Annotated in this window: 105 protein-coding genes, 2 tRNA genes and 1 pseudogene (2 of these 108 cut by a window edge); 60 read left to right on the top strand and 48 right to left on the bottom strand. The window is 64.6% G+C overall.

All coding sequences use genetic code 11. The features are described 5' to 3' along the window. Positions 1-529 (bottom strand): annotated as a pseudogene (locus FDT80_RS19050) (transposase); its annotated part reaches 150 nt to the left of the window's first position; the annotation flags it as partial. 364 nt (positions 530-893) lie between these two features. Between FDT80_RS19050 and FDT80_RS02855 the strand changes: the two are divergent. Next, on the top strand, positions 894-1667 hold the full coding sequence (locus tag FDT80_RS02855; protein WP_212733847.1) for a 3-hydroxybutyrate dehydrogenase: 774 nt from the start codon (positions 894-896) through the stop codon (positions 1665-1667). Between the two features lie 55 nt (positions 1668-1722). Then, a complete protein-coding gene (locus FDT80_RS02860) occupies positions 1723-2754 on the top strand; it encodes a patatin-like phospholipase family protein (RefSeq protein WP_138660724.1) in 1032 nt (343 codons plus the stop codon). Between the two features lie 10 nt (positions 2755-2764). On the opposite strand, the gene FDT80_RS02865 is transcribed toward FDT80_RS02860, so the two are convergent. The 4 genes from FDT80_RS02865 to FDT80_RS02880 form a co-directional block, all read right to left on the bottom strand. Further along, the gene (locus tag FDT80_RS02865) at positions 2765-3511 is read right to left on the bottom strand and encodes a DUF502 domain-containing protein (protein WP_138660725.1); all 747 of its coding nucleotides are present in this window, start codon (positions 3509-3511) and stop codon (positions 2765-2767) included. Positions 3512-3610: 99 nt separating this feature from the next. After that, positions 3611-4531 (bottom strand): pseudouridine-5'-phosphate glycosidase, encoded by a 921-nt coding sequence (locus tag FDT80_RS02870; RefSeq protein ID WP_138660726.1) that lies wholly within the window; start codon positions 4529-4531, stop codon positions 3611-3613. Beyond that, positions 4528-5457, bottom strand: coding sequence for a PfkB family carbohydrate kinase (locus tag FDT80_RS02875; RefSeq protein WP_138660727.1), 930 nt, complete (start codon positions 5455-5457; stop codon positions 4528-4530). The genes FDT80_RS02870 and FDT80_RS02875 overlap by 4 nt, the downstream gene beginning before the upstream one ends. A 65-nt stretch (positions 5458-5522) precedes the next feature. Beyond that, positions 5523-6341: a DUF4198 domain-containing protein gene (locus tag FDT80_RS02880; protein ID WP_138661757.1), complete on the bottom strand. Its 819-nt coding sequence runs from the start codon at positions 6339-6341 to the stop codon at positions 5523-5525. Between FDT80_RS02880 and FDT80_RS02885 the strand changes: the two genes are divergently transcribed. Next, positions 6340-7488, top strand: coding sequence for a HupE/UreJ family protein (locus FDT80_RS02885; RefSeq protein WP_138660728.1), 1149 nt, complete (start codon positions 6340-6342; stop codon positions 7486-7488). The genes FDT80_RS02880 and FDT80_RS02885 overlap by 2 nt on opposite strands. A gap of 37 nt (positions 7489-7525) precedes the next feature. On the opposite strand, the gene FDT80_RS02890 is transcribed toward FDT80_RS02885, so the two are convergent. Together FDT80_RS02890 and FDT80_RS02895 are read right to left on the bottom strand one after the other, a co-directional pair. Beyond that, entirely contained in the window at positions 7526-8146 is a 621-nt protein-coding gene (locus FDT80_RS02890) for a thiamine phosphate synthase (protein WP_138661758.1), read from the bottom strand. 113 nt (positions 8147-8259) lie between these two features. Further along, the gene (locus FDT80_RS02895; protein WP_138660729.1) at positions 8260-9162 is read right to left on the bottom strand and encodes a DMT family transporter; all 903 of its coding nucleotides are present in this window, start codon (positions 9160-9162) and stop codon (positions 8260-8262) included. A 174-nt stretch (positions 9163-9336) separates the two neighbouring features. On the opposite strand from FDT80_RS02895, the gene FDT80_RS02900 reads away from it, so the two are divergent. The 5 genes from FDT80_RS02900 (at position 9337) to FDT80_RS02920 (ending at position 15128) form a co-directional block, all read left to right on the top strand. After that, positions 9337-10092, top strand: coding sequence for an RNA methyltransferase (locus FDT80_RS02900; RefSeq protein WP_138660730.1), 756 nt, complete (start codon positions 9337-9339; stop codon positions 10090-10092). Positions 10093-10156: 64 nt separating this feature from the next. Beyond that, positions 10157-11311, top strand: coding sequence for a heme A synthase (gene ctaA, locus FDT80_RS02905; protein ID WP_138660731.1), 1155 nt, complete (start codon positions 10157-10159; stop codon positions 11309-11311). Then, positions 11308-12783, top strand: coding sequence for a carboxypeptidase M32 (locus FDT80_RS02910; protein ID WP_138660732.1), 1476 nt, complete (start codon positions 11308-11310; stop codon positions 12781-12783). Before ctaA ends, FDT80_RS02910 begins: the two co-directional genes overlap by 4 nt. A gap of 484 nt (positions 12784-13267) precedes the next feature. Continuing rightward, complete coding sequence (locus FDT80_RS02915) at positions 13268-13588, top strand: hypothetical protein (RefSeq protein WP_138660733.1); 321 nt, start codon at positions 13268-13270, stop codon at positions 13586-13588. Positions 13589-13883: 295 nt separating this feature from the next. Then, entirely contained in the window at positions 13884-15128 is a 1245-nt protein-coding gene (locus tag FDT80_RS02920) for a GNAT family N-acetyltransferase (RefSeq protein WP_170311767.1), read from the top strand. Here FDT80_RS02920 and gyrA read toward each other — a convergent pair. After that, positions 15068-17839, bottom strand: coding sequence for a DNA gyrase subunit A (gene gyrA, locus FDT80_RS02925; RefSeq protein ID WP_138660735.1), 2772 nt, complete (start codon positions 17837-17839; stop codon positions 15068-15070). The genes FDT80_RS02920 and gyrA overlap by 61 nt on opposite strands. Before the next feature lie 193 nt (positions 17840-18032). On the opposite strand from gyrA, the gene FDT80_RS02930 reads away from it, so the two are divergent. Beyond that, a complete protein-coding gene (locus FDT80_RS02930) occupies positions 18033-18338 on the top strand; it encodes an usg protein (RefSeq protein WP_138660736.1) in 306 nt (101 codons plus the stop codon). A 103-nt stretch (positions 18339-18441) separates the two neighbouring features. Beyond that, positions 18442-19503, top strand: a complete 1062-nt coding sequence (locus FDT80_RS02935) for a DUF2855 family protein (RefSeq protein ID WP_138660737.1) — start codon at positions 18442-18444, stop codon at positions 19501-19503. Between the two features lie 3 nt (positions 19504-19506). On the opposite strand, the gene FDT80_RS02940 is transcribed toward FDT80_RS02935, so the two are convergent. Continuing rightward, positions 19507-20454 (bottom strand): radical SAM protein, encoded by a 948-nt coding sequence (locus tag FDT80_RS02940; protein ID WP_138660738.1) that lies wholly within the window; start codon positions 20452-20454, stop codon positions 19507-19509. A 191-nt stretch (positions 20455-20645) separates the two neighbouring features. Between FDT80_RS02940 and zwf the strand changes: the two genes are divergently transcribed. Genes zwf through pgi form a run of 3 tightly spaced genes read left to right on the top strand, consistent with a single transcriptional unit; the run spans position 20646 to position 24372 of the window. After that, positions 20646-22115 carry a glucose-6-phosphate dehydrogenase gene (gene zwf, locus FDT80_RS02945; RefSeq protein WP_138660739.1) on the top strand — a complete coding sequence of 490 codons (1470 nt, stop codon included), beginning with the start codon at positions 20646-20648 and terminating at the stop codon, positions 22113-22115. Next, a complete protein-coding gene (pgl, locus tag FDT80_RS02950) occupies positions 22112-22783 on the top strand; it encodes a 6-phosphogluconolactonase (protein ID WP_138660740.1) in 672 nt (223 codons plus the stop codon). Before zwf ends, pgl begins: the two co-directional genes overlap by 4 nt. After that, positions 22780-24372: a glucose-6-phosphate isomerase gene (gene pgi / locus FDT80_RS02955; protein WP_138661759.1), complete on the top strand. Its 1593-nt coding sequence runs from the start codon at positions 22780-22782 to the stop codon at positions 24370-24372. Before pgl ends, pgi begins: the two co-directional genes overlap by 4 nt. A 40-nt stretch (positions 24373-24412) precedes the next feature. On the opposite strand, the gene FDT80_RS02960 is transcribed toward pgi, so the two are convergent. Continuing rightward, positions 24413-25663, bottom strand: coding sequence for a cation:proton antiporter (locus FDT80_RS02960; protein ID WP_138660741.1), 1251 nt, complete (start codon positions 25661-25663; stop codon positions 24413-24415). Positions 25664-25692: 29 nt separating this feature from the next. Beyond that, positions 25693-26172: an acyl-CoA thioesterase gene (locus FDT80_RS02965; protein ID WP_138660742.1), complete on the bottom strand. Its 480-nt coding sequence runs from the start codon at positions 26170-26172 to the stop codon at positions 25693-25695. Positions 26173-26304: 132 nt separating this feature from the next. On the opposite strand from FDT80_RS02965, the gene FDT80_RS02970 reads away from it, so the two are divergent. After that, positions 26305-27924 carry a long-chain-fatty-acid--CoA ligase gene (locus FDT80_RS02970; RefSeq protein WP_138660743.1) on the top strand — a complete coding sequence of 540 codons (1620 nt, stop codon included), beginning with the start codon at positions 26305-26307 and terminating at the stop codon, positions 27922-27924. Between the two features lie 151 nt (positions 27925-28075). On the opposite strand, the gene FDT80_RS02975 is transcribed toward FDT80_RS02970, so the two are convergent. From FDT80_RS02975 to speB, 4 genes are all read right to left on the bottom strand, one after another. Continuing rightward, positions 28076-28149, bottom strand: a tRNA-Gly gene (locus FDT80_RS02975). Between the two features lie 78 nt (positions 28150-28227). Next, entirely contained in the window at positions 28228-29079 is an 852-nt protein-coding gene (locus FDT80_RS02980; protein ID WP_138660744.1) for a class I SAM-dependent methyltransferase, read from the bottom strand. A gap of 3 nt (positions 29080-29082) precedes the next feature. Next, on the bottom strand, positions 29083-31137 hold the full coding sequence (locus tag FDT80_RS02985) for an ASKHA domain-containing protein (protein ID WP_138660745.1): 2055 nt from the start codon (positions 31135-31137) through the stop codon (positions 29083-29085). A 226-nt stretch (positions 31138-31363) separates the two neighbouring features. After that, entirely contained in the window at positions 31364-32323 is a 960-nt protein-coding gene (gene speB / locus FDT80_RS02990) for an agmatinase (RefSeq protein ID WP_138660746.1), read from the bottom strand. A gap of 147 nt (positions 32324-32470) precedes the next feature. Between speB and guaB the strand changes: the two genes are divergently transcribed. The 3 genes from guaB (at position 32471) to FDT80_RS03005 (ending at position 37546) form a co-directional block, all read left to right on the top strand. Further along, on the top strand, positions 32471-33916 hold the full coding sequence (guaB, locus tag FDT80_RS02995) for an IMP dehydrogenase (RefSeq protein ID WP_138660747.1): 1446 nt from the start codon (positions 32471-32473) through the stop codon (positions 33914-33916). A gap of 49 nt (positions 33917-33965) precedes the next feature. Further along, a complete protein-coding gene (locus FDT80_RS03000) occupies positions 33966-35126 on the top strand; it encodes an RsmB/NOP family class I SAM-dependent RNA methyltransferase (protein ID WP_138660748.1) in 1161 nt (386 codons plus the stop codon). A 242-nt stretch (positions 35127-35368) separates the two neighbouring features. Then, positions 35369-37546, top strand: a complete 2178-nt coding sequence (locus FDT80_RS03005) for an ATP-binding protein (protein ID WP_138661760.1) — start codon at positions 35369-35371, stop codon at positions 37544-37546. 51 nt (positions 37547-37597) lie between these two features. On the opposite strand, the gene FDT80_RS03010 is transcribed toward FDT80_RS03005, so the two are convergent. After that, entirely contained in the window at positions 37598-38194 is a 597-nt protein-coding gene (locus FDT80_RS03010) for a gamma-glutamyl kinase (RefSeq protein ID WP_138660749.1), read from the bottom strand. Between the two features lie 192 nt (positions 38195-38386). On the opposite strand from FDT80_RS03010, the gene recA reads away from it, so the two are divergent. From recA to FDT80_RS03030, 4 genes are all read left to right on the top strand, one after another. Continuing rightward, positions 38387-39463 (top strand): recombinase RecA, encoded by a 1077-nt coding sequence (recA, locus tag FDT80_RS03015; RefSeq protein WP_138660750.1) that lies wholly within the window; start codon positions 38387-38389, stop codon positions 39461-39463. 167 nt (positions 39464-39630) lie between these two features. Continuing rightward, on the top strand, positions 39631-42288 hold the full coding sequence (alaS, locus tag FDT80_RS03020) for an alanine--tRNA ligase (protein ID WP_138660751.1): 2658 nt from the start codon (positions 39631-39633) through the stop codon (positions 42286-42288). Positions 42289-42292: 4 nt separating this feature from the next. Further along, entirely contained in the window at positions 42293-42580 is a 288-nt protein-coding gene (locus FDT80_RS03025) for a DUF1330 domain-containing protein (protein WP_138660752.1), read from the top strand. A gap of 44 nt (positions 42581-42624) precedes the next feature. Then, on the top strand, positions 42625-43176 hold the full coding sequence (locus tag FDT80_RS03030; protein WP_138660753.1) for a histidine phosphatase family protein: 552 nt from the start codon (positions 42625-42627) through the stop codon (positions 43174-43176). Positions 43177-43243: 67 nt separating this feature from the next. On the opposite strand, the gene typA is transcribed toward FDT80_RS03030, so the two are convergent. From typA to FDT80_RS03050, 4 genes are all read right to left on the bottom strand, one after another. Beyond that, positions 43244-45061: a translational GTPase TypA gene (typA, locus tag FDT80_RS03035; protein WP_138660754.1), complete on the bottom strand. Its 1818-nt coding sequence runs from the start codon at positions 45059-45061 to the stop codon at positions 43244-43246. Positions 45062-45203: 142 nt separating this feature from the next. Continuing rightward, the gene (locus tag FDT80_RS03040; protein ID WP_246039817.1) at positions 45204-46139 is read right to left on the bottom strand and encodes a mechanosensitive ion channel family protein; all 936 of its coding nucleotides are present in this window, start codon (positions 46137-46139) and stop codon (positions 45204-45206) included. 63 nt (positions 46140-46202) lie between these two features. Beyond that, complete coding sequence (locus FDT80_RS03045; protein WP_138660755.1) at positions 46203-46538, bottom strand: DMT family transporter; 336 nt, start codon at positions 46536-46538, stop codon at positions 46203-46205. A 22-nt stretch (positions 46539-46560) separates the two neighbouring features. Continuing rightward, complete coding sequence (locus FDT80_RS03050; RefSeq protein ID WP_138660756.1) at positions 46561-47019, bottom strand: Lrp/AsnC family transcriptional regulator; 459 nt, start codon at positions 47017-47019, stop codon at positions 46561-46563. Between the two features lie 119 nt (positions 47020-47138). Here FDT80_RS03050 and FDT80_RS03055 point away from each other — a divergent pair, with 119 nt between their 5' ends. Then, entirely contained in the window at positions 47139-47345 is a 207-nt protein-coding gene (locus tag FDT80_RS03055) for a DUF6356 family protein (RefSeq protein WP_138660757.1), read from the top strand. Between the two features lie 37 nt (positions 47346-47382). On the opposite strand, the gene FDT80_RS03060 is transcribed toward FDT80_RS03055, so the two are convergent. Both FDT80_RS03060 and FDT80_RS03065 read right to left on the bottom strand, forming a co-directional pair. Then, positions 47383-47997: a YitT family protein gene (locus tag FDT80_RS03060; protein WP_138660758.1), complete on the bottom strand. Its 615-nt coding sequence runs from the start codon at positions 47995-47997 to the stop codon at positions 47383-47385. Between the two features lie 162 nt (positions 47998-48159). Continuing rightward, a complete protein-coding gene (locus FDT80_RS03065; RefSeq protein WP_138660759.1) occupies positions 48160-49374 on the bottom strand; it encodes an NADP-dependent isocitrate dehydrogenase in 1215 nt (404 codons plus the stop codon). 180 nt (positions 49375-49554) lie between these two features. Between FDT80_RS03065 and FDT80_RS03070 the strand changes: the two genes are divergently transcribed. After that, a complete protein-coding gene (locus tag FDT80_RS03070) occupies positions 49555-50280 on the top strand; it encodes an alpha/beta fold hydrolase (protein WP_138660760.1) in 726 nt (241 codons plus the stop codon). A 6-nt stretch (positions 50281-50286) separates the two neighbouring features. Here FDT80_RS03070 and FDT80_RS03075 read toward each other — a convergent pair whose 3' ends face one another. The 3 genes from FDT80_RS03075 to FDT80_RS03085 are packed head-to-tail and all read right to left on the bottom strand — an operon-like array spanning position 50287 to position 51773. Continuing rightward, on the bottom strand, positions 50287-50874 hold the full coding sequence (locus FDT80_RS03075; RefSeq protein WP_138660761.1) for an HD domain-containing protein: 588 nt from the start codon (positions 50872-50874) through the stop codon (positions 50287-50289). Next, positions 50871-51113 carry a hypothetical protein gene (locus FDT80_RS03080; RefSeq protein ID WP_138660762.1) on the bottom strand — a complete coding sequence of 81 codons (243 nt, stop codon included), beginning with the start codon at positions 51111-51113 and terminating at the stop codon, positions 50871-50873. The genes FDT80_RS03075 and FDT80_RS03080 overlap by 4 nt, the downstream gene beginning before the upstream one ends. Positions 51114-51119: 6 nt before the next feature. Then, complete coding sequence (locus tag FDT80_RS03085; protein WP_138660763.1) at positions 51120-51773, bottom strand: alpha/beta hydrolase; 654 nt, start codon at positions 51771-51773, stop codon at positions 51120-51122. Between the two features lie 182 nt (positions 51774-51955). Between FDT80_RS03085 and iscR the strand changes: the two genes are divergently transcribed. The 11 genes from iscR (at position 51956) to FDT80_RS03140 (ending at position 60656) form a co-directional block, all read left to right on the top strand. Beyond that, positions 51956-52417, top strand: coding sequence for a Fe-S cluster assembly transcriptional regulator IscR (gene iscR, locus FDT80_RS03090; protein ID WP_138660764.1), 462 nt, complete (start codon positions 51956-51958; stop codon positions 52415-52417). Between the two features lie 58 nt (positions 52418-52475). Next, entirely contained in the window at positions 52476-53519 is a 1044-nt protein-coding gene (locus FDT80_RS03095) for a cysteine desulfurase family protein (protein WP_138660765.1), read from the top strand. Positions 53520-53544: 25 nt separating this feature from the next. Further along, complete coding sequence (gene sufB, locus FDT80_RS03100) at positions 53545-55083, top strand: Fe-S cluster assembly protein SufB (RefSeq protein ID WP_425471975.1); 1539 nt, start codon at positions 53545-53547, stop codon at positions 55081-55083. Between the two features lie 71 nt (positions 55084-55154). Then, on the top strand, positions 55155-55469 hold the full coding sequence (locus FDT80_RS03105; RefSeq protein ID WP_138661763.1) for a heavy metal-binding domain-containing protein: 315 nt from the start codon (positions 55155-55157) through the stop codon (positions 55467-55469). A 13-nt stretch (positions 55470-55482) separates the two neighbouring features. After that, positions 55483-56067 (top strand): hypothetical protein, encoded by a 585-nt coding sequence (locus FDT80_RS03110; RefSeq protein WP_138660766.1) that lies wholly within the window; start codon positions 55483-55485, stop codon positions 56065-56067. 89 nt (positions 56068-56156) lie between these two features. Continuing rightward, positions 56157-56912 (top strand): Fe-S cluster assembly ATPase SufC, encoded by a 756-nt coding sequence (gene sufC / locus FDT80_RS03115; protein ID WP_138660767.1) that lies wholly within the window; start codon positions 56157-56159, stop codon positions 56910-56912. Continuing rightward, positions 56912-58192 carry a SufB/SufD family protein gene (locus tag FDT80_RS03120; RefSeq protein ID WP_138660768.1) on the top strand — a complete coding sequence of 427 codons (1281 nt, stop codon included), beginning with the start codon at positions 56912-56914 and terminating at the stop codon, positions 58190-58192. Before sufC ends, FDT80_RS03120 begins: the two co-directional genes overlap by 1 nt. Next, positions 58192-58677 carry a YIP1 family protein gene (locus FDT80_RS03125; RefSeq protein WP_138660769.1) on the top strand — a complete coding sequence of 162 codons (486 nt, stop codon included), beginning with the start codon at positions 58192-58194 and terminating at the stop codon, positions 58675-58677. Before FDT80_RS03120 ends, FDT80_RS03125 begins: the two co-directional genes overlap by 1 nt. Next, on the top strand, positions 58674-59279 hold the full coding sequence (locus tag FDT80_RS03130) for a Yip1 family protein (RefSeq protein ID WP_138660770.1): 606 nt from the start codon (positions 58674-58676) through the stop codon (positions 59277-59279). The genes FDT80_RS03125 and FDT80_RS03130 overlap by 4 nt, the downstream gene beginning before the upstream one ends. Beyond that, positions 59272-60492 (top strand): cysteine desulfurase, encoded by a 1221-nt coding sequence (locus FDT80_RS03135; protein ID WP_138660771.1) that lies wholly within the window; start codon positions 59272-59274, stop codon positions 60490-60492. Before FDT80_RS03130 ends, FDT80_RS03135 begins: the two co-directional genes overlap by 8 nt. A gap of 87 nt (positions 60493-60579) precedes the next feature. After that, a tRNA-Arg gene (locus tag FDT80_RS03140) sits at positions 60580-60656 on the top strand. Between the two features lie 208 nt (positions 60657-60864). On the opposite strand, the gene mepK is transcribed toward FDT80_RS03140, so the two are convergent. Beyond that, on the bottom strand, positions 60865-61434 hold the full coding sequence (mepK, locus tag FDT80_RS03145; RefSeq protein WP_138660772.1) for a peptidoglycan L,D-endopeptidase MepK: 570 nt from the start codon (positions 61432-61434) through the stop codon (positions 60865-60867). A gap of 323 nt (positions 61435-61757) precedes the next feature. Here mepK and FDT80_RS03150 point away from each other — a divergent pair, with 323 nt between their 5' ends. The 4 genes from FDT80_RS03150 to FDT80_RS03165 are packed head-to-tail and all read left to right on the top strand — an operon-like array spanning position 61758 to position 66006. Next, positions 61758-63371: a L,D-transpeptidase family protein gene (locus tag FDT80_RS03150; RefSeq protein ID WP_425471947.1), complete on the top strand. Its 1614-nt coding sequence runs from the start codon at positions 61758-61760 to the stop codon at positions 63369-63371. A gap of 33 nt (positions 63372-63404) precedes the next feature. After that, on the top strand, positions 63405-64496 hold the full coding sequence (gene lpxD / locus FDT80_RS03155; RefSeq protein WP_138660773.1) for a UDP-3-O-(3-hydroxymyristoyl)glucosamine N-acyltransferase: 1092 nt from the start codon (positions 63405-63407) through the stop codon (positions 64494-64496). A 36-nt stretch (positions 64497-64532) separates the two neighbouring features. Then, positions 64533-64790, top strand: coding sequence for an acyl carrier protein (locus FDT80_RS03160; protein ID WP_138660774.1), 258 nt, complete (start codon positions 64533-64535; stop codon positions 64788-64790). Between the two features lie 7 nt (positions 64791-64797). Further along, positions 64798-66006 (top strand): beta-ketoacyl-[acyl-carrier-protein] synthase family protein, encoded by a 1209-nt coding sequence (locus FDT80_RS03165; RefSeq protein WP_138660775.1) that lies wholly within the window; start codon positions 64798-64800, stop codon positions 66004-66006. A gap of 73 nt (positions 66007-66079) precedes the next feature. On the opposite strand, the gene FDT80_RS03170 is transcribed toward FDT80_RS03165, so the two are convergent. Continuing rightward, positions 66080-66748 carry an invasion associated locus B family protein gene (locus FDT80_RS03170; protein WP_138660776.1) on the bottom strand — a complete coding sequence of 223 codons (669 nt, stop codon included), beginning with the start codon at positions 66746-66748 and terminating at the stop codon, positions 66080-66082. Between the two features lie 520 nt (positions 66749-67268). Here FDT80_RS03170 and FDT80_RS03175 point away from each other — a divergent pair. Beyond that, positions 67269-68816, top strand: coding sequence for a helicase HerA-like domain-containing protein (locus FDT80_RS03175; protein WP_138660777.1), 1548 nt, complete (start codon positions 67269-67271; stop codon positions 68814-68816). A 113-nt stretch (positions 68817-68929) separates the two neighbouring features. Here FDT80_RS03175 and FDT80_RS03180 read toward each other — a convergent pair whose 3' ends face one another. The 5 genes from FDT80_RS03180 to FDT80_RS03200 all read right to left on the bottom strand — a co-directional run bounded on the left by FDT80_RS03180 (position 68930) and on the right by FDT80_RS03200 (position 74269). Continuing rightward, positions 68930-70234: a branched-chain amino acid ABC transporter permease gene (locus FDT80_RS03180; protein WP_138660778.1), complete on the bottom strand. Its 1305-nt coding sequence runs from the start codon at positions 70232-70234 to the stop codon at positions 68930-68932. Then, positions 70231-71241, bottom strand: coding sequence for a branched-chain amino acid ABC transporter permease (locus FDT80_RS03185; protein ID WP_138660779.1), 1011 nt, complete (start codon positions 71239-71241; stop codon positions 70231-70233). The genes FDT80_RS03180 and FDT80_RS03185 overlap by 4 nt, the downstream gene beginning before the upstream one ends. 3 nt (positions 71242-71244) lie before the next feature. Continuing rightward, positions 71245-72069 (bottom strand): ABC transporter ATP-binding protein, encoded by an 825-nt coding sequence (locus FDT80_RS03190; protein WP_138660780.1) that lies wholly within the window; start codon positions 72067-72069, stop codon positions 71245-71247. A 100-nt stretch (positions 72070-72169) separates the two neighbouring features. Then, positions 72170-72952 (bottom strand): ABC transporter ATP-binding protein, encoded by a 783-nt coding sequence (locus FDT80_RS03195; protein WP_138660781.1) that lies wholly within the window; start codon positions 72950-72952, stop codon positions 72170-72172. Between the two features lie 126 nt (positions 72953-73078). Continuing rightward, positions 73079-74269 carry an ABC transporter substrate-binding protein gene (locus FDT80_RS03200; protein ID WP_138660782.1) on the bottom strand — a complete coding sequence of 397 codons (1191 nt, stop codon included), beginning with the start codon at positions 74267-74269 and terminating at the stop codon, positions 73079-73081. A gap of 166 nt (positions 74270-74435) precedes the next feature. Here FDT80_RS03200 and FDT80_RS03205 point away from each other — a divergent pair, with 166 nt between their 5' ends. Continuing rightward, positions 74436-75560, top strand: coding sequence for a PQQ-dependent sugar dehydrogenase (locus tag FDT80_RS03205; protein ID WP_138660783.1), 1125 nt, complete (start codon positions 74436-74438; stop codon positions 75558-75560). 74 nt (positions 75561-75634) lie between these two features. On the opposite strand, the gene FDT80_RS03210 is transcribed toward FDT80_RS03205, so the two are convergent. Next, on the bottom strand, positions 75635-76639 hold the full coding sequence (locus FDT80_RS03210; protein ID WP_138660784.1) for a GlxA family transcriptional regulator: 1005 nt from the start codon (positions 76637-76639) through the stop codon (positions 75635-75637). A 193-nt stretch (positions 76640-76832) separates the two neighbouring features. Between FDT80_RS03210 and FDT80_RS03215 the strand changes: the two genes are divergently transcribed. Further along, positions 76833-78203, top strand: coding sequence for a class II 3-deoxy-7-phosphoheptulonate synthase (locus FDT80_RS03215; protein ID WP_138660785.1), 1371 nt, complete (start codon positions 76833-76835; stop codon positions 78201-78203). Positions 78204-78299: 96 nt separating this feature from the next. On the opposite strand, the gene FDT80_RS03220 is transcribed toward FDT80_RS03215, so the two are convergent. Continuing rightward, positions 78300-79007, bottom strand: coding sequence for a PAS domain-containing protein (locus FDT80_RS03220; protein ID WP_138660786.1), 708 nt, complete (start codon positions 79005-79007; stop codon positions 78300-78302). A gap of 343 nt (positions 79008-79350) precedes the next feature. Between FDT80_RS03220 and FDT80_RS03225 the strand changes: the two genes are divergently transcribed. From FDT80_RS03225 to phoB, 11 genes are all read left to right on the top strand, one after another. Further along, positions 79351-80241, top strand: coding sequence for a YicC/YloC family endoribonuclease (locus FDT80_RS03225; protein WP_138660787.1), 891 nt, complete (start codon positions 79351-79353; stop codon positions 80239-80241). A 6-nt stretch (positions 80242-80247) separates the two neighbouring features. Next, positions 80248-80895, top strand: a complete 648-nt coding sequence (gene gmk, locus FDT80_RS03230; protein ID WP_138660788.1) for a guanylate kinase — start codon at positions 80248-80250, stop codon at positions 80893-80895. Beyond that, on the top strand, positions 80892-81422 hold the full coding sequence (locus FDT80_RS03235; protein WP_138660789.1) for a gamma carbonic anhydrase family protein: 531 nt from the start codon (positions 80892-80894) through the stop codon (positions 81420-81422). Before gmk ends, FDT80_RS03235 begins: the two co-directional genes overlap by 4 nt. Next, positions 81422-82609 (top strand): trans-sulfuration enzyme family protein, encoded by a 1188-nt coding sequence (locus tag FDT80_RS03240; protein WP_138660790.1) that lies wholly within the window; start codon positions 81422-81424, stop codon positions 82607-82609. Before FDT80_RS03235 ends, FDT80_RS03240 begins: the two co-directional genes overlap by 1 nt. 4 nt (positions 82610-82613) lie before the next feature. Then, positions 82614-83672 (top strand): sensor histidine kinase, encoded by a 1059-nt coding sequence (locus tag FDT80_RS03245; protein WP_138660791.1) that lies wholly within the window; start codon positions 82614-82616, stop codon positions 83670-83672. Positions 83673-83982: 310 nt separating this feature from the next. Further along, on the top strand, positions 83983-85023 hold the full coding sequence (locus tag FDT80_RS03250) for a substrate-binding domain-containing protein (protein WP_138660792.1): 1041 nt from the start codon (positions 83983-83985) through the stop codon (positions 85021-85023). Between the two features lie 114 nt (positions 85024-85137). Continuing rightward, entirely contained in the window at positions 85138-86652 is a 1515-nt protein-coding gene (gene pstC / locus FDT80_RS03255; protein WP_138660793.1) for a phosphate ABC transporter permease subunit PstC, read from the top strand. Further along, on the top strand, positions 86649-88004 hold the full coding sequence (gene pstA, locus FDT80_RS03260) for a phosphate ABC transporter permease PstA (protein ID WP_138660794.1): 1356 nt from the start codon (positions 86649-86651) through the stop codon (positions 88002-88004). Before pstC ends, pstA begins: the two co-directional genes overlap by 4 nt. Positions 88005-88019: 15 nt before the next feature. Next, the gene (gene pstB / locus FDT80_RS03265) at positions 88020-88817 is read left to right on the top strand and encodes a phosphate ABC transporter ATP-binding protein PstB (RefSeq protein ID WP_138660795.1); all 798 of its coding nucleotides are present in this window, start codon (positions 88020-88022) and stop codon (positions 88815-88817) included. 5 nt (positions 88818-88822) lie between these two features. Further along, entirely contained in the window at positions 88823-89524 is a 702-nt protein-coding gene (gene phoU / locus FDT80_RS03270; protein WP_138660796.1) for a phosphate signaling complex protein PhoU, read from the top strand. Between the two features lie 13 nt (positions 89525-89537). Beyond that, the gene (gene phoB / locus FDT80_RS03275) at positions 89538-90227 is read left to right on the top strand and encodes a phosphate regulon transcriptional regulator PhoB (RefSeq protein ID WP_138660797.1); all 690 of its coding nucleotides are present in this window, start codon (positions 89538-89540) and stop codon (positions 90225-90227) included. Between the two features lie 78 nt (positions 90228-90305). Here phoB and FDT80_RS03280 read toward each other — a convergent pair whose 3' ends face one another. The 8 genes from FDT80_RS03280 to FDT80_RS03315 form a co-directional block, all read right to left on the bottom strand. After that, entirely contained in the window at positions 90306-91310 is a 1005-nt protein-coding gene (locus FDT80_RS03280) for a type II secretion system F family protein (protein ID WP_170311771.1), read from the bottom strand. Between the two features lie 16 nt (positions 91311-91326). Beyond that, on the bottom strand, positions 91327-92301 hold the full coding sequence (locus tag FDT80_RS03285) for a type II secretion system F family protein (protein ID WP_138660799.1): 975 nt from the start codon (positions 92299-92301) through the stop codon (positions 91327-91329). A gap of 5 nt (positions 92302-92306) precedes the next feature. Beyond that, positions 92307-93764, bottom strand: coding sequence for a TadA family conjugal transfer-associated ATPase (locus tag FDT80_RS03290; RefSeq protein ID WP_212733838.1), 1458 nt, complete (start codon positions 93762-93764; stop codon positions 92307-92309). Positions 93765-93780: 16 nt separating this feature from the next. After that, positions 93781-95550 carry a CpaE/TadZ family protein gene (locus tag FDT80_RS03295; RefSeq protein ID WP_138660800.1) on the bottom strand — a complete coding sequence of 590 codons (1770 nt, stop codon included), beginning with the start codon at positions 95548-95550 and terminating at the stop codon, positions 93781-93783. Between the two features lie 11 nt (positions 95551-95561). Then, positions 95562-96185 (bottom strand): TadE/TadG family type IV pilus assembly protein, encoded by a 624-nt coding sequence (locus tag FDT80_RS03300; RefSeq protein WP_138660801.1) that lies wholly within the window; start codon positions 96183-96185, stop codon positions 95562-95564. Further along, the gene (locus FDT80_RS03305) at positions 96182-96667 is read right to left on the bottom strand and encodes a TadE/TadG family type IV pilus assembly protein (protein ID WP_170311772.1); all 486 of its coding nucleotides are present in this window, start codon (positions 96665-96667) and stop codon (positions 96182-96184) included. The genes FDT80_RS03300 and FDT80_RS03305 overlap by 4 nt, the downstream gene beginning before the upstream one ends. After that, the gene (locus FDT80_RS03310) at positions 96664-98127 is read right to left on the bottom strand and encodes a pilus assembly protein TadG-related protein (RefSeq protein ID WP_170311773.1); all 1464 of its coding nucleotides are present in this window, start codon (positions 98125-98127) and stop codon (positions 96664-96666) included. The genes FDT80_RS03305 and FDT80_RS03310 overlap by 4 nt, the downstream gene beginning before the upstream one ends. 94 nt (positions 98128-98221) lie before the next feature. Continuing rightward, positions 98222-98425 (bottom strand): Flp family type IVb pilin, encoded by a 204-nt coding sequence (locus FDT80_RS03315; protein WP_246039819.1) that lies wholly within the window; start codon positions 98423-98425, stop codon positions 98222-98224. A gap of 357 nt (positions 98426-98782) precedes the next feature. Between FDT80_RS03315 and FDT80_RS03320 the strand changes: the two genes are divergently transcribed. The 5 genes from FDT80_RS03320 (at position 98783) to FDT80_RS03340 (ending at position 105789) form a co-directional block, all read left to right on the top strand. Beyond that, a complete protein-coding gene (locus FDT80_RS03320) occupies positions 98783-99679 on the top strand; it encodes a helix-turn-helix transcriptional regulator (RefSeq protein WP_138660804.1) in 897 nt (298 codons plus the stop codon). Between the two features lie 3 nt (positions 99680-99682). After that, positions 99683-100174: an A24 family peptidase gene (locus FDT80_RS03325; RefSeq protein ID WP_138660805.1), complete on the top strand. Its 492-nt coding sequence runs from the start codon at positions 99683-99685 to the stop codon at positions 100172-100174. A 180-nt stretch (positions 100175-100354) separates the two neighbouring features. Beyond that, positions 100355-103597, top strand: coding sequence for a CHASE domain-containing protein (locus tag FDT80_RS03330; RefSeq protein ID WP_138660806.1), 3243 nt, complete (start codon positions 100355-100357; stop codon positions 103595-103597). Positions 103598-103729: 132 nt separating this feature from the next. Then, entirely contained in the window at positions 103730-105379 is a 1650-nt protein-coding gene (locus FDT80_RS03335; protein WP_138660807.1) for an ATP-binding protein, read from the top strand. Between the two features lie 23 nt (positions 105380-105402). Then, positions 105403-105789 carry a response regulator gene (locus FDT80_RS03340; protein WP_138660808.1) on the top strand — a complete coding sequence of 129 codons (387 nt, stop codon included), beginning with the start codon at positions 105403-105405 and terminating at the stop codon, positions 105787-105789. An 88-nt stretch (positions 105790-105877) separates the two neighbouring features. Here the strand turns inward: FDT80_RS03340 and FDT80_RS03345 are convergent, their stop codons facing one another. Together FDT80_RS03345 and FDT80_RS03350 are read right to left on the bottom strand one after the other, a co-directional pair. Further along, the gene (locus FDT80_RS03345; RefSeq protein WP_138660809.1) at positions 105878-106234 is read right to left on the bottom strand and encodes an Hpt domain-containing protein; all 357 of its coding nucleotides are present in this window, start codon (positions 106232-106234) and stop codon (positions 105878-105880) included. 26 nt (positions 106235-106260) lie between these two features. Beyond that, complete coding sequence (locus FDT80_RS03350) at positions 106261-107253, bottom strand: response regulator (RefSeq protein ID WP_138660810.1); 993 nt, start codon at positions 107251-107253, stop codon at positions 106261-106263. Between the two features lie 525 nt (positions 107254-107778). Here FDT80_RS03350 and aroQ point away from each other — a divergent pair. Together aroQ and FDT80_RS03360 are read left to right on the top strand one after the other, a co-directional pair. Then, positions 107779-108216: a type II 3-dehydroquinate dehydratase gene (gene aroQ / locus FDT80_RS03355; protein ID WP_138660811.1), complete on the top strand. Its 438-nt coding sequence runs from the start codon at positions 107779-107781 to the stop codon at positions 108214-108216. Between the two features lie 5 nt (positions 108217-108221). Further along, positions 108222-108971, top strand: a complete 750-nt coding sequence (locus FDT80_RS03360; protein WP_138660812.1) for a LuxR family transcriptional regulator — start codon at positions 108222-108224, stop codon at positions 108969-108971. A 372-nt stretch (positions 108972-109343) separates the two neighbouring features. Here FDT80_RS03360 and tsf read toward each other — a convergent pair whose 3' ends face one another. Together tsf and rpsB are read right to left on the bottom strand one after the other, a co-directional pair. Then, entirely contained in the window at positions 109344-110219 is an 876-nt protein-coding gene (gene tsf / locus FDT80_RS03365) for a translation elongation factor Ts (RefSeq protein WP_138660813.1), read from the bottom strand. 75 nt (positions 110220-110294) lie between these two features. Continuing rightward, on the bottom strand, positions 110295-111167 hold the full coding sequence (gene rpsB, locus FDT80_RS03370; RefSeq protein WP_138660814.1) for a 30S ribosomal protein S2: 873 nt from the start codon (positions 111165-111167) through the stop codon (positions 110295-110297). 280 nt (positions 111168-111447) lie between these two features. On the opposite strand from rpsB, the gene FDT80_RS03375 reads away from it, so the two are divergent. Then, positions 111448-112032, top strand: coding sequence for a PA14 domain-containing protein (locus tag FDT80_RS03375; RefSeq protein ID WP_138660815.1), 585 nt, complete (start codon positions 111448-111450; stop codon positions 112030-112032). Here the strand turns inward: FDT80_RS03375 and olsA are convergent. Further along, positions 112023-112865 (bottom strand): lyso-ornithine lipid O-acyltransferase, encoded by an 843-nt coding sequence (gene olsA / locus FDT80_RS03380; RefSeq protein WP_138660816.1) that lies wholly within the window; start codon positions 112863-112865, stop codon positions 112023-112025. The genes FDT80_RS03375 and olsA overlap by 10 nt on opposite strands. Further along, positions 112862-113449, bottom strand: partial view of an L-ornithine N(alpha)-acyltransferase gene (gene olsB, locus FDT80_RS03385; RefSeq protein ID WP_246039821.1) — the 3' portion only. It continues 231 nt past the right edge of the window; the window shows 588 of its 819 coding nt (coding positions 232-819); the start codon falls outside the window, past its right edge; it ends in the stop codon at positions 112862-112864. The genes olsA and olsB overlap by 4 nt, the downstream gene beginning before the upstream one ends.

The following is a 113449-nucleotide window of genomic DNA, read 5'->3' on the forward strand; positions in this document are numbered from 1 at the left end:
CGCCAGATGGTCTCGCCCAGACAGCGCTGAAGGTGCTTTCGCCCCAGGCGGTGACAGGCACCGATCAGGGCGCGCTGCACGGCCGCATTCACGGCCTCGACAATGTTGATGAGGACCCCGGTCCTCTTGTTCGCCATCGCCGGACGTCTATCATCTCGCGGATGGCATGGCCAAGTTTCCAGGCTGTCTTCTGGGTCACGCCCAGAACGCGCGCCATTACGACCGACGAGATTCCGTTAGAGGACGTCAGAACGAGGAACATCGCCGCAATCCAGATCCGCAGGTCGAGCTTGGTCGCATGGAGTGGCGTCTTGGTTGTGACGGTGAACTGGCTGCGGCATTCCTTCTCGGCGCACTGATACGGTCCGGCACGCACAGACGCGCCGCGCAGCCGGCGCGGGTTCAGGCTGCCGCGGTGCGGGCAGAACCGGTCATCGCCCCAGATGGCGTTCACGAGGAAGCGCCGCGCATGGCTCCCGGTCGGCACCCTCGTCCAGACATCGCGGAAGGATTTCAGATCGGTCATCATGACGTCGCCTTGCTTCGGGTCGGACCCCGGAAGACCGGCTGGTTCCTCCGAACCGGAAGCGACTACGTTATGGCGGCTTGGATGCGGCTGAGAGGCGAACAGGCCGAGCGGTGCTGGCTGACCTGTTTTTCTTCGTGAATCATGGGGTTTTTTTGCCCGATCGGTCGTACCGCAGCGTCGTGATCCCGGACGGGCGCCTTCGCAACATCGCGGTTCCGCGCCGCGTGCGGCACATGCCACGGCATCCGGGACGCGGCAAAGGCGCCCCCACCGGAAATGTGCATTTCTTTCGCGGTCGCAGCGTGGCAAGCTGCGCGCGCAGAAAAGCGTCAGATCACAAAGGACAGACCCAATGGCATACGAGATTTCCCTTTCCGGCAAGACCGCCGTGATCACCGGTTCGAATTCGGGCATCGGCCTCGGGATGGCCTGGGCGCTGGCACGGGCGGGCGCGGATGTGGTGCTGAATTCATTCACGGATGACAAGGCCGATCACGCGCTGGCCACGGAAATCGCGCTCGAGACCGGTGTGGCGGCCCGCTATATCCAGGCCGATATGTCCAAGGGCGATCAGTGCCGCGCGCTGATCGAAGAGGCGGGCAGCTGCGATATCCTGGTCAACAATGCCGGCATCCAGCATGTCGCGCCGATCCCGGAGTTCCCGAGCGAGAAATGGGACGCGATCATCGCGATCAACCTGACGTCGGCCTTTCACACCACTGCCGTCGCCCTGCCGATGATGCGCAAGGCCGGTTGGGGCCGGGTGATCAACATCTCGAGCGCGCACGGCCTGACCGCGTCGCCCTTCAAGGCGGCCTATATCGCCGCCAAGCACGGTATCGTCGGCCTGACCAAGACCACGGCGCTCGAGACCGCGCAGGAGCCCATCACCGCCAATGCGATCTGCCCCGGCTACGTGCTGACGCCGATCGTGGAAAAGCAGATCCCCGACACGATGAAGGAATACGACATGAGTCGGGAAGATGTGATCGAAAAGGTCATGCTGACCCGCCAGCCGTCAAAGGAATTCGCCACGGTCGAGCAGTTGGGCGGCACGGCGACTTTCCTGTGCTCGGATGCGGCGGCGCAGATCACCGGCACCACGATCAGCGTGGATGGCGGGTGGACCGCGCTTTGACCTTTCAAGCCTCCGGCGGGGATATTTGGAAACAAGAGAAGCTGGAGAGACAGGTATGGCGGTGAAGCGCATCAATCTGGCCTTGCAGGGCGGGGGCGCGCATGGCGCCTTTACCTGGGGGGTGCTGGACCGTCTTCTCGAGGATGAGGAGATCGAGATCGCCGCGATCTCGGGCACCAGCGCGGGGGCGCTGAACGGTGCGGCGCTCAAGGCCGGGATGATCACGGGCGGGCGCGAGGGCGCGCGCGAGAACCTCGCGTGGCTTTGGGGCAAGGTGACCGGTCTTGCGGATATGCGGCTGGCCAGTTGGATGGCGCCATTTGGCGTGGCCGCCGTCAGCCGCGCCATCGAATATTCCGTGCCCTTCGCCGCGGGAGAGACCTGGAGCCGCTTCGTCTCGCCCTATGCCTACGGGCCGCTGTATCGCAATCCGCTGGAAGATGTCGTGCGCCGGTTCGATTACGACCGGGTCTGCGCCGACACGGGCCCCGAGCTGTTCATCTGCGCCACCCGTGTGCGCACCGGCAAGATCAAGATCTTCAAGGGCAAGGACATCACGACCCAGTCGATCCTGGCCTCGGCCTGTCTGCCGACGATGTTTCAGGGCGTCGAGATTTTCGACGAGGACACCGGCCGGGTAGAAACCTATTGGGACGGGGGATATACCGGCAATCCGGCGCTGTTTCCCCTGTTCGGGGGCGGCCGGCCGTCGGATATCCTGGTGGTGAACATCAACCCGCTGGAGCGCGAGCAGATGCCGTTGAGCCCGCAGGAGATCAGCAACCGCGTCAACGAGATCAGTTTCAATTCGTCGCTGCTGCGTGAATTGCGGGCGATCGATTTCGTGCAGCGTCTGCTGCGCGAGGGCAAGATCGAACAGGGGTCCATGGCGCAGGTCTTTGTGCATATGATCGCGGATGACGCGCTGATGAATTCGCTGTCGGTGGCGACCAAGATGGTGCCCAACGGCGGCGTGGTGCAGGCCCTGATGCGGGCCGGCCACGCGGCGGCGGACCGGTTCCTGGAGCACCACAAATCCGACCTGAACCAACGTAGCACGGTCGATCTGGTAGAGATGTTTCAGTGAATTCCACAGCTTAGAGGTCGGTCAATGCCTCGGTGCGGTCGCTTTCCGCGTCGGCTGGCCGACTGGGGTCGCGCGCATTTGGATAGACAAGGCCCGCGGAGATCACCAGCTTGGCCGCATCCTCGACCGACATGTCGAGGATGATCACATCCGCCTCGGGGCAGAACAGCAGAAAGCCGGAGGTCGGGTTGGGCGTGGTGGGCAGGAACACGCTGACCATCGGCTCGCCGTTGTTGCCGCGTTTGCCGATCTCGCCCTTCGTGCTGGTCGAGATGAAGCCGAGCGCCCAGATGCCCCGGCGCGGATATTCGATCAGGCAGGCGGTCTCGAAGGATCTTTCCGACTGGGCGAAGACCGTCTCGGAGATCTGCTTGATCCCGGAATAGATCGTGCGCACAACCGGCGTGCGTTCCACCAGACCTTCGGCAAAGCGGATGAACGAGCGCCCGATGATCCCCTTGGCCATCCAGCCGATGATGATGGTGAAGACCAGAAAGATGATGACGCCAAAGCCGCGCACGTTGATCTGCATCGACGGGTCCAGCCCCAGCAGATCCTGGATCAGCCGGTCGGGATGGTAGGCCCGCGGCACCCACGGCAGCACGAGGCCGTCGATCCAGCCCACCACCGACCAGATCAGCCAGATCGTCAGCCCGACGGGCGCGATCACCACGAGGCCCGTCAGGAAAGACGCCCGGAACCGGCCCAGAAGGCTGCGGCGGGTGCTGGGGATATCTTGGTCGAAAGGCGTGTTCATGACAGTCCGGCCCGGGCGAAAAGAGGTTCACCCGTAAATATGTGGTTTGCGAATGTACTACAATGGCTTGGAGGCCTTGGCAGGTCCCAAACGCATCAATCAGCGGGGCAGACTGCCCAAGACTTGCGCAATTTCGGCCCCGAGGCGGGCATTGTTGCGCACCAGCGCGATATTCGCCGTCAGCGACGTGCCTTGCGTCAGCTCGAAGATGCGTTGCAGCAGGTAGGGCGTGACCGCTTTTCCCTTGATCCCGTGCGCGGCCGCATCGGCGGTCGCCTGCGCGATGATCGGCGCCAGTGTGGCGGCGGGGATTTCATCGGCCTGCGGGATCGGATTGGCCACGAGTTGCCCGCCCGGCACCCCCAGCGCGCCGCGCAACCGGTGGGCGCGCGCGATGCTGTCCGCGTCGTCCATCCGCAGCGGCGCCTTCAGCCGCGACGTCGCGCTCCAGAATGCCGGAAAGCTGTCTTGTCCGTAGGCGATCACCGGCACGCCCTGCGTCTCGAGCACCTCGAGGGTCTTTTCCACGTCGAGGATCGCCTTGGCCCCGGCGGCGACTACGGTCACGGGCGTCTGCGCCAGTTCCATCAGGTCCGCGGAGATGTCAAAGCTGTCCTCCGCGCCACGGTGCACGCCGCCGATGCCGCCCGTGGCGAACACCTCGATCCCGGCAAGATGCGCGGCGATCATCGTGGCCGCGACCGTGGTGGCCCCGGTGCCGCCGGTGGCGATGCAGGCGGCCATATCCGCCCGGCTCAGCTTGGCCACGCCGCGCGCCTGCGCCAGCGTGCTCAACTGCGTGTCGTCCAACCCGATGTGCAGGCGGCCGTCCAGCACCGCGATGGTCGCCGGCACGGCACCGCCGTCGCGGACCTCCGCCTCGACCTGGCGCGCGACCTCAAGGTTCTGCGGATAGGGCATGCCGTGGGTGATGATGGTACTCTCGAGCGCCACGACGGGCTGGCCCAGATCGCGCGCGCGGCGCAGTTCGGCGGAAAAGATCATGTCGAGCGTGGTCATAGGGCGGTTTCTCCGGAGACATAGACGGCGGCGGCGCGCAACGCCCGGGCCAGCGCCGCCTCGGGATCCGCACCGCCGGTTTCGGCGGCGATATGCGCGGCCATGAACGTATCGCCCGCGCCGGTGACACGGGTGACAAGCACCTGCGGCGGGGTTTGGGTCAGAAACCCGTCGGGTCGTCCTTCGGTGGCGTCACCGCCGCCGTCGGTGACCAGAACGCGGGCCGCACCGCGCGCGATCAGCCCTTCGGCGGCGGCGCGCGACGTCTCGAAATGGCTTTGGCACAGCAACCCGGCTTCCTCGAGGTTCACGTAGAGCGTTCCGCGTGCGGTCTGCAGGAACGGCCCGAGCCGTTCCGCCTTGCCGGGTGACGCCGGGGCAACGCGCAGATCGGCCTGCGCCAGCAGCGCGTCGTGGGCGATCTCGCTCAGCAACTCCAGCGTGAGGTTGCCATCGAGCGCGACCGGCCCGGTGTAAGGCGCATCGGCGGTCGCAAGGCGCCCATCGGACAGCGGGCCGAGAATCTTGGCGCCCGCCGCCTCGAGGGAATGGGCATCGGCGATCGCCGCAATGAGCCCGTTGGCCCCTTCGACCGCCATGTAGCGGTCGGTCGGCAGATCGTCAGAGCGGTAGATCGTCGAGGTGATCATGCCCCGCGCGGCGCAGGCGGCGACAAGGTCGTTGCCTTCGGCGTCGCGGCCCACCGCGCTGAGCAAGGCAGGCGTCAGCCCGAAGCGCACGAGCGTATTGGCGATGTTCATCGCCACGCCGCCGGGCAGGCGGGTGATCCGCCCCGGCACATCCGATCCGTGCCGCATCACGCTGGCCGACCGGCCGATCACGTCCCACAGAACGGACCCGATGCACAGGATGTCGGCGGTTTCGCGGTCCGGCAGGGGGCTATTTTTGTCGGGCGTCTGGGTCATGCCCCGCCTTGTGACGATGAACCGCGCCCGGATCAAGACCTGCTATCGGCTTTGTACCGCGTGGATCACCGCGAGGATGGCACCGCAAAGGTCAGCGCGGCCCAGAGCGTTTCCCAAACGGGGCCTTCGGCGGCGGCGCCCGCATCGGGGGCCGGGCGCAAGACCACGGCGTCAAACAGGTAGTCATGCCCCGGCGCGACCGCGATCGTCGCCTCGCCGCGGGCATCGGTGCGGGTGGTGGTGATGGTGACGCTGTCGTCGGGCGCACGGTCGAACACCTCGATCTGCGCATCGGCACGCGGCGCCCCCTCGTACGTGAGCGCGACGCGCATCTGGCCGTCGAACCCGGGCGTATACGGGTTGGTCAGCGCCACGAACTCCGTCTCGAGCCCGAATGCCCGGTCTTGCCCCGCGCCAGCGCCCACCGCCACCAACGTCTTGACGTGCCGGGTGTAGCGTTCGGTGAATTTTTCCTTGCTGTAGCCCGCGGCCTCGTGGTCGGCCACGGCATCGGGAAAGTCCTTGTGCGCGGCAAAATCCACGAACTTGTCCCATTCGGTATATGTCACGATCGAAGGCGTCGCCTCGTAAACCGCGATGGCCAGGCCTTCGCCCGGAAGCCCCATCCGCAGCGCGGGTTGATCGCCCAGGCGGCCCGGCACCGGGCCCATCAGATCGCCGATGGCAATGTCGAACCGGGTGAACCGATTGGGGAAATAGGCAAGCGAAATTCCTTCGAATTCCTGACCGTTGCGCAGGTTTGCGATGACCGGCGCGCCGATATCGACTTGATACTTCTCCGGATCGAGCCAAAACTCATGGGCAGTGGCGAGCGTGGCAGTGAATGTCAGGGCGGTAACGAGTGCAAAGCGGGTAAACGACATGGAACAAACTTTCATCAGGGCGCGGTTGAGACTGGCTTGCGCTGCGGTATTGTCAACACTGGCGCTGTTGCTTTCGATCACAAACGCGCAAGCGCACGAGGTTCTGCCCACGATTGCGGATCTGACCGTCGAAGACACGGGCGATGTGACGCTGGAGTTTCGCGTGAACCTCGAGGCCCTGCTGTCGGGCATCGATCTGGACGAAATCGAGGACACCAACGCCGCCGAAGGTGCGGCGGACTACGACGCGCTGCGGGCGCTGTCCGCCGATGGGATCGCTACGCGCGCGCCCTCGCTGGTCGCGCGGTGGTCCGGGCATCCATTGCTGAGCGCCGGCGATGCCGCGCTGCCGCTGGCGATCGACGGGGTCGAGGTGCCGCAGGAAGTGGACCCGGAACTGCCGCGCATCGCCAGCCTGCGCCTGCGCGCCGCGCTGCCCCCCGGCGCACCCGGCGTCACGGTGCACTGGCCCGACGGCGCGGGCGCGCTGGTGCTGCGCCAGCAAGGGGTGGAGGAGCCGTTTACCGGATACCTCGAGGGCGGGCAGTCAAGCCCCGAGATCGCCGTCGGCGGCGGCGGCGCGCAGGGCGCAGGCCAGGCCCTTGTCGGTTACATTCCGGTAGGCTTCGATCATATCCTGCCCAAGGGGCTGGACCATATTCTCTTCGTGCTCGGCTTGTTCTTTCTCTCCACCCATCTGCGCCCGCTGGTGTGGCAGGTCAGCGCCTTCACGCTGGCGCATACGGTCACGCTGGCGCTCGGGGCGTTTGGGCTGGTCAATGTGCCGGGCAGCATTGTCGAGCCGCTGATCGCCGCCTCGATCGTCTTTGTCGCGGTGGAAAACATCTTTGCCCGCGGTCTGAACCCCTGGCGGCCCCTGGTGATCTTCGGTTTCGGGCTGCTGCACGGTCTGGGCTTTGCCTCGGTGCTGGCGGAGTTCGGATTGCCCGCGGGGCAGTTCATTCCGGCGCTGATCGGTTTCAATATCGGTGTCGAACTGGGTCAGTTGACCGTGATCGCGATTGCATTCGTCATCGTCGGATGGGCCATGCGCCGGGCGTGGTATCGCCGCGCGGTCGCCGTGCCCGCGTCCTGCGCGATTGCCGCCGTGGGCGCCTATTGGTTCGTCGAACGGGTGTTTCTCTAATGGATCGAGGCCGGGGGTTGCCCGGCCTCGGCGCGTTTCACGCCATGGCCGCCGTCAGCGCGGCCAGCGCCGCGACGGGATCCTCGTGGCGCCAGATTTCGTCGCCGATGCCGAAGAAATCGGTATAGGGCGTGAGGGTGCGGATCATCGCTTCGTCCAGCGCGCCTTCGGCGACGACCGGCACCTCGATCACCTCGGACCACCATTGAAACAGATCCAGTTCGGCAAAGCTGCCGTCGCCCAGGGCCGATGACTGCACCGGGCCGAAGCTGACGTAATCGGCGCCCGCCTCTCCCGCGGCCATGCCGTCGTGCCGCGAGGTGCCGCAAAAACTGCCGACAATCGCATCCTCGCCAAGCGCCTTGCGGGTGTCGCGCACCGACCGCGCCGCATCCGACAGATGCACGCCGTCAAGGCCCAGCCGGTCCGCCAGCAAGGTGTGATCGCTGACCACCAGCGCGATATCGCGCGCGTGGGTCACTTCGCGCAGCGCATCGGCCGCGCGCGCGATCCGGTCCTCGTCGCGCGTGGCAAGGCTCAGCCTGACGCAGGCCACCGCCTGCGCATCGAGCACGCGGGCCAGCAAGTCGGGAAAGCGGCCGAGTTCGATCTCGGTCGGGGTGATGAGGTAGAGCTGCGGCTGCTCGGGGGCGTCCATCGTGTCTGGGGCGGCCATGTGAAACTGTCCTTTGGTCCTGATCGGGGCAGCAGTATCGCACCTGCCACGGAAAGAAAACGAAATGTCGCTGCCGCGCCAATGCCGCGACAGGGTCAGCGCGTCCGTCGGGGCAGGGCGCGCCCGGTGGGCCAGACCTCCAGCACGCCGGCGCACAGCACCAGCGCACCGCCCGCGATTTCCACCGGGGTCAGGAGTTCGCCCGCGAACAGGGCGGCCGAGGCCGCGCCGACGAGAACTTCGGTCATGAGCAGAATGCCGACACGCGCCGGATCGAGCCGGACGGTCGCCCACATCAGGCCCGCCATCGACAGCCCCCACCAGACCCCGCCGGTCAGGACCGACAAGCCCAGCACCGGGCCGATGCGCGCGCCGGCGGACGTCGCGGGCCACGGCTCGAGCACGGGCGCAAGCAACACAGCGGCGACCAGCGCGCCCGCCGCAAAGACGAAGGCCGCCGCGACCGGTTCAAGCGACGATCGGGCGCGGATGCCCGTGGTGGCGACGGACCACAGGATGCCGGACGCCAGCGCCATCCATTCGCCCGGTCCGCGCGGCCACGGCAGCTCGCCCTCGGCGCCGAGCATCACGGCAAGCCCCGCAAGCCCGACCACGATGGCCACGCGGCGCAGGCGGGGGGTTGCCCACCCCATGACATAGCGCCCGATCAGCGTGCTCCAGACCGGGGTCAGGAAATAGAGCAGGATGATGATCGCAACGCGGCCATAGACAAAGCCGATGGAATAAAGCGCGAACGCCGCGCCGCCAAGCGCGATGGAGCCGAGCGCCACGCGATTGGAGGCCGCGAGCCGATCCCGGCGCGCCAGCGCGAAGGGCAGCAACAGCACAACCGCCGCCGCCGTCACCGCGACCGTGCCCCAGGCCCCCGGCAGACCCATCGCGGCAAGCGACCGTACCGGCAGCCAGTAAAACCCCCAGAGCGCGCCGGTGCCGAGAACGATCAGGGTCGCGAGGGGAATGGAGCGGTGTTGGATCATGGGCACAGCCCTAGCGGACGGCGGCGGACCTGGCAAAGCGGAATCAGCCGCGCCACGCGGGGCCGGGCCGCTGGATGCCCGGACGGCGCGACACGCGTCGTGCGGGATGAATTGGCACACCGCAGGCGCGCGCGGTTTCTTGGCATTGCCGGATGACACCGCTATGAGGCGGGTATGAGACTGCCCCTTGACCATCCCGCCACACCGGCCATCGTGCTTGTCCGCCCGCAAATGGGCGAGAACATCGGCGCCGCCGCGCGCGCGATGTGGAATTTCGGCCTGGACCGGATGCGGCTGGTGGCGCCGCGCGACGGCTGGCCCAATCCCGCCGCTGTCGCCATGGCCAGCGGGGCGGGGCGGCTTCTGGACGAGGCGATGCTGTCGGGCGATCTGCCTGGGGCGGTGGGCGATTGCGATTTCGTCTTTGCCACCACGGCGCGCAGCCGCGACCTGACCAAGCCGATCTACAGCCCCGAGGCGGCGATGGCGCTTGCGGCGGAAAAGATCGCCTGCGGCCAGCGGGTCGCGGTGCTGTTCGGCCCCGAACGTGCTGGCCTCGAGAACGAGGACATCGCGCGCGCCAATGCCATCATCTCGGTCCCGGTGAATCCGAAATTCGCCTCGCTCAACCTGGCGCAATGCGTCTTGCTGGTGGGCTACGAATGGATGCGGCAGGCAGGGGAAATCACCCATGCCAGCACCGAGATGGCCGGCACCGACTGGGCGCGGGGTGAAGAGGTCGAACATCTGGCCGCGCATTACGACGAACGCCTGACGCAGGCCGGATTTTTCTTTCCCGAGCACAAGGCGCAGTCGATGCGCACCAACCTGCGCAACATGTGGAGCCGGATGCCGCTGACGCGCGCGGACGTGCAAATGCTGCACGGCGTGATGCGGCAGATGGTCCGCTGGGCGAAAAGAGACGACTAGGGATGCTGGACCCCGGCGCGCGACAGGCCTACCTATGGGCAAACACGGCAATCCGAGGGTTGAGATGAACACCAAACGCAAGCTTTTCGAAGAGGTTGGCAGCCCCGAGGCGGCGCGCCCGGTCGCGCGGACCGGCGGTATCGACAAGGGGCACAGCGGCGCGCGCGGCGCGATCCGGATCTGGCTGATCGTGTTGTTCGCGCTGGTCTTTGCGATGATCGCGGTGGGCGGGTTGACCCGGCTGACCGACAGCGGGCTGAGCATCACCGAATGGCGGCCCTTCACGGGCGCGCTGCCACCGCTCAGTGCGGCCGACTGGCAGTCGGAATTCGCCAAGTACCAGCAGATCGACGAGTTTCGCATCCAGAACCAATGGATGGAACTTGAGGATTTCAAGGTCATCTACTGGTGGGAATGGGGCCACCGTCAGCTGGGCCGGGTGGTGGGCCTGGTCTGGGCGGCGGGATTCCTGTGGTTTCTCGCGCGGCGGCAGATCCCCGCGGGCTGGACGCCGAAGCTGCTGCTTCTGGGTGTCATGGGCGGCGCGCAGGGGGCCATCGGCTGGTGGATGGTCTCGTCGGGGGTCACCACCGGGATGGGCACCACGGATGTGGCCAGCTACAGGCTGGCGACCCATCTGGGCCTTGCCTTTGCCATTCTGGGCGTCATCACCTGGTACGTCATGCAACTGGGCCGCACCGCCCGCGACCTGATCCAGGCGCGGCGCGCGAGGGAGCCCCGGCAGTGGTCGCTGGCCACGGGGCTGCTGCATTTCACCTTTCTGCAGATTCTGCTGGGTGCGATGGTGGCCGGCATCGACGCCGGGCGCAGCTATACCGACTGGCCGCTGATGGGCGGACAGCTGTTCCCGCCGCTGGCGTTCGACCTGGATCCGCTGTGGCGGAACTTCTTTGAAAATCCGGGGCTGGTGCAGTTCATTCACCGCATGTCGGGCTATCTGCTGGCGGCCTTTACCGTGGTCGTCTGGCTGCGCGGCCGGCGCTCTGCGCATCCGCGCACGCGGTTTGCCTTCAACGCGGTGCTGGCGGCGATGGCGGTCCAGATCGTGCTGGGCATCGTCACCGTGATCTATGCCGCGCCGTGGTACATCGCCATCGTGCACCAGCTTCTGGCCGTGATCGTCTGGGTGCTGATCCTGCGCGCCCGGTTCCTGAGCGGCTATCCAATCGCAACATCCCTGAGAGGAACCCCCGCATGACCCCCTTTGACGAATTGATGGCCTACCAGCGCGAAACGCAAGCCCTGGGGCAGGTGATGGGGCGTCTCGGGTGGGACCAGGAGACCGTGATGCCGCGCGGCGCCGCCCCGCAACGCGGCGAGGAGATGGCCGCACTGGAGAGCGTGTTGCATGCCCGCCGGGTGGACACGCGGGTGTCGGACTGGCTTGACGCGATCGACCACGCGGCCCTTGACGATGTCGGTCGCGCACAGATCCGCCACATCCGCCGCAGTCACGACAGGGCGCGCAAGGTGCCCGCCAGTCTGGCGACCCGCATCGCGCGCGTGACCAGCCAGGCGCAGGGCATCTGGGCCGAGGCGCGCGCCAACGAGGACGTGGCCGGGTTTCTCCCGACGCTGGAGGAGGTGATCGCCCTCAAGCGCGAAGAAGGACAGGCCCTGGCCGCGGGAGGCGACGTCTATGACGCGATGCTGGCCGATTACGAGCCGGGCACCACCGGGGACGAGATCGCCGCGATGTTCGGTGCCCTGCGCCCCGAGTTGACCGCGCTGCGCGAGGCGGTGCGCGCCGCCAACACGCCGCCGCAACTGTCCGGCACCTTCGACGAAGCCGCGCAGATGCGGCTGACGCGCAAGCTGGCAAAAGCCTACGGATATGACATGGCGCACGGCCGGGTGGACAAGGCCGTGCATCCCTTCAGTTCGGGCTCGGGCCTTGACGTGCGGATCACCACGCGCACCAATCCCGCTGATCCGTTCAACTGTTTCTATTCGACCATCCACGAGGTCGGCCACGGAGCCTACGAGCAGAACATCGACCGCGATTACCTGCTGACGCCCTTGGGGCAGGGCGTGTCGATGGGGGTGCACGAAAGCCAAAGCCGGATCTACGAGAACCAGCTTGGCCGCAGCCGCGCCTTTACCGGCTGGCTTTTCGGTGAAATGCGCGAGACCTTCGGCGACATCGGCATCGCGGACGAGGACGCCTTCTATGCCTGCGTGAACCGCGTCTCGGATGGCCATATCCGGACCGAGGCGGATGAATTGCAGTACAATCTGCACGTACTGCTGCGCTTTGATCTGGAACGCGCGTTGATGGCGGGCGATTTGGACGTCGGCGATCTCGAGGCCGCCTGGAACGACCGGTTCGAGGCCGATTTCGGCTATGGCGTGGACAAGCCATCCAACGGGCTGTTGCAGGATGTGCATTGGTCGGTGGGTCTGTTCGGCTATTTCCCGACCTACACCCTTGGCAACGTCTATGCCGGGTGCTTGTTCGAGGCGATGCGCGGGGCACTGCCCAATCTGGATGCGCAATTGGCCAAGGGCGACCTGACCGCGGCGACCCGGTGGCTGCGCGAGACGGTGCAGACCCACGGCGGGCTGTACGAGCCGCGCGACGTGATCGCCCGGGCGCGCGGAGCGGAGCCGTCAGAGGCGCCCTTGCTGGCCTATCTCAAGGAAAAGTTTACCACGATCTACGGGCTGTGAGCACGGTCTCCTGACCACGCACTGCGCGGCGGGCTAGCGCCGCGCGCCGCGCAGTGCGCCCGACCGATGCCGCGGATCGGTCAATGGGGGGAATCGGCGTATCACTGCGACTTTTCGGTGACAGCGCCGGAAAGACGCGTCACCACGGCATCGGCGATACTCGGATCGGCGAACATCAACGGTTTATGGTCCGTAGCGGCAATTTCCGTCGGAAATCCAGTGGCTTGTCGCAAACCTGTCCGCATCGGATCAACTGCGCGAGGGGCCGGATGCGTGCCCCGCACCTGCGCCATCGCTGAATATTCCGGCAATTATGCGCTTTGGACGTAGTGCAAGTGCCTTTCGAACTTGCGTTTTTGCGTCAGTTTGTCCATTGATTGACGCAAGCTCACGCGGAGACTGGCGTTTCGGCGGATGAGTAGGGATTTTGCGCGGTCGCACAGGATTCCTGTACATGAACAGTTTATCTAATGGAGTTTCCACTATGACACGTTTTCTTGCTTCTGCCGCTGCTCTGACCTTTGCCCTCGTTGCATCCACAGCTTCGGCCCAGGACGTGACCCAAACCGGTGTTGTCGGCGAATCCGGAGTTGCCGGCTATCCCGTTCAGATCACGGCAAGCAACGGCATCGTCTATAACTGCGAAGCCGAAGTCGGCTCGCAGAACGGCGTTCCGGTCCGTACATGCGTCCGCGCGAACGCGACGACAGGCATCACCGACAACGGCGCCTATGCTGCTGCTGCCGGCGTTGTGCTGGTGGCTTTCCTGGCGGACGGTTCGTCCTCCACAACGTCGTCCAACTGATTTAACGCTTCGGCGTACCAAGGCCGCGGCACCCAGGTGCCGCGGCCTTTTTGCGTTCGGTCCGACCCTGACCCCGGGCTGATCCCAGGCTGATCCATGTGCCGCCGCGCCGCCGTGATGCCGCGCAAAGTGCCAACTGGTGACGCATTTCGATGTCACACAGCCCCCGAACCCCTTGCGCCACGGCCATGCCGTGCCTTGCCACCGGACCGGGACCATTGTGACGACAGCCTTTCGCACGACCATCAGCAGCACGGCGTCAATTGCCCGATCCCGCCAGACGCGGGATATCGTCGTGATTGACGACCTCGCAGGGTTCAAGGCGCTGCGGCCCGCCTGGGAAGACCTGCACGCCCGCGATCCGCAGGCGGGGGTGTTCCTGTCCTGGGACTGGCTGTACCAGCTTTTCGCCGACAATCACGGCCAATGGCGTGTTCTCGCCGCGACCGACCCGAACCAGCCGGACCGGTTCACCGCGTTTCTGCCGTTGCGCTACCGCCTCCACTGGAGCAGCGCGCAGCGCCGGTTCCAGGCGTATATCGCCGCGGCGGGTCGCCTGTGCTTCAGCGAATATACCGGCTTTGTCTGTGATCCGGATCCGCTCCGCGAGGCGCAGGCGCTGACCGCCTTGGGGCAGTGTGCGGCGCAATTGCCCTGGGCGCGTCTGTCGCTGCGGTACGAACCCACGGGCCACAGGCTTGTCCGTTTCGCCGCCGCCCTCGGCGGCCGGGGCTTCGACGTGGCGTGGCCGCCCTACACGATAAACGATGGGGCAACGAACCAGCTTTTATGCCCGCAGATCGCGCTGCCCGCGTCGCATGACGCCTACCTTGCCGGGCTGAGCCGCAACACCCGCAAGAAGATCCGCAAGGCCACGCGCCGCCATATCGACAGTGGCGTCGTCCGGGTGGGGTCGGCGGCCGACACGGATCCGCAGGATGTGCGCGAACGTCTGCTGGCGCTGTGGTCTGCCCGCTGGGCCGCTGAAAATTCCCCCGCCCGGCTTGACCTGATCGCCGGGAAATACCGGACGATGATGATCCGCGCCGAAGCGCTCGGGCTGCTTTACATGCCGTCATTGTGGCGCGGGGACAGGATGCTGGGCGCGCTGGCCTTCGTGATCGACGCGCCGCGCGGGATGGCCCACTGCCTGCTGACCGGACGCGACGATCGGGTCGACGATCTGGATATCGGACTGCTGATGCACAGCCAGGCCATTCACGCGGCCATTTCCGCCGGTCTGCGGACCTACGATTTCGGCCACGGCACGGAAGCCTACAAATACCACTACGGGGCGGTGGATCGGGCGGTGGGCTATCTGGCCGTCACCCGCCGCGATGCCGATGCGGACACAAGGTTCGATCCGCTGCTGTTGCCGCAGGCGCTGGCGCGCACTGCCGAAATGCTGGGCCGTGGCCGCACCCGCGACGCGCAGGCGGCCCTGAGCCAACTGGCCCGGGCCGCTGCGCCGTCGTCAGGTCATTCGTCGGCAGTGGTGTCGTCGCCGGTATCGCCCTCGACGACATCCTCGTCGGCCTGATCCGCGATCCAGGCGACGCTGACGACTTCCTCGTTCTTGCCGGTATCGAAGACCTTGACGCCCCCCGCGCTGCGCGAACGGAATGAAATCCCCTCGACCGGAACGCGGATCGACTGCCCCTTGGAAGTGGCAAGCATGATCTGGTCGTCCATCTCGACGGGGAAGGACGCGACGATCGCGCCACCGCGCATTGCCTTGTCCATCGCCTGCACCCCCATGCCGCCACGCCCGCGCACCGGGTAATCGTGGCTCGAACTCAGCTTTCCGGCGCCCTTGGCTGTGATCGTCAGGATCAGGTTTTCAGCCGCCGACATCTCGGCGTAGCGTTCCTGGGGCAGGGGCATGTTGGCGTTGCCCTCTTCCTCGTCCGCCTCGTCGGCCTCGTCGGCGAGACCGGCCATCGCGCGCCGCATCTTGAGATAGGCGGCACGTTCGTCTGACGTGGCGTCGAAATGACGGATCACGGACATCGACACGACCTTGTCGTTTCCGGTCAGGCGAATCCCCCGCACACCCACCGACGACCGCGAGTTGAACACGCGCACGGCGGTCGAGGGAAAGCGGATGGCGCGGCCCGAAGAGGTGACCAGCATCACGTCATCCTGCGGCGAGGCGATGCGCACGTTGATCAGCGTGGTGCCTTCGTGCTCGCCCTCGAATTTCATAGCGATCTTGCCGTTGCGCATGACGTTGGTGAAATCCGACAGCTTGTTGCGCCGCACCGTACCGGCCGAGGTGGCGAACACGACCTGCAGATCGGCCCAGTCCTTTTCCTCGCGGTCGATGGGCAGGATCGCGGCCACCGACACGCCCACCGGGATCGGCAGGATATTGACGATCGCCTTGCCCTTGGACGTGCGCCCGCCCTGCGGCAACCGCCATGTCTTTAGCTTGTAAGCCATTCCGTCGGTGGTAAAGAACAAAAGCTGCGTATGGGTGTTGGCCACGAAGAGGGTGGTGACCACATCCTCTTCCTTGGTCTGCATGCCGGCCAGGCCCTTGCCGCCGCGGCGCTGGCTGCGGAAATCGGCCAGCGGCGTGCGCTTGATGTAGCCGCCGGAGGTGACGGTCACGACCATCTCCTCGCGCGCGATCAGGTCCTCGTCGTCCATGTCGCCGGACCAGTCCACGATCTCGGTGCGGCGCGGCACGGCGAACAGCTCGCGCACCTCGCGCAACTCGTCGCTGATGATGCCCATGATCCGCTCGCGGCTGCCGAGGATTTCAAGGTATTCCTTGATCTTGCCGGCCAGCTCTTCCAATTCGCCGGTGACTTCCTGGACACCGATCTGGGTCAGGCGTTGCAGCCGCAATTCCAGAATGGCGCGCGCCTGGGCCTCGCTCAAGTTGTAGGTGCCGTCGTCGTTGGCGGTATGGGTCGGATCGTCGATCAGCGCGATATATTCGAGGATCGGCTGCGCGGGCCACCGCCGGGTCATCAGCTTCTCGCGGGCCTCTGCCGCATCGGCCGAGGCGCGGATCGTCGCGACGATCTCGTCGATGTTGGTGACGGCCACGGCCAGGCCACACAGGATGTGGCTGCGCTCGCGGGCCTTGCGCAGCAGATGCGCGGTGCGCCGCGCCACGACATCCTCGCGGAAGTCGATGAAGGCCGTGAGGAACCGCCGCAGGGTCAGCTGTTCGGGCCGCCCCCCGTTGAGCGCCAGCATGTTGCAGCCGAAATATGTCTGCATCGGGGTAAAGCGGTAGAGCTGGTTCATCACCACCTCCGCCGTCGCATCACGCTTCAGCTCCACCACCACGCGCACGCCGTTGCGGTCGCTTTCGTCCTGAACGTGGGCGATGCCTTCGATCTTCTTTTCGCGGACCTGTTCGGCGATCTTTTCGATCATCGACGCCTTGTTCACCTGGTAGGGGATCTCGTCCACGACGATGGCATAGCGGTCCTTGCGGATCTCCTCGACCCGCGTCTTGGCGCGGATGATGACGCTGCCGCGCCCCTCGAGGTAGGCCTTGCGCGCGCCGGAGCGGCCCAGCATGATGCCGCCGGTTGGAAAATCGGGACCGGGCACATACTCGATCAACTGCTCGGAGGTCAGGTCAGGCTCTTCGATCAGGGCAAGGCAGGCGTCCACGACTTCGCCCAGGTTGTGCGGCGGGATGTTCGTGGCCATGCCGACGGCGATGCCACCCGCGCCGTTGACCAGCATGTTGGGAAAGCGGGCGGGCAGAACCGTGGGCTCGCGATCCTTGCCGTCGTAATTGTCCTGAAAATCGACGGTTTCCTTGTCGATGTCCGCCAGCAGATAGGCTGCGGGCTTGTCCATGCGCACTTCGGTGTAGCGCATCGCGGCGGCATTGTCGCCGTCCATCGAGCCGAAGTTGCCCTGACCGTCCAGCAGCGGCAGCGACATCGAGAAATCCTGCGCCATGCGCACAAGCGCGTCGTAAATCGCGGAATCGCCGTGCGGGTGGTATTTGCCCATCACGTCGCCCACGGGACGCGCCGATTTGCGGTAGCTCTTGTCGTGGGTATTGCCGGTTTCGTGCATCGCGAACAGGATGCGCCGGTGAACGGGTTTCAACCCGTCGCGCAGGTCCGGGATCGCACGGCTGACGATGACCGACATCGCATAGTCCAGATAGGACGTGCGCATCTCGTGCTCGATACTGACCGACGGCCCCTCGAATTCGGGGCGCTCCGGCAGGATTTCATCATCGTTTTCAGGTGGTTCTGGCGTGTCGTTCACGTGATCTGCCCGCTCGCTGTATCAGGTCTATATATTGTGACAAACCTATATCAGAGGGGGTACATAAGGTGCAATGCCAGACCGCCCCGGAGCCGCCCCACGCCCTGATCACATCGCCACACCATTGTTTTTATTGAAAAGTAAATTGATCGTGGCACAATGGACCCTGTGAGGCAGTTCAAGAGGTATTCCGATGCCCAAGTCGAACCATCCCGCAGGCCGCACTCCTGCACCCCGCTCCGAGACCGAGATGATGCTCAAGGGCTACGGCCTGACGACGGCCGAGATGTTCTACCACATGCCCGACTATGCGCATGTGCTGAACACCTTTGTCTGGCAGGATTACGATCTGGCGCCCGATCATCCGCGGCTGTTCCGGTTCGTCGAATACTGGCAATCGGAAATCGAGGGCGCGCTGCATTCGGTGCGGTTCACCCATCGCAAGCTGATCGGCCCCGGCGAATGGCGCAACGTGACGGGCGAATTCACGCTGCACTAGGCGCCCCAAGCCGACTGACGCGACGTTGCGACAAGTTTCCCGCCCCCATCGGGGCCTGCGTGGACTAGGCTGCACCGCGACGGCATGACAAAGGGGGCGACCGATGCAACGACTATTGGTGGATCAATACGACATCACGCGGACACGGCTGGAGGAGGTCGCCTCCGCACCGCTGGGCCCCGGTCAGGCGCGGCTGAAACTGGAAAGCTTTGCGCTGACCGCGAATAACGTCACCTATGCCGCCGTTGGGTTCACCACGCAATATTGGCAGTTTTTTCCTACCGGCATCGAGGGGCAGGGCCTGGTTCCCGTCTGGGGCGTCGCCGAAGTGACGCAGAGCAACGCCGAGGCGCTGGCGCCGGGTACGCGGCTTTATGGGTTCTATCCGCTGGCCGAAGAACTGGTGATCACGCCCCGGGCGGATGCACAGGGGGCCATCGTCGATACCGCGCCGCATCGCGCCGACCTGCCGGGGGTCTACAACCGCTACACGCCCGTGCGCAGCACGCCCGAGCAAGACCACATGCGCGCCCTGTTGCAGCCGCTTCTGGCCACGTCCTATCTGCTGTTCGACTGGTTGATGGACAATGACCTGTTCGGCGCGCAACAGGTGATCGTGGGCAGCGCGTCGTCGAAAACCGGGCTGGGCCTGTGCAAGTTCCTGGCCGAACCGGCGGCGCGCGGCTATGGCATCGTCGGGCTGACGTCAGACCGCAACCGCGCCTTCGTCGAGGGGTCGGGCGCCTGTGACCGGGTGCTGAGCTACGATGAGATCGACCGGATCGACGACGTCCCGTCGGTCTATGTCGATATGGCGGGCAACGGCGCGGTCAAGGCGGCGCTGCACGGGCACTTGCGCGACCGCGTCAAACATTCCGCCGCCGTCGGTCTGAGCCATTGGGACAAGTTCGAGGCCAAGCAGGATCTGCCGGGCGCCAAGCCGCAGTTCTTTTTCGCACCCGCCCAGATCGCCAAGCGGCGCGCGGAGTGGGGGCCGGGCGTGATGGAGGACAAGATCGCGAAAGCGTGGAAACGCATCGCGGGCGGCGCGCCCGACTGGGTCACGGTGCGGGTGCACCACGGCATCGCCGCTGCGCCGGCGGTCTATGACGCGCTGGCCACCGGCACCGCGCAACCGCGCGACGGGCATGTGATCAGGCTCTAGCGCTCAGGCCGAACAACTGGCCCCGCCCAGCACGCAGAACTTGGCGCAATGCGGATGGTTCAGCGCCACGTCGCGCTCCGCCTCGGCCAGCGTCGTGCCCAGCTCGAACTCCGGATCATAGGGCAGCAGCGTACAGGCCAGCACAGACGGCTTGGCCGCGCCCTTGCGCTTGACCACCATGCGAGAGCTGGAGCACATCACCGCGTCGGGCGATTTGTCCAGGATGCCCCAGCAGGCGGTGGTGATTTCGGGAACCTCCACCGCTTCGTCCATCTCGGGAAAAAGCACCGTCATGCCGGGGTCATGGGCGTCGATGTCAAAGCCGTGCTGCGCGTAGAAGGCGGCATAGCCGGCACGGCTTTCGGCCTCGCTGTCGGCCATCACGGACCGTCCCGCCACGGCCATGCGAAAGCCGTTGTCGCGCAGCCAGGCCATACCCCTGAGCGTCTTGTCGAAAGCGCCCGCGCCGCGTTCGGCATCATGCAGGTCGGCGTCGTGATGATCGACCGAAATGCGCAGCGTCAGCTTGCCGGGGTAGGCGGCGTTCAGATCAAGCAGACCCGCCTGAACCGGCTTGCGCATCATCGGCCGCATCGCGTTGGTCAGGATCAGCACGTCGTATCCGCGCGCCAGCGCCGCGCGCGTCATCGCGATCATCTGCGGGTTCATAAAGGGCTCGCCGCCGGTAAAGGCGATCTCGGTGACTGGCCACTGGCGGTCGTCCAGCTGGTCCAGATAGGCTTCGACCTCGGCCGCGGTGATATACACAAGGCGGTCATTGCCGGGGCTGCTTTCGATATAGCAGTTCACGCATTCGATGTTGCACAGCGTCCCGGTGTTGAACCACAACGTTTCGGGATGGCTCAACGCCACGGTCGCGCGCGGCTCTCCCTTGGCGGTGGTCCGGGGGTCGGTGAACTTGCCTGCGTTGGCCTCTGCCAAGTCTTTCATGGAATTCCCTGTCTGCTCGCTTTGATCGTGCTGTAAGTGTGCTACGGTGCGGCGGAAAGCAAATAAAGGCTCAAAACTTTTGCGCACAGCCTTGTGATGATTGAAAAAACACGGCATATCTGCTTTATGTTTGCGCTAACATGGCTAGGTAAGCCGGTTTTTTCGATCCATCCGCAGATTTGAGGACAAAAATGGTTTCCCGCGTTATTCCCGTCGAACCTTTCGATCTGGTGATCTTCGGCGGCACCGGCGATCTGGCCCGCCGCAAGATTCTGCCCGGTCTGTTCCGGCGCTATTGCTCGGGGCAGATGCCCCGTGACGCGCGCGTCATCGGCGCGGCCCGGACCGACATGGACGAAACCGGTTATCGCGAGATGGTGGCCGAAGCGATCCGCGAATTCGGCGGCGGCCGCGCCTGCGACGACGGTACGCTGGACGAATTCCTGGGCCAGATTCATTACGTGTCGATCGACGCGCGCGGCGACAGCGGCTGGGCCGAATTGCAGGACCTGATGAAAGGCACCGACAGGGTCGAGGCGTATTATTTCTCGGTCGCGCCCGGCCTGTTCGGCGATCTGGCCGAACGGCTGCAAAGCTGGGGCATGGCCGATGCCAGCGCCCGAATCGTGGTGGAAAAACCCTTTGGCCGCGATCTCAGGACCGCGCGCGACCTGAACGCGACGCTGGCCAGATATTTCCACGAGACGCAGATCTACCGCATCGACCACTACCTTGGTAAGGAAACCGTGCAGAACCTGATGGCGGTGCGGTTCGGCAACATGCTGTTCGAGCCACTGTGGAACAGCCAGTATGTCGATCACATCCAGATCACGGTGGCCGAAACCGTGGGGGTCGGCGGGCGGGGCGACTACTACGACAAATCGGGCGCCATGCGCGATATGGTGCAAAACCACCTGATGCAGCTGTTGTGCCTGATCGCGATGGAACCGCCCGCGCGGTTCGATCCCGATGCCGTGCGCGACGAAAAGCTGAAAGTCATCCGCGCGCTCGACCCGGTCGAGCCGCACCACATCGTGCGCGGTCAATACCTGGCCGAACCGGGCAACGAGGCCGCGCAACCCGATTACCGCACGGCGGTGGACAATCCGCGCTCGCGCACCGAAAGTTTTGTCGCGCTGAAGACCGCGATCAGCAACTGGCGGTGGGCCGGAACGCCGTTCTACATGCGCACCGGCAAGCGGATGGTGGCCCGGTCGAGCGAGATCACGGTGGTGTTCAAGGACACCCCGCATTCGATCTTTGGCGAGGAAGCGGGACGGCACCGCAACGTGCTGTCGATCCGCCTGCAACCCAACGAGGGCATCACGCTGGGCGTGACGATCAAGGAACCGGGGCCGGGGGGGATGCGGCTGATCGACGTGCCGCTCGACATGACCTTTGCCGACGCGCTGGGGCCCGAGGGCGCCGATCAGGTGGATGCCTACGAGCGCTTGATCATGGATGTGATCCGGGGCAATCAGACGTTGTTCATGCGCGGCGACGAGGTCGAGGCCGCCTGGTCCTGGACCGATCCCATCATCGAAGGCTGGGAGGCGCGCAACGACGTGCCCAAGCCCTATGACAGCGGCAGCACGGGACCGGATGCCGCCGATCAGTTGATGCGCCGCGACGGGCGCGAATGGCGAAAGGTAAGCCCATGAAGATAGAGACATATCCGGACCGCGAGATGCTGGCCATTGATGTCGCCAACCTGCTCGCCGGAGAGTTGGAGAACTGCCTGTTCCAGCACGATACCGCCAGTTTCGCCGTGCCCGGCGGCACCACGCCCGGCCCGATCTTCGACGCACTCTGCGCCGCCGACCTGGATTGGAGCCGCGTGCACGTGATGCTGACCGACGAGCGTTGGGTCGCGCCCGATCACCCCCGCTCGAACGCCGCGCTGGTGCGCGAACGGCTGCTGGTGGATCGCGCGGCGCAGGCGCATTTCGTGCCGTTCTACCGCGCCGGTCAGACCCCGCAGGAGGCCGCCGCCGACCTGGCCCAGGCGCTTGATCCGGAATTGCCGATCTCGGTGCTGCTGCTGGGGATGGGCGCCGACATGCATACCGCATCGCTGTTTCCGGGGGCCGAGGGGCTGGAGCGCGCGTTGGCGTCAGATGCGCCGGCCCTGTGCCCGATCGTGGCGCCCGGCCAGCCAGAGCCGCGCATGACGCTGAGCGCGCGGGTTCTGAACGACGCGATGTCGAAACACCTGGTGATCTTTGGCGAGGACAAGCGCGACGCAATTGACCGCGCGGCCAGGTTGCCACCCGAAGAGGCGCCGATCAACGCGGTCATGGACGAGGGAGTGGTGCATTGGGCCGCCTGACCGCGCATTGGGAGACATTGCGCGCGCGGCACCGCGATCACGCGCACCGGTCCATCCTGTCGCTGTTCAACGCCGATACCGACCGCGCGGCGGGGTTCAGCGCGCAAATGGGCTCCCTGCGGCTCGATTACTCCAAGACCAACATCGACGCCCGGACGCGCGCGGCCCTGATCGCTTTGTGCGACGCGGCCGATGTGGCCGGGCGGCGCGAGGCGATGTTCACCGGCCGGCCGATCAACGAGACCGAAGGCCGCGCCGTGCTGCACACCGCGCTGCGCAACCTCGACGGCGGCCCGGTCATGGTTGACGGCACCGATGTGATGCCCGGCGTGATCGACACGCTGGCGCGGATGCGCGCCTATGCGCGCGAGGTTCGAGGCGGCGCCATCACCGACGTGGTCAACATCGGCATCGGCGGCTCCGATCTTGGGCCCGCGATGGCCACGCAGGCGCTGTCGCCCTACCATGACGGCCCGCGCTGCCATTTCGTGTCGAATGTGGACGGTGCGCATATCTCAGACACCCTGCGGGGGCTGGACGCGAAAACCACGCTGGTGATCGTCGCCTCCAAGACCTTTTCGACGATCGAGACGATGACCAATGCGCGCACCGCCCGCGCGTGGATGGCGCACCACGGCGGCGATGCGGGCGCGCAGTTCGCCGCCGTCAGCACCGCGCGGGACAAGACGGCGGCCTTCGGCATCCCGCCCGAACGCGTGTTCGGCTTCGACGACTGGGTCGGCGGGCGGTATTCGGTCTGGGGGCCCATCGGGCTGTCGCTGATGATCGCCATCGGGCCGCGTGCCTTTGACGCGTTCCTGCGCGGCGCGCAGGCGATGGACAGGCATTTCCGCGCCGCCGACTGGTCGGACAACCTGCCCGTGATGCTGGCGCTCGTGGGGATCTGGCACAATCAGGTCTGCGGTCACGCGACCCGCGCCGTGCTGCCCTATGACCAGCGGCTGGCGCAATTGCCCGCCTATCTGCAACAGCTTGAAATGGAATCGAACGGCAAGCGCGTGGCGATGGACGGGCAGGCGTTGACGCTGGCGTCGGGCCCGGTGGTCTGGGGCGCGCCGGGCACCAACGGGCAACACGCGTTCTACCAGCTCATCCATCAGGGCACCCGCGTCATTCCCTGCGAATTCATGGTGGCGGCGTCGGGTCACGAACCCGATCTGGCCCATCACCACCAGCTTTTGATCGCCAACTGCCTTGCCCAGTCCGAGGCGCTGATGCGGGGCCGTTCCATCGACGCGGCGCGTGTTCTGATGGCCGAGGCGGGGCTTTCGGGGCCCGAGCTGGAGCGCCAGGCGCAGCACCGGGTCTTTCCCGGCAACCGCCCGTCGATCACGCTGGCCTATCCGCTGCTCGATCCCTTCATGCTGGGGCAGATCGTGGCACTCTACGAACACCGCGTGTTCGTCGAAGGCGTCATCCTGGGGATCAACAGCTTTGATCAATGGGGGGTCGAGTTGGGCAAGGAACTGGCCACGTCGCTGCAACCCGTGGTCGAAGGCGCCGAGCCCGCCACGGGAAAGGACGGATCGACCGCCGCACTGATCGATTTCATCCACCGCCACCGCTGACCGGGCAGGTTGGGCAGGGCGGGCTGCCCCGCCGGGGCCCCTACATCAGATCCGGCGCGCGTCCGACGCGCTTGGCCAGCCGCGCCACCGTCAGCCCCTGCACGACGATCGAAAACACCACTACGATATAGGTGCAGGTCAGAATGAGCGGCTTCCAGTCGCTGTCCGGCATCGACAGGGCCAGCGCCACCGAGATCCCGCCCTTGAGCCCGCCCCAGGTCATGATCCGGGTGACACCGGCGTCGAACTGCCGGAATGGCCGCAGGATAGAGATCGGCACCGCCACAGCCACCAACCGCCCCAGCAACGCAAGGATGATCGTTGCCATCGCCGTCAGGAACAGATCGCCCGAGAAGGTGATGGCGAAGACTTCGAAGCCGATCAGCAGGAACAGGACCGCGTTCAGGATCTCGTCAACCAGCGTCCAGAAGGCATCGACATAGCGGCGGGTTTCCTCGGACATGCCGCGTGCCGTGCCCACATCGCCGATAAGCAACCCCGCGCAGACCGCCATGATCGGCGCCGACACATGCAGATAGACCGCCAGTTCGTAGCCGCCGAAGGCAAGACCCAGCGTCAGCAACACCTCGAGCGCGTAGTCGTCGATCCGCCGCATCACCCGGAAGGTGAGCCACCCCAGCACCAGCCCCAGGGCCGCGCCGCCAAGCGCCTCTTGCACAAACAACGTCAACGCGCCCATGAGCGGGTCGTCGGCCGCGTGCCCCCCGCCCGGAAACGCCAGCCCCACCAGCACCAGAAAGACCACGTATCCGACACCGTCGTTGAACAGCGATTCCCCCGCGATCTTGGTCTCCAGCGCGCGGGGCAGGTTGGCTGCGCGCAAGACCCCCAGCACCGCCACCGGATCGGTCGGAGAGATCAGCGCGCCGAACACCAGCGCCACCAGCAGCGGCATTCCCGTCAGCCACGAAAAACCGACCCCGATCACCACCGTGGACAGCGCCACGCCCAGCGTCGCCATCAACATCACCGCCCGCCATTCCGCACGCAGATCGCTGAGCTTCACATGCAGCGCACCGGCGAACAACAAAAGGCCCAGCATCCCCTCAAGCAGCGCGTCGGAGAAATCGATGCCCGTGACGATCCCGCGCACGGTGTCGGCAATGCCCAGCCCCGGCACCACCTGGTCGAGGCCCAGCAACCCGAAGGACGCCAGCAGCGACACCACCAGGATCCCGATGGAGGACGGCAACCGCAAAAAGAAGTAATTGATCGCACCGAACGCCCCCGCCAGAACGATGAGCAGCGATGTGATCTGAAGCAGCGTCATCCTGGGTCCGGCCTTTCTGGGGCTATGCGCTAGCCGTCTTGCCGCGCGCCGTCGCGGGTGATGAAGCGGTCGCGCACCGCCTGCGGGATCGCAAACCGTTCGGTGCTGTCCGGATGCAGCAGGACCACCACGCAGTCGAGCGTCGCACGCATCGTGCCGCCTGCCCAGATCTGCTGCCCCAGTGTATAGGAGGTGGTGCGAAACGCCAGGCACCGGCAAGTGACGACGTAATCCTCGTCCATCAGCATCTCTTGCCGGTAATGGATCGTGCCCGACCGGATCACGCTGCGTGCCGCCTGGCCCGCGCGCCCCGAATACAATCCGTAGTCTCCGGCGTAGCGCACGCGCAGCCGTTCGAACCAGTTCATGTAGACGGCGTTGTTGACGTGTCCCAGAACGTCGATCTCGCTCGACCTGACCTGGTCGGCCATCGCCAGCGGGGCCGGCGGATCGATGCCAAGCGCGCGCTGCTGCGCGGCATCGAGGGACGTGTGATACTGCAATGTCATGGCGCCAACGGATAGACCGCGCGCCGCCGCTTGCCAAGGCTTGCACCGGGCGGTCAATCGCGGCACGGTGCACGAAATGATCCGGCAACGTGGAGGCGCAGCCGGCTCGCCCATAGGTTTGGAGGACCCGCTATGCTTGGCCAGATGATGTCTGCCCCCCTTTTGATTTCCAGTCTTATCGACCATGCGGAGCGGTATCATGCCGCGACGGAGGTCTATTCCGTCAACACCGGCGGCGGGGCCGAGACGACAAGCTGGGGGCAGGTGGCGCAGAACGCGCGAAAGCTGGCCTCGGCGCTGACCGGTCTGGGGCTCGATCCGCAGGACCGTTGCGGCACCATCGCCTGGAACAACCGCCGCCATCTGGAAATCTACTTCGGGGCGGCGGGCGGCGGGTTCGTCTGTCACACGATCAACCCGCGCCTGTTCCCCGAGCAGCTTGTCTACATCATCAACCACGCCGACGACCAGGTGCTGTTCATCGACAAGACCTTCGTGCCGCTGGTGGCGTCGGTGCGCGACCAGTTGACCAACCTCAAGCATGTCGTGCTGATGGAGGGCCGCGACGACGAGGCCGCCGGGCAGATCGAAGGCCTTTTGTTCTACGATGACCTGATCGCCGATGGCGATGCCGACTACCAGTGGCCGAAACTGGATGAGGAAACCGCTTCAAGCCTCTGTTATACATCAGGAACAACAGGAAACCCCAAGGGCGTTCTCTACTCCCACCGTTCCACCGTGCTGCACAGTTTCGCGGTGAATCTCGCCGATAGCATCGGCTTTTCGGCGATGGATGTGGTGCTGCCCGTGGTGCCGATGTTCCACGTCAACGCCTGGGGCGCGCCCTATGCCTGTGCCATGGTCGGCGCGCGCATGGTGATGCCGGGGCCCGGGCTCGACGGGCCGTCTCTTGTGGGGCTGATCGATGGACAGAAGGTCACGATCGCACTGGGCGTGCCGACGATCTGGCTGGGCCTGCTGGGCGAGGCGAAAAAGGCCGGCAGCACGCTCGACAGCCTCAAGAAGACGGTGGTCGGCGGGTCGGCCTGTCCGCCCTCGATGATCACCGCCTTCCGCGAGAAATACGGCGTGGAGACGATTCATGCCTGGGGCATGACCGAAATGTCGCCGATCGGGTCGATCAACCAACCGCTGGCCAAGCACATGTCGCTGCCCGAGGCCGACTTGCACAAACTGCGCGAAAACCAGGGCCGCCCGCCCTTTGGCGTCGAATTGCAGATCGTCGACGACGAAGGCAATCCGCTGCCCCATGACGGCAAGAGCCAGGGCGATCTGGTCGTGCGCGGCTACTGGATCCTCGACAGCTACTTCCGCTCCACCACCGAGGACACGCTCGAGCGCGGCTGGTTCAACACCGGCGACGTCGCGACCATGGACGCCGACGGCTATCTCACGATCCGCGACCGCTCAAAGGACATCATCAAGTCGGGCGGCGAATGGATCAGCTCGGTCGAGCTGGAAAACATCGCCATCGCCCATGACATGCTGTCGGACGCCGCCGTGATCGGCGCCAGGCACCCGAAGTGGGATGAACGCCCGGTCCTTGTCGCGGTCAAGGCCGAAGGCCACGATCCCTCCGAAGAAGACGTCCTGGCCATCTTCGAGGACAAGATCGCCAAGTGGCAGATCCCCGATCGCGTGGTCTTTACCGATGTTCTGCCGCGCAACGCCACCGGCAAGGTGCTCAAACGCAACCTGCGCGACGATTTCGGCGATATCCTGATGGGCTGACCAGACATTTCGCCCCGGGCGCGATCCGCCCGGGGCGGTCTGACACGGGTTCGTCTGGCCTGAAATACCTCCGGGGGTCCGGGGGCAGGCAGCCCCCACCGCCACGCCGGAACCGGTGCATCGCGTCTGATCGTACAAGATGGGGACAAGCTGGAGCGGGTAGAGGGAATCGAACCCTCAACTGAAGCTTGGGAAGCTTTCGTGATACCTTTTCACCATACCCGCGCGCTCTGATCGCCTGATAGGCTGCGGCGCCGTCAGCGTCAAGCCCGCGCGCGGGGCCGGGTGCCGGATTTCGCCGGTTCAGACCGGGCGCGTGGCGGTCACGAAATTCACCTGCGCGGGGACCCGGACGCCTGTCGCTGTCCGGAAACCGGCAAAGGCCTCGATGATACCGTCCCGAATGGCCAGGCGGGCGGTCTCGTCGCCACCGAAATGCCGCAGCGTGCCGGCGGCGGGGCCGATCCGCGTGCACAACTCGGCGGCGTCCCGCAGATCGCCCGGCACGGTCAGGTGCAGATCCGTGACCTCGGTCGCGATCTGTCCCAACCCAGCTTGACGCAACACCGACGCGATCTGCGCAGGATCGCGCAGGGAAAACGGGCCGGGCGCATCCGGGTCGGATTTCGGCGGGGCGCCCAGCACCGCCTTGGCCGCACGGGCGGGCAGGGTGAACCAAGGGTTCGCGGCGATTTCGCCCCATGTGGCCAGGGTCATCCGCCCGCCGGGGCGCAGGGCAGCGGCAAGATTGACGAAACCCGCCACCGGATCCGCAAAGAACATCGATCCGAAGCGCGAGACCACATGATCGAAATCATCGGTGAATGGATGAACCGCCGCATCGGCGCAAATCACCCGGGCCTGCGGCAATCCCGCGAGCCGTTCCGCCGCGCGCTGCACGAGGGGCGGCGAAATATCCGCGCCCAGAACAAAGCCCGCGGGGCCGACACGTTCGGCCACCGCACGGGTGCTGGCGCCCGCGCCGCAGCCAAGGTCGAGCACGCGATCGTGCCGCGCGATCGCCGCGCGCTGCAACAGGCCGTCCAGCACCGGGCGGAACGTCGCGTCCATCTCGGCGGCATGGGTGACCCAGCTCAGGCCCGAGGCCGAAGACCAGAACTCCGCCTGATCGGCATTCGACGGTGCGCCCGCCATGGCTCAGGCCCGCCGGCGCCGGCGTCGCCCGCCATCCGCCCCGGCGTCGCCGCCGCCGCCGCCGCCGGTGTTGAACGTGGCCGTCGGCAGATCGACGATGGAGCGCAGGATCGGAAACGGCTCCACCGCGTTGGGAATGGCGGAGGCATTGACGAAATGCTCCTGGAACCGCGGCTCGATCGCCGTCTCGACCTTGTGGATGGCGCGGACCGTCGCCTCGATCTCGGCCCGCGCGGCGGTATTCAGCAATGCGATGCGCGCACCGGTGCCCGCCGCGTTGCCGGCACTTGTCACCTTGTCGAGCGGCGCATCGGGGATCATGCCCAGCACCATCGCGTGCTTGGGGCTGATGTGCGCGCCAAACGCGCCTGCCAGCACGACCCGGTCCACCCGGTCCACGCCGAACTTGTCCATCAGCAGGCGCGCCCCGGAATAGAGCGCCGCCTTGGCCATCTGGATCTCGCGGATGTCGCGGTTGGTGATGGTGATGCGCGGCCCGCCCTGCGCCGTCCCGTCGAACACCAGGTAGGAATAGGTGCGCCCATCCAGAAAGCAGCGGTCCGAGCCGGTCTGTTCCGGCGAGCCGATGAGCCCCGGCGCGTCCACGATGCCGTGGATGCGCATTTCGGCGACCATCTCGATGATGCCCGAGCCGCAGATGCCGGTCACGCCCGAGGCGCCGATTTCGGCGTCGAATCCAGGCTCGTCGGACCAAAGATCCGACCCGATCACCTTGAAGCGCGGCGCTTTGCTCACCGGGTCGATCTCCACCCGTTCGATGGCGCCGGGTGCGGCCCGCTGGCCCGCGCTGATTTGCGCGCCCTCAAAGGCGGGTCCGGTGGGCGAGGAACAGGCGAGAACCTTTTCGCGGTTGCCCAGAAGGATCTCGGCATTGGTGCCCACATCGACGATCAGCACGAGGTCGTCGGACTTGTCGGGCGCCTCGGACAGGGCCACGGCGGCGGCGTCGGCGCCCACATGGCCCGCGATGCAAGGCAGGAAATACACCCGTGCGGAGGGGTGAATGTCGAGCCCCAGATCGCCCGAACGCAGGCGCAGCGCATTGGAGGTGGTCAGCGCGAAGGGCGCCTGGCCCAGTTCGAACGGGTCGATGCCGAGAAATAGGTGGTGCATCACCGGATTGCAGACAAAGACCGCATCGACGATCAGCGCCTTGTCGATCCCGGCCTCGGCGGCGATCTGGGTGAACAGCCCGTTCATGCCATCGCGCACCGCGCGGGTCATTTCCTCGGCCCCCTTGGGGTTCATCATCGAATAGCTCACCCGGCTCATCAGGTCTTCGCCAAAGCGGATCTGCGGGTTCATCACCCCAGAGGAGGCCAGCACCGCGCCGGTCTGGAGATCGCACAGATGCGCCGCGATGGTGGTGGAGCCCAGATCGACGGCAAGGCCATAGACCGAACCATCGTGATATCCCGGCCAGATCTGCATGATGCGCGGCGGGTTCTGGTCGTCGCCCAGGTGCACGGCGACGGTCACCTTCCAACCGCCCTTGCGCAGGATGGGCTGCATGGTCTGCAGGATATGCAGGTCGGCATGCACATTGTCGAGTTGCCACTGCTCGCGCAGCGCGTCGCACAACCGTTCCAGATCGCCCGAGGGGTCGTGCATGTCGGGCTCCGCCACCTCGACATAGAACAGCCGGGTCGAGGGGTGCAGCACGATGTCGCGCGCCTCGGCGCGCTTGCGCACCACCTGCTTGTGCACCTGGCTTTCGGGGGGGACGTCGATGACGACATTGCCCTGCACGGTGGCCTGGCAGCCCAGGCGGCGGTCGTCCTTCAGCCCGCGCTTGTCCTTGTAGCGCTGCTCGACGGCGTTCCAGTCGGACAGGGCGTCGTCGCGCACCGTCACGCCATGCTTGGAGAATTCGCCATACCCCGGCGTGATCTGGCATTTCGAACAGATACCCCGCCCGCCGCAGACGCTGTCGAGGTCCACGCCCAACTGCCGCGCCGCGGTGAGGATGGGTGTGCCGACGGGGAAATGGCCCCGCTTGCCCGACGGGGTGAAGATGACGAGGGGATCGCTGCTCATGTTTGGTGCCAGACTTTGGGTTATGGGTCTTTTGGCCAAGCATAACGCGCTGGCCGGTCAGGGAAAGCCGATGTGCGTCACATAATGCCGCAGCGGCGGCATGGGAAGCCGGTGCCGGATCATAATGCGCGGGCAAGCCCGCATTCCATGTCCACGAGGTCCGGCTTTGCCGGAGCATCGTGTGTTTGCCTCCGGCGGGAGTATTTGCACCCCGAAGAAGCCGGGATCAGCGCAGGGATCGTGCGTGGAAGATGAAGCCGAGCGTGTTCAGCAGCAATTGCGCCGCGAGGATCGTCGTGGAGCCGGTGGGGTCGTAGTCGGGCGCCACCTCGACGAGGTCGATGCCCACGACGTCGTGATTCCCGGCGACGAGCTGCATCAGTTCGAGCACCTCGTAATAGAGAAACCCGCCGTGGCTGGGTGTTCCGGTGCCCGGCGCGATCGAGGGGCAGAACGCGTCGATGTCGATGGTGATGTAGATCCGGGCGCCATCGGGGATGCGCGCCAGCACCCCGTCGTTGCCCATGCGGCGGGCCTGGCGGACGGATATGATTTCGGACCCCATGGCGCGGGCATCGTCGTAGCCTTCGGCGGCGGTGGAGGAGACGTTGCGGATGCCCACCTGCGTGAGCCCGGTGACGTGGGGCTGTTCGGCGGCGCGGCGCATCGGGTTGCCGTGACCGTGCCGCACGCCATGGCGTTCATCGACGAAATCGAGATGCGCGTCGATCTGCAGGATGTGGATGTCGCCCTGGCCGTCGAAGGCGCGGATGCAGGGGATGTTGATCGAATGATCGCCACCGATCACCACCGGCAGGGCGCCCGCATCGAGGATCGCCCGCACGCCGGTTTCGATATTGGCGTGGGATCGTTCGGTGTCGGTGTGCACGATGTCGGCGTCGCCGATGTCGACGATGTTGACGTGCCCCGGCAAGTAGGTCGCGTCGTCCTCGTGGTCATAGGCGCCGGCGTGGCCGAAGCTGAAGAGGGTCGAGGCCTCGCGCACGCCGCGAGGGCCAAAGCGGGCGCCCGCGCGCCATTGGGTGCCCGCGTCGAACGGCGCGCCGAGGATCGCGACATCTGCGTCCAGCGCGGCCCAGTCGGACAGGTACGGCCGTTTGCCGAACGTCGAAATCCCGACGAACGGCAGATCCAACCTGCCGTCGTCATAGCCGTGTCTCGCCATATGTCGCGCCCCCGGTGTGCCCCTGGTCCAGCTTTGCGCGCGGCGGCACACAATGCAATCCCGCGCGGCGTGCCTTGGGCCTTTTCATTTGCCGCCAGCCGTGAAATAGGAAACCGCCAAATGAACACTCCCAAATCGAGGTGCGGTATGGAGATTCGTGAGGCCCTGACATTCGACGATGTGTTGCTGGTTCCGGGGGCGTCATCGGTGCTTCCCTCCACCGCCGACACCCGGACGCGCGTGACCCGCGCGATATCCATGAACATTCCGCTTCTCAGCTCGGCGATGGACACCGTCACCGAGGCGCGCATGGCCATCGCCATGGCGCAGGCCGGGGGCATCGGGGTCGTGCACCGCAACCTGTCGGTGGACGAGCAGGCAGAGCAGATCCGCCAGGTCAAGCGGTTCGAGAGCGGGATCGTCTACAATCCCATCACCCTGCGCCCCGATCAGACGCTGGCCGACGCCAAGGCGCTGCAGCAGCGTTATAACGTCACGGGGTTTCCGGTGGTCGATGACGCGGGCCGCGTCGTGGGCATCGTCACCAACCGGGACATGCGCTTTGCCAGCGACGACAAGACGCCGGTCGCGGTGATGATGAGCAGCGACAACCTTGCCATCCTGCGCGAGCCGGCCGACCGCGAAGAAGCGATCAGCCTGATGAAGGCGCGGCGCATCGAGAAACTGCTGGTCACGGACGGGGTAGGCAAGCTGACCGGTTTGCTGACCCTCAAGGACACGGAACAGGCGGTCCTGAACCCCACGGCGTGCAAGGACGGGCTGGGCCGCCTGCGGGTTGCCGCGGCGACGACCGTGGGCGATGCGGGGTTCGAACGCTCGGAAGCATTGGTGGACGCAGGCGCCGACATGATCGTGATCGACACCGCGCATGGCCATTCGGCGGGCGTGGCCGCCGCTGTCCGCCGCGCCAAATCGCTGTCCAACGAGGTGCAGATCGTCGCGGGCAACGTGGCCACCGGCGAGGCGACGCGCGCGCTGATCGACGCGGGCGCGGATGCGATCAAGGTCGGCATCGGCCCGGGGTCGATCTGCACCACGCGGATGGTCGCGGGCGTGGGCATGCCGCAGTTGTCGGCGGTGATGGACTGTGCCGCCGCGGCCGGTGACGTGCCCGTGATCGCGGACGGCGGGATCAAGTTCTCGGGCGATTTCGCCAAGGCGATCGCCGCGGGGGCGTCCTGCGCGATGGTGGGCAGCATGATCGCCGGCACCGACGAAAGCCCCGGCGAGATCATCCTGTACCAGGGCCGCAGTTTCAAAAGCTACCGCGGGATGGGAAGCCTTGGCGCGATGGCGCGCGGTTCGGCGGACCGGTATTTCCAGAAGGACGCCGCCAGCGACAAGCTGGTGCCCGAGGGGATCGAGGGGCAGGTGCCCTACAAGGGCAGCGCCGGCGCGGTCATCCACCAGCTTGTCGGCGGTCTGCGCGCTGCGATGGGCTATACCGGCTGCGCCACGGTGGAGGAGATGCGCACCAAGTGCACCTTCGTCAAGATCACCGGCGCGGGCCTAAAGGAAAGCCACGTGCATGATGTGCAGATCACCCGCGAGAGCCCGAATTACCGGACATGAAGACTGAAATCCAAGCCTTGGACGCCGATCTTGATGCAAGGACCACGCCGTGACCCCGGGTGCGCGGGTGGCGGCGGCGATCGAGATTCTGGATATGATGGCGGCGGGCCAGGCTGCTGAGCAAGCCCTGACCCGTTGGGCGCGGTCCAGCCGGTTTGCCGGGTCCAAGGATCGCGCGGCGGTGCGCGACCATGTGTTCGATGTCGTGCGTACCCGGCGCAGCGCCGCAGCGCTTGGCGGCGGCACGTCGGGCCGTGCGCTGATGATCGGCGCGTTGCGCGAGGCGGGGGCCGATATCGAGACGGTGTTCGACGGGCAGGGCCACGCGCCCGCACCGCTGACCGCCGAAGAGACGACCGTGCCCGCAATGCCCGACGACCTGGGCACGGCGTGGAACCTGCCCGATTGGCTGCTGCCGGAATTCACCCGTTCGCTGGGCGAGACGGCCGAGGCGACGGCACGCGCGTTGCAGGAGCGCGCGCCGGTCAGCCTGCGGGTGAACCTGCGCAAGGCGGATGTGGCGGCAGCGCGGGCGGATCTGGCCGATGAGGGTGTGATGACGGCGCCCAACCCGCTGGCCGCGGCGGCGCTGACGATCACGCAAGGGGCGCGCAGGCTGCGCAATTCGCGCGCCTACCGCGACGGCTGGGTCGAACTGCAGGATGCGGCAAGCCAGGCGGTGGTCGAGGCATTGCCCCCCGGGCGTCGGGTGCTGGATTATTGCGCCGGCGGCGGTGGCAAGGCGCTGGCGATCGCGATGCAGGACGCGCGCGAAGTCTTTGCCCACGACATCGATCCGCGGCGGATGCAGGATCTGCCGGCCCGCGCCGCCCGCGCAGGCGCACGGATCACGCAGCTCGCGACCGACGCGGTGGCCTCCCATGCGCCCTTTGATCTGGTGCTGTGCGATGCGCCCTGTTCGGGCAGTGGATCGTGGCGGCGCGCGCCGGATGCGAAATGGGCGTTGACCGGCGAGCGCCTGAACGAATTGACAGCGCTTCAGGACAGTATCCTGACGACGGCGATGACCCTTGTCGCGCCCGGCGGCGCACTGGCCTATGCCACCTGTTCGGTGCTGACCTGCGAAAACGAGGACCGGATCGCCGCGTTCCTGCGACGGAATGCGAATTGGCGGCAGTCCCATGTGCGCCGTCTGGACGTGGACAGCCAGGGCGACGGGTTCTTCACCGCACACTTGACGCGCGTTTGAAACGCGGCATACTCAACCCAAAGATGCGAAATGCGGTCTGGTTAAGCCGCAATTAACTCCTGTCGCGCGTAATGCGAGCAGGATTCGCAACAGCATCGGGGGCCAGAGTGCGACGCAGCGCCTTATCACCAAACGCTTTGACCCGATTGACTGAACACGCCTCCGGGCGCTTGTTCACGCTGACGGTCGGCGCGATCTTTCTGGGCGTCGTGGCGCTTAGCGCGCAACCAGGCCTTGTGCAGATGGCACTGTGGACCGGCGCGGCGACGCTGATCGCGATATCCGGTCTTGTTGCCGGGCTGGCCGCGCGGCACGCGAGGCGCCGCCATGCGGCCATCGGGGTGATTGCCGATTTCCTGGAGAAAGACGCGACACCCAGCTTTGCCACCGATGCCGACGGCCTGATCCTCAGCACGAACGCCGCCGCGCGGGCGAAATTCGGCAATGACATCGACGACACCCTGACCGCGACGCTGACCAACAGCTTCGCCAACCCCGGCAGCATACTGTTCCGGTTGCAGACGCGGGCGCAGGCCGATGGTGCCGCGCGCGAGGATCTGGTGACGCGCAAGGGTCACGTGCGCCTGGGCGTACACCAGATGGGGCAGGACGGATACCTGTGGCGGGTGGAGGATATCATCGACCACGACGGAGTGCGCGGCGGCGCGGGGCCGGCGTTGCCGATGGTCATGCTGGGCCGGACCGATGCGGTGCTGTTCATGAACGATCCGGCGCGCAAACTTGTCGGCACGCGGGTCAAATCGCTGGATCGGCTGTTTCTGGACCTGCCGCTCGTTTCTGGCAGCATCTGCGATCTTTCGGGCAAGGATGGCCCGCTGCGCACGCGTGTCGTCGAGGTCGAAGCCGGCGCCGGGCGGCGCGCGATCTATTTGTTGCCGGCCGACACGGCGGAGGAGGCATCGGCGAACGATCCCGACTGGGGCGTGGTTCAGGATCTGCCGGTGCCCTTGCTCAAGATCAGCGCCAGCGGCACCGTGCAGGGCTTCAACCGCATGGCGGCATCGCTTGTGGGCGTGGCGCTGCGCGACGGCGTGACCATGTCCGAGTTGATGGAAGGGCCGGGCCGCGCCATAGGCGACTGGCTGTCGGATGTGATGGAGGGACGGACGGGGCAGCCGTCAGAGTTTTTGCGCCTCAAGCGCGCCGACAAGGAGGTGATCGTGCGGATCACCCTGAACCAGACGACAGACAGGGACGGGCCCGCCCTGATCGCGGTGCTGCATGACGCCACCAAGCTCAAGACACTGGAGGCGCAGTTCGTCCAAAGCCAGAAGATGCAGGCCATCGGTCAGCTTGCCGGCGGGGTGGCGCATGACTTCAATAATCTTTTGACCGCAATATCAGGGCATTGCGACCTGTTGTTGCTGCGCCACGACCAGGGCGACCCCGATTACGGCGACCTGGTGCAGATCAACCAGAACGCAAATCGCGCGGCCGCGCTCGTCGGTCAGTTGCTGGCCTTCTCGCGCAAGCAGACGCTGAGCCTCGAAACCGTGGACATGCGCGACACGCTGGCCGACCTGACGCATCTGCTGAACCGTCTGGTGGGCGAAAAGATCACCCTGACGCTAAGCCACGATCCGGTGCTGAAATCGATCCGCGCCGACAAGCGCCAGCTTGAACAGGTGATGATGAACCTGGTGGTGAATGCGCGCGACGCCATGCCCGCGGGCGGCGAAATCAGGATCGTCACGGAAAGCATCACGCTATCCGATCCGCTGGAGCGTGACCGCGTGACCGTGCCTGTGGGCGATTATGTCGCCGTGCGGGTCATCGACAACGGCAGCGGCATCGGACCTGACAAGCTGCCCAAGGTGTTCGAGCCCTTCTTCACGACCAAGCGCACGGGCGAGGGAACGGGGCTTGGCCTGTCCACCGCCTACGGCATCGTCAAGCAGACGGGCGGGTACATCTTCGTTGACAGCCAATTGGGCGAGGGCACGTGCTTTTCGCTGTATTTCCCGGTGCTGAGCGCGGCAGAGACGGCGCGGGCCGTGCCGCACCCCAAATCGACCGCACCCGCCGCGCCGCATGGCGACGGAGTGATCCTGCTGGTCGAAGACGAAGCGCCCGTTCGCGCCTTTGCCAGCCGGGCCCTGCGCCTGCGCGGCTATACTGTGCACGAGGCCGACTCCGCCGAGGCCGCGCTCAAGACGCTGGAAGACGAGACGCTGAACATCGACGTCTTTGTCACCGATGTCGTGATGCCGGGTATGGACGGCCCCAGCTGGGTGAAAGAGGCGCTCAAGGAACGGCCGGGCGTTCGGGTTGTGTTCGTGTCGGGCTATGCCGAGGAGAGCTTTGGCGAGGCGCAGACCAACATTCCCAATTCGGTGTTCCTGCCCAAGCCTTTCTCGCTCAGCGATCTGACGGAAACCGTGCACAACCAGTTGCATTGACCCAAATCGCGCCGGGGCTGCACGCGCCGGGCGCATGCGTGATGCCGGGCCTCAGCCCGGAATGCTGTCATAGAGCGCGAAATCATCGGCGAACTTGCGGCGAAACCGCGTCTCGACCTCTGGTGACAGATCGAGCGGCATCTTGGGCGATACGTTTTCGCGCGCCAGTTCCGGCGTCACACCCAGGCGTGCCTGTAAAAAGGCCTGCAATCGCGGCTGGTCTTCGTAGCGGAAAAGATGCGTCACCCCGACGCCGTTCGGCTGGGATTCGAGGAACTTGAGCTGGCTGCCCACATCGGCGAAGCCGGGCCGCTGGCCTTTCATGTAGCCGCGCACGAAATCGTCAAAGCTGATCCCGTCGGTGCTGTTGGGCTTGCCCGCCATGAAGGGGCGCTGCCGATAGCGGTACCAGCTTCCCAGCCAGCTGACCGGCTCGCGCATCACCGCCATCAGCTCAAGCTCCACCTCGCAGACCTTGAGGAACATCGGGCGGATGAAGCGGTTGTAGCGATACACCGGCGCGTGCTTGAGCATCGGCGGCTCGGAAATGACCATATCGGCGCGCGGAGCCAGCGCCGTCTCATAGGCCGTCGTGCCGGTCTTGGGCACCGACAGGAACGCCAGCCGTTCCTTGAAAAAGATCAACACCGCCCTGATCCATGTCGCATTCGCACCCACATCAACATCTCATTAACCTCTTTGCCCAAATACTGGACCAGCAAGAATTTGATTGAAATGTTCTGCATTTGATCTCATAAGGAACAGAGCAGGAACACCCAAACCTGCGCGCCTGGCACGCATTGCCGCCAGCGCGCAGATATGACACTAAGGGGAAACGCAATGGCAACGGCAGATCTTTTGAGTATGGACAACAAAAAACAGGCGGACAAGCAGAAGGCTCTCGACTCTGCGCTGGCGCAGATCGAACGGCAATTCGGCAAGGGGTCCATCATGAAACTGGGCGCCGAAGGCGCGATCCAGGACATCAAGTCAAGCTCGACAGGCTCGCTTGGCCTCGATATCGCGCTGGGTATCGGCGGCCTACCCATGGGGCGGATCATCGAGATTTACGGCCCCGAATCCTCGGGCAAGACGACGCTGACGCTGCACTGCGTGGCCGAGCAGCAAAAGACCGGCGGCGTCTGCGCCTTTGTCGACGCCGAACACGCGCTCGATCCCAACTATGCCAAGAAACTGGGCGTGGATATCAACGAGCTTCTGATCTCGCAGCCCGACACCGGCGAACAGGCGCTCGAAATCACCGATACGCTGGTCCGCTCGGGGGCGGTGAACATGGTGGTGGTCGATTCCGTCGCCGCGCTGACGCCCAAGTCGGAACTCGAAGGGGATATGGGCGACAGTTCGGTGGGGGTGCAGGCCCGCCTGATGAGCCAGGCGATGCGCAAGCTCACCGGGTCGATCAGCCGCTCCAACTGCATGGTGATCTTCATCAACCAGATCCGGATGAAGATCGGCGTGATGTTCGGCAGCCCCGAGACGACGACGGGCGGCAACGCGCTGAAATTCTACTCTTCCGTCCGGCTCGACATTCGCCGCATCGGCGCGCTCAAGGACCGCGACGAGGTCGTGGGCAACGCCACGCGCGTCAAGATCGTCAAGAACAAGGTCGCGGCCCCGTTCAAGCAGGTCGAATTCGACATCATGTACGGCGAAGGCATCTCCAAGATGGGCGAACTGCTGGATCTGGGCGTATTGGCCGGGGTGGTGGACAAATCCGGCTCCTGGTTCAGCTATGGCGACGAGCGGATCGGGCAGGGTCGCGAGAACGCCAAGACGTTCCTGCGTGAAAACAAGCAGATGGCCCATGAGATCGAAGACAAGATTCGCGCCGCGCACGGGCTTGATTTCACCGAACCGATGTCCAAGAAAGCGGACGACGACATTCTGGAGGCCTGATCGCGCGGCAACGCCGCCGCGACAGACCATCCCCCCAGGGCGCGCCAGACCGGCGCGCCCTGTTTCGTTCGGCGGGCCTGCCACCCTGCGCGGTTGCGGTGGACAGTGCCGGAACAGATGGGTATTTGAACGCAAACTGAATTTCACAGCCCAAAAAGGCCGCCTGCATGCAAACGCTCAACGATATCCGCTCAACCTTTCTGGGCTATTTTGAACAGCAGGGGCACCGGATCGTCCCATCGAGCCCGCTGGTGCCGCGCAACGACCCGACGCTGATGTTCACCAACTCGGGCATGGTGCAGTTCAAGAACCTGTTCACCGGGGTCGAGACGCGCGATTACACCCGCGCGACGACGGCGCAGAAATGCGTGCGCGCCGGCGGCAAACACAACGACCTGGACAACGTAGGCTATACCGCGCGCCACCATACCTTCTTTGAAATGCTGGGTAATTTCAGCTTTGGCGATTATTTCAAGGCCGAGGCCATCGAATACGCCTGGAACCTGATCACCCGCGAGCTTGGGATACCCAAGGACCGCTTGTACGTCACTGTCTATCACACCGACGACGAGGCGGCGGAGCTTTGGAAAAAGATCGCCGGCTTGGGCGACGACCGGATCATCCGGATCGCCACGGATGACAATTTCTGGATGATGGGCCCCACCGGACCTTGCGGGCCAAGTTCGGAAATCTTTTTCGATCACGGCGATCACATCTGGGGCGGCCCGCCGGGCAGCCCGGAAGAGGACGGCGATCGCTTTGTCGAGATCTGGAACCTCGTCTTCATGCAATACGAGCAGTTCGAGGATGGCAGCCGCACCGAATTGCCCAACCAGTCCATCGATACCGGCATGGGGATCGAACGGGTCGCGGCGCTGTTGCAGGGCACCAACGACAACTATGCCACCGACCTGATGCGCAACCTGATCGAGGCCAGTGCCCATGCCAGCAGCACCGATCCAGACGGGCCGGGCAAGACGCACCACCGGGTGATCGCGGATCACCTGCGCTCCACCTCGTTCCTGATTGCCGATGGCGTGATGCCCAGCAACGATGGCCGCGGCTACGTGCTGCGCCGGATCATGCGGCGCGCGATGCGGCATGCGCATCTTCTGGGTACCAAGGACCCGCTGATGTACCGGCTGGTGCCCGCGCTGGTGGGCCAGATGGGCGCGGCCTATCCCGAACTGGGGCAGGCGCAGGCGCTGATCACCGAGACCCTGAAGCAGGAGGAGACCCGTTTCAAACAGACGCTCGAACGGGGTTTGAGGCTTTTGGACGACGAATTGGCGGGCCTGCCCGAGGGGCAGGATCTGCCGGGGGCTGCGGCGTTCAAGCTGTATGACACTTTCGGCTTTCCGCTGGATCTGACGCAGGATGCGCTGCGTGAAAAGGGCCGCGCGGTCGAAACCGAAGGTTTTGACACCGCAATGGCAGCGCAAAAGGCCAAGGCGCGGGCGGCGTGGGCCGGATCTGGCGAGGCGGCGGATGCGACGATCTGGTTCGATGTGGCCGACAAGCATGGCACCACCGATTTCCTTGGCTACGACACCGAAACCGCCGAGGCGCAGATCGTGGCCTTGATCACGGACGGCGAGATGACCAAAAGCGCGGCCGCGGGCGAAACCGTGCAGATCGCGTTGAACCAGACGCCGTTCTATGCCGAAAGCGGCGGCCAGGTTGGCGACACCGGTGTTCTGCGCACCGCCAAGGGGGGCGCCAAGATCACCGACACGCGCAAGACCGCAGGCGTGTTCATCCACTTCGCCACCGTCACCGAAGGCACGATCGACGCAGGCGACGCGGCGGTGTTGGAGGTCGATCACGCCCGCCGCACAGCCATTCGCGCCAGCCATTCCGCAACGCATCTGCTGCACGAAGCGCTGCGCCAGGCGCTTGGCGATCACGTGGCACAACGCGGATCGTTGAATGCCCATGACCGGCTGCGGTTCGATTTCAGTCATTCCAGCGCGCTGCGGCAGGATGATCTGGCAAAGGTCGAAGCCGAGGTGAATCGCTTTATCCGGCAGAACGCGCCGGTCGAGACGCGGATCATGACCCCGGACGATGCCCGTGCCCTGGGCGCGCAGGCGCTGTTTGGAGAGAAATACGGCGACGAGGTGCGCGTGGTGTCGATGGGCCGTGAACAGGGGTCGGGCAAGGGCGCCGATGGGACGACGTATTCGATCGAACTTTGTGGCGGCACGCATGTGCGGGCGACGGGCGACATCGGTGCGTTTGTCCTGCTGGGCGACAGCGCCAGCAGCGCAGGCGTGCGCCGGATCGAAGCCCTGACAGGGCAGGCGGCGCTGGATCATCTGCGTGCGCAGGACCGCGCGCTGACCGATGTGGCGGACCTTCTGAAAACCTCCGCGGGCGATGTCCCCGACCGGGTGCGGGCCTTGATCGACGAACGGCGCAGCCTGTCGAACGAGGTGGCGCAACTGCGTCGCGAACTGGCGATGTCCGGTGGCGCGGCCGCCGCGCCGGAAGCGCAGGATGTGGGCGGGATCAAGCTGATCGCGCAGGTCCTGTCGGGTGTCACGGGCAAGGATCTTCCGGCGCTTGTCGATGCGCACAAGGCGCAGATCGGCAGCGGCGCCGTGCTGCTGATTGCCGATGCCGATGGCAAGGCCGCCGTGGCCGCCGGTGTGACCGCCGATCTGACCGACCGGGTGTCGGCCGTCGATCTGGTCAAGGCAGCCGTCGCCGAGCTGGGCGGCAAGGGCGGCGGTGGCCGGCCCGACATGGCACAGGGCGGCGCACGCGATGCCGCAAACGCCGACGCTGCCATCGCGGCCGCAAAAGACATCATGAAAGGATAAGGCAATGGGTGCACTCTGGATTGCGCATGTGACGGTCACGGACGAAGAGGCCTACAAGAAATATGCGGAGCTTGCGACGCAGGCGATCGCAGATCACGGCGGGCGGTTCATCGCCCGCGGCGGTCGTTTCGTTCAACTGGAAGGCCAGGCACGGCCGCGCAACGTCGTGGCCCGGTTTCCCGATGTTGAAACGGCGGAAAAGTGCTATAAATCAGATGTCTATCAAATGGCATTAAATCACGCACGCGACGCGTCCGAACGCGAACTGCTGATCGTCGAGACGGACGAGTAGGTCACTAACTGGACAGCTTTGGCAAGGCTCCTATGTTGCTGGCAATGTTGAGATCAATCGCCTTGCTGATCGCTTTGTCGGCGCCGGCTGCCGTGCCGGCGCAGGACGCCGCGAAGCTTGACCGCCCCGGCATGACGGCCCTGATGCGACATGCGCTGGCCCCCGGCACCGGCGATCCTGCCGGGTTTCGGCTGGAGGACTGCGGCACGCAGCGCGGGCTGGATGACCGGGGCCGCGATCAGGCCCGACGCACGGGCGCGGCCCTGCGCGCCGCAGGGGTGGTTTTCGATGCCATATGGACAAGCCAGTGGTGCCGCGCCCGCGACACCGCGACCTTGCTTGGCCTTGGCCCCGTGACCGAGGTGCGCGCGCTCAATTCCCATTTTGCCGGGCGCGGGGACAGGGCGGCGCAGACCGCCGAGGTGCGCAAGATGCTGGCGGCGCTGGCGCCGGATGCGCGGGTTCTTCTGGTCAGCCACCAGGTCAACATTCGCGCCTTGACGGGCCGTGGCACCCGCTCGGGCGAGGTCTTGGCCGCAACCCGCGATGCGAACGGCGTGCTGACCGTCACGGGCAGCTTTACGGTCGCGCCCTGAACCCACGAAAAAAGGGGGCGGTCAACCCACCCCCTCTACATGAACTAAGCCTTATAAACGTTTGGGATCAGGCGGATTTAGCCATGCGCTTGCGCTCGTGCGGATCAAGGAACCGCTTGCGCAGTCGGATCGCGTTGGGTGTGACCTCGACCAGTTCATCGTCGTCGATATAGGCGATGGCTTGCTCCAGCGACAGGGTGATCGGCGTCGTCAGGCGGACCGCTTCGTCGGTGCCCGAGGCCCGCACGTTGGTCAGCTGCTTGCCTTTCAACGGGTTCACCTCAAGGTCGTTCTCGCGGCTGTGTTCACCGATGATCATGCCGGTATAGACCGCTTCCTGCGCCCCGATGAAGAATTTGCCGCGATCTTCCAGTTTCCACAGCGCATAGGACACCGAAGTGCCGTTCTCCATCGAGATCAGAACACCCGCGCGACGGCCCGGAATGGGGCCCTTGTGCGGCGCCCAGCCTTGGAACACACGGTTCAGAACACCCGTGCCGCGCGTATCGGTCAGGAATTCGCCGTGATACCCGATCAGGCCGCGCGACGGCACATGCGCGATGATCCGTGTCTTGCCGGCGCCGGCGGGCTTCATTTCCACCAACTCACCCTTGCGCGCACCGGTGATCTTTTCGATCACGGCGCCGGAATAATCATCATCCACGTCGATGGTGACTTCCTCGATCGGCTCGTTGCGCACGCCGTCGATTTCACGAAACAGCACCTGCGGACGCGAGACGGACAGCTCGAACCCTTCGCGGCGCATGTTCTCGATCAAAACGCCCATCTGCAATTCGCCGCGCCCCGCGACCTCGAAGGCCTCGCCGCCGGGGGTGTCGCTGATCTTGATCGCGACGTTCGATTCCGCTTCCTTCATCAGACGGTCACGGATCACGCGCGACTGCACCTTCTTGCCGTCGCGACCGGCCAGCGGGCTGTCGTTGATGCCGAAGGTGACGGTGATGGTGGGCGGATCGATCGGCTGCGCGGGCAGGGCGGTGTCCACGCTCGGCGCCACGATGCTGTCGGCCACGGTCGCCTTGGTCATGCCCGCCAGCGTCACGATATCGCCCGCTTCGGCCAGATCGATGGGCTGCTGGCCCAAACCGCGGAAGGCCATGATCTTGGTCACGCGGAAGTTTTCGATCACATCGCCCTTGCGCGACAGGGCCTTGACCGTCTCGCCGGTCTTCAGCGTGCCGGTTTCAACGCGACCGGTCAGGATACGGCCGATAAAGGGGTCGGACCCGAGCGTGGTGGCCAGCATCGTGAAGGGCGCGTCGCGCTTCTCGATCTGCTTGGGCGCTGGCACATGCTTGACCACCAGATCGAACAGCGCCGACAGATCCTTGCGCGGGCCGTCCAGTTCCATGTCGGCCCAGCCCGAACGACCGGAGGCATACATCGCGGGGAAATCAAGCTGATCGTCGTCCGCGCCGAGGTTGGCAAACAGATCGAAACATTCATCCAGCGCGCGGTCAGGTTCGGCGTCGGTCTTGTCGACCTTGTTGAGCACCACGATGGGGCGCAGGCCCAGGGCCAGCGCCTTGGAGGTGACGAACTTGGTCTGCGGCATCGGGCCTTCTGCGGCATCGACCAGCAGGACAACGCCATCGACCATCGACAGGATCCGCTCCACCTCGCCGCCGAAATCGGCGTGGCCGGGGGTGTCCACGATATTGATGCGCGTGCCCTTCCATTCCACGCTCGTCGCCTTGGCCAGGATGGTGATCCCGCGCTCGCGCTCGAGGTCGTTGCTGTCCATCGCACGCTCGGTCGTGGCCTGGTTTTCGCGGTAGGTGCCGGATTGTTTCAGAAGCTCATCCACCAGCGTCGTCTTGCCGTGGTCAACGTGAGCGATGATTGCGATATTGCGCAGGTCCATTGTCTTGCCTTTGTCAGGGGGGTGTGGGCGCGCAGGACGCCGCACCGAAAGTTGCAGTGCGCGAGACGGCCCGCCACCGGAATTGTGCCGCCCATAACGCGCTGCGGCGCAGAAAGCTAGGGGAAATGCGTAGAGCGCCGCGTCACGACGCCACCGCAGGGGTATCGCCCGCTTCGTCGGCATCGGATGTGGCGGCGTCGGTCGTGATCCGCAAGGGTTCGGCGAAGGTCATCGTCCTGTAGGGGAAAGGGATTTCGATGCCTTCCGCGTCCAGTGCCGCCTTGACCGCCGCCACGACCTTGTCGCGCGAGGTCCGGATGTCGATGGGCCGCGATCCGGTCCACCACGTGACTTCGAAGTTGATCGCGCTGTCACCGAATTCCTGGGCAAATATCTCGACGTCGCGCACGTCGTCGCGCACCGCGTCGACACCGCGCACCGCCTTGGCGATGACCTCGCGGGCGCGGTCCACGTTCTCGCCATAGGCGACACCGCAGATCACGGTGGTGCGGCGCACGTCGCGCGCGGTGCGGATCGTCACGGGGTTCTTGAAGAACATCGCATTGGGCGCGACGACAAGCTGTCCGTCGGTCTGTCGCACGTGGGTGTCGCGGATGGTTATGGTCTCGACCTGGCCGTCGATCCCTTCGCAGTCGATGTAGTCATCGACGGAAAACGGCTCGCGGATCAGCAAGAGTACCCCCGCGAGGAAATTTTCGAACACATCCTTGAAGGCGAAACCGATGGCGACACCGCCGACACCCAGCGCCGTCAGCGCGCGACCGGGCGTGATCGTCGGAAAGGCGATGGTGATGGCGATCAGAGTCCCGAACAGCCAGAGCCCCACGGTCAGCAGCATGATGACCACATCGCGCAGCGCCCGGCGCAAGCCGGCCCGGCGCAGGGTCCGCGGCACCAGCCAGCGCACCACCCGGATGACCAGCCACAGAACACCGATGAACAGCAGCGCAAAGACCAGTTGCGGCAGCACCGCCCAAAATCCAGATGCGTATCCTTCGAGTTGGTCGCGCAACGGCGCGGGAAGGGTGGCCCAAAGGTCGGACAAGATCTGGTTCATGCGTCGGTCTGCCTGTGTTGTGTCATTGCGACCAAACGCGACGGCAGGTGATTATGTTCCGCGTCAGTGCGTGGCGCTGCCGGAAAACAGGTGGATCACCACGATCCCCGCGATGATAAGCGCCAGCCCCAAGACCGCAGGCACATCAAGCCGCTGACCGAACACCACGAATCCGATGCCGGCGATCAGCACGATGCCAAGCCCCGACCAGATCGCATAGACGATCCCCACCGGCATCACCCTGAGCGCGAGCGCCATGAAGTAGAACGACACACCGTAGGCCGCCACGACCAGAATCGACGGCCAAAGCCGGGTGAATTGCGCAGACGCCTGCAAGGCCGTCGTGCCGACCGTTTCGGCCGCGATCGCGATGACGAGATAGACATAATGCAGCGGCATGGGCGGTCTCCAGCAAGGGTGGTCACAGGGGCAGGGCGTGCGTGTCCTTGATCTGCTCCATCACGAAACTGGCCGAAACATCCGACAGCGGAACCCGCCGGATCAACGCCTGATACAGCCGGTCATAATCGGCCATATCCGCCACGCGGGCGCGGATCAAGTAATCCAGATCGCCGGTCATTCGGTAGACGCCCAGAATTTCGGGCATGCCGCGTGTTGCCGCGCTGAACCGCTCCAACCAGTCGGGTGCATGCGCGTTGGTGCGGATGAGCATGAAGACCATCAGCCCCAGCCCCAACTGGTCGGGGTCCAGCATCGCCACCCGCGCTGTGATCACGCCCGCGGCTTCAAGCGCCTTGATCCTGCGCCAGCAGGCATTGCGGCTCAGCCCGACGGCATCGCCCAAATGATCCAGCGACTGGCCCGCATCGCGTTGCAGTTCGCGCAGAATGCGCCGGTCCGTTTCATCTATTGTCACCATATTTTTCAGTATCGGTGGAAATTATCCCAAAAACAAGCAAATCCCCGCGCCATTTGGGAACTGTTCACAGGGCATCCGGCGTAGTCTTGTGAAAACCACCCCCTCAAGGAGCCGCCCCGATGTTTCAACGCATTTTCCTGACCCACCCCGCGACCGTGAACGAAACCTTCTTTCAGCACATGGCCTTTGCGCTGCGTTTTGCCGGCCTGTTGCTGGCCGCGGGCGGGGCGGCGTTGGTGCATGCATTTGTCCCGTGCCTGTTCGAAAAGACCGCCAGCCGGATCATCACGCGGCTGCACGACCGCATCCATTCTCGCGGGCACTGATCCCGCCCGCCGCGCCCGTGTGGCGGCGGCCAATCCGTCAGGTGGCGATGTAGCGGTCACGCCGGTGGTTGAACGTGATGATCAGGTTCAGCACCACCGCGCCCAGCAGCGAATAGCCCACCACGGACGCCGGAAACAGGAACAGCGCGGTGCCGAAAATCACCGCGTCGGTCAGCAGCTGCACGTAGCCTGCGCGAAATCCGGTGCCATCCTGCACCATCAGCGCGACAACGCCCAGGCCGCCCAGTGACCCGTTGTGCCGGAACATCGCCAACAGGCCAAGCCCCACCGTCGCACCGAAGATCACCGCCCCCAGCGCTGGGTGCAGAACATCGATCGTGAACCCCAGCGGCAACGCATCGGTGACCACCGACAAGAGCGAGACGGACATCAGCGACTTGACCGTGAATTCAAGCCCGAGCCGGCGATAGGCCAGCAGGTAGAAGGGCAGGTTGATGACGAAAAACACCGCACCGAAGCTGTAGCCGGTCAGGTAGGAGACAATCACCGCGAGGCCTGCGGTCTGCCCGGTGATCAGCCCCACATGCGTCAGCACGTGAATCCCCAATCCGCACAGGAATACTCCAAGGCTCAGGCCCTGGATGTCCTCCAGCACTGAATGTTCGGTGGGCGGGCTGTCATAGATCTGCATGAGCGGCCAATTAGGGCAGAAGCACTGACCCGTCCACCCGAAACCGGACAAATCGAATTTTTCGGATCGGATTTGTCGCAAAATCCGGCAAGGCTGTGGATCTTGCACAAAAAAAGGGCCGCAGTGCTGCGGCCCTTTGCTGTTTCGGTCTTGTTGGACGGTTCAGCCGGCCAGTGCCTTGTTGAGGTTCTCATCCACCTTTTCCAGAAAGCCCATCGTGGTCAGCCATTTCTGATCCGGGCCCACCAGCAAGGCGAGATCCTTGGTCATGTGGCCGGATTCGACGGTATCCACGACAACCTTTTCAAGCGTCTCGGCAAAGTTGGTCAGCGCGGCATTGCCATCCAGCTTGCCCCGGTGCTTGAGGCCGCCGGTCCAGGCAAAGATCGACGCGATGGAGTTGGTCGACGTCTGCTCGCCCTTCTGGTGCTGGCGATAGTGACGCGTCACGGTGCCATGCGCCGCCTCGGCTTCGACGACCTGCCCATCGGGTGTCATCAATTGCGAGGTCATCAGGCCGAGCGAGCCGAAGCCCTGCGCCACGGTGTCCGACTGCACGTCGCCATCGTAGTTCTTGCAGGCCCAGACATAGCCGCCCGACCACTTCATGGCGCTTGCCACCATGTCGTCGATCAAACGGTGCTCATAGGTCAGGCCCGCTTTTTCGAACTTGTCCTTGAACTCCTCGTCGAACACCTGCTGGAACAGGATCATGAACTGGCCGTCGTAGTTCTTGAGGATGGTGTTCTTGGTCGACAGGTAGACGGGGTAGTTGCGCTTGAGGCCATAGTTGAACGATGCGCGCGCGAAATCCCTGATCGAATCGTCGAGGTTGTACATGCCCATGTAGACGCCCGAGGACGGCGCATCGAACACTTCCTCTTCCATCACGGTGCCGTCTTCGCCGACGAATTTCATCGACAGCTTGCCCGGTCCGGGGAATTTCATGTCCGTCGCGCGGTACTGGTCGCCATAGGCGTGGCGGCCGATGATGATCGGCTGCGTCCAGCCCGGCACCAGGCGCGGCACGTTCGAGCAGATGATCGGCTCGCGGAACACGACGCCGCCCAGGATGTTGCGGATGGTGCCGTTGGGGCTGCGCCACATCTTCTTGAGGCCGAATTCCTCGACCCGCGCCTCATCGGGCGTGATCGTCGCGCATTTCACGCCGACGCCGTACTGCTTGATCGCATGGGCCGCGTCGATCGTGATCTGGTCGTCCGTCTCGTCGCGCGACTGGATGCTGAGGTCGTAATACTTCAGGTCCACGTCGAGGTAGGGCAGGATCAGCTTTTTCTTGATGAAATCCCAGATGATGCGGGTCATCTCGTCGCCGTCGAGTTCGACGACCGGGTTATCGACCTTGATCTTGGTCATGAGGAAGGCTCCTGTTGAAAATGTCCGAGTCAGATTGCGCGGGGTGTAGCGCAGATCATCCGGCGAGGAAAGTCTGTATACCAGTGCATACCAAATGGTCGCGATCCGGCTGTGATTTGTCGTGCGCGCAGGCCGCCCACGATGCTAGCCTTGACCCTGTCGGGAGTGAGGGGGGAGACGATGGCGACATATGTATTGATCCACGGTGCGTGGCACGACGGCGATCTGCTGGGTCCCGTGGCCGACCACATCCGCGCCGGCGGCCACGAGGTGCACACGCCGACACTGGCCGGCAACGGACCCAAGGACGACAAGAGCACCGGGCTGGAGGAGGCCATCGCATCAGTCACCGGCTACCTCGAGGCGCACGACCTGCGCGATATCGTTTTGGCCGGGCACAGCTACGGCGGCATGGTCATCACCGGCGTCGCCGACCGGATGACGGACCGGATCACGCGGCTGGTCTACTGGAACGCCTTCGTGCCGAATTCGGGCGACAGCCTGCTGGATCTGGTGCCGCCGCATTTCGCCGCGATGTTCCGCGATCTGGCCGAGGCATCTGGCGACAACTCCCTGACGCTGCCCTATCCGGTCTGGCGCGACGGGTTCTTCAACGATGGCGATGGCGACGCGGCGCAGGCGGCCTATGACAAGCTCAACCCGCAGCCCTTCGCGACCTTCACCGACCAGATCGCGTTGACGACCGACCCCGCCGCGATGCAGCTTGGCAAATCCTACATCAACGGGCTGCATGACGCGGCCCTGCCGCATTCGCATGGCTGGCATCCGCGCCTGTCCGAACGGCTCGGCCTGTTCCGGTTGGTCCAGATGATGGGAGGACACGAAAGCTGTTTGATCGACCCCGGCGCGACCGCCGATGCGCTGATCGTGGCGGGGCGCAAATAGCCGCGGTCAGAGCCTGCCGTTCGCCCCGAAAAACGCGGAGAGCCTGGGCTTGAGCCAGGTCCAGACCCCCGGCGCACCGCGCGAGATCGGCACGCCGACGCGGGTCTCCAGTTGTGCGAATGTCACGTCGTAGGCCTGCCACGATCCGCCGCCCGTATCGAGATTGCTGAGCGGGGTGGACACGCGGTCGACCGCCTTGGCAAAGACCGCCTCGGGGGTCGTCGCCGCCTCGAACTCCTCCCAGAGCGCGCGGTACTCCGCCGCCTGATCCTCCGGCAAGAGGCCGAACAGGCGCTGCGCCGCCGCGGCCTCCTCGCGCTCCATGGCGGCGTGGTCCACGACACCGTGGATCGGGTTGTCGCCGGCGTCGATTTCGACGAGGTCATGCAGCAGGAGCATCTTGAGCACGCGGTCGATCGCCACCTGCGCGTGCGCGTGCTCCGCCAGGACGAACGCATAGAGCATGATGTGCCACGAGTGCTCGGCGGAATTCTCGAACCGGCTGTCGTCATGCAGGCGCGACGCGCGCAGGACGGTCTTGAGCTTGTCGGCCTCGCGCAGAAAGGCGATCTGCCGCTCCAGCCGCGCGGTCATTCGCCGGCGGCGGGGGTGTCTGTGGCGGCGATGTCGCGCGCCAGTTGCCCCAGCAGAGCGCGCGCCCGCTGTTCCGCACGGCGCACGCGCACGGCCGTCAGATACGCCTCTTCCATGGTCTGGGACGAGCCGCCGATCGCATCGGCGACCCGTTTCACGAAAGCGTCGTCGCCCGTGGCATCGATGATCTTGAGGCTTTCGAGGGCCAATTCGTCGGCGATGTCTTCGGTCAGGCTCATTGCGCGTTACCGGGTCGTTTCGGTCAAGCGGCGCTTGACGTAATCGGTGGTCGTGGACATCAGCGTATCCATGTGCGGCTCTTCAAAGAAATGGCCGGCACCCTCGACTTCGGTGTGGGTGATGGTGATGCCTTTCTGCTCGTGCAGCTTGTTCACGAGGTTCACCGTGTCGGCGGGCGGCGCCACGCGGTCGGCGGTGCCGTTGATGATCAGGCCGGACGCGGGGCAGGGCGCAAGGAACGAAAAATCGTACATGTTCGCCGGCGGCGCGACCGAGATAAAGCCGGTGATTTCGGGCCGCCGCATCAAGAGCTGCATCCCGATCCACGCGCCGAACGAAAAGCCTGCGACCCAGCAGTGCTTGGAGTTGTTGTTCATAGACTGCAGGTAATCGAGCGCCGAGGCGGCGTCCGACAGCTCGCCGATGCCCTGATCGTATTCGCCCTGGCTTCGGCCGACGCCACGGAAATTGAACCGCAGAACGGTGAAACCCATGTTGTAGAAGGCATAGTGCAGGTTGTAGACGACCTTGTGGTTCATTGTCCCGCCGAACTGCGGATGCGGATGAAGCACGATGGCAATAGGCGCATCGCGTTCTTTTTGCGGGTGATAGCGGCCTTCGAGGCGGCCTTCGGGTCCGGGAAAGATGACCTCGGGCATGGGCGTCCCTGTAACAGTGGTCCAAGGCCTTGGTTGAATTCTTGACGAATTCGGTAAGGCACCTTAGAACGGTTCTAATCAGTATGCGCGGCGATGGGTGCTGTGCAGGGGATGGACTTAGGCACTTCAAGGGCCTTCGTCAATGAGTTGAGACAAATGCCAGCGGCAATGAGGATCACGCGATGAAGCTGTCGACCAAGGGACGCTATGCGATGGTGGCGCTGGCGGATATCGCGTTGCAGCCCGAGGGGCAGCTTGTGACCCTCGGCGATATCTCCGAGCGGCAATCGGTGTCGCTGCCCTATCTCGAGCAACTGTTCGTCAAACTGCGCCGCGCCGGGCTGGTGGCGTCGGTGCGCGGGCCCGGTGGCGGCTACCGCCTGGCGCGGCCGACCTCCGAAATCCGGGTGGTCGATATCCTGTCGGCGGTGGATGAGACGGTCAATGCGATGCACAAGGGCGCGGGCGCGTCGGGCGGCGCATCGGGCAGCCGCGCGCAGTCGCTGACCAACCGCCTATGGGAGGGGTTGAGCGCGCATGTCTACGTGTTCCTGCACCAAACCCGCCTGTCGGATGTGGTGGCCAACGAACTGGCGCCATGCCCTGCGGTGCCGCACCTGTTCGACGTGGTGGACGAGACGTGATGCCGCGCGACGAGAGATTTTTTGCCTCCGGCGGAGGTATTTGGAGCCAAAAGAAGCCATGACGCGCGTCTATCTGGATCATAACGCGACGACCCCACTGCGGGCCGAGGCACGCGCCGCGATGATCGCGGCGATGGATGTCCTGGGCAACCCGTCGAGCGTGCACGCAGAGGGACGAGCCGCCAAATCGCTGATGGAGCGCGCGCGGGCCGATCTGGCGCAGGCGATGGGGGCCGGGGAGGCCGATATCGTCTTTACCGCCAGTGCGACCGAGGCGGCCGCGCTGGCCTGTGCGGAGCGCGGGTTGCACGGGGCGGCGGTGGAGCATGACGCGGTCGGCGCATGGGTCGACGACAGCCTGGCGGTGGACGCCGCGGGCAGGGTGCGCGTTGCCGATCCGGGGCAATCGGTGCTGCAATGGGCAAATTCGGAGACCGGGGTGCTGCAGGAGGTGCCGCCGGGCATCGCGGTCAGCGACATGACGCAGGCCCTGGGAAAGCTGCCGGTGGATTTCGATGCGTCTGGCGCGCGGATGGCCCTGGTGTCGGCGCACAAGCTGGGCGGGCCCAAGGGCATCGGCGCGCTGGTGCTGCGGCGGGGGCAGGAGGTGCCCGCGATGATCCGCGGCGGCGGGCAGGAAATGGGCCGCCGCTCGGGCACCGAGAACATCATCGGCATGGCCGGATTTGCCGCCGCCGCACGGGCCGCGGCCGAGGATGTGGCCGATGGCGCGTGGGATCGGGTTGCGCACCTTAGAAATATTCTAGAGAAGACACTTGAGGCTGGCGCCAAGACGACTATTTTTGTCGGGAAAGACGTCGATCGCCTGCCCAACACGTCCTGCTTTGCCACACCCGGGTGGAAGGGCGAGACGCAGGTGATGCAGATGGACCTTGCGGGCTTTGCCATATCGGCGGGCTCCGCCTGTTCCAGCGGCAAGGTCCGCGCCAGCCGGGTGCTGACCGCGATGGGGCACGACCCGCAGACCGCGGCCAGTGCGATCCGCGTGTCGCTAGGGCTGGAGACGACTGAGGACGAGATCATGCGCTTTGCCGAGCAATGGCTGGCAAAGCGCGAGAAACACGAGATGCGCGCGGCCTGATGACAGGGCTGCCAAAAGCGAAGGGATACGAGCTTTGGACAACACAGTTGTGAAGGACCCCACCGTCAAGGAAGGCGTGGATCAGGACACCGTGGATGCCGTGCGTGAAGTGGGCGGCAAGTACAAGTACGGCTGGTCCACCGACATCGAGATGGAATACGCCCCCAAGGGCCTGACGCCCGACATCGTGCGGTTGATCTCTGAAAAGAACGGCGAGCCGCAGTGGATGACGGACTGGCGGATCGAAGCCTATGAGCGGTGGCTGAAAAAGGACGAACCCGACTGGGCGATGATCGATTATCCCAAAATCGATTTTCAGGACCAGTATTATTATGCCCGTCCCAAATCGATGGAAGTGAAGCCCAAGTCGCTGGACGAGGTCGACCCCAAATTGCTGGCGACCTACGAGAAACTGGGTATCCCGTTGAAGGAGCAGATGATCCTGGCCGGGGTCGAGGGCGCGGAAAATATGCCTGCAGAGGGGCGCAAGGTCGCGGTGGACGCGGTCTTTGATTCCGTGTCCGTGGGCACCACGTTCCAGAAGGAGCTGAAGGAAGCGGGCGTGATCTTCTGCTCGATCTCGGAAGCGATCCGCGACTATCCGGACCTCGTGAAGAAATACCTCGGTTCGGTCGTTCCGGTCAGCGACAATTACTATGCGACGTTGAATTCAGCCGTGTTTTCGGACGGCTCGTTCGTCTATGTGCCGCCGGGCGTGCGCTGCCCGATGGAGCTGAGCACCTATTTCCGCATCAATGCCGAGAACACCGGCCAGTTCGAGCGGACGCTGATCATCGCGGACAAGGGGTCTTATGTCTCCTACCTCGAGGGGTGCACCGCGCCGCAGCGCGATGTCGCGCAATTGCATGCCGCGGTGGTCGAGATCGTGGTCGAGGAAGACGCGGAAGTGAAATATTCCACTGTGCAGAACTGGTATCCCGGCGACGAGAACGGTAAGGGCGGCATCTATAACTTCGTGACCAAGCGCGCCGATTGCCGCGGCGACCGGGCCAAGGTGATGTGGACACAGGTGGAAACCGGATCGGCGGTGACCTGGAAATACCCGTCGTGCATCCTGCGCGGCGACGACAGCCAGGGCGAGTTCTATTCGATCGCCATCACCAACAACATGCAGCAGGCCGACACCGGCACCAAGATGATCCATCTGGGCAAGCGCACCAAGTCGCGCATCGTGTCCAAGGGGATCAGCGCGGGCCGCGCGCAGAACACCTATCGCGGTCTCGTGTCCATGCATCCCAAGGCCAAGGAATCGCGCAATTACACGCAGTGTGACAGCCTTCTGATCGGCGGCGACTGCGGCGCGCACACGGTGCCCTACATCGAGGTCAGGAACAATTCCAGCAGGGTGGAACACGAGGCGACCACATCGAAGGTGGACGACGACCAGCTGTTCTACTGCCGCTCACGCGGGATGGACGAGGAAGAAGCCGTGGCGCTGGTCGTCAACGGTTTCTGCAAGGATGTCCTGCAGGCCCTGCCGATGGAATTCGCGATGGAGGCGCAACAACTGGTCGCGATTTCGCTGGAAGGGTCGGTGGGATAAGGCGCCCTTCGGGGATTGCCCGCCTCTCGCCTGGCACGACACCGCATCGAGCACCGTAAGGAGACCGCATGATGATCGTCACGACAACACCAACGATCGAAGGCCGCCCGATCACCGACTACCGCGGCATCGTGGTGGGCGAGGCGATCATGGGCGCCAATTTCGTGCGCGATTTCTTTGCGCAGATCACCGATGTGGTCGGTGGCCGGTCGGGTGCCTATGAAACCAAGCTGCAGGATGCCCGCGAGGTCGCGATGCGCGAGCTTGAGGAGCAAGCCGCGGCGCGCGGCGCCAACGCCGTCGTGGGTGTCGACCTTGACTACGAGGTCGTGGGGGAGTCGATGTTGATGGTGTCGGTGTCCGGAACCGCCGTCGTGGTGGGCTGAATGACAGGGCTTCTTGCAATGGACAACGTATTGCCAAATTCGCGCCATCCCCGACCTGCAGTTAACCCTGAGTTGTATTCAGGGGCAGGGCACGATGGGCGATCCGGATCACCGGCAAAAGCAGAGCTTTCAACGCAGGCTCGACAAGATCACGCAGCAATCGGGCAGCGACGTGCCGCAACCGGCAGCGCATGCGCAGCAGACCACGCCGCCCGCCGGCACGCGGCCCAAGCGCAGGGTGCCGGTCGGGGCGCTCGTGGCGGGCGCGCTGGCGATCGCGGCCTTGCTGATGGCCAATATCATCCTGTTCCACGTGCGGCTGACCCCACCGGGGCCGGGCGACTATTTCGGCAAGCTGGCGCTGACCATCGGCCCCTGGGGCATCACCGGACTGTTGATGTTCGTCGTGATGGTGGGGCTGGGGATGCGCGACAAGCCGCACGTCATTGGCATTGCGCTGGCGCTTCCGGCGTTCCATTTCGGCGAATCCTACCTGGCACTGCTGCTGCCAGAGCTTTGGGGCATCCTCTATTCACCGCAGCATGTGGACATCATGCTGATACAGGCCGGGCTGCGCATGCCGCCGCTGGCCAGCTGACCGCGCGCGACCGCGCCGGATCATCCCATTCTGAATTCGCCTGCGTGTCGCTCGACGCGCGGGCCGCAACGCACTGAAAGAGACAAAACATGCTTGAGATCAAGAACCTGCACGTCAAACTTGAAGACGAGGACAAGCAGATCCTCAAGGGCGTCGACCTGACGGTCGAGGCCGGCAAGGTGCACGCCATCATGGGCCCCAACGGATCGGGAAAATCGACGCTGTCCTATGTCCTCTCGGGCAAGGACGGCTATGAGGTGACGGAGGGAAGCGCCACGCTAGAAGGCATCGACCTGCTGGATCTGGAAGCCGAGGAGCGCGCCGCAGCGGGCCTGTTCCTGGCGTTTCAGTATCCCGTCGAAATCCCCGGTGTCGGCAACATGACCTTCCTGCGGACCGCCGTGAACGCACAGCGCAAGGCGCGCGGCGAAGAGGAAATGTCGGCGGCCGAATTCCTCAAGGTGGTGCGCGCACGGGCCAAGGACCTCAAGATCGACGCCGAAATGCTCAAGCGGCCCGTCAACGTCGGATTTTCGGGCGGCGAGAAGAAGCGCAACGAAATTCTTCAGATGGCCATGCTCGAGCCCAAGATGTGCATCCTTGACGAGACCGATTCCGGGCTGGACGTGGATGCGATGAAACTGGTGGCCGACGGCGTGAACGCCCTGCGCAGCGAAGGGCGGGGGTTCCTGGTGATCACGCACTATCAACGGCTTCTGGACCACATCAAGCCGGACGTCGTGCATATCATGGCGGGCGGACGCATCATCAAGACGGGCGGCCCCGAACTGGCGCTCGAAGTCGAACAGAACGGCTATACCGATCTGATGTCCGAGGTGGCGTAATGGCGCAACCTGCCCTGAAACAGACCGCAACCGACGCGCGGCTTGACGCGCTTGACCTGCCCACCGGCGGCTGGACCGAAACGGCCCGGCGCGACGCGGTGGCGCGCGTGCGCGACATGGGGCTGCCCGCCCGGCGCGACGAATACTGGAAATACACCAGGCCCGACACGCTGGTGCAGGCGGATCCGCTGCCGGCACGGGTTTTCGACACCGACGAGGCGCCGCTGTTCGCCGCGCAGAACGGCCTGAAAATCGTGTTCGTCGATGGCGTGTTCGATGCGCAGGCCTCCGACGCGCTGAGCCTTGAGGGCGTCAGGATCGAACGGCTGGCAGAGGCCACGACCGACATCCACTGGGCGCGCGACCTGTTCGGCACGCTGGAGGCGCGCGGCCAGAAGCCGGTGCACCGCCCGCTTGCCGCGCTCAACACCGCCTATGCGCAGGACGGTCTGCTGATCCATGTGACCCAAACCCCCGACCGCCCCATCGACCTGCGTTACCTGCGCTCGTCCGATAACGCGGACGCCATGCTGCACCACGTGATCAAGCTGGATCCGGGAACTGAACTCACCGTGTTGGAAGACGGCCCTGCGGCAGCGCGGCTGAACCAGGTGATGGAAGTGGACGTGGCGGACAGCGCCCGCTTTCACCACATCCGCGCGCAGGGGCGCGACCACGAACGGCGCGCGGCCACGCACATCTTTGGCCGTCTGGGCACGGAATCGACCTTCAAGTCCTTCACGCTCACGGCCAACGGCGTGCTGACGCGCAATGAATGCGTGATCGAGCTTTTGGGCGATGACGCCACCGTGCATGTCGCGGGCGCCTGTGTGGGTGACGGAGATTTCCACCATGACGACACGGTGTTCATCACCCATGACGCGGTGAACTGCGAAAGCCGCCAGGTGTTCAAGAAAGTGCTGCGCAACGGCGCCACCGGCGTGTTCCAAGGCAAGATTCTTGTCAAGAAAGACGCACAGAAAACAGACGGCTACCAGATCAGCCAGTCGCTCTTGCTGGATGGGGACAGTCAGTTTCTGGCCAAGCCCGAACTGGAGATCTATGCCGACGACGTGGCCTGTTCGCACGGCTCCACCTCGGGTGCGATCGACGAGGAGGCGCTGTTCTACCTGCGCTCGCGCGGGGTGCCCGAAGGTACGGCGACGAACCTGCTGACCCTCGCGTTCCTGGCCGAAGCCGTGCTCGAGATCGAAAACGAGGATCTGCGCGAAGAGATCAATAACCGCCTGTCCGCCTGGCTGGAACGGCATCGCGGCTGATGCCTGTCACCCAGAATATCACCGCGACGTATCGCGGCCCGGGCCGTGTTCTGCGCCGGTTGCTGGACGCGGGCCAGCGCGAGGACCGGGCGCTGGCGTATCTGATGGCGGGCTGCGTCGTCGTGTTCATTGCGCAGCTTCCCCGCCTTGCCCGCGAGGCGCATCTGACCGGCCAGGAGCTGAACATGCTCTTGGGCGCGACCTTGATGGCCTGGCTGTTCATCGCGCCGCTGCTTCTTTACTTGCTGGCCGCGATCACCCATGTGGTCGCACGCGCCCTGCGCGGCCAAGGCAGCTTTTACGGCGCGCGGCTCGCGCTGTTCTGGGCCTTGCTGGCCTCTTCGCCGCTGTTGCTGCTGCATGGTCTGGTCGCGGGCTTTGTCGGTCCGGGGCTTGAGCTGCAGATCGCGGGGCTGGCGTGGCTCCTGGTCTTTGGCTGGTTTTGGATATCGGGGCTGCTGGCCGCCGAAAGGGGTGCGCCATGACGACGCTTGCCAAGCACGGCTGGGGACAGCTTGCGCTGCTGACGCTGCGCGACCCGAAAGCGGCCGCCGCCGACATCATGGCATGGGATCTGCCGCGCGACGCCCTGTGGACCGCGCTGGCGCTTGTGGCCGCGATCAACACGCTGATCTTCGGGTTGTCCGATCTGCTGGTGCCCGTGCCGACGCCATCCGCCGTGCCGGCGATCTTTTCCAGCCCGCTGGTGTTTTACGTGATCGTTGCAGGCGGGCTGGTGGTGACGGCGCACGCGCTGTTCTGGACCGGCCGCGCCCTCGGCGGGCAGGGAGAGTTCGGCGATTTGCTGGCCTTGCTCATCTGGCTGCAGGCCCTGCGCGCGGCGGCACAGGCGGCCGTGCTGCTGGCCATGCTGGTGATGCCCGGTCTGGCGGTGATCCTTGTCTTTGCCGCCAGCATCGCCGCCATGTGGATCCTGGTGAATTTCATCAGTGCAGGTCTGCACCTGAATTCCATACCGCGTGCGATCACCGTGCTGGTCGCCGCCATTCTGGCCTTGGTACTGGGCCTGTCGCTGATCCTGTCGATGATCGGTGCCACAACCTTAGGATTGCCCGCAAATGTATGATGTCGAACGGATTCGCGCCGATTTCCCGATCCTGAGCCGAGAGGTCAACGGCAAGCCGCTGGTCTATCTCGACAATGGCGCGTCGGCGCAGAAACCGCAGGTGGTGATCGATGCGATCACCACGGCCTACAGCCACGAATATGCCAACGTGCACCGCGGCCTGCACTACCTGTCGAACGTCGCCACCGAGAAATACGAGGCGGTGCGCGGCACCATCGCGACGTTCCTCGGCGCGCCGTCGGAGGACAGCATCGTGATGAACTCGGGCACCACCGAGGGCATCAACATGGTGGCCTATGGCTGGGCCATGCCGCGCCTCGAGGCCGGCGACGAGATCGTGCTGAGCGTGATGGAGCATCACGCCAACATCGTGCCCTGGCATTTCCTGCGCGAACGGCAAGGCGTGGTGCTGAAGTGGGTTGATACCGACGCCACCGGCGCGTTGGACCCACAAGCCGTGATCGATGCGATCGGCCCCAAGACCAAGCTGATTGCAATCACCCATCTTTCCAACGTGTTGGGCACCAAAGTTGATGTGAAGACGATCACCCGTGCCGCGCATGAAAAAGGTGTGGCCGTGCTGGTCGACGGCAGCCAGGCGGCGGTGCACATGCCCGTCGACGTGGCCGACATCGGCTGCGATTTCTACGCCGTGACCGGTCACAAGCTCTATGGTCCGTCCGGTTCCGGTGCGATCTATGTCCGCCCCGAACGGATGGCCGAGATGCGTCCCTTCATCGGCGGCGGCGACATGATCCGCGAGGTAACGAAAGACACCGTGACCTACAACGATCCGCCAATGAAGTTCGAAGCGGGCACGCCCGGCATCGTGCAGATGATCGGCCTTGGCACCGCGCTCGATTACATGATGACCCTTGGCATGGACCGGATCGCCGCGCATGAAAACACGTTGCGCGATTATACCCTGTCGAAACTGGGGGGCCTGAACTGGTTGCAGGTGCAGGGCACCACCCCCGACAAGGCCGCGATCTTCAGCTTCACGCTCGACGGCGCGGCGCACGCACACGACATTTCGACGATCCTCGACAAGAAGGGGGTCGCGGTGCGCGCAGGCCAGCATTGCACCGGCCCCTTGATGGAGCATATGGGGCTGACCGCCACCTGCCGCGCGTCCTTCGGGCTGTATAATACCACCGACGAAGTCGATGTTCTGGTCGATGCGCTGGAACTGGCGCACGATCTGTTCGCCTGACGTCGCGCTTTATGATCCCGCCACGGCCCCGAAAGACGATTTTGCAATTGCAGGGTCGGGGCAGGGTGGATATACCGCCCCCAATGCGGACCCTTAGCTCAGCTGGATAGAGCGCTGCCCTCCGAAGGCAGAGGCCAGAGGTTCGAATCCTCTAGGGTCCGCCATATCTTTCTCCTCTACACCACACGCCCGGTTTCTGCGCCGACACCAGCATGTCGTGACCGGACGCCGGCACACCACCGCGAACCGATTGGCGGGCCCGCGCGACCGCAGATCGTGGTCGCACCGGAGTATCCGTTCCTGGCCGCAGGATACGGGCGAAAAAAAAGCGCCCGAAGGCGCTGCTGTTTCAGGTCGGTCAGATGCGGGCGATCAACCGCCCCAGCTACGCACCACGCCGCAATCCATATGCACGAAGTTCGAGCCGGAATAGCGCCCGACACCACCCGCGCGGCAGGCTTGCGCCGCCTTGGCCATCTGGTGGACCGACCGGGATGCAAGCCGCAGGTCGGCGGCCTGGCCCTTCATATGCAGTGAATTCTTGGCCACGCCGCGGCTGCGCGAGCGCAGCATCGCGTTTGTCTGCGGGCTGCGATAGCCCGACAAAAGCATGTAGGGTTCGTTCACATCCATCAGGTTATGCGCCGCCGTCATGATGTCGATCGTCCGCAGGTCGATGGACTTGACCCCATCCGTCCGCCAGTCGCGCATGAAATAATTCAGCTCCTTCACCGCGTCCGGGATGTATTTGCCTTCGATCCAGTAGATCATGTCGATCTTTTCACCGGTGCGGCCGGAATACATCTTGATGCGGCGAATGTCGCCGCCACCCCGAAGAAACCCTGCCGCGTTTGCGAAAGTCGGTGCCGCCGTAATCGCGGTTGCCGCGAATGCACCAAGAAGCGCACGGCGGGTCATGCCCGTAGAGCTGTTCACTGTCATAGGTCTGCCGTCCCGTAGCCTGCCTGCCCGTGATGTTACACGAGCGGTTTCATCTCATCCCCAGATGCAACATTTGTATGGCATAGCGATTTTAGTGAACCAAGTGCTGAATCCGGTCGCATCAAAATGGTTCCAACTTTAGGCGAATTTTTGCGCATTGATGCGGATTAACCCATTTCATGGGCAGTCTGTGGCATTCGGGTTGCAGTGGCGCATCACGTGAAGGGTTTCTTAGGACCATGGCATAATTGTGAATAGACACCGCTTGGTCCAGTGCACACACCGGTCCCATATGAGTTGTGTGTGATGAACAAGGGCCGTCGATGACATTTGCACTGATCAAACGCCGTTTTCTGATGAACTGCCTTGGTGCGCTGGGGCTGGCTGTGGCTGGCCTGTCCGCGCCCGGTCCGGCGACGGCACAGGTGACTGCCTTCAAACAAGCGGTTGCAGAGGCCGCGGCCCGCGACACGGACATCGCCGCCTTCTACCAGTCCAACGGCTATGCACCGCTTTGGACGGGGCAGGGCGACGACAGCCGCCGCCGCGCGGCGCTTTTGCGGGCGCTCGCGCAGGCGGGGGACCATGGACTGCCCGCGGCGCGCTACGACCTTGCCGGTCTGCGCGCGCGGATGGAAGCCGCCAGGTCGCCCCGCGACCTGGGGCGTCTCGACGTCGAGATGAGCCGCGTGTTCCTGCAGTTCGCGCGTGATCTGCAGACCGGCGTGCTGGTGCCCAGCCGCGTCGACAGCGCCATCGTGCGCGAAGTGCCCTACCGCGACCGCGCCTCCTATCTCACCAATTTCGCCAAATCCTCGCCCAACGGGTTTTTCCGGGCGCTGCCGCCCGCCACCAACGAATACAACACCCTGATGAAGCAAAAGCTGGATATGGAGCGGCTTTTGGCGCGCGGCGGCTGGGGCCCCACCATTGCCAGCAAGATGCTGGAGCCGGGACAGTCGGGGCCCGCGGTCATTGCCCTGCGCAACCGCCTGGTCGCGATGGGATACCTGGAGCGCACAGCGGTCCAGACCTATGACACCGCCATGCAGGACGCCGTGCGCCAGTTCCAGACCGCGCATGGTCTGGCAGCCGACGGTGTCGCCGGTCCCGCCACGATGGCCGAGGTCAACGTCGGCGTCCAGGCGCGGCTGCAGTCGGTCATCGTCGCGATGGAGCGGGAACGCTGGCTCAACACCGAACGCGGCCGCCGGCACATCCTTGTGAACCTCACCGATTTCACCGCCAAGATCATCGACAACGACAAGGTCACCTTCGAGACCCGCTCCGTGGTCGGCGCCACCCAGTCCGACCGCGTCACGCCGGAGTTTTCGGACGTGATGGAATTCATGGTCGTCAACCCAAGCTGGTATGTTCCGCGGTCCATCGCGACCAAGGAATATCTGCCCGCGCTCAAGCGCAACCCGAACGCGGTCAGCCATATCGAGATCACCGACAGCCGGGGCCGCAAGGTCAATCGCGGCGCGGTCGATTTCACCCAGTTCACCGAGCGCAGCTTTCCGTTTTCGATGCGCCAGCCGCCCAGCCGGGGCAACGCGCTGGGTCTGGTCAAGTTCATGTTCCCCAACAAGTACAACATCTACCTGCACGATACGCCCGCCAAGAACCTGTTCTCGCGCGAGGTGCGCGCCTTCAGCCACGGCTGCGTCCGGTTGGCCGACCCCTTCGATTTCGCCTATGCGTTGCTGGCCAAGCAGACCGCCAACCCGCAGGGGCTGTTCAAGGCCAAGCTGGCCACCGGAGTCGAGCAGCGGATCAACCTGAAAGAGCCGGTGCCGGTGCACATCATCTACCGCACCGCCTTTACCGATGCGCGCGGGGCCGCGCAGTACCGCCGCGACATCTATGGCCGCGACGCGCGGATCTGGAATGCGCTGGCCAAGGCAGGGGTGGCATTGCGCGCCGTTCAGGGGTAAATCCTGTTCCCAGATACCGGGGGAACGCGCAGCATGGCACCGACAATTGCAGAAATCGCATCGGCCCTTGGGGCCGAGGCCGTGGGCGACACCACGATCACGGTCTCGCGGGTCTCGGAACCCGGTGACGCGGCACCCGACGATCTGGCCCTTGCGATGAAGCCGGAGTATGCCGAACACCTGTCGAAAGGCGCCGCGCGGGCGGCGATGCTCTGGCCCGACGCTGATTGGCAGGCGCTGGGGCTGCGCGCTGCGATCCTGCCCCGGCGGCCGCGCTTTGCGCTGTCGGGCCTGAGTGCCATCATGGACCAGGGGCAGGGGTTCGACCGGTCGATCCACCCCAGTGCCGTCATCGACCCGACCGCGACGCTTGCCGATGACGTGTCCGTGGGGCCCTTCACCGTCATCTCGGCGGGCGCGCGCATCGGCGCGGGCAGCGTGATCGGGCCGCAGTGTTTCATCGGGCGCGACGCGGTGCTGGGCGATGGGTCGTTCCTGCGCGAGCAGGTCAGCATCGGCGCGCGGGTCCGGATCGGCGCACGCTTCATCGGCCAGCCGGGGGCGCGTATCGGCGGCGACGGCTTTTCCTTTGTCACCGCCGAACAATCCGGCGTGGAGGCCGCGCGCGAAAGCCTGGGGCGCCAGGCCGACAGCACCGAGCAGCCCTGGGCGCGCATCCATTCGCTGGGATCGGTCCAGATCGGCGATGACGTCGAAATCGGATCGAACACCACGATCGACTGCGGCACCATCCGCAACACCATCATCGGGGACGGGTGCAAGTTCGACAACCTCGTGCAGGTGGGCCACAACGTCGTGATGGGCCGCGACTGCCTGATCTGCGGGCATGTCGGGATCGCGGGATCGACGCGGATCGGAAACAACGTGGTGCTGGGCGGAATGACCGGGGTCAGCGACAATATCTTTATCGGCGACCGGGTCATCACCGGCGGCGGCACCAAGGTTCTGTCGAACGTCCCGGCGGGGCGCGTCGTGCTGGGCTATCCCGCCGCCAAGATGGACACGCAGATCGACATCTTCAAAGCCGTCCGCCGGCTGCCGCGCATGGTGCGCGATATCGCGGCGCTTCAAAAGGCGGTTTTCAAATCAGGGTCCACCGACTAGATCCTCAGAGCCGACAGACTTGCAAGGACCGCGCAGATGACCATCAAAGACAGGGCGATTGCCATAATCGCCGAACAGGCCGTGCTGGAGCCGTCGGACGTGACGATGGACAGCACGCTTGAGGATCTGGGCATCGACAGCCTTGGCTTGGTGGAAAGCATCTTTGCCATCGAGGAGGAGTTCGACATCACGATCCCCTTCAACGCCAATGCCCCCGCGGAAAGCGATTTCGATATCTCGACCGTTGCTTCGATCGTGGCGGGGATCGAACGGCTGAAGGCCGAACAGGCGTGAGCGCGGCATGAAACGCGTGGTCATCACCGGCGCCGGCACGATCAACGCGCTCGGGTATTCCGTGCCCGAAACACTGAACGCCATGCGCGAGGGTCGCTGCGGCATCGGACCGCTGGAATTGCGCGATATCGAGCGTTTGCAGATCCAGATCGGCGGACAGGTGCGCGGGTTCGAAGCCGAAGGCCGCTACAACCGGCAGCAGATGTCGCTGTATGACCGGTTCACGCAGTTCACGCTCGCCGCCGCGAAAGAGGCGATCGACCAATCGGGCCTTGGCTTTTCGGGCGAACTGGCCGCGAAATCGGGCGTGGTTCTTGGCACGGCGGGCGGCGGGGTCAGCACCTGGGACGACAATTACCGTGCGGTCTATGAAGAGGGCAAGAACCGGGTGCATCCCTTCGTGGTGCCCAAGCTGATGAACAACGCCGCCGCCAGCCACGTCAGCATCGCGCATAACCTCAAGGGACCGTCGTTCACCGTCTCGACCGCCTGCGCGTCGTCCAATCACGCGATGGCGCAGGCGTTTTCCATGGTCCGCTCGGGGATGGCGCCGGTCATGGTGACGGGCGGCTCAGAATCCATGCTGTGCTTTGGCGGGGTCAAGGCCTGGGAGGGGCTGCGCGTCATGTCGCGCGACGCCTGCCGTCCGTTTTCGGCCAATCGCAACGGCATGGTTCAGGGCGAAGGCGCGGGGGTCTTCGTGTTCGAGGAATACGACCACGCCCGCGCACGCGGGGCCGACATTCTGTGCGAAGTCGCCGGCTTTGCCATGTCGTCGGACGCCGCCGATATCGTGATGCCGTCGAAAAACGGCGCCGCGCGGGCAATGGCCGGCGCCCTCGCCGATGCGCGGATCAATCCCGAAGAGGTGGGTTACATCAACGCGCATGGCACCGGCACCGCGGCCAATGACAAGACCGAATGCGCCGCCGTGGCGGATGTCTTCGGGCCGCACGCCGACCGGCTCATGATCTCCTCGACAAAATCCATGCACGGGCACCTGATCGGCGGCACCGGCGCGGTAGAACTTCTGGCCTGCATCATGGCCCTGCGCGATGGCGTCATCGCGCCCACCATCGGCTACCAGGAGCCGGACCCCGAATGCGCGCTCGACGTGGTGCCCAATACCGCGCGCGACGCCAAGGTTTCCGTCGCCATGTCCAATGCCTTCGCCTTTGGCGGGATGAACGCGGTCGTCGCCCTGCGCGCGATCTGATCCGCGCCTACGACGAAAAAGGCCGCCGCGAAGGATCCACGACGGCCTTGATGTATTGTCGTCTGACCGGGGCTTACTGTTCGATCACCGACACCTTGTCATAGCTCGCGGTGAACCCGCTCAGCGACAGGGTCAGTTCTACGGTCTGATCGGGCGCGAGCGCCGGCACGATGCTGATCTTGGCTTCCGCGCCACGTTTGAACGCGCTGACGTCGGCCTCTGTCAGGCCAAGACGCACGTAGCAGCCGACCGGATTGCAAAACGCGAAGGGATAGCGCCGCGCCGATCCGCCATCGACGCGGATCGTCAACTGGTTGGGCAGCGCCGTTTCAAGCGGCACCACGATCGTCGCGCCGGCCTTGGCCTTGCCATCACCGGGCAGACGGAACAGCGAAAACTCGGCCACGGGCGTGCCCTGACCATCGTCCAGCAGCTGGTACATCTGGCAGGGGTCCGTCTCCTGCTCGGTCCGGATGCAGCGCATGTCCCAGGCGCCGATGACTTCCTTGGTATAGGGCTGTCCCAAGTCGGAGGCCTTGTCGGCATCCTCGCCCAGGCTCAGCTGGCTTTCGACCTCGGCCGCGGCACCGGTTTCCGGCGTCTGCGCAGGGGCGGGCGCCTCTGTCGTCGTATCGGTTTGCGTCGCATCGGTCTGCGTCGTCGCGGTCTGCGCCAGACCGGATGCGGCGCTTGCCAGCAGCGCAGCGGCGCAGAGCGGCAGAACAGTCAGAAATTTTTGCATGATCTTCCCAGTTTCTTTGCGTTTGACGCGCTCTACCATGTCACGTGCGCCATGTCAGGGCCGAAGCGTGCGTGGCGGTGATCATGCAGCAATTATTTGCTGGTCAAAAGAGACAATTCATGGCGAGCGAGGGCCGTCACGGGCACGAGATGCGACAGCGATTGCCACTGCGGATACCGGGGGCGTGAAAAACAAAAGAGGGCGCAAAACGCACCCTCTTTCACAGAATTTTATACTCCCCGTCGGACTGGCCGACTTATTGACGCAACGCTACGAAACCGCCCGGCACACGTCAACAGCTATTCCATCATTTTTGTGACCGCAGGCCGCTTTACCGGCCACGCGCCCAGATCATCCGCAAAAAAAGGGCCGCACCTTTTGGGGGCGCGGCCAGTCTGACAGGGAGGACATGCCCCGCGCCAAGGATCGCCACAGACGCAGGACATGGATTTACTATGGCCCTCAAAGGTTAAATTCGTATGCTCAACCGGCGCGGATCGAACAAAGGACACCCCAAGGCGTGACAACAGATATTTTCATCGGCGGCGGCGGGCCGGATTACGGCACAAAACAGTTCCTGAACATCGGATACGCCAACCGTCACGGGCTGATCGCGGGGGCCACGGGCACCGGCAAGACGGTGACCCTGCAAATCCTGGCCGAAGGTTTTGCCGCGCAGGGCGTGCCGGTCGTGCTGTCGGATGTCAAAGGGGATCTGTCGGGGCTCGCCAAGAGCGGAAGCGCCGATCACAAGCTGCACACCCCCTTCACGGAACGCGCCGCCACCATCGGCTTCGACGATTTCGCCTATGACGCGTTCCCGGTGACGTTCTGGGATCTTTTCGGTGAACAGGGCCATCCCGTCCGCACCACGGTGGCCGAAATGGGGCCGCTTTTGTTGGCGCGCCTGCTGGAGCTGACCGAAGCGCAGGAAGGCGTGCTGAATATCGCCTTCCGCGTCGCCGACGAGGACGGCCTGCCGCTTCTCGATCTCAAGGACCTGCAGGCCTTGCTGGTCTGGATCGGCGAGAACGCCCGCGATCTGTCGCTGCGCTACGGCAATGTCTCCGGCGCGTCCATCGGGGCGATCCAGCGGCGGCTGCTCGTGTTGGAAAACCAGGGCGGCAGCCAACTGTTCGGCGAACCCGCGCTGGAGCTGTCGGACCTCATGCGCCTCGATCCGCAGGGCCGGGGGCAGATCAATATCCTCGCGGCCGACCAGTTGATGCAGGCGCCGGGCCTCTACGCCACCTTTTTGCTGTGGCTGCTGTCGGAACTGTTCGAGGAACTGCCCGAGGTGGGCGACCCCGACAAGCCCAGGCTGGTCTTCTTCTTCGACGAGGCGCATCTGCTGTTCGACGACGCGCCCAAGGCGCTGGTCGACAAGGTCGAGCAGGTCGCGCGGCTGATCCGCTCCAAGGGCGTAGGGGTCTATTTCATCACCCAGAACCCCGCCGATGTGCCCGATGACATCCTCGGCCAGCTTGGCAACCGCATCCAGCACGCCTTGCGCGCCTTTACCGCCAAGGACCAGAAGGAACTGCGCCTGGCCGCACGAACCTACCGCGACAACCCGCGGTTCGACACCGAAGAGGCCATCCGCGAGGTCGGCGTCGGCGAAGCCGTCACCTCGATGCTGCAAAGAAAGGGGGTGCCGGGCGTGGTCGAAAGGACGCTGATCCGCCCGCCATCCTCGCAACTGGGCCCGATCACCCCGGCCGAGCGCGCCGCCGTGATGGCCGCATCCCCGATGGCCGGAAAATACGACAGGCCGCTGGATCGCCAAAGCGCGTTCGAGATGCTCAGACACCGCGCCGAGGAGGCCGCCCTTCAGGCCGCGAAAGCCGAGGACGCCGCCGAAGAGGCCAAGGAAGCGGCCGCGCGAGAATTCAATTCCGCCCGACGCTATTCCGGGACGGGCGTGCCACGGTCATCGTCGCGCCGGTCCTCCCGCGACGCGGGCGGCTTCGGCGCGGCGATGGCCCAGGTGGTGATGAAAGAACTCAAGGGCACCACCGGCCGCCGCATCGTCCGCGGCATCCTCGGAGGTCTGTTCAAAGGGCGCTGATGGCCCTTCCAAAGGGCGGAAATACCGCCGCCGGAGGCAAGATACTCCTTGGCGCTCCGGGCTGTCCGGCAGCGATCCGCCGCAGCGACGCAAGACCGCTGCGGCCCCGTGCCTCATCTCTCCGGGATCAACCCGCGCGGGCTGAACCGCAGCACCAATAGCAGCACCAGGCCCATCGTCAGCAGGCGCATATGCGCCGCGCTTTCGATAAGATGCGCCTTGATCGGGCTGCCATCGGCCATGCCGGAAGTTACGAGTTCCATCACGAACAGGCCCATCGGTTCCACCTGCACCCACAGAAACCAGATCAGGAACCCGCCCAGCACCGAGCCAAGGTTATTGCCCGATCCGCCGACGATCACCATCACCCAGACCAGGAAGGTGAAGCGCAGCGGCTGATAGGTGCCCGGCGTCAACTGGCCATCCAGCGTGGTCATCATCGCCCCCGCGATTCCGCAGACGGCAGAGCCCAGGATAAAGACCTGCAAATGCCGCTTGGTCACGTCCTTGCCCATTGCCTCGGCGGCGACCTCGTTGTCGCGGATGGCGCGCATCATGCGTCCCCAGGGGCTGTGCAACGCGCGCTGGCTCAGCCACAACAACAGCACCAGCACCACGGCGAACAGCCCGGCATAGGCGATTTTCACGAACAGCGTCGAGGCGGTGACCGCATCCATGCCGTAGCCCGCCGCGCGTTCGACAAACGCGGGGTCGTTCTGCAGGTCGATCTCGTAGGGTGTCGGGCGGGGCAGGCCGACGACATTCTTGACGCCGCGCGACAGCCAGTCCTCGTTTTTCAGAATGGCGATGATGATCTCGGCGATGCCCAGCGTCGCGATGGCCAGGTAATCGGACCGCAGCCCCAGCGCCGTCTTGCCGATGATCCACGCGGCCCCCGCCGCCAGCAGCCCGCCCACCGGCCAGGCCAGGATCACGGGCAGGCCAAGCCCGCCAAGATATCCGGTGCCCGCCGGGTTGACCGCCTCGACCGCATCCACCGCCGGATCGAATATCGCGCGATAGACAAAGAACCCGCCCACGATCAGCACCAGCACCGCCACCGTGCGCAGATGGCCGGGTTTCATGCGCGTCATCACCTGCACCGCGGCCCAGATCGTCGCCGCCCCCATCAAGAGCGCCGCGATCACACCGCCGCCGCCCGCGGCCCAGGCTTCGGTGGTGGGCGGCATCGACACCAGAACCGCCGCCAGCCCGCCAAGCGCCACGAACCCCATGATCCCGACGTTGAACAGCCCGGCAAAGCCCCATTGCAGGTTCACGCCCAGGGCCATGATCGCCGAAATCAACCCCATGTTGAGGATCAACAGCGCCGTATTCCAGCTTTGAGTAAAGCCGGTATAGGCGATCATCACGCCGACGATACCAAACAGCAGGGTGTTCTTGAGCGCGGAGTTCATACCGATTTCCCCTTGAAAAGACCCGTAGGCTTGATCAGCAGCACGATCAGCAGAATGACAAAACTCACCGCCAGCTTGTAATCCGTGGACAGCAATTGCAGCAATCCATCGGGGGCAAGGCTGTCCGGCAGCACGTACCCGGCCACCTTCTTCCACGCATAGGTCACCGTGACCTCCGAAAAGGCGATGACGAACCCGCCCGCGATCGCCCCCAGCGGGTTGCCGAGGCCGCCGACGATGGCGCTGGCAAAGATCGGCAGCAGCAGTTGGAAGTAGGTGAACGGCTTGAAGGATTTGTCCAGCCCGTAAAGCACGCCCGCAATCGTCGCCAGCCCCGCGACGATCAGCCAGGTGATCATCACCACGCGTTCGGGATTGATGCCCGACAGCAGCGCCAGATCCTCGTTGTCGGAATAGGCGCGCATGGATTTGCCCGTGCGCGTACGGTTGAGAAACCAAAACAGCAGCGCCACGACGATCACGGCGGTCACCACCGTGATGCCCTGCGTTGTCTTGATCGCCAGACCCTCCTCAAGCCCGGTCATCGCCTTGAAGGTCCGCGCCGACACGATAAACCGCTCGCCGTCCAGAAAATTCTGATCGTCCGGCCCGATGATGAAGCGCACCAGACCGTTGAGAATGAAGGTCACCCCGAGCGACACGATCACGAGGATCACCGGCTTGGCCTTTTGCGCGCGATAGAACCGATACACCATGCGATCCGTCGCCAGCACCAGCCCCATCGTCCCGAGAATGCCGAACGGCAGCGCAAGCAGCGCGGTCGGCAGCACCCCAAGGCTGATACCCCAGGATTGGAACAGCCATGTCACCAGCACCGTGACCATCGCACCAAAGGACATCGTGTCGCCGTGGGCGAAATTCGAGAACCGCAGGATGCCATAGATCAGCGTCACGCCAAGCGCGCCAAGCGCCAGTTGGCTGCCATAGGCCATTGCCGGCACGATCACGTAATTGGAAAGTGCGATGAATGCGTTGAGAAGGTCCATGCTTCAGCCCCCGAGGAAAGATTTGCGCACTTCGGGGTCTTCCAGCAGGTCCTTGCCGCTGCCCGAATAAGCGTTGCGCCCCTGCACCAGGACATAGCCCTTGTCGGCGATCTCAAGCGCCTGGCGCGCGTTCTGCTCGACCATCAGAATGGGGATGCCGGTGCGCGCCACCTCGATGATGCGGTCGAACAGCTCGTCCATCACGATGGGGCTCACGCCCGCGGTGGGCTCGTCCAGCATCAGCACCTTGGGCTGCGTCATCAACGCGCGCCCGACGGCCACCTGCTGCCGCTGCCCGCCGGACAATTCGCCCGCCGGCTGCAACCGCTTGTCCTTGAGGATCGGAAACAGGTCATAGACCTGCGCCATCGTATCGCGGAAATCGTCGCGCCGGATGAACGCCCCCATCTCGAGGTTTTCCTCGACCGTGAGCGACGTGAAGATATTCGAGGTCTGCGGCACAAAGCCCATCCCCTTGGCCACCCGGTCCTGCGGGCTCAGCGCGGTTATGTCCTCGCCGTCCAGCCGCACCTGGCCTTGGCGCACGTCAAGCATGCCAAAGACCGCCTTCATCGCCGTCGACTTGCCCGCGCCATTGGGGCCCACGATGACCGCGATCTCGCCGCGGTCCACGGCGATCGTGCAGTCATGCAAGATATCCGGACCGGCGCCGTAGCCGCCCGTCATCGCCTCGCCGATCAGAAAGGGCCCACCGGGCACGGGGCGCGCCGGACCGCGCGACTTGACCGGCCGGGCCGTGCCCTGGCCATGCGGATTGGTGATCGACGCGTCCTTGTTGCCGCGGTCGCCGTAAGGATCGCTGCTCATGCCTGTCCCATTTCTTTAGGTTCCAAATACTCCGGGGTTTGGGGCAGCGCCCCAATCGGGTCCGGCCTCGCGCCGCGCGCACGGGTGACGTGACACCCGCTCATGCGCCCACCTTGTCCTTGTTCTTCAGCCCGGTGCCCAGATACGCCTCGATCACCTGCTCGTTGGCCTTGATCTCGTCCAGCGTCCCTTCGGCCAGCACCTTGCCCTCCGCCATGCAGATCACCGGGTCGCACAGGCGTCCGATGAAATCCATGTCGTGCTCGATCACCACAAAGGTATACCCGCGCTCCTCGTTCAGCCGGATGATCGCATCGCCGATCGTGTTGAGCAGCGTCCGGTTCACCCCCGCGCCGACCTCGTCGAGGAACACGATCCGCGCGTCCACCATCATGGTGCGTCCCAGTTCCAGCAGCTTCTTTTGCCCGCCGGATATCTGACCGGCCTTGTGATCGGCCAGATGCTCGACCGTCAGGAACTCCAGCACTTCGTCGGCCTTGGCGCGCAGCGCGCGCTCCTGGTCGGCGATGCGCCTGCGACCGAACCACGTGTTCCACAGCGTCTCGCCCGCCTGGTCGCCCGGCACCATCATCAGGTTCTCACGGCAGGTCATCGACGAGAATTCATGCGCGATCTGAAAGGTGCGCAGCAGCCCCTTGTGGAACAGGTCATGCGGCGGCAGCCCGGTGATATCCTCGCCTGCCATCGTCACCCGCCCGGACGTGGGTTTAAGAACGCCCGCGATCACGTTGAAAAGGGTTGTCTTTCCCGCGCCATTCGGCCCGATCAGCCCGGTGATCGACCCCTGTTCGATGCGCAGTGTCGCACCGTCCACGGCGTGAAAGCCGCCGAAGTGTTTGTGAATGTCGTCCACGACAATCATATGATGTATCCCCGTCGGGCGCGCTGGTTCCGCGCCATGTCGCACGCGATTTTCGCGCTTGGTTTTATTGAAACAGCCCGAAGCATAAGCACGCCCCGGGCTGTTCTGTGTCACGCGGCCAGGGGCTTACTTGAAGCCGATGGTCTCGTTCTTGCCGTCCTTGACCTCGATCAGGCGGTAGGTGCCCGCGCTCTCGCCCGGTCCGATCAGCTCGACCGCCGATGCGCCGACATAGTCGATGTCGGTGCCGGCCTTGATCAGCTCAAGCGCCTTGGCCAGCTCGCCGGGATAGATCTTTTCGCCGGGCGCGTTGGCCACGTCGAGGATCTTGCCCGCATACTCCGCCGGGTCCATCGACCCTGCCGCCTGCATCGCCAGCATGAACAGCGCCGCCGCGTCATAGCTTTCGGGCGTGTAGGGCGATGTCGCGTCGAACGCGTCGCCGGCCATGGCCGTCAGCTTTTCGATGCCTTCGCCGCCCGAGCCCGCGATCTGGCCATAGGAGCCATCCAGCGGTGCGCCCACATTGGCGGGCAGGCTGTCGCCGATCATCCCGCCGGGCAGGCCGAACGTATCGAATGCGCCGGTGTCGAGCGCCGCGTTGATGATGCCCAGGCCACCCTGGTCCAGGTATCCCGCCACCACGAGGATATCGCCACCGGCCGAGGCCAGCGCGCCCATCTCGGCGGAATAGTCGGCCTTGCCGTCCTCATGCGCGGCCACGATCGTCACTTCGCCGCCCGCGGCCTTGAAGTTGCTCTCGATCGCATCGGCCAGACCCTTGCCGTAGTCGTTGTTGGTATAGGTCAGCGCGATGGATTTCACGCCGCGGTCCATCAGGACTTCGGCCATCACTTCGCCTTCGCGCGCATCCGACGGTGCCGTACGGAAGAACAGCCCGTTGTCTTCGACCGTGGTCAGGCCGGGCGATGTGGCGGAGGGCGAAATCATCACCATGCCGTTGGGGATCGCCACGTTCTGCAGGATCGCCCCTGTCACGCCGGAACAGTCGCCACCGATCAGGCCGTTGACGCCCTCGGCAATCAGACGCTCGCCGTTCGACGTGCTCAGGCCGTTGTCGATGCAACCGGTGTCGGCGCGGATCGGTGTGACAGTGGCGCCATCCAACAGCATTCCACTGTCGGTGACTTCCTTCATGGCCAGCTCTGCACCGGCGGCCATCGGGCCGGTCAGCGATTCAATCGGGCCGGTGAAGCCGATCAGAATTCCCAGTTTCACTTCTTTTGCATGGCCCGCCGCAAAGGCGTTCGTGGCCAGCAGTGCCGCGGCCGTTGTGGCCATAAGCATCTTCTTCATGTGGTCTCTCCCGTGTTGGAACTTAACGTTCGGAGCGGAGCCTATGCGTGATGATCTTAAAAGAAAAGCGTAATCCTGCGCCGCGCGGACACACCGGCTCGTGACTGGACGCAGGCGGGCGCGCTCCTATCTTTTTAAAGACGGATGACGACAGCAGGAGCCCGCGATGACCCAAGCCACAGCCACCCTGATCCCCAGAACCCTGGCGGCCCTCGCCCTGGCGTGTCTTGGCCTGGCCCCTCCGGCCGCCGCACTCGAAACAAGCGCGGGCGAGGTCACGCTCTCGCCCGTGATCACCGGCCTCGACGCGCCCTGGGCGCTTGCGCACCTGCCGGACGGCGGCGCGCTCGTCACCGAACGCGGCGGCCGCCTGCTGCTGTGGCGCGACGGTCGCACGCAGGTGGTCGCCGGCGCACCGGACGTCGCCGCGATCGGGCAGGGCGGATTGCTCGATGTGACCCTCGCGCGCGACTTCGCCACCACCCGCACCGTGTTTCTCACCTATGCCAAACCCCAGGGGCGCGGCAGCGGCACCGCCATGGCAAAGGCCCGCCTGTCGCCCGATGGCGATCGCCTGACCGCCCTGACCGAGCTGTTCGCGATGTCTCCCGGCTCCAGCGGCGGACGCCATTTCGGCAGCCGCGTGGTCGAGGCGCGCGACGGCACCCTGTTCGTCACCATCGGGGATCGTGGCGACCGACCCGCCGCCCAGGACCTGTCGCGTCACAACGGATCGATCGTGCGCGTCACCCGCGACGGCGCGGTGCCCGCCGACAACCCCTTCGTCGGGCAACCCGGCGTCCGGCCCGAGATCTGGTCCTATGGCCACCGCAATCCACAGGGCGCCGGCCTCGCACCCGATGGCACGCTCTGGACGGCGGAACACGGCGCGCGGGGCGGCGACGAGGTCAACCGCATCACACCCGGCACCAACTACGGCTGGCCGGTGATCTCTTTCGGGCGGCATTATTCCGGCGCCCGGATCGGCGAGGGCACATCGAAACCCGGCATGGCGCAACCCGCGATGTACTGGGATCCCTCGATCGCGCCCTCGGGGCTTTTGGTCTATGACGGCGCGATGTTCCCCGACTGGCGCGGCGACCTCTTCGTGGGATCGCTCAAGTTCAACTACATCTCGCGGATCGAGGTCAGCGGCGACAGCGCCCGCGAGGTCGAGCAGATCGCCTCGCCCGAAACCGCCCGCGTGCGCGACATCCAGCAGGCGCCCGACGGCAGCATCTGGTTCATTTCAGTGGGCAACGGCACGATATACCGTCTCGCCACCCCCTGATCTTCTTGGGGTCGGAAATACTCCCGCCGGAGGCATAGGCGACGCCGAAGGCGGCGCACACAAAGACCGGGCGCTTAGAACGACAGCCGCGCGGCATGGCTGCCGCGCTCGCGGTAGGGCGTGGTGTCGTAATGCGCCCGGTAGCACTTCGAGAAATGCGAGGGCGAGGCAAAACCGCAGGCAAGCGCCACGTTTATCACGCTCATGTCGGTCTGCATCAGCAGGTTGCGCGCCTTTTGCAGCCGCAGTTCCATGTAATAGCGCTTCGGGCTGCGGTTGAGATACCGCCGGAACAGCCGCTCGAGCTGCCGGGTGCTCATGCCGACGTCCTTGGCCAGGATCGACGGGCTGATCGGCTCCTCGATGTGGCTTTCCATCATCTGGATGACCTGGCTCAGCTTGGGATGCCGGACACCGATCCGCGTCGGCACGCTCAGCCGCTGGGTGTCCTGATCGGTGCGGATCGACGAATAGATCAGCTGGTCGGCCACCGCATTGGCCAGATCCTCGCCCTGCTGATCGGCAATCAGCTTGAGCATCAGGTCGATCGACGATGTCCCCCCCGCCGTGGTGATGCGGTTGCCGTCGACCACGAAGACCGACTTCGTGAGGTTCACATCCTCGAATTCCTCGGCAAAGCTGTCCTGGTTCTCCCAGTGGATCGTCGCCTTCTTGCCGTCCAGCAGCCCGGCCTTGGCCAGCGAATAGGCCGCGGTGCACAATCCGCCCACCACAAGCCCCTTGCGGGCCTCGCGGCGCAACCAGCCCAACAGCCGCTTGGTGGTCGCCGCCTGCACGTCGATGCCGCCGCAAAGCATCACGACATCATCGCGCGACAATTCATCCAGATCGCCATCCAGCTTGAATACCGTGCCCGCCGAACAGCGCACGAAATCGCCGCCTTCGCCGACCAGCCGCCATTGATAAAGCTCGCGGCCCGCCATGCGGTTGGCGATGCGCAGGCTCTCCAGCGCCGCCGCGAAGCACAGCATGGTGAAATCTTCGAGCAGTACAAATACGAACCGCTTCGGCTTGTCCGCAGCGGTCGGCGTTCGGGAGGCTGGACGCGGGTCTGCCATCGCGGGTCCCTTCGTAAGGTATTACCAACCCTCGCGCAGCGTCGCACAAGGGCTTGCCGGACCTTGGTCACGCTCGTCAAGCGACGTCAAGTGGTCGCAAATCGGATATGGTCACGCCTGTGCAGCTTTTGTATAGAAGGAACCGCAGCTTCGCCTATTCCGGGTGGACTGGCCCAACGACCGGAGACACACCATGAGCGATTGGACAAAATCAAGCTGGCGCAGCAAGCCCCGGATCCAGATGCCCGAGTATCCCGATCAGGACGCGTTGCACGCGGTCGAGGCACAGTTGTCGAAATTTCCGCTCCTGGTCTTCGCCGGTGAAGCGCGCCGTCTGAAACGGCACCTGGCCGCCGCCGGCCGCGGCGAGGCGTTCTTGCTGCAGGGCGGCGATTGCGCCGAAAGCTTCGAGCAGTTCAGCTCGGACGCCATTCGCGACACCTTCAAGATCATGCTGCAGATGGCGATCGTGCTGACGCATGGCGCCAAGGTGCCGGTGATCAAGGTGGGCCGCATGGCCGGACAATTCGCCAAACCGCGCTCGGCCCCGACCGAGGTCGTCGGGGGTGTCGAGCTGCCCAGCTACCGCGGCGACATCATCAACGAGCTTGAATTCACGCCCCAGGCGCGGATCCCCGATCCCGCCAAGATGCTGCGCGCCTATACCCAGGCCGCCGCCACGCTGAACCTCATCCGGGCCTTCTCCACGGGCGGCTACGCCGATGTCCACCAGGTCCACGCCTGGACGCTCGGCTTTACCGAGGGCGAAAAGGCCGAACGCTACCGCGAGATCGCCAACCGCATCACCGACACGCTGGATTTCATGTCCGCCGCCGGGGTCACGTCGGAAACCGCGCACACGCTGCAATCGGTCGAATTCTATACCAGCCACGAATCCCTGCTGCTCGAATACGAAGAGGCGCTGACCCGTGTGGACAGCACCACCGGCAAATGGCTGGCAGGCTCCGGTCACATGATCTGGATCGGCGATCGCACCCGTCAGCCCGATGGCGCGCATGTCGAATTCGCGCGCGGCGTGCAGAACCCCATCGGCCTGAAATGCGGCCCCTCGATGACCGGCGACGACCTCAAGTCGCTGATGGCGACGCTCAACCCCGAAAACGAGCCGGGGCGCCTGACGCTGATCAACCGCTTCGGCGCGGGATCGGTGGGCGATCACCTGCCGCGCCTGATCAAGACCGTGCGGGAGGAGGGCGCAAACGTGACATGGGTCTGCGACGCGATGCACGGCAACACGATCAAGTCGTCCACCGGCTACAAGACCCGGCCGTTCGATTCGGTCCTGCGCGAAGTGCACGAGTTCTTTGGCGTCCATGCCGCCGAAGGCACCGTGCCGGGCGGAGTGCATTTCGAAATGACCGGGCAGGATGTGACCGAATGCACCGGCGGCGTGCGTGCGGTCAGCGACGAGGATCTCAGCGACCGGTATCACACCGCCTGCGATCCGCGCCTGAATGCCAGCCAGTCGCTGGAGCTGGCCTTTCTGGTGGCCGAGGAACTGTCCTCGCGTCGCGCGGCGACCCGCTCACAGGCCGCGAGCTGAGCCAGACGGCCCGGGACGTCATGAAAACGCCGCGTGGTTTCGACCGCGCGGCGTTTTTCGTACTCTCGGCAGGTCCGGATGCGCCGGGCCGCGGGGTCAGTCGTCGGATTTGACCAGCCGCAGGTACGGCGGCAGCGTTCGGCGCCCACCGGGCTCGAAGATCGCGCGCGGTTCGGAAAATCCGGTGGAGGGGGGCGGTGTTTCTTCTGCCGGGTCATCCGCCTCGGCAAAAGACACCGGGCCGGCACCAGCGTCCGGCGACGTCAGTGCCCGGACCGATGCCTGCACCATGTCGAAGCGGCAGGGCACCGCGCCCGGCTCGCCCAGCGCGACCACGCAGCCCAGGATGCGGCTGACATCGCCCAGATCGCTTTTCATCGGCAAGAGCACCATCTGCGCCGCGCGCGCGGGTTTGCCGACCGCGCCCGGACCGCTCAACCGCAGCGTGGCACTGGCGGGCCGCTCGAAGACCTCGGTCAACAGATCCGCGATCTGGCGGCGGCAGGCGGGCACGAACATCGACGACAACGGCATGCCGCGCACTTCCATGCCCATCAGATCGCTCAGATGGCTGCCGGCGATGCGCAGGCGCGCGATACCCGGCGCGATCCGCTCGACGATGAAGGCATACTCCAGCGCCCGTTCGATCCCCCGCGGATCGACGTCGGAGCGCTTGGGCATCACATCGCCGCCACGCAGGGCATCCCAATAGGCCTCGACCTGGGAGAGGGCTGAAAACCCGTTATCCGACTGAAAATCCATCATGCTCACGACATTCTGCGTCGTCGTTTCGTTAAAGTCCATTGTCTCCACCTCGGGCATCCCAACAATCGAGGGCACGGGGGGTGTGATCCGCGCGGCGGCATACCGCGTGGCGCAACCGGTGCCGCCCCCCGACTGACCGCAATCCTTCATTCCTGGTTGCCAGGATATTAACAGATCGCACCGCGCCGTCGTCCAACATCTTTAATTCTGGTTAATTCCCGGCGGACGCGGGGCCTGCGCCTCACGGTCGTCGCCTCGCGGGATTTGGTTGCAGATTGGCCGGTGTCGGGCTTGCCCCGGACGGTCAATCGGGCATAAGGCAGGGACAACATGCGTCCAGCCGTATTTCGACCCCGCGCACCGACCTGAAAGGATGTCCCACATGATCCGATCCATGACCGGCTTTGCCTCGGCCACGGGCGCGCTGCCCCCCCATAGCTGGAGCTGGGAATTGCGCGCGGTGAACGGCAAGGGCCTGGATCTGCGCCTGCGGGTGCCCGACTGGATCGACGGGCTGGAAACCGGTCTGCGCGCGCAATTGGTCAAGGTCGTGGCGCGCGGCAATGTCACCCTGTCGTTGCGGATCACGCGCGAAGACACCGGAGGCGCGCAGCGCGTGAACGCGGGGCAGCTCAATGCGGTGTTGAATGCCCTGGCCGAGATCGAGGCCCAGGCGATGGACAAGGGCGTGTCGCTCGCCCCCTCGACCGCGTCCCACATCATCGCCCTGCGCGGCGTGCTGGAGCAGACCACGACCCAGGACGACACCACCGCGCTGGCCAAGGTCCTGCATGCCGAATTCGCATCGCTGGTCGAGGCGTTCAACGACATGCGCCAAGCCGAGGGCGCGGCCCTGCAGGATGTGCTGGCCGCGCAGTTGACCGATATCGAGACCCTGACCACCACCGCCGCCGCCCAGGCAGAGGACCGCCGCGCCGACATGGCGCAGGCGCTGCGCCGCAACCTGGCACGGGTGATGGAGAACGCCGAGGGAGCCGACGAGGGCCGCGTGGCGCAGGAACTCGCGCTGATCGCGGTCAAGGCCGACGTCACCGAGGAGATCGACCGCCTGCGGTCGCATGTCGGGGCCGCGCGCGACCTGCTGGGGCAGGGCGGCCCGGTGGGGCGCAAGCTCGACTTCCTGATGCAGGAATTCAACCGCGAGGCAAACACCCTGTGCTCCAAGGCGCAAAGCAGCGCGCTGACCGGCACCGGGCTCGCGCTCAAGGCCGTCATCGACCAGATGCGCGAGCAAGTTCAGAATGTGGAGTGATCCCCGGTGACAACAGCAAGACGGCGCGGCCTTCTGATCATCCTCAGCTCGCCTTCGGGGGCGGGCAAATCGACGCTGGCGCGGCGCCTGCGCGACTGGGATCCCGAGATCGCCTTTTCCGTGTCCGCCACCACCCGCGCACCGCGCCCGGGCGAGGTGGATGGCCGCGAATACCACTTCACCTCCGAGGCGGAGTTCAAGAGCATGGTGGCCGATGGCGAGATGCTCGAACATGCGCATGTCTTCGGCAATTTCTACGGCAGCCCGCGCGGCCCGGTCCAGGCCGCCATCGACGCGGGCCGTGACGTCCTGTTCGATATCGACTGGCAGGGCGCGCAGCAGATCACCAATTCGTCGCTGGGTGCGCACACGCTGTCGATCTTTCTGCTGCCGCCCTCGATCGCGGAACTGCGCGCGCGGCTGGAAAGGCGCGGCCAGGACGATCCCGAGACGATCCGGCGCCGGATGGAGAAATCCTGGGACGAGATCAGCCACTGGGGCGGCTATGATTTCGTGCTGATCAACGACGATCTGGACCAGACCGAGGCACGGCTGAAAACCATCGTCACCGCCACCCGGCTGCGCCGCAGCCAGCAACCGGGGCTGACCGACCACGTGCGCGCCCTGCAAACCGAATTCGAGGACCTGACATGACCCTGTATACCCTTGGCACCAAAACCCCCGCCCTGCATGCCGACACCTGGGTCGCGCCCGATGCCAACCTGATCGGCGCAGTGGTTCTGGATGCGGGGGCGTCGGTCTGGTTCGGCGCCACCCTGCGCGGCGATAACGAACTGATCCGCGTCGGCGCCGGCAGCAACGTTCAGGAAAACTGCGTGCTGCACACCGACATGGGTCATCCCCTGACGATCGGCGAGCATTGCACCATCGGACACAAGGTCATGCTGCACGGCTGCGCGATCGGCAACAACACCCTGATCGGCATGGGCGCCACCATCCTCAACGGCGCGAAGATCGGCAAGAACTGCCTGATCGGCGCGGGCGCCCTCATCACCGAAGGCAAGGTGATCCCGGATGGCAGCCTCGTGATGGGGGCCCCCGGCAAGGTGGTGCGCGAGCTGGACGCCAAGGCGATCCAGATGCTGACCGCCAGCGCCAAGAGCTACCAAGACAACATGCGTCGGTTCCGCGACGAAATGACAGAAATGAAAGCCCGATAATGAAGAACGAAAAAGCCTCGCTTGTCCGTCCCGATGCGCTGCCCGCCAGCGCCAGCCGTCCGGTCGTCACCCCGCTCAGCCCGTCGGTGGTCTATGCCTCCGACACGCCCGACATGCTGGACGCGCAATACGAAGGCAAGCTGCACGGCTATACCTATTCGCGCGAAGGCCACCCCAATGCCGACGTCGTCGGCCGCCGGCTTGACCGGATGGAGCACGCCCCGCACCCCGGCGTCGTGACCGCCAGCGGAATGGCGGCGGTGTCGGCGGTGCTGCTGGGGTTGATGCGGTCGGGCGACCACGTGATCGGCGGCAACCAGCTTTATGGCCGCTCGCTGCGCATGATGAACGAGGACCTGCCGCGCCTGGGCATCGCCACCACGCTGGTGAACCCCGGCGATGTGACGGCCGTGCGCGCCGCCATCCGCCCCGAAACCAGGATGATCCTTGTCGAGGTGGTATCGAACCCGACGCTGGCGGTGGCCGACATCGCCGGGCTGGCGGCCTTGGCGCGCGAGGCGGGCGTGCTGCTGGTGGTGGACAACACCTTTACCACCCCGCGTGCCTTCAAACCTTTCGAACAGGGCGCCGACATCGTCATCCACTCGCTGACCAAGCTGTTGGCGGGCCATTCCGACGTGATGCTGGGCTGGGTCGCCGCGGCGGATGCGGCGTTGAATGACCGGCTGCGTGTCTTCGCCGTGACCTCCGGCATGACGCCCAGCCCCTTTGACTGCTGGCTGGCCGAACGTGGCATGCTCAGCTTCGATCTGCGGTTCGACCGCGCACAGGCGACAGCCGCCCGGCTGGCCGATCACCTTGCGGGTCTCAAGGGCGTCAGGCGCGTGCTCTATCCCGCGCGCGCCGATCATCCCGATCACGCCCGCGCGGCAGAGTTGCTCGACGGGCAGTTCTGCAACATGGTCAGCTTCGAACTGGACGGCGGGCGTACGGCGGCCAATGCCTTCACCCGCGGGGCCGAGGGCCTCAGCTTTGCCCCCACACTGGGCGACGTGGGCACGACGATCTCGCATCCCGCGTCCTCCTCCCACCGGGGCATGACGGCGGACGCCCGCGAAGCCCTGGGCATGAGCGAAGGCTTCTTCCGCATCTCGGTCGGTCTGGAAGACCCGGTGACGCTGTGCGATGTGTTCACCACGGCCGTCGCGGCGGCGATGGACGCCTGACCCGATGACGCCGGCGGCTCTCAGCGATCTGATCGCCGCGATGCCGCTGGCCGCGCTTGCCATCGACGGGGCAGAACGGATCGTCGCGCCCAACCGGCAGGCCCGCAGGCTGCTGGGGCAGGCGATCGAGGGGCGGCACTTTGTGACCATGCTGCGCCAGCCCGCGCTGATCGACGCGATCGAGGGTGTGCTGCGTGACGGAACCCGGCGCGAGGCGCCCTATCTTGGCAACGACGGCGCGCAGGACACGGCCTTTCGCGTGACCTGCCGCGCCGTGCCGCAGATGCGCCTGGTGCTGGTGTGCTTTTCCGATATCACCCGCGAGGAACAGGCAGGCCAGATGCGCCGCGATTTCGTCGCCAATGTCAGCCACGAACTGCGCACCCCGCTGACCGCGCTGATGGGATTCATCGAAACCCTGCGCGGACCCGCCCGCAACGACGCCGCCGCCCGCGACCGGTTTCTCGACATCATGGAGGGCGAGGCCGGGCGCATGAACCGGCTGGTGGGCGATCTTCTGTCGCTCAGCCGGGTGGAGGACGACGAGCGCGTTCGCCCGCGCACCCGCATCGACCTGATCGAGACGCTGACGGCGGTGCTGCGCACGCTGGCTCCCCTGGCGCAAGAGGCGAAGGTGACGCTGGACGCCGATCTGGGCACCCCCCCCGTCTGGATGACCGGAGACGCGGACCAGGTGATGCAGGTCTTCACCAACCTGATCGAAAACGCGATCAAATACGGTGGCTCAGGCGGGCGCGTCACCCTGGATCTGGTCCGCACCGACCGCGATCCGGCCCTGCGCGCGCCCGGCGTGCGGGTGCATGTGATCGACTACGGCCCCGGCATCGACGCCGTGCACCTGCCGCGCCTGACCGAACGGTTCTACCGCGCCGACAGCCACCGCAGCCGCGCGCTTGGCGGCACCGGTCTGGGGCTGGCCATCGTCAAGCATATCGTTAACCGCCACCGCGGGCGCCTGCATGTCCAGAGCGAACCGGGGCAGGGCGCGCGGTTCACCGTCGTGCTGCCGACGGACCCCGGCCCGGACCAGACGGCATCGTGATCCGCCGGCGACGGGCCACCGCCCCGCCGCGCGGCCCCGTGACGTATCTTTTTGCGTCAAAGACCTCCGGGGTCGGGGCAGACCACCTCCGGGGTCGGGGCAGACCACCTCCGGGGTCGGGGCAGACCACCTCCGGGGTCGGGGCAGACCCCCGATCCGGCCTCGAAATCGGCGCCAGCCCGCCCCCCCGGGACAGGGTGTCATAAAACCGTTACACAACTGTCACAAAAGCATTGCCGGACGTCCCTAGGACGGGTCCAAGATCATCATGGGGTGATCACGAATGATTCTGATCCAAGCAGGAGACACCATGTCTTTCACAAAATTCGCAGCCTCCGCGCTGGCCATGGCCGCCGTATCCGCAACCGCCGCGGCCGCCCGCGACCAGGTCCAGATCGCCGGGTCCTCCACCGTGCTGCCCTACGCGTCCATCGTCGCCGAAGCCTTCGGCGAAAACTTCGACTTCCCGACACCGGTCGTGGAATCGGGTGGCTCCTCGGCCGGTCTCAAGCGCTTTTGCGAAGGTGTGGGCGAGAACACGATCGACATCGCCAACGCCTCGCGCGCGATTCGCGAAAATGAAATCAAGGCCTGCGCCGAAAACGGCGTGACCGACATCATCGAAGTGCGCATCGGCTATGACGGCATCGTGTTCGCCAGCCAGCAGGGCGGCCCGGCCTTCACCGCCTTCGAACCCGCGCAGTGGTACATGGCGATGGCCGCCGAGATGCCAGTGGACGGCACAATGATCGCCAACCCCAACACCAACTGGAGCCAAATCGACAGCGCGCTGCCCGATGCGCCGATCATGGCCTTCATCCCCGGCACCAAGCACGGCACCCGTGAAGTGTTCGAGGAAAAGGTGATCCTGCAAGGCTGCGAGGACAGCGGCGCGATGCAGGCGATGCTGGACATGGGCATGGATGAAGACGCGGCCGAAGGCGCCTGCATGGCGGTGCGCACCGACGGTCTGGCGGTGGACATCGACGGCGATTACACCGAAACGCTGGCGCGCATCGAAAGCAACACCAACGGCGTCGGCGTCTTTGGCCTCGCCTTCTACGAAAACAACACCGACAAGCTCAAGGTGTCTACGATGGGTGGCGTCGTCCCCTCGACCGAGACGATTTCGACCGGCGAATACCCGGTGTCGCGTCCGCTGTACTTCTACATCAAGAAGGCCCACATCGGCGTCATCCCCGGGCTCAAGGACTTTGCGGAATTCTTTGTCGCCGACGAGATCGCTGGCCCCGACGGCCCGCTGTCGGACTACGGCCTGGTCGCGGACCCGGCGCTGGCCGACACCCAGGACATCGTCGCCGACGAAACGGTGATCGGCGGCGGCGCCTGATCCCGCCGACCGCGACAGAAAACGGAAAACGGGGAGGCATGTCACGGCTCCCCGTTTTCATTCCCGGACGACAGGCTGTATACGACCTGCGACACAGACCATTCGGAGCATGAGATGAACGCAGCGCAATCCAGTGGGGTCTTCGGCCTCGGCCCGACCGGCTTGGTCGTGCTGGCGGTGATCGTCCTCGCGGCGGCAGGCTTCGTGCTCGCGCGGGCCCGTGCGATGGCCTCGGCGGGCGGCGATGCGCGGCGGCTGCATTCCCTGCCGAACTACTATGGCTACAACGCCGCGATGATGATCGCCGTGCCGGCGCTCGGCGTTCTGGTCATCTGGCTGCTGGCGCAACCGGCGCTGGTGCAGAACGCCGTGCTTGACCTGATCCCGCAACGCGCCATCGCCGAAGGATCGTCGATCAACCTGGTGATGAGCGATGTGCGCCGCCTGGCCGAAGGGCTGGACGTGGCCGTCGCCGCCGGCGCGCTGAGCGCGGACGAGGCCGCCGATATCGTCGCGACAGGCACCGACATCCGCGCGGTGCTGGGCAATGTCGGGGTGGCGCTCGGCTCTGACGTGGACCCTGAAATCCTTGCTGCCGCGCAGGAATACCGCAGTCTCAGCCGGCTGTGGTCCTGGGTCATGGTGGCGGTGGTCTTGTCGCTGGCGCTGGCGGGGATGGCGATCGCCCTGCGCAGCGCGCGCGCCGGTTTTCGCGCCCGCAACGCGGTGGAACGCGGCGTGCTGTGGCTTTTGATCCTTGCCGCGTCGCTGGCGATCCTGACCACCGTTGGCATCGTGCTGTCGATGCTGTTCGAGACGGTCAACTTCTTTTCCCTGCACCCCTGGCAGGACTTCTTCCTGGGCACCACATGGGCGCCGAACTTTCGCGGCAATAGCGAATTGTCGATCCTGCCGCTTCTGTGGGGCACGCTCTACATCGCGTTCATCGCCCTTGTGGTGGCGGTGCCGATCGGCCTCTTTGCCGCGATCTACCTGTCGGAATATGCCGGTCCGCGCCTGCGGTCGGTGGCCAAGCCGCTGCTGGAAATTCTCGCCGGGATCCCGACCATCGTCTATGGCCTGTTCGCGCTGCTGACCGTGGGTCCGGCGCTGGTGACGCTTTTCGGCCGCGGCGAAGAGGGGCTCTTGGGACTGACCTGGATGACCGGCGCCACATCGGTGCTGACCGCGGGTCTGGTGATGGGGATCATGCTGATCCCCTTCGTGTCGTCGCTGTCGGACGACATCATCAACGCGGTGCCGCAAAGCCTGCGCGACGGGTCGTTCGGCCTGGGCGCCACCCATTCCGAGACGATCCGCCAGGTGGTGCTGCCCGCCGCGCTGCCCGGTATCGTGGGCGCCGTGCTGCTGGCCGCCAGCCGCGCCATCGGCGAGACCATGATCGTGGTGCTGGGCGCGGGCGCCATCGCCAAGATATCGGCCAATCCGCTCGAGGCGATGACCACCATCACCACCCGCATCGTCAGCCAGCTGACCGGTGACACGGATTTTGCCAGCCCCGAAACGCTGGTGGCCTTCGCGCTTGGCCTCACGCTCTTTGTTCTGACGCTGGGGCTGAATGTGCTGGCGCTTTATATCGTGCGAACCTACCGGGAGCAGTACGAATGACCGATATGACCAACGCCGCCGCCCCGGCGGCCGCGCCGAAATCGTCGCTGTTGCAGCAAGACGCCCGCACCCGCAGACGCAATGCCGCCGAAACCCGGTTCAAGGCCTATGGCATCGCCGCCATTGCCGTGGGCCTCGTGATGCTGGCGATCCTGCTGGTCACCATCGTGGGGCGCGGGACCGGCGCCTTCACCCAGACTTTCATCACGCTCGAGGTCGCATTGCCCGCCGACACGCTCGACAAGAAGGGCAACCGCGACCCCGAAGAGATGAAGAAGGTCTCGACCTTCGGATACAAGCCGCTGCTGGCGCAGGCCTTCGAGGCCAAGATCGCCGCGACCGGCGGGCTCGACAGCGATCTCGACCCTAAGAAGATGGCCGGCATCCTGTCCGACAGCGCCCCGGCGCAATTGCGCGACTTCGTGCTGGCCGACCCTTCCGTGCTGGACCGGACGGTCGCGTTCGAATTTCTCGCCTCCAGCCGCGTCGATGGCTACATGAAAGGCCGCGTAAGCCGCGACAGCATCGCGCAAGACAAGAACATCAGCGTGGAACAGCTTGATTTCGTGGACAAACTGATCGCCGAGGGCAGTCTGGAAAAACGCTTCAACCTCGACTTCATCACCGGTTCCGATGCCTCAGACGCGCGGCCAGAGGCGGCCGGCATGGGCGTCAGCATGGTGGGGTCGTTCTTCATGATGCTGGTGGTGCTGACACTGGCCCTGCCGATCGGGGTTGCGGCCTCCATCTACCTTGAGGAATTCGCACCGAAAAACTGGATCACCGACGTCATCGAAGTCAATATCTCGAACCTCGCCGCCGTGCCGTCGATCGTGTTCGGCATCCTCGGCCTTGCGGTGTTCATCAACTACATGCACCTGCCCAATTCGGCCCCGCTGGTCGGCGGTCTGGTCCTGACGCTGATGACGCTGCCGACGATCATCATCTCGACCCGGGCCTCGCTGAAATCGGTGCCGCCGTCGATTCGCGACGCGGCGCTCGGGGTCGGCGCATCCAAGATGCAGTCGGTGTTCCATCATGTGCTGCCGCTGGCCGCGCCGGGCATCCTGACCGGCACGATCATCGGGCTGGCGCAGGCGCTTGGCGAAACCGCGCCGCTGCTGCTCATCGGGATGGTGGGCTTCATCGCCTCGAACCCGCCCGACAGCATCGCCTCGGGCCTGCTGGATCCGAACTCGGCCATGCCCGCGCAGATCTATGAATGGGCGAAACGCGCCGATCCCGCGTTCTATGAACGCGCCTGGGGCGGCATCATCATCCTGCTGGTGTTTCTGGTCACGATGAACACCATCGCGGTACTTCTGCGCCGCCGCTTTGAACGCCGCTGGTAAAAGGGGTAGACCGCAATGAATGACATGAGACTATCGGAGAGAGCCGTGGACGCCCAGAACATCAAGATCGCGGCCCGCAACGTGCAGGTCTATTACGGCGACAACCACGCCATCAAGGACGTCAGCGTCGACATAGAGGACAAGACCGTGACCGCCTTCATCGGGCCGTCGGGCTGTGGCAAGTCGACCTTTCTGCGCTGCATCAACCGGATGAACGACACCATCGACATCTGCCGCGTCGAGGGCGACATCCTGATCGATGGCGAGGACATCTATGACCGCGAGGTCGATCCGGTGCAGTTGCGCGCCAAGGTGGGGATGGTGTTCCAGAAACCCAACCCCTTCCCGAAGTCGATCTATGACAACGTGGCCTACGGCCCGCGCATCCACGGGCTGTCGCGCGGCAAATCCGACCTGGATGACATCGTGGAGCGCGCCCTGCGCCGCGCCGCCATCTGGGACGAGGTCAAAGACCGCCTGAGCGCGCCCGGCACCGGCCTGTCGGGGGGGCAACAGCAGCGCCTGTGCATCGCGCGCGCCGTGGCCACCGAACCCGAGGTCCTGCTGATGGACGAACCATGCTCGGCGCTCGACCCGATCGCCACTGCGCAGGTCGAGGAACTGATCGACGAGTTGCGGCAGAACTATTCGGTCGTGATCGTCACCCATTCGATGCAGCAGGCCGCGCGCGTCAGCCAGAAGACCGCGTTTTTCCACCTTGGGCACCTCGTCGAATACGGCGAGACGGGCCATATATTCACCAACCCCGAAGACCCCCGCACCGAAAGCTACATCACCGGCCGGATAGGATAAGACCCATGCAGGACCAACATATTGCTTCCGCCTTTGACCGTGACCTCGAGGCGATCCAGGCGCAGATCATGAAAATGGGCGGCCTTGTCGAAGACGCGATCCGAAATGGCGCCAAGTCGCTGGATACGCGCGACGAGGAACTGGCCGATCAGGTGCGCCGCGGCGACCGGGTGATCGACGACCTCGAAGAGTTGATCAACGAGGAAGCCGCCCGCGTCATCGCCCTGCGCGCGCCCACCGCCCGCGACCTGCGCCTGATCCTGAGCGTCATCAAGATCAGCGCCAACCTCGAGCGGATCGGCGACTATGCGAAGAACATGGCCAAGCGCACCGGCGTTCTGGCCCAGATGGCGCCGGTCAGCGACAGCGCGGGCGCCCTGCGCCGCATGGCGCGCGAGGTCGAGAAGATGCTGAAGGATGCGCTTGACGCCTATATCCAGCGCGACGCGGAACTGGCGCTTGACGTAATCAACCGCGACACGGATGTGGACCAGATGTACAATGCGCTGTTCCGTGAATTTCTGACCTTCATGATGGAGGATCCGCGCAACATCACCGCCTGCATGCACCTGCATTTCATCGCAAAGAACGTTGAGCGGATGGGCGATCACGTCACCTCGATCGCCGAACAGGTGGTGTACCTGGTGACCGGGATGCACCCCGAGGATGCCAGGCCCAAGGCCGACAAGACCTCTGTCAAAGCCTGAAGGAGCGCGCATCATGCCAGCCGATCAACCGCGCGTTCTGGTGGTCGAGGACGAGCCCGCGCAGCGCGAGGTGCTGGCCTACAACCTGGAAGCGGAAGGCTTCGCGGTGAGCCGCGCGGTGGACGGCGAGGAAGCGCTGCTGCTGGTCGAGGAGGTCGCCCCCGACATCATCGTGCTGGACTGGATGATGCCCAAGCTCAGCGGGATAGAGGTCTGCCGCCGGCTGAAGATCCGGAGCGAGACGCGCGACATCCCCGTCATCATGCTGTCGGCGCGATCCGAGGACGTGGACCGCGTGCGCGGTCTCGAGACCGGGGCGGACGACTATGTGGTCAAACCCTATTCGGTGATCGAACTGATGGCGCGGGTGCGCGGCCAGTTGCGCCGCGTGCGTCCGGCGGCGGCGGGCGAGCGTCTGGAATACCAGGATATCGTGCTCGACGCGACCAGCCACCGGGTCAACCGCGGCGAGCACGAGCTGAAGCTGGGACCGACGGAGTTCCGGCTGCTGTCGACCTTCATGGAAAAGCCGGGCCGCGTGTTTTCGCGCGATCAACTGCTGGACCTGGTCTGGGGCCGCGACATCTATGTCGATACCCGTACCGTGGATGTGCATATCGGACGGCTGCGCAAGGCCTTGACCCAATACGGCGGATCGGACCCGCTGCGCACCGTGCGCGGTGCCGGATACGCGCTGGGATAGCCGGCCCGCGCTGCGGAATTTTTGAGACGTCCGGTCCGTTTCCTTTGCAGGAGAACGATCAGGCGGCGCCGGGAAGCGCTAGAAGATCGCCATGTAGCGGATGATGATCGGCGTCAGCGTGATCAGGAACAGCGCGGGCAGCATCATCATCGACATCACCGCCGACATATGCACCGGCAACTTGTTGGCCTTTTCCTGCGCCGCCAGCTCGCGGTTTTCGCGCATTTCCTTGGCATAGACCCGCAATGCCGTCGTCAGGCTGGTGCCGAATTGCAGCGATTGCGCGACCACGGTGACGAAAGACACCGCCTCGGGGATACCCATGCGGCGCGCCATGTCCTCCATCGCCTGATTGCGGTCGCGCCCGGCCTGAATCTCGTGCTGGACCAGCAGCATTTCATACGCGATCTCGGGCGAGACGCGGCCGATCTCGGTGCCGACACGCGCCAGCGCGGCGTCAAAGCCAAGCCCGGATTCGACCGATATCTGCAACAGGTCCAGCGCGTTGGGAAACCCCTGACGGATTTTGTCGCGCCGGTTCGACACGCGCGATTTCAGCCAATACGCAGGGCCATAGAACCCGACCGCCGCCCCAACGGCGCAGATTTGAAACCGGCCCAAAAGCGAGATCGTATCAAGCCGGTCCGAAAGCACCTGCGGAAGCGCGTCCAGCCCCGCCAGAACCACCCACAGTCCCATCAGCATCGGCACCGCGCCCATCAGCGCCAATCGCACCAGGAAGAAGTCGCGCACCGCGTTCACGCCCTCGAACCCGATCGAGCCAAGCTGGTATTGCGTCTCGAGGAGCTGCTCTTGGTTGCTTGGAACGAGAGATTTCATCCACCCCGTGGGCCGCACCCCCTGCGCCTTGGTGATCTGCAGATTGCTGCCACCACCGGACCGGGCAGTGGCGGAGACCGACCCGGTTCCCGCGGACAACGCCCGGATACGGGCCGCAGCGCGGTCCTTCATCGTGACCAGCCCAAAGACCCCCAACGTGATCATCAGCAGCGAAAAGGCGATGGCGTAGTAGAGCATGTCGGCCTGGGCCGCCTCTATCACAAAGCCGAATTTGTCGAACATATCACTCATCCGGTCCTCAGATCTTGAAATTGACAAGCTTGCGCAGCGCCAGCGCGTTTCCCACCACCAGCAGAACGATGATCACGGCGATCGGTCGAAACAACGGATCATCGCTGACCCCGCCGTAGTAATCCGGCGCCGTGAACGACGTGGTCACGTAGATCCCCACCGGCAGCGCCGACAGAAGCAACGCCGAAATCCGCCCTTCGGATGAAATCGCCTTCACCCGCCGGCGCATCATGATGCGGTCGCGGATCACCTTGGACAGCACCCCCAGCATGTCGGCCAGATTGCCGCCCGTGCCATGCTGGATCGAAATCGACACCGACAGGTAATCCATGTCTTCCTGTTTCATCCGGTTGGCCAGATCGTTGAAGGCGTCGGTCAGATAGTCGCCCGCTGTGATCTGATCGGACAGCATGCGGAATTCCTGGCCGATCGGGTCCGGCATCGTCTTGCCCACCGACCCGATGGTGACGCTGACAGGGTGCCCCACGCGCAGTCCGCGCTGCATCAGGTCCAGCGCATCGGGCAATTGATTGGCAAAGGTCTCCACCCGTTTCTTGCGCCGCGCATCGATGATCATCAGCGGCAGGCCGAACCCCATCGCCACGGCCCCCGCCAGACCCGGCAGCCCGGCCAGCACCAGCGCCGGGGCCGCAAGCACCAGCGTCAGCACCGCGCAGCCCAGCAACACCATCGTGGGCGACAGGTAGAGCCCGGCCTGCATCAGCCGCGTGTTCAGCCCGCCGACATAAGGGATGCGGTCGCTCCAGTGATGCGATTGCCTGCGGTGCACCAGTTCCTGCAGTTTGGCCTTGTCCGCCGACGGCTCGGCGCTGCCCAGCGCTTGCATCCGCGCGATCCGTTGGCGGTCTTCCCGGTTGCGCGGCGACAGGACCAGCGTCAGCGCCAAGAGCGCCAGCACGCAGCAGCCCGCGACCGCCAGCCAGAACATCCCGTCAAGATCTTGCGACAGCGTCGTGTCCATGGCGATCACCCGCCCGTCGCCTGAAAGCAGTCCGCAGCAAGATCGAACCCCGATGCGCGGATCTGCTCATAGCATTTCGGGCGGATGCCCGTCGGCGCCATGACGCCGATCACGTTGCCGTTTTCATCCACACCCGTCTTCTTGAAGGTGAAGATATCCTGCATCATCACCGTCTCGCCTTCGAGACCGACGATTTCGGAAATGCTCATCACCTTGCGGCTGCCATCGGCCAACCGGTTCAACTGTACCACGATCTGAATGCCCGCCGACACCTGCGCGCGGATCGCGGACATCGGGAAATCCGAACCGATCATCGACACCATCTGTTCCAACCGGCCAATGGCGTCGCGCGCGGTGTTGGCGTGGATCGTGGTCATCGACCCGTCGTGGCCGGTGTTCATCGCCTGCAGCATGTCAAAGGCTTCCGATCCGCGCACCTCTCCCACCACGATGCGGTCGGGACGCATCCGCAGCGCGTTGACCACCAGGTCGTGCTGGGTGATCCGACCGGTGCCTTCGGCATTGGCCGGGCGCGTCTCAAGGCGCACGACGTGATCTTGTTGCAACTGCAACTCCGCCGCGTCCTCGATCGTGACCATCCGGTGACGCGGATCGATGAAGCCCGACATCGCGTTCAGCATTGTGGTCTTGCCCGACCCCGTGCCGCCGGAAATCAGCGCATTCAGGCGCGCGTGGACCACCGCGTTCAGAAACTTGCCCGCCTGCGGCGACAGGGCGCCGAATTCGACCAGCTTTTCCATTTTCAGCGGCTTTTTGGAGAACTTCCGGATCGACAGGCTGGGCCCGTCGATGGCGCAGGGCCGGATGATCGCGTTGACGCGGCTGCCATCCTCCAGCCTGGCATCGACCCAGGGTTGGGATTCGTCGATGCGGCGGCCTACGCGGCTGACGATCTTGTCGATGATCCGCAACAGGTGGCGTTCGTCGCGAAACCGCACGGTCGTCCGCTCCAGCAATCCGCCCCGCTCGACGTAGACCTTTTCGAAGGAGTTCACCAGAATGTCCGAGATCGAGGCGTCGGCCAGCAGCGGCTCCAACGGCCCGAGACCCAGAACCTCGTCCATGAGCTCATCCACGATGCGGTTGAAATCGTGCCGCGGTATGACGTGGCCAACATCCTGCATGTGGGTCGCGGCGAGCGACGCGATTTCGCGGCGCAATTCCGATTTCTGCACCTTGTCCACGACGGCAAGGTTCAATTGGTCCAGCAGTTTTTCGTGCAGCTCGGCCTTGAGCGCCAGATTCTGATCGCCGTCTTGGCGCGCTGCGTCAGGCGTCGGGCCGGCCATCGGGCGGGCGGCCACCGGGGCCGGAGCGCTGGTCACGTCGAAATGGCCCTGCGCGGCGTCGTGGGGCTGCTGGTCGGCTGGCATCAACGATACCACGTTCGATCCAGCGGCAGGGGCGGAGACGGGCTTGGAACTGTGAAAACTCTTGAACATGATCTGGGGTGGTCCTTTATCTGTCTGTCTTGGTGCGGGCCGTGGCGCGGGGCAGGGTGCCCGCCAGGTTCTTGATCGCTTTGCACATGCCGGATCGGCGCGCGCTGACCAGCAGCGGCTGGCCCAGGTCGATGGATTTGCGCGCCGCGCGCGGATCCGACGGGATCCAGTGCGACAGCTGGCGGCCCAACACCCGCACCGCCTCCTTATGCGCCGCCGAGGGTGAAAACGGCCGCTTTTCGCGGTTCACGATGATGTCGATCGGAAGGGTCATGTGGTCTTCGGTGATCAGATCGATCAGGCGTTTCGTGGCGCGCACCGAAGGCACGGAAGTATCGGTCACCACCAGCGCGCGCGACGCGCGCGCCATCACCGGTTCCATCCAGTCCATGATCGCCTGGGGCAGGTCGATGATGATCTGGTCATACCGGGTCCGCAATTCATCCAGCAGCGCCGAGACCGTGTCGGGCGAAAGCGCGGTCAGCGGGGCGAATACATCCGGCGCGGGCAAAATGGCGAAGCCGCCGGAATGATCGACCATCGCGCGGTCCAGGAATTCCCCGTCGGGGTGCGATTGCGTCCGGATCAGATCGGCGAATGCGGTACAGTCGGGCACATCGCAAAAGGACCCGACATTGCCGTTCTGGATATCCAGATCGATCAGCGCCACGCGCGGGGCCACGGTGGCGCCCTTGGCCGGCACGGCCAGTTGTGCGGCCAGGTTGACCGCCAGTGTGGAGGCGCCGGCGCCGCCGCGCGCGCGCATCACGGCCACGATCCGCCCGGTCGCGCCGTCGCTGCCCGCATCCGTCAAAAAAGGCGCGGCCATTTCGGGCTTGGGCTGTTGTGGCGCTGCCGGTGCGGCAGGGGTCGCGCCCGCGGCAGGCGCGTATTGCGGCGTGTCGTCCCCGACCGGTGCGGCGGCCCGGTCCGGCGCGGGGCCGTTCGCGATCGGCGTGCGCGCGCGCAGCAGCGGCTCCGGCGTCGGCTCCCCGGCCTGCGGTGCGGGCATCGCGGGCGGCACGGCGCGCGGCTCCGCCGTTCGGGCGGTCGTCGGCTGGGGCGCCGCGTCGCGATGCTGCCCGGTCGCGGTGTCGGCGGCCGCGCGGCGCACGATCCGAAGGGCGGGCACGTCTTCGTCCTGCCAGATGTCATCTGCCTCGCCCGCGGCCGGGTCCGCCATCGGGGATGGCTGCGCGGTGCGGGCGGCGGGCGCGGCGCGGTTTGCCAGCGTGGCGTGGCGTATGAATTGCGCTGCCGGCGCCTGCTGATCCTCTCCCAGCGCATCAAGGCCGCCGGCCGCTGCCTTGGGGGGCGCGGGCGTCACGGACACCGCGGGGCGGGCCGGGGCCGCCATCGGCGCGCGGGTGCCCTGGCCCTCGCCATCCGTCTCACCGCCTGAGATCAGCGCGGAGATCGGCAGGACCTCGTCGACGCCCACCTGCCGCCAGACGCGGATGTCGTCGGGCGACGGCAGGTCCGGCACGAGCGCGAGGAACCGCGTCGTGTCGCGTTCCGCGATATCGAGCCCGCTGAGGGCGGCGAGGTCGCGCGGCGATTGGGGATCGGTCTCGAACACGCAGAAATCGAAATCGGCCAGATCGTGGATCCGGGCGGCGAGCGTGCTGGAGCGGCTTGTTACCGAAACGTCCGGTTCGGCCTCGAGCACATGAACGATCCGGTGGCTCAGGCCGCGCGACTGACACAGAACAAGGATCCGCGTGCGCGCGGTGTTTCGGTGGCCGGACCCGCCGGTGTTGTCAAATCGGGAATTGATAAACGACATCTTGATACTCCTCAGCGCAGGTCTTCCGACGGAAGGGACGCGCTCATGGACGGAAACGTGACCGTCGCGCCCAGATCGGACGCCTGTGTGGCACCGGCCATGGCGGCGAATGCGCCCAACGGTGAAATGAATTGAAATTGCAGGTCGACGATGTCGACCGAAACGATGGGCGCATAGGGCGCCCCCAGCCGGTTGAGCGCCGGATCGAAGCTATAGGCGAACTCGAGGTTTTCCGGCGTCGCGTTCACCGGCAAAAGCGGTTGCACCTGGCTCCAGATCCTGGCGGCAGTGGCGTTGCCGGATGTGCCGCGACAGGTGACAGTGGCGATCGTACTGCAGATCGCACTGCCCGCGCCACAGGACGTGCCATTGGGGATCAAGGAGGACATGCCGCCCACGCCCCGAGTCGTGACGTCGGCCAGACCGGTACAGACCGGTGCATTGACCACGGCGATGCGGGCCGCGCGCTCGGTCGCCTTTTCCGCCATCACGTAGCTGAAGCCGAGACGACCGAAGTCGATCAGGCCAAAGACCAGCAACAGGAAGATCGCCAGAACCACGGCGAATTCGACCATCGTGGCGCCGTCTTCGTCCGTGGCGAAGCGGGCCGGGGACATGATGCGACGCGACATCATGTGCCAAGCACCCGCGCCTGGTCGCGCACGACAGTCGTCACATCGTCCAGCGTCACGCCCACAAGGCGAAATATCCCCTTGAACGGATAGTCGATGGCCAGCGTCGCGGTCACGGCGGCGACCGGCACGGTGGCCTTCCGGTAATCGCCCGCCACGCACTCGAGCGTCGCGCTGACACCAACGATCCGGATCGACGCGGGGAAGAGCGTGTCACCCGACCGGGTGTCGCGCACGATCTCGGTCAGCTTGGTGTTCCAGCCGCTGACGGCGCCACCGCTGTCGCAGACATCCCCCGGCACCACGCGCGACAGATAGCGGGTCGCGTCGCGGACGCCCGTGATCGTGGTCTGATATCCCCAGAAGGTGCGGCTCGCCTCAAAGGTGAAGGCCACAAAGACCAGCGCCACGGGAACCAGCATGGCAAATTCGACCAGTGCGGCGCCGTCCTCGGCGCGCCAGAAACGGGGCAGGCGGCGCATCATTCCACCAGCCGCACGACATCGCGCACGTCCGTATCGAGGGTTCCGCCACCGCATTCGCCGCCAAGGCAGGCCGTGATCTCGACGTTGAAGCCGCCGGTTTCGGCCGGACCCAGCAAGAACACTTCGAAATATTCGCGCACCGGCGCGGAGCCGCCTGCGGATCCAAGCCCGCCATTCGAACAATCGATCCCTGCGACCACCATCAGGCGGCGCTCCGGATCCTGCGAGGAGAAGGGGTTGCACATCTGCGGCACAAAGCCCGATCCGCCCAGCAGCCCGCCGGCAAGCCCACCGACGATGCCGCCCAACAGGGAGCCGTCGGCGTCCGCCTCGACCTCGGCGCGGAAGAAATCGAAGCGCGTCGTCGCGTCCGGAAAGGGATCCGTGCCGCCGTAATGTGCATCGACGTAGGCCTGCCGCCCGAGCGAGAAATTTCCGTTGCCCTGCACACCACACGAACCGCTGGCCACGCAATCATCGGCCGGCAGGCTCAGATCGTCGTTCGAGGGCAGGATATCGAGCGGCAGGCACAGGCCCGCGATGTCGGTCTGGCCCGCCAGCACGTTGGGACCGGCGGAAAACGCGTCGATGCCCGACAGGCCGGAGACAAGGCCGTTGAATTCGCCGAACCGCGTGTTGATCGCATCCGTAAGGCCGGTGGCATCCACATCCGCCGAAATCCCGAGCCCCCTGGACCCGGAACAGGCGGAGGCAGGCTTTTGCGCCGCCAGCAGACAGGCCTCGAGCCCGGCGCCCGAGAGGCCCGCGCAGATGCTCAGCCCGTCAAGCTGGCTGGCGATCGTGTCGACGGCGCGGATGCCGCCGGGCAGCGTGGTGCCCACCCCGACATTGGGGTTGAGCACCAATGATGTGCCAATGCTGCTGGCGGCGGAGAAGTTCGCCGACGGCAGGCACATGGCCACGGGCGCGACGTCGCAGGCCTCGAGCGAGAACTCCGCGACGGCGGTGGCCATCACGCCGAACCGGTCGGCGCTGCGCCCCGACAGGCTGGCGGCGGCACCGCTCAGCGGTGTGATCACGTCGGTGTCGCCCATCAGCACCTGCACGAAGCGGGCCTGCGCGGGCGAGGTGGTCACGTTTTCGGGCGCGCGCACGAACCCGCCAGACGTGGCATCGTGTTTGAAAAAGGTCAGCGTGTAGCTGTTGGAGCCGCCCAGCACCTTGGCGCCATCGCCGTAGGTCTGGCTGTCCTCGATCAGATCGGCCGCGGCACGGGTCGCACGGGCGATGCTGTCGGGTGCCCCGTCCAATTCGGCAGCGGCGGCAAGGCTGACGCTGTCGGCGTAGGATTGCAGTTCGGACTGGGTCGTCGCGACCCGCCCGAAATCGAAGCTCAAGCCCAGGAGCCCCAGGAACACCACCAGCGCGACGGCCCAGAACACGAGGATGGCGCCATCCTCGTTCTCGACAAAGCGGTTTGATGTGGGGCGGGCGAACATACTGTCTGCGCTCCGAAAGTCAGGGACAAGGTTAAGAGAGGGCGCATCAAGCCCGACCGGACGTACCGGTCGGGACTTGGTGCGGGTGCGTGACTTACTCGGTCGGGGTGCGCGGCATCGCGGCACTTGCATCGCCCATGGTCAGGCCGATGTCGGTGCCCAGCGTGACCAGCGCACCGGCGCCGAGCGTCACGGCAAGGCCAAGCGCGATGCCGTATTCGACAAGCGTTGCACCGTCTTCGCAGTGGCGAAAGCGAATGAAGAGGTTCATCAGGCGGGTGGAGATCTGGTTGGTCATAGTCATAATCCTTGTGTACGATTTAAGCGACATGGGCCGCGGTCTGAGATCACCGACCACCATGTCTGTGTTCGGCAACTGTACGATCAATCTAGTGAACGGCAGGTAAGCCGGCATCGTTCAAATGGATGATAAATCAAGGCATTTTTACGGTTTTGTAAACACTGTGGAAAAAGCATCCATAGCATTGTTTTAAAACATTATTTATCGCCATATCGCGTCGCAAAATCTGTTGGAATCCGACGTTTTCATGGCCTGCCGGGCGGCAAATGCCGTATCCTCGCCACAAACTGGTCCTAGAAGCGTCAGGTCGCTTTGGCAGTCTGCAGGGCATCCTATTACAGAGTATGAGTTGATATGCCCCGTTCAGCAGACACCGCATCGTCAGATCCCGTTCGCTTTCCCACCGCTGCCCCCCTCGAAGTCCGGATAGAGCGTTCGTTCGCGCTGATTACCAAATGGGCGGCCGCGATGTCGGGGCATGGGGATTTCAACAAGATCGTCTCTGGTCTGATTGCACAGGTACAGGGCGCGAACCTTGTGGTCTACAGGCTTGCACTGGCGGATTTCACCCCGCGGATCATCGCCGCGGCCTGTGACCGCAGAGGTCAGACCCGGCCCGATCGGCCCGGTGTGGCGCTCGCGCGCTTCTTGCTGGACCGACACCGCGAAAGCGCCCTGCCGGGCACCATCTGGCGTCTCAGCGAACTGCGCGAGGATCCCCGCTTTGCGGCAAGCGCAGCCAACCGCGAATGGGCGCACCGCACCGAGATCTGCGAGGTCAGCCTGATCGTGATGGAACAGCAGGATGGCCATATCGACCTGATCGAGATCGCGTTCGAAACGCCGCCGAACCGGCACAAGCAACTCTCCACCTCTGTCATCACCAGGTCGCTGGCCGACGGGTGGGCGGCCCGCGCGCCAGGCATCGTGAGCCGCATGATCGCGGCGCAGGGCCGGATGCGAGGGTCCACCGCGGGCCATGACACGGATCACGCCAGCCCCTCCATTCTGGGCGGCTTCAACCCCTATAACCTCAGCCGGTCCGAGCAGCGGGTCTGCCATCTTCTTGCCGGCGGGCTCAAACCGCGCGAGATGGCGCAGGAACTGAATGTCTCGATCGCGACGATCCGCACACATCTGCGCAATGTCTATGCCAAGACGGGCGCCTCCGGTCAGGTCGAGGTGATGGCACGCCTGCACGCCGATACGCAGACCGAGCAGGACCAGCCAACGCTCAGCCGGGCCGGATAGCGCATGCCGGACGCGATCGCCAACCTGCAGGTTCCCGTGCTGCTGGGGCTTGTGCCGCTTCTTCTGGCGACCGCGCTGTTCGATCTGCGCCAGATGCGCATCCCGAATGTATTGGTGGGGGCCTACCTGTGTCTCTTCGCGGCGTCGCTGCTGACGCCCGGCAATCTTGACGGTGTGGCCCTGCGCCTGCTCGCGGCCGGGGTCGTTCTGGCGGTCGGGGTTGCGGGCTTTTCGTTCCACCTGCTGGGCGGCGGTGACGTCAAAGTGCTGTCCGCGCTGGTGTTGTTCATCCCTCACCAATGGCTTGCGGTCTTCGCGCTGTCATTGTCGGTGTCGCTGCTGGTCGGCATCGCGCTTGTCCAAGTCGTGCGGCTTGGCGCGGCCTCTCCGACCTCCCGCTGGGCCTTTTTGCGTGACACGCGGCGGTTTCCGATGGGCCTGTCCATCGCGATGGCAGGGCTGTCGCTGCCGATACTCAAGCTGACCCTTGGATGACGCAGGCGGGATGCCCGGTCACCTGACACATAATTTTCGACCGGTTTTTCTTGATTTAGTTGCATTGTCCGATCAGCACTCTATCGTGGGGAAATTCCGTTCGGATACCAAACCCTTCCCGCGCCCCGGCAGAATGTCCGGACCCCGGCACGTGATCGGATAACAGGCAAAGGGGATGTAATGAGTCGTTTATTCTGGGTTCCAACCGGCGTTGTGGGCCTATGTCTGGCAGCAACCCTGACCACGGCTCTTTGGACAGAACGGACCAGCAAGAGCCGCGTCGAAGACGCGTTTCACAGCGTGACCGAAGACAACAAGAGCGCGCTGCAAAAGCGCCTGACGGATTATGCACAGTCGTTGAACGCCGCAAGCGGGCTGATCACCGCGTCGGACGCCGTGGTCCAGCAGGACTGGGCCAATTTCGTCACGGCGCTGAATATCGATGAAAATCTGCCCGGCATCAACGGCATCGGCTGGATCGTTCCGGTCGAACCCGGACAACGGCAGGAGTTCCTTCGCCAGGCCGAGGCGGATGGCATCGAGGGGATGAAAATCCACCCCGAGACCGCGACCGAGTCCACTTTCGTCATCAAGTACATCGAGCCCCTGGCGCCAAATATCCAGGCGCGCGGCCTCAACATCGCGTTCGAAGAGGGCCGCAGGACAACGGCGATCCGCGCCCGCGAGACCGGATTGCCGCATCTGACGCCACGCATCCTGCTGGTGCAGGACGCCGCGAAAACACCGGGCTTTCTGCTGCTGCACCCGCATTACGACCGCACCGTGGCAACCGCGGACGGGCGCGGGGCGTTCCAGGGTTGGGTCTATGCCCCGTTCATCGGGTCGCGCACCCTGCGAAACCTGTCGCCCGCGCAGTCGAAATTCTTTTCGTTGTCGGTTTATGACGGCGCGCAGGCCGACCAGGACCTTCTGATCTATTCCACGCTGGCCAATCCGGCTGAAGCGATCGACAGCGACTGGACCCGCAGCGCGTCGATTTCGCTACTGGGGCGCGAATGGCTGCTGGTCTGGAACAGCACGCCTGCCTTCGACGCCGCGCAGCAATACCACTACGCCACGTTCTTCGTCGCCGGGAGCGGTCTGCTCCTGACGGCTTTGCTGGGGGCGCTGGTGACCGTGCTGATGCACCGCGAACATGCGGTCAGGCGGCTGGTCGGGGTGCGCACGCGACAGCTCGATGCCAATGAGCAGCAGAACAGATCGATCATCGATCATGCGATGATGGCCATCCTGGTGATCGACGCCAATGACGTGATCCTGTCGGCAAACCCGATGACCGGGCAGATGTTCGGACAGGACGAAACCCATCTGATCGGTCAGCCGCTGCAACGGCTGTTGGGCAGGCAGACGGGGGGGCAGGGCCAGTTGCCGCGCCAGATCGTATCGCGCACCGCCCAGGGCCAGCGGCTCTTTCTCGACGTGCGCATGTCGACTTGGCAATCGAGCGCGAATGAAAAACTGGCAACCGTGATGCTGCTCGACGTGACCGAGGAACAGATCGGCGCAGAACGTCTCGCCATCGCGGAAGAGCGGTGGAACGCGGTCCTCGTGGGCGCGGATATCGGGGTCTTCGACATCGATTTGCGCACCGGGAAATCGATCGTGTCGGACACATGGAAGCGGTTGATGGGTGTCCCGCCCACAGACCCCGTGACCGATCCGCAGGCGGTGTTTCTGAAGCGCATCCATCCCGACGACCTGCCTGCGTTGCAGGCGGCGGACCGTGATTGCATCAGCGGCCAGTCCGACCGGTCCATTGCGCAGTACCGGATCAGTTTCGGTGACGGACACTGGCGCTGGATGCGGTCCGATGCGACCGTGGCCGAACGCGACAGCGACGGGCGCGCGGTGCGGTTCCTTGGGGTTCAGACGGATATCACCGAACTGCACGATGCCCGCGAGAAACTGGAGGCCAGCGAGCTGCAATTCCGCACCGTGCTCAACAACGCGCCAGTGGGCATGGCGATGTGCGCGGCCAATGGCGGGTTTATCGGCGTCAACGCCGCGATGGTCAAGCTGACCGGTCACAGCGAAGACACGCTGAGCACCTCCAAGCTGCACCACATCATGGTCCGCGAAGACTTCAAGCACCTGTTGTCGGAGGTGCGCGACCTTCAGGCGCGCAAAATCAACGCCATCGAAGGCGAATACCGCCTGATCGACTCCAACGGCGACGAGCTTTGGACCCTGGCCAGCATCGCCTGGACACTCGATCCCGCCAGCGACGATCATATTTTCATCCTGCAATTCCAGGACATCCGCGAAATCAAGAAAGTCGAACGGATGAAGACGGAATTCGTCTCGACCGTCAGTCACGAGTTGCGCACGCCGCTGACCTCGATCAAAGGGGCATTGGCGCTGCTGATGGGTCAGTTCAGGTCGGACCTGCCCATGGCGGCCTCGCGACTGATGAACATCGCCCAGAACAACACCGACCGCCTGATCGAGTTGGTCAACGACATTCTGGACATGGAAAAAATCGCATCGGGACAGCTTGAATTCCAGTTCACCACCGAAAACATCGCCGATCTGGTCAGGGATACGGCCACGCAGATGTCGCCCTTTGCCGCCCAGCACAAGGTCACGCTGAAGGTCGAAACAAGCACGCCGCCGCCCTTGGGCGATGTCGACAAGGGCCGGTTTCAGCAGGTCGTGGCCAACCTTGTGTCCAACGCCGCGAAATACTCGTATGACGACACGGTCGTCGATATCCGCATCCAGCGCAGAAACGGCGAATTCCGGGTACGCGTCACCAACCAGGGACCGGGCGTGCCCGAAGCCTTCCGCCACAAGCTGTTCCAGCCGTTTCAGCAGGCCGACAGTTCGGATACCCGCAGCAATGGCGGCACCGGCCTTGGGCTCAATATCACCAAGCTGATCGTGGAGCGGATGGGCGGCCGGATCGGATACCGCAGCGAACCCGAAGGCGAAACAAGTTTTTGGGTGGTCCTGCCAGAGACCAGCAGCAGCAGAAAGGCCGACATCGTATCGCTGCATGGCAGCTATGACGCATCGCAGGCGCCGGTGCGAATCCTGCACCTCGAAGACGACGTGGATTTCGCCGAGGTCCTTGCCGACAGCTTTGGCAAGCTGGCGGACATCACGCCGGCGGCAACCCTGGCAGAGGCCCGCAAGGCGATCCGCTTGCGCAAGTTCGAACTGATCATCATCGACTGGGATCTGCCTGACGGCAACGGGATGGAGCTTCTGGAGACGCTCGAGGCACGGGGCATCGACGTGCCGGTGATCGGGCTGTCGGCCTTTGAATCCGGCGCGCGCAACGACCGGATAACCACCGAACTTGTCAAAAGCCGGTCCGAATTGTCCAAAGTGGTCGCCAAGGTGCTGCAGGTCGCGAACCGGCAACGCGGCATCGACCGGGCTGGCCGAAATGCATCATGACGACACAAAATCACGTCTGGACCTCAATTCCGCCGCAATAAAACGGCGATATGGGACAGATTGAAAACACGAAGATCCGCCGCTCCGTTTAAAGGGGTATGAGCATATCTCGAAGGCGGGAAAGGATTGATTATGGCGGTTGCCACAAATGCGAAACGACGTTTGAAGCGCGCGGGACTGGCCTTCTCGGCAGGCCTTGTCGCGCCCACGGCCGTTGCCGCGGGCGATCTGTCCGTCGCGCTCATTCCGCCGATCGCCGCGGCGCCCTTGCTGGTCGGGTCGATCGGCGCACTGACCGTCGCGGCCTTTTTCCTGGTGAAGGCACGGCAGATCCGCAAACTGACCGAAGACATGCAGCACCAGATCATGGCGCTCAACGAACATTCAATCGTGTCGGTCACCGATGACCGCGCGCGGATCACCTTCGTGAACCAGAAATTCTGTGACAGCTTCGGATACAGCGAGGACGAGGTTCTGGGCCAGGAGGCCAGCCTGATCTATCCCGAGGAAAAGTTCGAGAAGTTCGTCAACGTCCGCGACATGCTGGCCGAAGGCAAAAGCTGGTCGGGGGAAATGCGCCTCAAGCACAAGAACGGCGCGCCGATCTGGACGCGCACCACGATCTATCCGCTGTTTTCCAAAAAAGGCAAACACGTCAGCAGCATTTCGGTGCGTACCGACATTACCGACAGCAAGACCTCGCAAGCCGCCCAGAACATCCGCGAAAGCCTGCACATGCTGCGCGATCAGGTGTTCGTCTTCGATGCCGCGACATTGCAGTATGTTTATCTCAACCGCGCCGCCCTGCGCAATTTCGGCTGGACCGAAAGCGATTACATCGGCAAGCGGGTCGGCTCGCAGCGGGCGAATTACGATCACAGCGATTTCATGCGACGCGCGCAACCGCTGTTGCAGGGCAAGACCGAACAACTGATCTATGAGTTGGACATCAAGGACGTGCCCCACGAGATCACGCTGCAACTGATCCCCTCGCACACCGGGCGCGCCCAGTTCGTGGCGATTGCCCGTGACATCTCCGAGCGTCAGGCGCTGGAAAAGACCAAGGATGAATTCATCGCCACTGTCAGCCACGAATTGCGCTCTCCCCTGACCTCGATCAAGGGCGGGCTGGGGCTGGTTCTGTCGGGGGCCACCGGCGACATCCCAGACAAGGCGCGCAACCTGCTTGATATCGCGCACCGCAACGCCGACCGCCTCGTGCTGATCATCAATGACATGCTGGATCTGGAAAAGATCGCGGCGGGGCAGATGCCCTTTACCATGCAGCGGGTGGACGGCGCCGAACTGCTGCGCGATGCGGTGGCGGCAAACACAGCCTATGCAGAGAAATACAAGGTCCGGATCACGGCCAAGGGGCTGGAGGACGGCACGCAGATCGAATGCGATCCCGACCGCATGTTCCAGGTTCTGACCAACCTTTTGTCCAACGCGGCCAAGTTTTCGACACCCGGCGACGAGGTCGTGGTGGAACTGCAAGAGACCGATGATGCAACGATCCTGCGGGTCACGGACACCGGCGCGGGCATCCCCGAAGAGGCACAGGCCTCGATCTTCGAGCGGTTCACCCAGGCTGACAGTTCCGACCGCCGCGCCAAGGGCGGCACCGGACTTGGTCTGAGCATCGTGAAAGCCATTGTGGAACGCCATAGCGGTACGATAGACATGCGTAGCCGAGAAGGCGAAGGCACCAGCTTTATCATCAACCTGCCGCGCAAGCAGGTTGAAACCTACCCAGCCCCGGCGTTGCACATCGCCGGCTGACACTGAAAGGGCAGACGACCGCCATGACCACACCTTTGACCGTTCTGCACGTCGATGACGACGACGACATCCGTGAAATTGCCTTGTTGGCGCTGGAAACCGTCGGCGGACTGAATGTGACCCAATGCGCATCGGGCGCAGAGGCGCTGAAGGCGGTCAAAGGAATGTCGCCGGACGTGTTTCTGCTGGATGTGATGATGCCCGAAATGAGCGGCGAGCAATTGTTCGCGGCCCTGCGCGCGATGCCGGAATATGCGCATGTGCCGACAATCTTCATGACCGCGCGCGTGCAGCCTGACGAAATCGTCGGTTTTAAGGAGCTTGGCGCGGTGGATGTGATCGAAAAACCCTTCGATCCGATGGCGCTGTCGGATCGGGTGATCCAACTGGTCGAGAAGGCCAAGGCGTGATCGCCGGCTGCGTCGCGCTGCGGTCGCGCCGATAAGCACCAAGAATAGCGATGGACGAGGGGCAGGGGGCCGGCGCAGGCCGATCAGATCACTCTGCCGCCATTTCCATCCTGTGTGAATTCACGATCTGCGCGCCCAGTTCGATAAGCGCATCGGTCAACTGCTCGATCTGTGTCAGATCGGCACCGCCGCCCTTGCCCGCGCCGATCGTCTGATCGAGCGTGAGCGCGATCTCTCCCAGTTCTGCATAGCCGACGGTGCGTGCTGTCCCGGCGATCTTGTGCGCCTCGGCCTGGATACCGGCCAACGCGGCATCGCGGGTCGCGGCCTGACCCAATGCGTCGAAATTCAACTCCATGCTGTCGAGCCTTTCATCCAGCACGGACAAAAAACGCAAACGAATGCGGTTAAGACTTGCCTGTAGCTTTGGATCGACTGCTGCCATGGAAATATCGTCCTCGTTCGTTCTGATCAGCCTGCAAGATGCGACATCGCGCCGCGGCCCGAGTCGTAGCCACCGGCCGCTTTGCTGTCGGCAGCAGGCGAGATTTCCACATTCGTGATCGCCTGCATGATGGCGCGTTTGGTCCCGTCACCCGCCCGGAAGGTCAGCCGGGTCGGCGCGCTGATCCGCAAGGTCACCGTCATAGGGCGCCCGTCGTTATAGCTTAGCTCCATCATGTTCAGCGCATGATCGACTTGCGACAAGACGACCTCGGGCGATACGGAATGCGCCCCGGAGGCGATGCAGATGAAGACGCCGTTGCCCGCATAGGACAACAAGGATTGCATGAACGGCAGGGAGGTGATGATCGCCTCGGCCACATCGGTGATCATGCAGGTGTATTCGAACCCGGACATGGAGCCGTGCAGCCGTTCTATGTCGTTGATCTTGAACGCGATGACCGACGATCCGAACAGCGAACTGCGCCCGAGCTGCGCAAGGTAGTTGTACATCGACGGCATCGGGATGACCCCATCCACATCCTTGACAGGATAGGCTTCCTCGACGCGGATCTTGTCTTCGGCCAATGCTTTCTGGCGGACGGCCTTGGCCGAAAACACCTTGTCGGACAGACGTTTCTGGCCGTCCGACAGGCTTTGCGCGACGCGCAGCCGCGCACCCAGTTCAACGATATCGAAGGGTTTGGTCACATAATCCGTCGCACCGGCGCGGAACGCGCGATCGATGTAATGCTTCTCGGACATCGCGGTCAGCATCAGCACCGGCGTTTCGCGATAGCGCGGCATGGCGCGCAGCCGTCCGCACAGTTCGATCCCGTCCATGCCCGGCATCTGGATATCGAGCAGGATGCAGTCGAAAGGCTGCCGATGATCCTCGACCGCCGCAAGCGCATCCGCACCGGTTTCCACCGTTGTCACATCCGGATACCCGGTCGACCCAAGAACCTCGTTCAGCAACTCAAGGATGATGGGGTCGTCATCAACAGCCAGGATTTTCATAATATCTGTCCTTGAGAACTGGGGTGGTGCCCGCGGGGTGCAAATCTATCCATCATTTCGCTTTAAGAGGGATTTTGGCGGTCAACTTGGGCAGAATTATGTCATTCTGCCTGGATTGTCCGATTTCAGGAAACCAAATTCCATTTTTTTCAGTCACATAGTAAGAAAACGCGCAGACACGCCATGTGCCTGAGAATGCCGGCGGCGCTGCTTGCAGGGTTTTGGGAACGAACGGTCCAGATCCTGACGATCAGCAGAAGGAAGGCCGGATTGGCCCGCGCAAACTATCTTGGGCTCCCGTGGTTCATCATTCGACCTTCAGAACGAACCGTTCGCCAAGCCACCATTGGCGCACCCGCCACTTTCATGGCAGTTCAAATAGTTACATAATACTGATTATAAGAATTAGTCGTACAGTGCGTGCCACGCCCTGCGCCCAAGGATGGATGCAGATGCAGCATGACTGGACAGATCGTGGCGCCGACGTCTAAGGATAGGAATCTTACAACTGAATGGGCCCTGCGCATGACATCCGTCCTTATCCTCAATGGTCCGAACCTCAATCTTCTGGGCCAGCGCCAGCCAGAGGTCTACGGCAACACGACGCTGGACCAGATCGAAACCCAATGTCGTGCCGATGCCAAGGCGCTCGGGCTTGATGTGGACTTCGTGCAATCCAACCATGAAGGTGCCCTGATCGACCATATTCACGGCGCGCGCAGCGCTCATGGCGGTATCATTCTGAATGCCGGCGCCTATACGCACACGTCCATCGCACTGCGCGATGCCATCGCATCCGTTGCCATGCCGGTGATCGAATTGCACCTGAGCAATATCCACGCCCGCGAACCGTTCCGGCACCTGTCGCATATCGCCCCCGTGGCGCTGGGTCAGATCTGCGGCTTTGGCGCATATGGATACACCTTGGCCCTCTTTGCTATCGCGCATCATCTAAAGGACTAAGATCAATGCGTAAGTACCTGCATTTTATTGCTAACTGCCAAAGCATCGAAGAGTTGTGGGACGCGCATACCGCGAAAATGGCCGGCTACGGGTTTGATCGTTTGCTCTATGGTTTCACACATTACCGCACCTCGGCCTCCTTGGGCGACTCAGAGGATTTCATCGTCCTCACGAACCATTCCAAGGAATATCGCGACGTGTTCATAGGTCAGGGCCTGTACGAACATGCCCCGATGGTGCGTTGGGCCCTCGACCACGATGGCGTCGGAAGCTGGGGCATGCTGCGCCAGATGCTCGACACCAAGACCATGACTGCCGATGAAAAGAAAGTCTTTGAATTCAATCACAAGATGGGTGTTGTTGCCGGCTATACCATCAGCTTCAAGGCCGTGTCCGCGCGGTCCAAGGGGGCCATTGCGCTGACGGCCAAACCCGGTCTGACCCAGGCCGACGCCGATGCAATCTGGGCCCGACATGGCGATGACATTCACCTCATCAACATCATGGCGCATCTGAAAATCCTCACCCTGCCCCATTCCGGACCGAACCGCAGCCTGACGAAACGCCAACGCGAGGCGCTGGAATGGGTCGGCGACGGCAAGACCATGCAGGACATCGCGGTGCTGATGGGGCTGACCTCGGCCACCGTGGAAAAGCATCTGCGCCTGGCCCGCGAAGCACTGTCGGTCGAGACAACGGCGCAGGCTGTTCTCAAGGCGGCCTTCGCAAACCAGATGTTCATACTAGATCGTTGATTTAAAACATTTTTAATTCCGGGTAAGGAATCCCTGACTTCCCTGACCCTAGGGAAAGTGGCATCATGGTGGCGTTCCCGTGAGTGGTGGCTTTGGCCATTGGGACACCGGACCGAACCCCGCGCGATTTCGTGGCTCTGCGGCCCGACCGGTTTGACCGGACCCCGACCCGAGGGTTCATACTCGACTCTTGGGTCGGACCCTTGGCGCCTGCTGTCTCCATCCCCGGATGACATTCATCGCGCTGCAAGGCGGGGCCGTCCGGGGGGGCGGCCCCAATCTGTGCGTACCGCCATGCCAGATCGCCGGACATGAAAAAGGGCGCGGCCCGATCGGCGCCACGCCCTTTCCGTCTTGTCCTGACCAGTGCGATCAGCCCTTTGCGGCTTTTGCCACTTCGGCGGCAAAATCTTCCTTGATCACTTCGATGCCTTCGCCGACTTCCAGACGCACGAACCCGGTGATCGTGGCGCCGGCCTCCTTGGCCGCCTCGCCGACGGTCAGGTCGGGGTTCACGACGAACTGCTGGTTCAGCAGGGTCACTTCGGACATGTACTTTTTCATCCGGCCCACGATCATCTTCTCGATCACGGCCTCGGGCTTGCCGCTTTCGCGCGCAATGTCCATCTGAACCTGCTTTTCCTTCTCCACCACGGCCGGGTCGAGGTCGTCCTCGGACAGGGACGCGGGGTTCACCGCGGCGATATGCATCGCGACCTGCTTGCCGAACGCCTCGTCGCCGCCGGTCATCGCGACCAGAACGCCGATCTTGCCCATGCCGGGTGCCGCCGCGTTGTGGACGTAGGACACGACCGTGTCACCATCCAGCACCGCCATGCGGCGCACCGACATGTTCTCGCCGATGGTGGCGATCTTGTCGGTTATGATTTCGGACACCGGCTTGCCACCCATGTCGGCGTTGTTCAGCGCGTCGATGTCGCTGACCTTCAGCGCGACCTTGGCGATGCCCGCGACCATCTCTTGGAACTCGGCGTTCTTGCCGACGAAATCGGTTTCCGAATTCACCTCGACCGCGACGCCATGACCGCCGTCGACGTTGACCGCAACCAGACCTTCGGCAGCGGTGCGGCCGGATTTCTTGGCCGCTTTCGCCAGACCCTTGGTGCGCAGCCAGTCAACCGCCGCCTCCATGTCGCCATCGGTTTCGGTCAGCGCCTTCTTGGCGTCCATCATGCCTGCGCCGGTGCTGTCGCGCAGTTCCTTGACCATAGATGCTGTGATTGCCATCTGTTGGTTCTCCTTGAAATGCAGATCAATCGGGGCAGGCCTGCCCTGCCCCGCGTATCAAATCCGTGGCGCCGATCAGCTGTCGGCCTTTTCCACGGTTTCCTTGGTCGATTCGATGTCGAGCGGCGCATCTTTCGACATCGCGTCGTTCGACACGGTCTCGCTCGATGCGTTGCCGACCTCGACGCCGGTGCTTTCGGCAAGCACCTCTTCCTCGGGGGCTTCTTCCATCGCACCCAGGTCGACGCCAGCGGCGCCCAGTTGTGCGCTCATCCCGTCAAGCGCGGCGCGCGATGCCAGGTCGCAATACAGCGCGATCGCGCGGGCCGCGTCGTCGTTGCCAGGAATGATGTAGTCGATGCCATCGGGCGAGCAGTTGGTGTCGACCACGGCCACGACCGGGATGCCCAGCTTGTTGGCTTCGGCGACGGCCAGCGCCTCTTTCTTGACGTCGATGACAAAGATCAGGTCCGGACGGCCGCCCATTTCACGAATACCGCCAAGCGACGCCTCAAGCTTGCCCTGGTCACGCTCCATGCCCAGACGCTCTTTCTTGGTCAGACCCTCAAAGCCGCGCTCGGATTGCTCGTCGATGTTCTTCAGACGCTGGATCGACTTGGACACGGTCTGCCAGTTGGTTAGCGTGCCGCCCAGCCAGCGGTGGTTCATGTAATATTGCGCGCATTTCTCGGCGGCATCCGCGATCGGCTGAGCGGCCTGACGCTTTGTGCCGACGAACAGGATGCTGCCGCCCTTGGCCACGGTGTCGCGGATGACCTGCAACGCCTGGTCCAGCATCGGGACGGTCTGCGTCAGGTCCATGATGTGAATGCCGTTGCGCGCGCCGTAGATGTAGGGACCCATGCGGGGGTTCCAGCGCTGCGTCTGGTGGCCAAAGTGAACGCCTGCTTCAAGCAATTGGCGCATGGAGAACTCAGGAAGAGCCATGTCGGTATACCTTTCCGGTTTTATCCTGGGGCGGGGGTTCAAGGCATGTGCCTCAACCGGCGGACGCTGCGGGATGTCTCCCCGAAGTCGCCCAAACCCCGCCTTGGGGTTTCAGTAGCGCGCGTATAGGACGAAGGGCGCTGGCGTGCAAGCGGTGATTTGACCGCCCGCGCCGCGCGCGCGAGGCCACGCAGATGCGCGATGGCTCTGGACAGACTCGTGTCTTTGGGGGCACTCTTGTGTCATCCCCTGTCCATGCTCCCTGCACAAAGGTGTCATCGTGCCACACGCTCTCTCCTCCGTTCTGTCCGCTCTCGCCATCGCGCTGCCGGGCGCCGTTCTTGCCGCGCCCCTGATGCTCAGCCCGGCCGATCCGCAGCCGCAGGCCGGTGACCTGTCGCCGGGGCTGGCGGTCAGCTACGCATATCCCAGCGACCTCAGGACGCTGGCCGACGCATCCGCCGCGATCGAGAAATCCGGCCGTGCCGGTCCACCGCTCGCGGCGCTGGATTACGAGGATAACTCCGAAGGCGATCTGACGCTGACTGCGCGCACATCGCAGAAGGTCGCGGCGTCGATCAGCGGTTTTATCCGCTTCGATGCGCCCGGCATCTATTCGATCAACCTCATCAGCAATGACGGAATCCAGGCGCAGATCGGCGGGCAGCAAGTGGCGCTGTATGACGACATCCACGCCTGCGAACCAGCCGGCGCGCAGGAGGTCAGCGTGCCGCAGCCCGGCTGGTACACGCTGGAGGCCACGTATTTTCAGCGCAAGGGCACCGCGTGCCTGATCATGGAATGGCAGCCCGAAGGCGGAACGGTAAGCGTCGTGCCGGCCACGGCCTTCGCGCATCAGCCCTGACCCGGGGCATCGCCCGGCGCCGGCCTGTCGTATCCTGACCGGATGGCCGCTTCGCAAGCCCGGGCGAGTGTCTTGCGGCTGTCGAAATCGGCCGCGGCCAGAGGCCTGTGATAGATCACCTCGACGCGGCCATGGCGCGGCGCGCTCAGCATCCGCAAAAGATGTCCGCCAAAGGTCATCTCACCCCACCAGCCATAAAACCGCGGATCCGCGCCGACGGGGGCGTGATAGCGCACCGTCACCGGCTGCACCACGGCTCTGCGCCTAAGGTTCTGACTAAAGAAAGATGCGAAAAGCGTTGTTTTAAATGGCAAAATTCGCAATCCATCCGTGCTTGTCCCTTCGGGAAAGAAGAGCAGGCGATGCCCGGCGAGCAGCCGCTCCTCTATCAGGGAGGTCTGTTCGCGCGCGCGGGTCCGGGTCCGTTCGATGAACACCGTGCCCGTGGCGCGCGCCAGCCAGCCGATGCCGGGCCATCCGGCGACCTCGGATTTCGACACGAAATAGATCCGCTTGCCCGCGTTCAGCACGAAGATGTCCAGCCAGCTTGCGTGGTTCGCGACCACCGCGCCACCGGCACGCAACGGGTCGCCCGACCGGACGTAATGCAACCCCAGGATGCGCAGCGCGCTGCGACATACGAAAACCGTGATCGACGGTGTGACGGGGCGCCGCACGCCACACAGCGGGCGTTCGATCGTCCGCACCACCAAGAGCACCCCAAGCCCGCCGAACACAAGCAGGCCCATCGCGCCGCCGCGCCACAAAAGTCTGATCCAGCCAAGCGGCCCCGGCGCGTCGTGGGCGATCCGGCTGCCGTCATCCCATATCATGCAGCGCCGCCTTTGCCTTCCATAGCCGGGCCGCCCTGATAGAGGCGCACCTGACGCGGGTTCATCCGGGCCGTATCGAGAACAAGGCAGACATCGGTCGTGTTGAACGCATGATCGACGAACGCACCCTGCCCCACGAAACCGCCAAGCCGCAGATAGGCCTTGATCAGCGGCGGCACCGCGACCATCGCGGCCCGCCGGTCGATCGACGCCTCCGGCAACAGGTCCATCGGCTGGTGCGCATCGCCGATTGCCTGCACCCGAAGGCCCTCGGGGGCGAGGTGCCGATGATGCAACAGCGACAAGGGCTGCGCCAGCGCGCCGATATCCGTACCGTGAAAGCTGGCTGCCCCGAACAGGACGTCGATCCGGTGCTGCGCGATGTATCGCGACAGCCCTTGCCAGAGGTACATCATGGCCGCCCCGCCGCGCACCTTAGGGTGCAGGCACGAGCGCCCCAGTTCCAGCAACCGCCGACCGGAGCCCGTGAGCGGCGCCAGATCGTATTCGTCCGCACAATAGAACTGCCCCGCGGACTGCGCCTGGTCCATCCGCAAAAGACGATATACTCCAACGACTTGCGC

This window comes from Sulfitobacter sabulilitoris (assembly GCF_005887615.1).
GTDB lineage: Bacteria > Pseudomonadota > Alphaproteobacteria > Rhodobacterales > Rhodobacteraceae > Sulfitobacter_E > Sulfitobacter_E sabulilitoris.

What these genes read in the sequence shown, in the direction of transcription:
- FDT80_RS03320 (WP_138660804.1), top strand. Translation starts at nt 98,783, where the DNA reads ATGCCCCGTTCAGCAGACACCGCATCGTCAGATCCCGTTCGCTTTCCC.
- FDT80_RS03335 (WP_138660807.1), top strand. Translation starts at nt 103,730, where the DNA reads ATGGCGGTTGCCACAAATGCGAAACGACGTTTGAAGCGCGCGGGACTG.
- FDT80_RS02930 (WP_138660736.1), top strand. Translation starts at nt 18,033, where the DNA reads ATGCCCAAGTCGAACCATCCCGCAGGCCGCACTCCTGCACCCCGCTCC.
- FDT80_RS03150 (WP_425471947.1), top strand. Translation starts at nt 61,758, where the DNA reads ATGACATTTGCACTGATCAAACGCCGTTTTCTGATGAACTGCCTTGGT.
- FDT80_RS03295 (WP_138660800.1), bottom strand. Translation starts at nt 95,550, where the DNA reads ATGTCGTTTATCAATTCCCGATTTGACAACACCGGCGGGTCCGGCCAC.
- FDT80_RS03065 (WP_138660759.1), bottom strand. Translation starts at nt 49,374, where the DNA reads ATGACCAAGATCAAGGTCGATAACCCGGTCGTCGAACTCGACGGCGAC.
- FDT80_RS03250 (WP_138660792.1), top strand. Translation starts at nt 83,983, where the DNA reads ATGTCTTTCACAAAATTCGCAGCCTCCGCGCTGGCCATGGCCGCCGTA.
- phoU (WP_138660796.1), top strand. Translation starts at nt 88,823, where the DNA reads ATGCAGGACCAACATATTGCTTCCGCCTTTGACCGTGACCTCGAGGCG.
- FDT80_RS02880 (WP_138661757.1), bottom strand. Translation starts at nt 6,341, where the DNA reads ATGTCGTTTACCCGCTTTGCACTCGTTACCGCCCTGACATTCACTGCC.
- FDT80_RS03185 (WP_138660779.1), bottom strand. Translation starts at nt 71,241, where the DNA reads ATGGACCTTCTCAACGCATTCATCGCACTTTCCAATTACGTGATCGTG.
- FDT80_RS03070 (WP_138660760.1), top strand. Translation starts at nt 49,555, where the DNA reads ATGGCGACATATGTATTGATCCACGGTGCGTGGCACGACGGCGATCTG.
- FDT80_RS03165 (WP_138660775.1), top strand. Translation starts at nt 64,798, where the DNA reads ATGAAACGCGTGGTCATCACCGGCGCCGGCACGATCAACGCGCTCGGG.
- aroQ (WP_138660811.1), top strand. Translation starts at nt 107,779, where the DNA reads ATGACATCCGTCCTTATCCTCAATGGTCCGAACCTCAATCTTCTGGGC.
- FDT80_RS03135 (WP_138660771.1), top strand. Translation starts at nt 59,272, where the DNA reads ATGTATGATGTCGAACGGATTCGCGCCGATTTCCCGATCCTGAGCCGA.
- FDT80_RS03080 (WP_138660762.1), bottom strand. Translation starts at nt 51,113, where the DNA reads ATGAGCCTGACCGAAGACATCGCCGACGAATTGGCCCTCGAAAGCCTC.
- FDT80_RS02860 (WP_138660724.1), top strand. Translation starts at nt 1,723, where the DNA reads ATGGCGGTGAAGCGCATCAATCTGGCCTTGCAGGGCGGGGGCGCGCAT.
- mepK (WP_138660772.1), bottom strand. Translation starts at nt 61,434, where the DNA reads ATGACAGTGAACAGCTCTACGGGCATGACCCGCCGTGCGCTTCTTGGT.
- FDT80_RS03130 (WP_138660770.1), top strand. Translation starts at nt 58,674, where the DNA reads ATGACGACGCTTGCCAAGCACGGCTGGGGACAGCTTGCGCTGCTGACG.
- pstC (WP_138660793.1), top strand. Translation starts at nt 85,138, where the DNA reads ATGAACGCAGCGCAATCCAGTGGGGTCTTCGGCCTCGGCCCGACCGGC.
- FDT80_RS03300 (WP_138660801.1), bottom strand. Translation starts at nt 96,185, where the DNA reads ATGATGTCGCGTCGCATCATGTCCCCGGCCCGCTTCGCCACGGACGAA.
- FDT80_RS03205 (WP_138660783.1), top strand. Translation starts at nt 74,436, where the DNA reads ATGACCCAAGCCACAGCCACCCTGATCCCCAGAACCCTGGCGGCCCTC.
- phoB (WP_138660797.1), top strand. Translation starts at nt 89,538, where the DNA reads ATGCCAGCCGATCAACCGCGCGTTCTGGTGGTCGAGGACGAGCCCGCG.
- FDT80_RS03345 (WP_138660809.1), bottom strand. Translation starts at nt 106,234, where the DNA reads ATGGCAGCAGTCGATCCAAAGCTACAGGCAAGTCTTAACCGCATTCGT.
- FDT80_RS03340 (WP_138660808.1), top strand. Translation starts at nt 105,403, where the DNA reads ATGACCACACCTTTGACCGTTCTGCACGTCGATGACGACGACGACATC.
- FDT80_RS02870 (WP_138660726.1), bottom strand. Translation starts at nt 4,531, where the DNA reads ATGACCACGCTCGACATGATCTTTTCCGCCGAACTGCGCCGCGCGCGC.
- FDT80_RS02940 (WP_138660738.1), bottom strand. Translation starts at nt 20,454, where the DNA reads ATGAAAGACTTGGCAGAGGCCAACGCAGGCAAGTTCACCGACCCCCGG.
- tsf (WP_138660813.1), bottom strand. Translation starts at nt 110,219, where the DNA reads ATGGCAATCACAGCATCTATGGTCAAGGAACTGCGCGACAGCACCGGC.
- FDT80_RS03220 (WP_138660786.1), bottom strand. Translation starts at nt 79,007, where the DNA reads ATGGACTTTAACGAAACGACGACGCAGAATGTCGTGAGCATGATGGAT.
- FDT80_RS03120 (WP_138660768.1), top strand. Translation starts at nt 56,912, where the DNA reads ATGGCGCAACCTGCCCTGAAACAGACCGCAACCGACGCGCGGCTTGAC.
- lpxD (WP_138660773.1), top strand. Translation starts at nt 63,405, where the DNA reads ATGGCACCGACAATTGCAGAAATCGCATCGGCCCTTGGGGCCGAGGCC.
- FDT80_RS03105 (WP_138661763.1), top strand. Translation starts at nt 55,155, where the DNA reads ATGATCGTCACGACAACACCAACGATCGAAGGCCGCCCGATCACCGAC.
- FDT80_RS03360 (WP_138660812.1), top strand. Translation starts at nt 108,222, where the DNA reads ATGCGTAAGTACCTGCATTTTATTGCTAACTGCCAAAGCATCGAAGAG.
- FDT80_RS02895 (WP_138660729.1), bottom strand. Translation starts at nt 9,162, where the DNA reads ATGATCCAACACCGCTCCATTCCCCTCGCGACCCTGATCGTTCTCGGC.
- FDT80_RS03290 (WP_212733838.1), bottom strand. Translation starts at nt 93,764, where the DNA reads ATGTTCAAGAGTTTTCACAGTTCCAAGCCCGTCTCCGCCCCTGCCGCT.
- FDT80_RS03350 (WP_138660810.1), bottom strand. Translation starts at nt 107,253, where the DNA reads ATGAAAATCCTGGCTGTTGATGACGACCCCATCATCCTTGAGTTGCTG.
- FDT80_RS03055 (WP_138660757.1), top strand. Translation starts at nt 47,139, where the DNA reads ATGTTTCAACGCATTTTCCTGACCCACCCCGCGACCGTGAACGAAACC.
- FDT80_RS02900 (WP_138660730.1), top strand. Translation starts at nt 9,337, where the DNA reads ATGAGACTGCCCCTTGACCATCCCGCCACACCGGCCATCGTGCTTGTC.
- FDT80_RS03235 (WP_138660789.1), top strand. Translation starts at nt 80,892, where the DNA reads ATGACCCTGTATACCCTTGGCACCAAAACCCCCGCCCTGCATGCCGAC.
- FDT80_RS02965 (WP_138660742.1), bottom strand. Translation starts at nt 26,172, where the DNA reads ATGACATTGCAGTATCACACGTCCCTCGATGCCGCGCAGCAGCGCGCG.
- FDT80_RS03160 (WP_138660774.1), top strand. Translation starts at nt 64,533, where the DNA reads ATGACCATCAAAGACAGGGCGATTGCCATAATCGCCGAACAGGCCGTG.
- FDT80_RS03040 (WP_246039817.1), bottom strand. Translation starts at nt 46,139, where the DNA reads ATGAACCAGATCTTGTCCGACCTTTGGGCCACCCTTCCCGCGCCGTTG.
- pgl (WP_138660740.1), top strand. Translation starts at nt 22,112, where the DNA reads ATGAAGATAGAGACATATCCGGACCGCGAGATGCTGGCCATTGATGTC.
- FDT80_RS03285 (WP_138660799.1), bottom strand. Translation starts at nt 92,301, where the DNA reads ATGGACACGACGCTGTCGCAAGATCTTGACGGGATGTTCTGGCTGGCG.
- FDT80_RS02970 (WP_138660743.1), top strand. Translation starts at nt 26,305, where the DNA reads ATGCTTGGCCAGATGATGTCTGCCCCCCTTTTGATTTCCAGTCTTATC.
- FDT80_RS02865 (WP_138660725.1), bottom strand. Translation starts at nt 3,511, where the DNA reads ATGAACACGCCTTTCGACCAAGATATCCCCAGCACCCGCCGCAGCCTT.
- FDT80_RS02960 (WP_138660741.1), bottom strand. Translation starts at nt 25,663, where the DNA reads ATGACGCTGCTTCAGATCACATCGCTGCTCATCGTTCTGGCGGGGGCG.
- FDT80_RS03170 (WP_138660776.1), bottom strand. Translation starts at nt 66,748, where the DNA reads ATGCAAAAATTTCTGACTGTTCTGCCGCTCTGCGCCGCTGCGCTGCTG.
- FDT80_RS03045 (WP_138660755.1), bottom strand. Translation starts at nt 46,538, where the DNA reads ATGCCGCTGCATTATGTCTATCTCGTCATCGCGATCGCGGCCGAAACG.
- FDT80_RS03195 (WP_138660781.1), bottom strand. Translation starts at nt 72,952, where the DNA reads ATGATTGTCGTGGACGACATTCACAAACACTTCGGCGGCTTTCACGCC.
- FDT80_RS03310 (WP_170311773.1), bottom strand. Translation starts at nt 98,127, where the DNA reads ATGTTCGCCCGCCCCACATCAAACCGCTTTGTCGAGAACGAGGATGGC.
- FDT80_RS03210 (WP_138660784.1), bottom strand. Translation starts at nt 76,639, where the DNA reads ATGGCAGACCCGCGTCCAGCCTCCCGAACGCCGACCGCTGCGGACAAG.
- FDT80_RS03245 (WP_138660791.1), top strand. Translation starts at nt 82,614, where the DNA reads ATGACGCCGGCGGCTCTCAGCGATCTGATCGCCGCGATGCCGCTGGCC.
- FDT80_RS02935 (WP_138660737.1), top strand. Translation starts at nt 18,442, where the DNA reads ATGCAACGACTATTGGTGGATCAATACGACATCACGCGGACACGGCTG.
- rpsB (WP_138660814.1), bottom strand. Translation starts at nt 111,167, where the DNA reads ATGGCTCTTCCTGAGTTCTCCATGCGCCAATTGCTTGAAGCAGGCGTT.
- FDT80_RS03085 (WP_138660763.1), bottom strand. Translation starts at nt 51,773, where the DNA reads ATGCCCGAGGTCATCTTTCCCGGACCCGAAGGCCGCCTCGAAGGCCGC.
- FDT80_RS02980 (WP_138660744.1), bottom strand. Translation starts at nt 29,079, where the DNA reads ATGGCGGGCGCACCGTCGAATGCCGATCAGGCGGAGTTCTGGTCTTCG.
- pstA (WP_138660794.1), top strand. Translation starts at nt 86,649, where the DNA reads ATGACCGATATGACCAACGCCGCCGCCCCGGCGGCCGCGCCGAAATCG.
- FDT80_RS03225 (WP_138660787.1), top strand. Translation starts at nt 79,351, where the DNA reads ATGATCCGATCCATGACCGGCTTTGCCTCGGCCACGGGCGCGCTGCCC.
- guaB (WP_138660747.1), top strand. Translation starts at nt 32,471, where the DNA reads ATGGAGATTCGTGAGGCCCTGACATTCGACGATGTGTTGCTGGTTCCG.
- FDT80_RS02915 (WP_138660733.1), top strand. Translation starts at nt 13,268, where the DNA reads ATGACACGTTTTCTTGCTTCTGCCGCTGCTCTGACCTTTGCCCTCGTT.
- FDT80_RS02890 (WP_138661758.1), bottom strand. Translation starts at nt 8,146, where the DNA reads ATGGACGCCCCCGAGCAGCCGCAGCTCTACCTCATCACCCCGACCGAG.
- FDT80_RS03095 (WP_138660765.1), top strand. Translation starts at nt 52,476, where the DNA reads ATGACGCGCGTCTATCTGGATCATAACGCGACGACCCCACTGCGGGCC.
- FDT80_RS02910 (WP_138660732.1), top strand. Translation starts at nt 11,308, where the DNA reads ATGACCCCCTTTGACGAATTGATGGCCTACCAGCGCGAAACGCAAGCC.
- FDT80_RS03280 (WP_170311771.1), bottom strand. Translation starts at nt 91,310, where the DNA reads ATGTTCGACAAATTCGGCTTTGTGATAGAGGCGGCCCAGGCCGACATG.
- FDT80_RS03240 (WP_138660790.1), top strand. Translation starts at nt 81,422, where the DNA reads ATGAAGAACGAAAAAGCCTCGCTTGTCCGTCCCGATGCGCTGCCCGCC.
- FDT80_RS03180 (WP_138660778.1), bottom strand. Translation starts at nt 70,234, where the DNA reads ATGAACTCCGCGCTCAAGAACACCCTGCTGTTTGGTATCGTCGGCGTG.
- FDT80_RS02875 (WP_138660727.1), bottom strand. Translation starts at nt 5,457, where the DNA reads ATGACCCAGACGCCCGACAAAAATAGCCCCCTGCCGGACCGCGAAACC.
- FDT80_RS03050 (WP_138660756.1), bottom strand. Translation starts at nt 47,019, where the DNA reads ATGGTGACAATAGATGAAACGGACCGGCGCATTCTGCGCGAACTGCAA.
- FDT80_RS03125 (WP_138660769.1), top strand. Translation starts at nt 58,192, where the DNA reads ATGCCTGTCACCCAGAATATCACCGCGACGTATCGCGGCCCGGGCCGT.
- FDT80_RS03025 (WP_138660752.1), top strand. Translation starts at nt 42,293, where the DNA reads ATGGGTGCACTCTGGATTGCGCATGTGACGGTCACGGACGAAGAGGCC.
- FDT80_RS03325 (WP_138660805.1), top strand. Translation starts at nt 99,683, where the DNA reads ATGCCGGACGCGATCGCCAACCTGCAGGTTCCCGTGCTGCTGGGGCTT.
- FDT80_RS02885 (WP_138660728.1), top strand. Translation starts at nt 6,340, where the DNA reads ATGGAACAAACTTTCATCAGGGCGCGGTTGAGACTGGCTTGCGCTGCG.
- speB (WP_138660746.1), bottom strand. Translation starts at nt 32,323, where the DNA reads ATGGCGAGACACGGCTATGACGACGGCAGGTTGGATCTGCCGTTCGTC.
- olsA (WP_138660816.1), bottom strand. Translation starts at nt 112,865, where the DNA reads ATGATATGGGATGACGGCAGCCGGATCGCCCACGACGCGCCGGGGCCG.
- FDT80_RS03060 (WP_138660758.1), bottom strand. Translation starts at nt 47,997, where the DNA reads ATGCAGATCTATGACAGCCCGCCCACCGAACATTCAGTGCTGGAGGAC.
- ctaA (WP_138660731.1), top strand. Translation starts at nt 10,157, where the DNA reads ATGAACACCAAACGCAAGCTTTTCGAAGAGGTTGGCAGCCCCGAGGCG.
- sufC (WP_138660767.1), top strand. Translation starts at nt 56,157, where the DNA reads ATGCTTGAGATCAAGAACCTGCACGTCAAACTTGAAGACGAGGACAAG.
- FDT80_RS03200 (WP_138660782.1), bottom strand. Translation starts at nt 74,269, where the DNA reads ATGAAGAAGATGCTTATGGCCACAACGGCCGCGGCACTGCTGGCCACG.
- FDT80_RS03005 (WP_138661760.1), top strand. Translation starts at nt 35,369, where the DNA reads ATGGCACTGTGGACCGGCGCGGCGACGCTGATCGCGATATCCGGTCTT.
- pstB (WP_138660795.1), top strand. Translation starts at nt 88,020, where the DNA reads ATGAATGACATGAGACTATCGGAGAGAGCCGTGGACGCCCAGAACATC.
- FDT80_RS03330 (WP_138660806.1), top strand. Translation starts at nt 100,355, where the DNA reads ATGAGTCGTTTATTCTGGGTTCCAACCGGCGTTGTGGGCCTATGTCTG.
- FDT80_RS03190 (WP_138660780.1), bottom strand. Translation starts at nt 72,069, where the DNA reads ATGAGCAGCGATCCTTACGGCGACCGCGGCAACAAGGACGCGTCGATC.
- FDT80_RS02985 (WP_138660745.1), bottom strand. Translation starts at nt 31,137, where the DNA reads ATGAGCAGCGATCCCCTCGTCATCTTCACCCCGTCGGGCAAGCGGGGC.
- FDT80_RS03030 (WP_138660753.1), top strand. Translation starts at nt 42,625, where the DNA reads ATGTTGAGATCAATCGCCTTGCTGATCGCTTTGTCGGCGCCGGCTGCC.
- alaS (WP_138660751.1), top strand. Translation starts at nt 39,631, where the DNA reads ATGCAAACGCTCAACGATATCCGCTCAACCTTTCTGGGCTATTTTGAA.
- FDT80_RS03075 (WP_138660761.1), bottom strand. Translation starts at nt 50,874, where the DNA reads ATGACCGCGCGGCTGGAGCGGCAGATCGCCTTTCTGCGCGAGGCCGAC.
- zwf (WP_138660739.1), top strand. Translation starts at nt 20,646, where the DNA reads ATGGTTTCCCGCGTTATTCCCGTCGAACCTTTCGATCTGGTGATCTTC.
- FDT80_RS03215 (WP_138660785.1), top strand. Translation starts at nt 76,833, where the DNA reads ATGAGCGATTGGACAAAATCAAGCTGGCGCAGCAAGCCCCGGATCCAG.
- FDT80_RS03315 (WP_246039819.1), bottom strand. Translation starts at nt 98,425, where the DNA reads ATGACCAACCAGATCTCCACCCGCCTGATGAACCTCTTCATTCGCTTT.
- iscR (WP_138660764.1), top strand. Translation starts at nt 51,956, where the DNA reads ATGAAGCTGTCGACCAAGGGACGCTATGCGATGGTGGCGCTGGCGGAT.
- recA (WP_138660750.1), top strand. Translation starts at nt 38,387, where the DNA reads ATGGCAACGGCAGATCTTTTGAGTATGGACAACAAAAAACAGGCGGAC.
- typA (WP_138660754.1), bottom strand. Translation starts at nt 45,061, where the DNA reads ATGGACCTGCGCAATATCGCAATCATCGCTCACGTTGACCACGGCAAG.
- FDT80_RS03305 (WP_170311772.1), bottom strand. Translation starts at nt 96,667, where the DNA reads ATGATGCGCCGCCTGCCCCGTTTCTGGCGCGCCGAGGACGGCGCCGCA.